96 protein-coding genes (1 of these 96 running past the window's edge) are annotated in these 115,343 nt (G+C 62.7%); 39 read left to right on the forward strand and 57 right to left on the reverse strand.

Annotated elements, in window-relative coordinates; genetic code table 11:
- Nucleotides 1-133 precede the first annotated feature (133 nt).
- A complete protein-coding gene (locus ACAX43_RS15775; protein WP_370709345.1) occupies nucleotides 134-340 on the reverse strand; it encodes a hypothetical protein in 207 nt (68 codons plus the stop codon).
- 209 nt (nucleotides 341-549) lie between these two features.
- Here ACAX43_RS15775 and ACAX43_RS15780 point away from each other — a divergent pair, with 209 nt between their 5' ends.
- Both ACAX43_RS15780 and ACAX43_RS15785 read left to right on the forward strand, forming a co-directional pair.
- Nucleotides 550-852, forward strand: coding sequence for an ArsR/SmtB family transcription factor (locus ACAX43_RS15780; protein ID WP_370709346.1), 303 nt, complete (start codon nucleotides 550-552; stop codon nucleotides 850-852).
- Nucleotides 853-948: 96 nt separating this feature from the next.
- Nucleotides 949-2,010 (forward strand): alkene reductase, encoded by a 1,062-nt coding sequence (locus tag ACAX43_RS15785; RefSeq protein ID WP_370709347.1) that lies wholly within the window; start codon nucleotides 949-951, stop codon nucleotides 2,008-2,010.
- Nucleotides 2,011-2,025: 15 nt separating this feature from the next.
- Here ACAX43_RS15785 and ACAX43_RS15790 read toward each other — a convergent pair whose 3' ends face one another.
- Nucleotides 2,026-2,553: a GNAT family N-acetyltransferase gene (locus tag ACAX43_RS15790; RefSeq protein WP_370709348.1), complete on the reverse strand. Its 528-nt coding sequence runs from the start codon at nucleotides 2,551-2,553 to the stop codon at nucleotides 2,026-2,028.
- A 136-nt stretch (nucleotides 2,554-2,689) separates the two neighbouring features.
- Between ACAX43_RS15790 and ACAX43_RS15795 the strand changes: the two genes are divergently transcribed.
- Together ACAX43_RS15795 and ACAX43_RS15800 are read left to right on the forward strand one after the other, a co-directional pair.
- On the forward strand, nucleotides 2,690-3,337 hold the full coding sequence (locus ACAX43_RS15795; protein WP_370709349.1) for a VTT domain-containing protein: 648 nt from the start codon (nucleotides 2,690-2,692) through the stop codon (nucleotides 3,335-3,337).
- Between the two features lie 64 nt (nucleotides 3,338-3,401).
- Nucleotides 3,402-4,319 (forward strand): NAD(P)-dependent oxidoreductase, encoded by a 918-nt coding sequence (locus ACAX43_RS15800; RefSeq protein WP_370709350.1) that lies wholly within the window; start codon nucleotides 3,402-3,404, stop codon nucleotides 4,317-4,319.
- Between the two features lie 61 nt (nucleotides 4,320-4,380).
- Here ACAX43_RS15800 and ACAX43_RS15805 read toward each other — a convergent pair whose 3' ends face one another.
- The 3 genes from ACAX43_RS15805 to ACAX43_RS15815 all read right to left on the reverse strand — a co-directional run bounded on the left by ACAX43_RS15805 (nucleotide 4,381) and on the right by ACAX43_RS15815 (nucleotide 8,996).
- The gene (locus ACAX43_RS15805) at nucleotides 4,381-5,763 is read right to left on the reverse strand and encodes an MFS transporter (RefSeq protein ID WP_370709351.1); all 1,383 of its coding nucleotides are present in this window, start codon (nucleotides 5,761-5,763) and stop codon (nucleotides 4,381-4,383) included.
- A gap of 132 nt (nucleotides 5,764-5,895) precedes the next feature.
- On the reverse strand, nucleotides 5,896-7,554 hold the full coding sequence (locus ACAX43_RS15810; RefSeq protein ID WP_370709352.1) for an AMP-binding protein: 1,659 nt from the start codon (nucleotides 7,552-7,554) through the stop codon (nucleotides 5,896-5,898).
- The gene (locus ACAX43_RS15815; RefSeq protein ID WP_370709353.1) at nucleotides 7,551-8,996 is read right to left on the reverse strand and encodes an aldehyde dehydrogenase family protein; all 1,446 of its coding nucleotides are present in this window, start codon (nucleotides 8,994-8,996) and stop codon (nucleotides 7,551-7,553) included. The genes ACAX43_RS15810 and ACAX43_RS15815 overlap by 4 nt, the downstream gene beginning before the upstream one ends.
- A gap of 200 nt (nucleotides 8,997-9,196) precedes the next feature.
- On the opposite strand from ACAX43_RS15815, the gene ACAX43_RS15820 reads away from it, so the two are divergent.
- Nucleotides 9,197-9,961: an IclR family transcriptional regulator gene (locus ACAX43_RS15820; RefSeq protein ID WP_370709354.1), complete on the forward strand. Its 765-nt coding sequence runs from the start codon at nucleotides 9,197-9,199 to the stop codon at nucleotides 9,959-9,961.
- 247 nt (nucleotides 9,962-10,208) lie between these two features.
- Complete coding sequence (locus ACAX43_RS15825; RefSeq protein ID WP_370709355.1) at nucleotides 10,209-10,961, forward strand: IclR family transcriptional regulator; 753 nt, start codon at nucleotides 10,209-10,211, stop codon at nucleotides 10,959-10,961.
- Nucleotides 10,962-11,014: 53 nt separating this feature from the next.
- Here ACAX43_RS15825 and ACAX43_RS15830 read toward each other — a convergent pair whose 3' ends face one another.
- Nucleotides 11,015-12,541, reverse strand: coding sequence for a PLP-dependent aminotransferase family protein (locus ACAX43_RS15830; protein ID WP_370709356.1), 1,527 nt, complete (start codon nucleotides 12,539-12,541; stop codon nucleotides 11,015-11,017).
- Between the two features lie 352 nt (nucleotides 12,542-12,893).
- Between ACAX43_RS15830 and tauA the strand changes: the two genes are divergently transcribed.
- The 6 genes from tauA (at nucleotide 12,894) to pta (ending at nucleotide 20,507) form a co-directional block, all read left to right on the forward strand.
- Nucleotides 12,894-13,895, forward strand: coding sequence for a taurine ABC transporter substrate-binding protein (tauA, locus tag ACAX43_RS15835; RefSeq protein WP_370709697.1), 1,002 nt, complete (start codon nucleotides 12,894-12,896; stop codon nucleotides 13,893-13,895).
- Between the two features lie 33 nt (nucleotides 13,896-13,928).
- Nucleotides 13,929-14,744, forward strand: a complete 816-nt coding sequence (locus tag ACAX43_RS15840; RefSeq protein ID WP_370709357.1) for a taurine ABC transporter ATP-binding protein — start codon at nucleotides 13,929-13,931, stop codon at nucleotides 14,742-14,744.
- Nucleotides 14,737-15,657, forward strand: a complete 921-nt coding sequence (locus ACAX43_RS15845; RefSeq protein WP_370709358.1) for an ABC transporter permease subunit — start codon at nucleotides 14,737-14,739, stop codon at nucleotides 15,655-15,657. Before ACAX43_RS15840 ends, ACAX43_RS15845 begins: the two co-directional genes overlap by 8 nt.
- A gap of 189 nt (nucleotides 15,658-15,846) precedes the next feature.
- Nucleotides 15,847-17,304, forward strand: coding sequence for a phosphonoacetaldehyde dehydrogenase (phnY, locus tag ACAX43_RS15850; RefSeq protein ID WP_370709359.1), 1,458 nt, complete (start codon nucleotides 15,847-15,849; stop codon nucleotides 17,302-17,304).
- A 182-nt stretch (nucleotides 17,305-17,486) separates the two neighbouring features.
- Nucleotides 17,487-19,289, forward strand: a complete 1,803-nt coding sequence (xsc, locus tag ACAX43_RS15855) for a sulfoacetaldehyde acetyltransferase (protein WP_370709360.1) — start codon at nucleotides 17,487-17,489, stop codon at nucleotides 19,287-19,289.
- A 177-nt stretch (nucleotides 19,290-19,466) separates the two neighbouring features.
- Nucleotides 19,467-20,507, forward strand: coding sequence for a phosphate acetyltransferase (pta, locus tag ACAX43_RS15860; RefSeq protein ID WP_370709361.1), 1,041 nt, complete (start codon nucleotides 19,467-19,469; stop codon nucleotides 20,505-20,507).
- A 99-nt stretch (nucleotides 20,508-20,606) separates the two neighbouring features.
- Here the strand turns inward: pta and ACAX43_RS15865 are convergent, their stop codons facing one another.
- From ACAX43_RS15865 to ACAX43_RS15880, 4 genes are all read right to left on the reverse strand, one after another.
- On the reverse strand, nucleotides 20,607-22,358 hold the full coding sequence (locus ACAX43_RS15865) for a cobalt chelatase (RefSeq protein ID WP_370709698.1): 1,752 nt from the start codon (nucleotides 22,356-22,358) through the stop codon (nucleotides 20,607-20,609).
- Nucleotides 22,359-22,495: 137 nt separating this feature from the next.
- On the reverse strand, nucleotides 22,496-23,485 hold the full coding sequence (locus tag ACAX43_RS15870; protein WP_370709362.1) for an AAA family ATPase: 990 nt from the start codon (nucleotides 23,483-23,485) through the stop codon (nucleotides 22,496-22,498).
- 147 nt (nucleotides 23,486-23,632) lie between these two features.
- Nucleotides 23,633-24,937, reverse strand: coding sequence for an MFS transporter (locus ACAX43_RS15875; protein ID WP_370709363.1), 1,305 nt, complete (start codon nucleotides 24,935-24,937; stop codon nucleotides 23,633-23,635).
- A 187-nt stretch (nucleotides 24,938-25,124) separates the two neighbouring features.
- Entirely contained in the window at nucleotides 25,125-26,786 is a 1,662-nt protein-coding gene (locus ACAX43_RS15880; RefSeq protein ID WP_370709364.1) for a GMC family oxidoreductase, read from the reverse strand.
- Between the two features lie 219 nt (nucleotides 26,787-27,005).
- Here ACAX43_RS15880 and ACAX43_RS15885 point away from each other — a divergent pair, with 219 nt between their 5' ends.
- Complete coding sequence (locus ACAX43_RS15885) at nucleotides 27,006-27,848, forward strand: IclR family transcriptional regulator (RefSeq protein WP_370709365.1); 843 nt, start codon at nucleotides 27,006-27,008, stop codon at nucleotides 27,846-27,848.
- Between the two features lie 98 nt (nucleotides 27,849-27,946).
- On the opposite strand, the gene ACAX43_RS15890 is transcribed toward ACAX43_RS15885, so the two are convergent.
- The 7 genes from ACAX43_RS15890 to ACAX43_RS15920 all read right to left on the reverse strand — a co-directional run bounded on the left by ACAX43_RS15890 (nucleotide 27,947) and on the right by ACAX43_RS15920 (nucleotide 35,944).
- Nucleotides 27,947-29,365 (reverse strand): amino acid permease, encoded by a 1,419-nt coding sequence (locus ACAX43_RS15890; protein ID WP_370709366.1) that lies wholly within the window; start codon nucleotides 29,363-29,365, stop codon nucleotides 27,947-27,949.
- 253 nt (nucleotides 29,366-29,618) lie between these two features.
- Entirely contained in the window at nucleotides 29,619-31,034 is a 1,416-nt protein-coding gene (locus ACAX43_RS15895) for an NAD(P)/FAD-dependent oxidoreductase (protein ID WP_370709367.1), read from the reverse strand.
- 19 nt (nucleotides 31,035-31,053) lie between these two features.
- The gene (locus ACAX43_RS15900) at nucleotides 31,054-31,458 is read right to left on the reverse strand and encodes a nuclear transport factor 2 family protein (RefSeq protein WP_370709368.1); all 405 of its coding nucleotides are present in this window, start codon (nucleotides 31,456-31,458) and stop codon (nucleotides 31,054-31,056) included.
- A 214-nt stretch (nucleotides 31,459-31,672) separates the two neighbouring features.
- Nucleotides 31,673-32,590 carry a GTP-binding protein gene (locus ACAX43_RS15905; protein ID WP_370709369.1) on the reverse strand — a complete coding sequence of 306 codons (918 nt, stop codon included), beginning with the start codon at nucleotides 32,588-32,590 and terminating at the stop codon, nucleotides 31,673-31,675.
- Between the two features lie 40 nt (nucleotides 32,591-32,630).
- Nucleotides 32,631-34,292 carry an amidohydrolase gene (locus tag ACAX43_RS15910; RefSeq protein ID WP_370709370.1) on the reverse strand — a complete coding sequence of 554 codons (1,662 nt, stop codon included), beginning with the start codon at nucleotides 34,290-34,292 and terminating at the stop codon, nucleotides 32,631-32,633.
- Between the two features lie 38 nt (nucleotides 34,293-34,330).
- A complete protein-coding gene (locus tag ACAX43_RS15915; RefSeq protein WP_370709371.1) occupies nucleotides 34,331-35,716 on the reverse strand; it encodes a sodium:solute symporter in 1,386 nt (461 codons plus the stop codon).
- 18 nt (nucleotides 35,717-35,734) lie between these two features.
- Nucleotides 35,735-35,944: a DUF3311 domain-containing protein gene (locus ACAX43_RS15920; RefSeq protein WP_370709372.1), complete on the reverse strand. Its 210-nt coding sequence runs from the start codon at nucleotides 35,942-35,944 to the stop codon at nucleotides 35,735-35,737.
- Between the two features lie 388 nt (nucleotides 35,945-36,332).
- On the opposite strand from ACAX43_RS15920, the gene ACAX43_RS15925 reads away from it, so the two are divergent.
- From ACAX43_RS15925 to ACAX43_RS15935, 3 genes are read left to right on the forward strand one after another with little or no spacing between them, the layout of a single operon-like run.
- On the forward strand, nucleotides 36,333-36,800 hold the full coding sequence (locus ACAX43_RS15925; protein WP_370709373.1) for a MarR family winged helix-turn-helix transcriptional regulator: 468 nt from the start codon (nucleotides 36,333-36,335) through the stop codon (nucleotides 36,798-36,800).
- Between the two features lie 16 nt (nucleotides 36,801-36,816).
- Entirely contained in the window at nucleotides 36,817-37,380 is a 564-nt protein-coding gene (locus tag ACAX43_RS15930) for an isochorismatase family protein (protein ID WP_370709374.1), read from the forward strand.
- 52 nt (nucleotides 37,381-37,432) lie between these two features.
- Complete coding sequence (locus tag ACAX43_RS15935) at nucleotides 37,433-38,773, forward strand: MFS transporter (RefSeq protein WP_370709375.1); 1,341 nt, start codon at nucleotides 37,433-37,435, stop codon at nucleotides 38,771-38,773.
- Nucleotides 38,774-38,925: 152 nt separating this feature from the next.
- Here the strand turns inward: ACAX43_RS15935 and ACAX43_RS15940 are convergent, their stop codons facing one another.
- The 6 genes from ACAX43_RS15940 to ACAX43_RS15965 all read right to left on the reverse strand — a co-directional run bounded on the left by ACAX43_RS15940 (nucleotide 38,926) and on the right by ACAX43_RS15965 (nucleotide 47,677).
- A complete protein-coding gene (locus ACAX43_RS15940; RefSeq protein ID WP_370709376.1) occupies nucleotides 38,926-40,449 on the reverse strand; it encodes a CoA-acylating methylmalonate-semialdehyde dehydrogenase in 1,524 nt (507 codons plus the stop codon).
- Between the two features lie 258 nt (nucleotides 40,450-40,707).
- Nucleotides 40,708-41,787 carry a hypothetical protein gene (locus ACAX43_RS15945; RefSeq protein ID WP_370709699.1) on the reverse strand — a complete coding sequence of 360 codons (1,080 nt, stop codon included), beginning with the start codon at nucleotides 41,785-41,787 and terminating at the stop codon, nucleotides 40,708-40,710.
- A gap of 369 nt (nucleotides 41,788-42,156) precedes the next feature.
- Nucleotides 42,157-43,326: a porin gene (locus ACAX43_RS15950; RefSeq protein WP_370709377.1), complete on the reverse strand. Its 1,170-nt coding sequence runs from the start codon at nucleotides 43,324-43,326 to the stop codon at nucleotides 42,157-42,159.
- 55 nt (nucleotides 43,327-43,381) lie between these two features.
- On the reverse strand, nucleotides 43,382-44,449 hold the full coding sequence (locus ACAX43_RS15955) for a formylglycine-generating enzyme family protein (RefSeq protein WP_370709378.1): 1,068 nt from the start codon (nucleotides 44,447-44,449) through the stop codon (nucleotides 43,382-43,384).
- A gap of 11 nt (nucleotides 44,450-44,460) precedes the next feature.
- Complete coding sequence (locus ACAX43_RS15960; RefSeq protein WP_370709379.1) at nucleotides 44,461-46,155, reverse strand: arylsulfatase; 1,695 nt, start codon at nucleotides 46,153-46,155, stop codon at nucleotides 44,461-44,463.
- Between the two features lie 73 nt (nucleotides 46,156-46,228).
- The gene (locus ACAX43_RS15965; protein ID WP_370709380.1) at nucleotides 46,229-47,677 is read right to left on the reverse strand and encodes an APC family permease; all 1,449 of its coding nucleotides are present in this window, start codon (nucleotides 47,675-47,677) and stop codon (nucleotides 46,229-46,231) included.
- A gap of 195 nt (nucleotides 47,678-47,872) precedes the next feature.
- Here ACAX43_RS15965 and ACAX43_RS15970 point away from each other — a divergent pair, with 195 nt between their 5' ends.
- Nucleotides 47,873-48,814 (forward strand): DUF4279 domain-containing protein, encoded by a 942-nt coding sequence (locus tag ACAX43_RS15970; protein WP_370709381.1) that lies wholly within the window; start codon nucleotides 47,873-47,875, stop codon nucleotides 48,812-48,814.
- Between the two features lie 64 nt (nucleotides 48,815-48,878).
- Here ACAX43_RS15970 and ACAX43_RS15975 read toward each other — a convergent pair whose 3' ends face one another.
- The 4 genes from ACAX43_RS15975 to ACAX43_RS15990 form a co-directional block, all read right to left on the reverse strand.
- On the reverse strand, nucleotides 48,879-49,820 hold the full coding sequence (locus tag ACAX43_RS15975) for a helix-turn-helix domain-containing protein (protein WP_370709382.1): 942 nt from the start codon (nucleotides 49,818-49,820) through the stop codon (nucleotides 48,879-48,881).
- A 268-nt stretch (nucleotides 49,821-50,088) separates the two neighbouring features.
- The gene (locus ACAX43_RS15980; RefSeq protein WP_370709383.1) at nucleotides 50,089-51,429 is read right to left on the reverse strand and encodes an aspartate aminotransferase family protein; all 1,341 of its coding nucleotides are present in this window, start codon (nucleotides 51,427-51,429) and stop codon (nucleotides 50,089-50,091) included.
- 76 nt (nucleotides 51,430-51,505) lie between these two features.
- Nucleotides 51,506-53,005, reverse strand: a complete 1,500-nt coding sequence (locus ACAX43_RS15985) for an aldehyde dehydrogenase family protein (RefSeq protein ID WP_370709384.1) — start codon at nucleotides 53,003-53,005, stop codon at nucleotides 51,506-51,508.
- A 144-nt stretch (nucleotides 53,006-53,149) separates the two neighbouring features.
- Nucleotides 53,150-53,881 (reverse strand): LuxR C-terminal-related transcriptional regulator, encoded by a 732-nt coding sequence (locus ACAX43_RS15990; RefSeq protein WP_370709385.1) that lies wholly within the window; start codon nucleotides 53,879-53,881, stop codon nucleotides 53,150-53,152.
- A gap of 206 nt (nucleotides 53,882-54,087) precedes the next feature.
- On the opposite strand from ACAX43_RS15990, the gene ACAX43_RS15995 reads away from it, so the two are divergent.
- On the forward strand, nucleotides 54,088-54,885 hold the full coding sequence (locus ACAX43_RS15995; protein ID WP_370709386.1) for an SDR family NAD(P)-dependent oxidoreductase: 798 nt from the start codon (nucleotides 54,088-54,090) through the stop codon (nucleotides 54,883-54,885).
- On the opposite strand, the gene ACAX43_RS16000 is transcribed toward ACAX43_RS15995, so the two are convergent.
- From ACAX43_RS16000 to ACAX43_RS16020, 5 genes are all read right to left on the reverse strand, one after another.
- A complete protein-coding gene (locus ACAX43_RS16000; protein WP_370709387.1) occupies nucleotides 54,882-55,661 on the reverse strand; it encodes an SDR family oxidoreductase in 780 nt (259 codons plus the stop codon). The genes ACAX43_RS15995 and ACAX43_RS16000 overlap by 4 nt on opposite strands.
- 20 nt (nucleotides 55,662-55,681) lie before the next feature.
- Nucleotides 55,682-56,497, reverse strand: coding sequence for a MoaF C-terminal domain-containing protein (locus tag ACAX43_RS16005; protein WP_370709388.1), 816 nt, complete (start codon nucleotides 56,495-56,497; stop codon nucleotides 55,682-55,684).
- A gap of 220 nt (nucleotides 56,498-56,717) precedes the next feature.
- A complete protein-coding gene (locus ACAX43_RS16010; RefSeq protein WP_370709389.1) occupies nucleotides 56,718-57,830 on the reverse strand; it encodes a class II histone deacetylase in 1,113 nt (370 codons plus the stop codon).
- A gap of 58 nt (nucleotides 57,831-57,888) precedes the next feature.
- Entirely contained in the window at nucleotides 57,889-59,139 is a 1,251-nt protein-coding gene (locus ACAX43_RS16015; RefSeq protein WP_370709390.1) for an MFS transporter, read from the reverse strand.
- 98 nt (nucleotides 59,140-59,237) lie between these two features.
- Nucleotides 59,238-60,299, reverse strand: a complete 1,062-nt coding sequence (locus ACAX43_RS16020) for a porin (RefSeq protein ID WP_370709391.1) — start codon at nucleotides 60,297-60,299, stop codon at nucleotides 59,238-59,240.
- Nucleotides 60,300-60,653: 354 nt separating this feature from the next.
- Here ACAX43_RS16020 and ACAX43_RS16025 point away from each other — a divergent pair, with 354 nt between their 5' ends.
- Complete coding sequence (locus ACAX43_RS16025; protein WP_370709392.1) at nucleotides 60,654-61,781, forward strand: response regulator transcription factor; 1,128 nt, start codon at nucleotides 60,654-60,656, stop codon at nucleotides 61,779-61,781.
- 9 nt (nucleotides 61,782-61,790) lie between these two features.
- On the opposite strand, the gene hpaR is transcribed toward ACAX43_RS16025, so the two are convergent.
- On the reverse strand, nucleotides 61,791-62,198 hold the full coding sequence (hpaR, locus tag ACAX43_RS16030; protein WP_370709700.1) for a homoprotocatechuate degradation operon regulator HpaR: 408 nt from the start codon (nucleotides 62,196-62,198) through the stop codon (nucleotides 61,791-61,793).
- 180 nt (nucleotides 62,199-62,378) lie between these two features.
- Here hpaR and ACAX43_RS16035 point away from each other — a divergent pair, with 180 nt between their 5' ends.
- The 7 genes from ACAX43_RS16035 to hpaI all read left to right on the forward strand — a co-directional run bounded on the left by ACAX43_RS16035 (nucleotide 62,379) and on the right by hpaI (nucleotide 68,447).
- A complete protein-coding gene (locus tag ACAX43_RS16035; protein ID WP_370709393.1) occupies nucleotides 62,379-63,152 on the forward strand; it encodes a fumarylacetoacetate hydrolase family protein in 774 nt (257 codons plus the stop codon).
- The gene (locus ACAX43_RS16040) at nucleotides 63,149-63,907 is read left to right on the forward strand and encodes a fumarylacetoacetate hydrolase family protein (RefSeq protein WP_370709394.1); all 759 of its coding nucleotides are present in this window, start codon (nucleotides 63,149-63,151) and stop codon (nucleotides 63,905-63,907) included. Before ACAX43_RS16035 ends, ACAX43_RS16040 begins: the two co-directional genes overlap by 4 nt.
- A gap of 77 nt (nucleotides 63,908-63,984) precedes the next feature.
- Nucleotides 63,985-65,442: a 5-carboxymethyl-2-hydroxymuconate semialdehyde dehydrogenase gene (gene hpaE, locus ACAX43_RS16045; protein ID WP_370709395.1), complete on the forward strand. Its 1,458-nt coding sequence runs from the start codon at nucleotides 63,985-63,987 to the stop codon at nucleotides 65,440-65,442.
- Nucleotides 65,443-65,507: 65 nt separating this feature from the next.
- Nucleotides 65,508-66,377, forward strand: coding sequence for a 3,4-dihydroxyphenylacetate 2,3-dioxygenase (gene hpaD / locus ACAX43_RS16050; RefSeq protein WP_370709396.1), 870 nt, complete (start codon nucleotides 65,508-65,510; stop codon nucleotides 66,375-66,377).
- A gap of 14 nt (nucleotides 66,378-66,391) precedes the next feature.
- Nucleotides 66,392-66,790: a 5-carboxymethyl-2-hydroxymuconate Delta-isomerase gene (locus ACAX43_RS16055; protein ID WP_370709397.1), complete on the forward strand. Its 399-nt coding sequence runs from the start codon at nucleotides 66,392-66,394 to the stop codon at nucleotides 66,788-66,790.
- 36 nt (nucleotides 66,791-66,826) lie between these two features.
- Nucleotides 66,827-67,630: a 2-oxo-hept-4-ene-1,7-dioate hydratase gene (gene hpaH / locus ACAX43_RS16060; protein ID WP_370709398.1), complete on the forward strand. Its 804-nt coding sequence runs from the start codon at nucleotides 66,827-66,829 to the stop codon at nucleotides 67,628-67,630.
- Nucleotides 67,631-67,640: 10 nt separating this feature from the next.
- Nucleotides 67,641-68,447, forward strand: a complete 807-nt coding sequence (gene hpaI, locus ACAX43_RS16065) for a 4-hydroxy-2-oxoheptanedioate aldolase (protein WP_370709399.1) — start codon at nucleotides 67,641-67,643, stop codon at nucleotides 68,445-68,447.
- A gap of 176 nt (nucleotides 68,448-68,623) precedes the next feature.
- On the opposite strand, the gene ACAX43_RS16070 is transcribed toward hpaI, so the two are convergent.
- The 3 genes from ACAX43_RS16070 to ACAX43_RS16080 all read right to left on the reverse strand — a co-directional run bounded on the left by ACAX43_RS16070 (nucleotide 68,624) and on the right by ACAX43_RS16080 (nucleotide 72,871).
- A complete protein-coding gene (locus ACAX43_RS16070; protein ID WP_370709400.1) occupies nucleotides 68,624-68,818 on the reverse strand; it encodes a hypothetical protein in 195 nt (64 codons plus the stop codon).
- A 222-nt stretch (nucleotides 68,819-69,040) separates the two neighbouring features.
- On the reverse strand, nucleotides 69,041-71,371 hold the full coding sequence (locus ACAX43_RS16075; protein WP_370709401.1) for an EAL domain-containing protein: 2,331 nt from the start codon (nucleotides 71,369-71,371) through the stop codon (nucleotides 69,041-69,043).
- Nucleotides 71,372-71,638: 267 nt separating this feature from the next.
- Nucleotides 71,639-72,871 (reverse strand): DUF2252 domain-containing protein, encoded by a 1,233-nt coding sequence (locus ACAX43_RS16080; RefSeq protein ID WP_370709402.1) that lies wholly within the window; start codon nucleotides 72,869-72,871, stop codon nucleotides 71,639-71,641.
- A 459-nt stretch (nucleotides 72,872-73,330) separates the two neighbouring features.
- Between ACAX43_RS16080 and ACAX43_RS16085 the strand changes: the two genes are divergently transcribed.
- From ACAX43_RS16085 to ACAX43_RS16110, 6 genes are all read left to right on the forward strand, one after another.
- Nucleotides 73,331-76,036 carry a response regulator gene (locus tag ACAX43_RS16085; protein ID WP_370709403.1) on the forward strand — a complete coding sequence of 902 codons (2,706 nt, stop codon included), beginning with the start codon at nucleotides 73,331-73,333 and terminating at the stop codon, nucleotides 76,034-76,036.
- 100 nt (nucleotides 76,037-76,136) lie between these two features.
- Nucleotides 76,137-76,883 carry a GntR family transcriptional regulator gene (locus ACAX43_RS16090; RefSeq protein ID WP_370709404.1) on the forward strand — a complete coding sequence of 249 codons (747 nt, stop codon included), beginning with the start codon at nucleotides 76,137-76,139 and terminating at the stop codon, nucleotides 76,881-76,883.
- A gap of 17 nt (nucleotides 76,884-76,900) precedes the next feature.
- On the forward strand, nucleotides 76,901-77,770 hold the full coding sequence (locus ACAX43_RS16095; protein WP_370709405.1) for a sulfite exporter TauE/SafE family protein: 870 nt from the start codon (nucleotides 76,901-76,903) through the stop codon (nucleotides 77,768-77,770).
- Nucleotides 77,767-78,126 carry a DUF1634 domain-containing protein gene (locus tag ACAX43_RS16100; protein ID WP_370709406.1) on the forward strand — a complete coding sequence of 120 codons (360 nt, stop codon included), beginning with the start codon at nucleotides 77,767-77,769 and terminating at the stop codon, nucleotides 78,124-78,126. Before ACAX43_RS16095 ends, ACAX43_RS16100 begins: the two co-directional genes overlap by 4 nt.
- A gap of 161 nt (nucleotides 78,127-78,287) precedes the next feature.
- Nucleotides 78,288-78,554, forward strand: a complete 267-nt coding sequence (locus tag ACAX43_RS16105) for a hypothetical protein (protein WP_370709407.1) — start codon at nucleotides 78,288-78,290, stop codon at nucleotides 78,552-78,554.
- Between the two features lie 206 nt (nucleotides 78,555-78,760).
- Nucleotides 78,761-79,552, forward strand: coding sequence for a hypothetical protein (locus ACAX43_RS16110; protein WP_370709408.1), 792 nt, complete (start codon nucleotides 78,761-78,763; stop codon nucleotides 79,550-79,552).
- Between the two features lie 7 nt (nucleotides 79,553-79,559).
- Here ACAX43_RS16110 and ACAX43_RS16115 read toward each other — a convergent pair whose 3' ends face one another.
- Genes ACAX43_RS16115 through ACAX43_RS16140 form a run of 6 tightly spaced genes read right to left on the reverse strand, consistent with a single transcriptional unit; the run spans nucleotide 79,560 to nucleotide 87,810 of the window.
- Complete coding sequence (locus tag ACAX43_RS16115) at nucleotides 79,560-80,915, reverse strand: ATP-binding protein (RefSeq protein WP_370709409.1); 1,356 nt, start codon at nucleotides 80,913-80,915, stop codon at nucleotides 79,560-79,562.
- Nucleotides 80,912-81,625, reverse strand: coding sequence for a response regulator (locus tag ACAX43_RS16120; protein ID WP_370709410.1), 714 nt, complete (start codon nucleotides 81,623-81,625; stop codon nucleotides 80,912-80,914). Before ACAX43_RS16120 ends, ACAX43_RS16115 begins: the two co-directional genes overlap by 4 nt.
- Nucleotides 81,626-81,642: 17 nt before the next feature.
- Nucleotides 81,643-84,774: an efflux RND transporter permease subunit gene (locus ACAX43_RS16125; RefSeq protein ID WP_370709411.1), complete on the reverse strand. Its 3,132-nt coding sequence runs from the start codon at nucleotides 84,772-84,774 to the stop codon at nucleotides 81,643-81,645.
- Nucleotides 84,771-85,907: an efflux RND transporter periplasmic adaptor subunit gene (locus tag ACAX43_RS16130; protein WP_370709412.1), complete on the reverse strand. Its 1,137-nt coding sequence runs from the start codon at nucleotides 85,905-85,907 to the stop codon at nucleotides 84,771-84,773. The genes ACAX43_RS16125 and ACAX43_RS16130 overlap by 4 nt, the downstream gene beginning before the upstream one ends.
- Nucleotides 85,897-87,465, reverse strand: a complete 1,569-nt coding sequence (locus ACAX43_RS16135) for an efflux transporter outer membrane subunit (protein ID WP_370709413.1) — start codon at nucleotides 87,463-87,465, stop codon at nucleotides 85,897-85,899. The genes ACAX43_RS16130 and ACAX43_RS16135 overlap by 11 nt, the downstream gene beginning before the upstream one ends.
- Before the next feature lie 51 nt (nucleotides 87,466-87,516).
- Nucleotides 87,517-87,810: an EF-hand domain-containing protein gene (locus tag ACAX43_RS16140; RefSeq protein ID WP_370709701.1), complete on the reverse strand. Its 294-nt coding sequence runs from the start codon at nucleotides 87,808-87,810 to the stop codon at nucleotides 87,517-87,519.
- Between the two features lie 822 nt (nucleotides 87,811-88,632).
- Here ACAX43_RS16140 and ACAX43_RS16145 point away from each other — a divergent pair.
- Both ACAX43_RS16145 and ACAX43_RS16150 read left to right on the forward strand, forming a co-directional pair.
- A complete protein-coding gene (locus ACAX43_RS16145) occupies nucleotides 88,633-88,878 on the forward strand; it encodes a hypothetical protein (protein WP_370709414.1) in 246 nt (81 codons plus the stop codon).
- Nucleotides 88,875-89,783, forward strand: coding sequence for a formate/nitrite transporter family protein (locus ACAX43_RS16150; RefSeq protein WP_370709415.1), 909 nt, complete (start codon nucleotides 88,875-88,877; stop codon nucleotides 89,781-89,783). The genes ACAX43_RS16145 and ACAX43_RS16150 overlap by 4 nt, the downstream gene beginning before the upstream one ends.
- A 52-nt stretch (nucleotides 89,784-89,835) precedes the next feature.
- Here the strand turns inward: ACAX43_RS16150 and ACAX43_RS16155 are convergent, their stop codons facing one another.
- A complete protein-coding gene (locus ACAX43_RS16155; protein WP_370709416.1) occupies nucleotides 89,836-91,086 on the reverse strand; it encodes an arsenic transporter in 1,251 nt (416 codons plus the stop codon).
- Nucleotides 91,087-91,564: 478 nt separating this feature from the next.
- Here ACAX43_RS16155 and dinB point away from each other — a divergent pair, with 478 nt between their 5' ends.
- A complete protein-coding gene (gene dinB, locus ACAX43_RS16160) occupies nucleotides 91,565-92,731 on the forward strand; it encodes a DNA polymerase IV (protein WP_370709417.1) in 1,167 nt (388 codons plus the stop codon).
- On the opposite strand, the gene ACAX43_RS16165 is transcribed toward dinB, so the two are convergent.
- From ACAX43_RS16165 to ACAX43_RS16190, 6 genes are all read right to left on the reverse strand, one after another.
- Nucleotides 92,698-94,152 carry a heavy metal sensor histidine kinase gene (locus ACAX43_RS16165; protein WP_370709418.1) on the reverse strand — a complete coding sequence of 485 codons (1,455 nt, stop codon included), beginning with the start codon at nucleotides 94,150-94,152 and terminating at the stop codon, nucleotides 92,698-92,700. The two genes, dinB and ACAX43_RS16165, sit on opposite strands and share 34 nt — an antisense overlap.
- Nucleotides 94,149-94,835, reverse strand: coding sequence for a heavy metal response regulator transcription factor (locus tag ACAX43_RS16170; protein ID WP_013591770.1), 687 nt, complete (start codon nucleotides 94,833-94,835; stop codon nucleotides 94,149-94,151). Before ACAX43_RS16170 ends, ACAX43_RS16165 begins: the two co-directional genes overlap by 4 nt.
- Before the next feature lie 76 nt (nucleotides 94,836-94,911).
- Nucleotides 94,912-96,399 carry an efflux transporter outer membrane subunit gene (locus ACAX43_RS16175; protein ID WP_370709419.1) on the reverse strand — a complete coding sequence of 496 codons (1,488 nt, stop codon included), beginning with the start codon at nucleotides 96,397-96,399 and terminating at the stop codon, nucleotides 94,912-94,914.
- A 29-nt stretch (nucleotides 96,400-96,428) separates the two neighbouring features.
- A complete protein-coding gene (locus ACAX43_RS16180) occupies nucleotides 96,429-97,652 on the reverse strand; it encodes an efflux RND transporter periplasmic adaptor subunit (RefSeq protein ID WP_370709420.1) in 1,224 nt (407 codons plus the stop codon).
- 22 nt (nucleotides 97,653-97,674) lie between these two features.
- Entirely contained in the window at nucleotides 97,675-100,908 is a 3,234-nt protein-coding gene (locus tag ACAX43_RS16185) for an efflux RND transporter permease subunit (protein WP_370709421.1), read from the reverse strand.
- Between the two features lie 214 nt (nucleotides 100,909-101,122).
- Complete coding sequence (locus ACAX43_RS16190) at nucleotides 101,123-101,557, reverse strand: VOC family protein (protein WP_370709422.1); 435 nt, start codon at nucleotides 101,555-101,557, stop codon at nucleotides 101,123-101,125.
- A 142-nt stretch (nucleotides 101,558-101,699) separates the two neighbouring features.
- On the opposite strand from ACAX43_RS16190, the gene ACAX43_RS16195 reads away from it, so the two are divergent.
- The gene (locus tag ACAX43_RS16195) at nucleotides 101,700-102,575 is read left to right on the forward strand and encodes a LysR family transcriptional regulator (protein ID WP_370709423.1); all 876 of its coding nucleotides are present in this window, start codon (nucleotides 101,700-101,702) and stop codon (nucleotides 102,573-102,575) included.
- A gap of 186 nt (nucleotides 102,576-102,761) precedes the next feature.
- On the opposite strand, the gene ACAX43_RS16200 is transcribed toward ACAX43_RS16195, so the two are convergent.
- The gene (locus ACAX43_RS16200; protein ID WP_370709702.1) at nucleotides 102,762-104,477 is read right to left on the reverse strand and encodes a SulP family inorganic anion transporter; all 1,716 of its coding nucleotides are present in this window, start codon (nucleotides 104,475-104,477) and stop codon (nucleotides 102,762-102,764) included.
- A gap of 538 nt (nucleotides 104,478-105,015) precedes the next feature.
- Between ACAX43_RS16200 and ACAX43_RS16205 the strand changes: the two genes are divergently transcribed.
- From ACAX43_RS16205 to ACAX43_RS16215, 3 genes are all read left to right on the forward strand, one after another.
- Nucleotides 105,016-105,396, forward strand: a complete 381-nt coding sequence (locus tag ACAX43_RS16205) for a helix-turn-helix domain-containing protein (protein WP_370709424.1) — start codon at nucleotides 105,016-105,018, stop codon at nucleotides 105,394-105,396.
- Nucleotides 105,383-106,639, forward strand: a complete 1,257-nt coding sequence (locus ACAX43_RS16210) for a type II toxin-antitoxin system HipA family toxin (RefSeq protein WP_370709425.1) — start codon at nucleotides 105,383-105,385, stop codon at nucleotides 106,637-106,639. The genes ACAX43_RS16205 and ACAX43_RS16210 overlap by 14 nt, the downstream gene beginning before the upstream one ends.
- A gap of 180 nt (nucleotides 106,640-106,819) precedes the next feature.
- Complete coding sequence (locus ACAX43_RS16215; protein ID WP_370709426.1) at nucleotides 106,820-107,677, forward strand: PA4780 family RIO1-like protein kinase; 858 nt, start codon at nucleotides 106,820-106,822, stop codon at nucleotides 107,675-107,677.
- 178 nt (nucleotides 107,678-107,855) lie between these two features.
- On the opposite strand, the gene ACAX43_RS16220 is transcribed toward ACAX43_RS16215, so the two are convergent.
- The 7 genes from ACAX43_RS16220 to ACAX43_RS16250 form a co-directional block, all read right to left on the reverse strand.
- Nucleotides 107,856-108,662, reverse strand: a complete 807-nt coding sequence (locus ACAX43_RS16220; RefSeq protein WP_370709427.1) for a hypothetical protein — start codon at nucleotides 108,660-108,662, stop codon at nucleotides 107,856-107,858.
- Between the two features lie 133 nt (nucleotides 108,663-108,795).
- On the reverse strand, nucleotides 108,796-109,926 hold the full coding sequence (locus ACAX43_RS16225) for a YncE family protein (RefSeq protein WP_370709428.1): 1,131 nt from the start codon (nucleotides 109,924-109,926) through the stop codon (nucleotides 108,796-108,798).
- A gap of 108 nt (nucleotides 109,927-110,034) precedes the next feature.
- The gene (locus ACAX43_RS16230; protein WP_370709429.1) at nucleotides 110,035-111,141 is read right to left on the reverse strand and encodes a porin; all 1,107 of its coding nucleotides are present in this window, start codon (nucleotides 111,139-111,141) and stop codon (nucleotides 110,035-110,037) included.
- 122 nt (nucleotides 111,142-111,263) lie between these two features.
- The gene (locus ACAX43_RS16235; protein WP_370709430.1) at nucleotides 111,264-112,370 is read right to left on the reverse strand and encodes a hypothetical protein; all 1,107 of its coding nucleotides are present in this window, start codon (nucleotides 112,368-112,370) and stop codon (nucleotides 111,264-111,266) included.
- On the reverse strand, nucleotides 112,357-113,664 hold the full coding sequence (locus tag ACAX43_RS16240; protein WP_370709431.1) for an MFS transporter: 1,308 nt from the start codon (nucleotides 113,662-113,664) through the stop codon (nucleotides 112,357-112,359). The genes ACAX43_RS16235 and ACAX43_RS16240 overlap by 14 nt, the downstream gene beginning before the upstream one ends.
- Before the next feature lie 88 nt (nucleotides 113,665-113,752).
- Entirely contained in the window at nucleotides 113,753-114,919 is a 1,167-nt protein-coding gene (locus ACAX43_RS16245) for a DUF5624 domain-containing protein (protein WP_370709432.1), read from the reverse strand.
- Between the two features lie 22 nt (nucleotides 114,920-114,941).
- Nucleotides 114,942-115,343: the final stretch of an amidohydrolase gene (locus ACAX43_RS16250; RefSeq protein WP_370709433.1), read on the reverse strand. It continues 474 nt past the right edge of the window; 402 of the gene's 876 nt are visible here — the last part of the coding sequence; the start codon falls outside the window, past its right edge; it ends in the stop codon at nucleotides 114,942-114,944.

The raw sequence follows: 115,343 nt of genomic DNA on the forward strand, positions 1-115,343 counted from the left end.
CCGCGATTAAGCGAGCCAACAAGGCGTCCATTCAACCCGCGTTAGCGACTCGACCGTTGCCTCGCGCCGGCCCGCACTTCGGCGCCGCAAACGGCCAGGTCATACACGGCATTGCAGCCGGATCGATTTGCGCTCAGCGCGGCAGAGGATGCGGCGAGTGAGCGGACGCACGCGCGCCCAGCGCTGCGGCCTCTTCATCTTCCGGCTCCGCGGACAGATCCCGCCTGAAAGTCTCGGCGAGGAAAAACGCGCACACCAGGCTCAGCAACCCTGTCGCCGCGATATAGATCGAAATGGGCAGCGTCTGGCCATACGTGGCGAACAGATAGGTGGCGATCAATGGCGTCGGTCCTGACGTGATGATGCCGGCGATCTGATACGGCAGCGACGCACCCGTGTTTTTGTACGTCCATAGCTACCGACCCCATCAACAGTAATGGCTTCGCACATATCGCGAAATTCCGATATATGATTCGTCTTGTAGCGATGCAGACACGTGAACGCTTACCGGCGCCACGCCTGTCTTGTTGACGACTTGAAACGAACCCCATGACGCTTGATATCGACGCGATCCATAAGGCGCTTGCCAATCCTGTCCGCAGGGAGATTCTCGGCTGGCTGCGCGAGCCGTGTGCGCATTTCGCCGATCAGGAACTGCCGCTCGATCACGGCGTGTGTGCCGGCAAGATCGATGCGCGCTGCGGCCTGTCGCAGTCCACCGTGTCGGCGCACCTCGCTGCCTTGCAGCGGGCTGGGCTCGTCACGTCAAAGCGGGTCGGTCAATGGGTGTTTTTCAAACGCAACGAGCCCGTCATTCAGGCGTTTCTAGCGCACATGAACACCGAGCTCTGAGCGCTTCATCCGCATCGCCGCGCTTTTTTCGCTTATTTCATTCGCGCCGTTTTTTTCAGGCTCGGGCCACGCGCCCGCCACCCAAGGTGAACTCATATGCCGACTCTTTTTGACCCGCTCCAGATTGGCGACATCACGTTGTCGAATCGCATCATCATGGCGCCGCTCACGCGTCAACGCGCTGAAGAAATCCGCGTGCCGAACGCGCTCATGGCGAAGTATTACGCCGAACGCGCCACGGCAGGCCTGATCATCAGCGAAGCCACGTCCGTCACACCGCAAGGCGTCGGCTACGCCGACACGCCGGGCATCTGGTCGCAGGAACAGGTTGAAGGCTGGAAGCTCGTCACGAATGCCGTGCATGCAGCCGGCGGCAAAATCTTCCTGCAACTGTGGCACGTCGGCCGTATTTCGGACCCGCTGTTCCTCAACGGCGAACTGCCGGTGGCGCCGAGCGCAATCGCAGCCCAGGGGCACGTGAGCCTCGTGCGCCCGGAACGTCCGTACGTGACGCCGCGCGCCCTGGAACTCGATGAAATCGCCGGTGTGGTCGAAGCGTTCCGCCAAGGCGCGGAAAATGCAAAAGCAGCGGGTTTTGACGGCGTGGAAGTGCACGGCGCGAACGGCTATCTGCTCGACCAGTTCCTGCAGGACAGCACCAACAAGCGTACCGACGCTTATGGCGGCCCGATCGAAAACCGCGCCCGTCTGCTGCTCGAAATCACCGACGTCTGTATCGGCGTCTGGGGCGCGAACCGTGTCGGCGTACACCTCGCACCGCGCCGCGACGCACACGCCATGGGCGACTCCGATCCGGCCGCAACCTTCGGCTACGTGGCTCGCGAACTCGGCCAGCGCAAGATTGCGTTCATCGCCGCACGCGAAGCGCTCGGTGACGACCGTCTCGGCCCGCAACTGAAGAAGGCCTTCGGCGGCCCGTACATCGCGAACGAAAAATTCACCAGGGAAACCGCGCAGCACGTGCTCGACGCGGGTGAAGCGGACGCGGTGGCGTGGGGTCAGTTGTTCATCGCGAATCCGGATCTGGTGCGCCGCTTCGAGACGAATGCGCCGTTGAACAAGCCAAATCCGGCCACGTACTATGCACGCGGCGAGACCGGCTACGTGGATTATCCGGCGCTGGAAGCGGTGGAATAAGCGGTTCATGCGGCGTCACGCAAGGTCACGCCGCATGAACACGCGCTTCGATTCGTCGAGTCCGCGCGCAATATGCGCGTCGCGCCGCGCGATCAGCGCCGCATCGAGTTCGGCCTCTTCGATATCGCGAAAGCCGAGCCGCCGATAGTACGGTGCGTTCCATGGCACCTCGCGAAACGTTGACAACGTGAGTTGCGTCACCTGGTGCGCGCGTGCCAGTTGCGCGACCTGTTCGAGCAGCGCCGCGCCGATGCGCTGCCCGGCATGCGAGGTGAGCACGTCGAGCTCCTGGACATAGAAGCGCGTGGGCTGCGGCTCGAACATCACGAACCCGACGCACGTCTCACCGGCATCCACGGCGACGACGATCTGTTGTGCGGCGATCTTGCGGTTGACGATTTCCACTTCCATCGGCGGTGCATCGGCGATACCGGTCATGCCGACGGTGGCGAAGCGTTGGCCGGCCTCGAATTCGATGGTGCGGATCGCACTTGCATCGTGCGGCGCGGCAAAGCGGAACATGAGGTTGGAAGCGTCTTGCATAGGCGTTTTCGTAGGTTTTGCGGGCACTATTCCGGAACACACGCCCCGATATTGACATTCCCCCCGCGAAATAAACAAGTGCCCAGACGGCCACGGGACTAAACTCCTGAACACCTGAATTTACCTTCGACCCAAGATGGATCTGATGCATCTGCTGCAGGTCGCCCTGCACTTCGACCAGCACCTGAGCGGCTTGATCGTGCAATACGGCACGGCCGTCTATGCGATGCTGTTTCTCGTCGTGTTCGTGGAAATCGGTTTCCTGCCGCTATTCTTTTTGCCTGGCGATCCGCTGATTTTTATCTGCGGTGGCCTCGCCGCCGCGGGCGCGCTGAACGTCTGGCTCGTGATCCCCTTGCTATTCGCCGCCACCGTGGCCGGCAGCATTGTCGACTATGCGATCGGCCGCGCGATCGGCGAAAAAGTCTATACCGCCGACTATCGCTGGCTCGACAAGAATGCACTGCGTAAAGCGCACGCTTTCTATGAAGCACGCGGCGGCCTGACCTTTCTGCTGTCGCCGTTCATTGCCGTCGTGCGCACCTTCGCGCCTTTTGTCGCCGGCGTTTCGCGCATGACGTTCGCACGTTTCGTGTCGTTCGTCACCGCGGGCGCCGCGCTGTGGATCGTGTCGCTGGTGGCGGCCGGCTATCTGTTCGGCAACGTGCCGCTGGTGCGCGATCATATGAGCTCGATCGTGCTGCTGGGCGTCTCGCTCGGCGTCGGCTCGTTGCTGGTCAGCGCCGTATGGCGCTTCGTCAACCGTCGGTTGCGCGCGCACTGAAATTCGCGGAGATCGTGGTGACACGGTCTGCTTTGCGCTATCCCCCCAGCCCTGAGGCCCCTCAATGAACAATCCAGCAGCCCCCTCTTCGACCGATGCAGTGCGCCGCGTCACCTTTCTCGGCCTCGGCGTCATGGGTTATCCGATGGCCGGCCATCTGGCGAAAGCCGGCCTCGACGTGACGGTGTACAACCGTACCGCGCAAAAATCCGGGCAGTGGGTCTCCGAGTACGGCGGACGCGCCGCACCCACGCCGCGCGAAGCGGCGGACGGCGCCGAACTGGTGCTGGCGTGCGTGGGCAACGACGAAGACCTGCGCAGCATCACCCTCGGCGACCAGGGCGCGTTTGCGGGCATGGCGCGTGGCACGACCTTCGTCGATCACACTACCGCCTCGGCCAATGTCGCCCGGGAACTCGCGGAAATCGCGGGCACGCAGGGTTTGCACTTTATCGACGCGCCGGTCTCCGGCGGCGAGTCCGGGGCGCAAAACGGCAAGCTGACGATCATGTGCGGCGGCGACGCGGCAACGTTCGAACGTTGCGCGGCGACGCTGCGCCATTACGCGGCCGCCGTCACGCTGATCGGCTCGACGGGCGCCGGCCAGCTGGCCAAAATGGTCAATCAGATCTGCATCGCCGGCATGGTGCAAGGCCTGTCCGAAGCGATCCATTTCGGCGAGAACGCGGGTCTCGACATGGCGCGCGTCCTTGAAGTGATCGGCAAGGGCGCGGCTGCGAGCTGGCAGATGGAAAACCGCGGCAAGACGATGATCGAAGGCAAGTTCGATTACGGCTTCGCCGTCGACTGGATGCGCAAGGACCTCGGTTTCTGCCTCGACGAAGCGAAGCGCAAGGGCGTGTCACTGCCGGTCACCGCGCTTGTCGATCAATTCTACGGCGACGTTCAGGCACTGGGCGGCAGCCGCTACGACACCTCGAGTCTCATCTGGCGTCTGCGCAAGCTCACGCGTGCCGGCTAACGGGAATCGCTAGCGAGCGGACACCTGCGTCCGCCCACGAGCCCACTAGCCTGCGCACGCCCTATCTGCGCCAGCGCAGCGGACGGCGCAGGTGGGGCCGCTCCAGCCGCACCGCCGCACTCGCCGGAACCAGTTCGGGCATGCCGTCCAGTTGTCTGCCTTCGAGCCGCTCGCGCTCCTCGTCGGCCTCGACCGTTCTGGTCGGTTGTATGAAAAGCGCGGCCACGATCCCCACCCCAAGCAAACAGGCGGAAATCGTGAACGGCACGTTATAGCTGCCCGTTGTCTCGATCAGATAGCCGAACACCACGGGCGAAATCATGCCGGCGACGCCGAAGCCCGTGTTCATCATGCCGCCCGCCGTGCCCGCGTATTTACCGCCGATGTCGAGCGGCAAAGTCCACAACACAGGATTCGTGATCTCGAGAAAGAAGAACGACGCCGACAGGAACAGCACCGCCATCAGGGGATTGGTCGCGGACACCATCGGCAGCAGGAACAAGAGCGAACCGCCCATGCCTACGACGAGTACGGTACAGCGCGCAAAGCGCAGGCGGCCGGTGCGCTTGTACAACTGGTCGGAGACGACGCCGCCCAAGGTATCGCCGATCACGCCGGCGAGCAGCGGCAGCGCGGTGAACAGCGCCAATTGCTTGAGATCGAAGCCGCGAGCCTCTTTCAGGTACGAAGGCAGCCAGGTCAGATAGACCCACAGCAGCCAGCCGTAGCAGAAGTCGACGAACGTGACGAGCCACATGCGACGGATCAGTTTGCGCCACGGCGTGACCGCACGCTTGGCGCGTTCGCAGTCGCCGGCGCGATAGCCGATCTCAGCCGTTTCCTCGGGCGTGATGCGGCGGTTCTGCTCCGGCGAGTTCGTAAAGACGCAGAGATACAGCACGGTCCACGCGAGACTCGCTACACCGAGCAGAATGAACGCGTCGCGCCAGCCGCCCGCCACCACCACCGCGAGCACGAGCGGCGGCGTGACCGCGCCGCCCAGACGCGCAAAGCTATGGGTGATGCCTTGAGCGAAACCCCGCTCCGCCACCGGCATCCAATAGGTAAAGGCACGCGTCGCCGTCGGGAACGCGCCGCCCTCGCCGATGCCTAGGGCGAACCGCAGCGCGACGAGCATCGCCACACTGCCGGCGAAGCCGGTGGCGAGCGTCGCCGCGCCCCAGATCACCGACAGCACCGTCAACACCAGCTTCGGCCCGTACTTGTCCGACAGCCAGCCGCCGATGATCTGCATGAATGCGTACGGATAAGCGAAAGCCGAGAACACGAGGCCGAGCTGAACCGTCGTCAGCCCCATTTCCTGCCGGATGATAGGGCCCGCCACGGCAATATTCACACGGTCGATGTACGAGATGAAATACATCAGGCACATGACTGCCAGGATGATGTGGCGCGTCTTCACACGCCGCTTGAGCGTTTGCATGCTGTCTCCTGTGTCTCTTATGTGACGCCGGCGGCGTCTATGGTCGTTCAATCCGTACTTCCGTACTGCGTCGAGCCGCGCGCCTGCCTCCTATGCTTGCCGCGCGATCCTCGCACGCCGACGCGTGTGCCCTCAAGTGGGCACCAGCTTCAGGCGCTGCACCTTGCCCGAGGGTCCACGGGGCAGTTCCGCGACGAAGCGAAACTCCTTCGGCGTCTTGTAGCGGCCCAGTTCGCGCAAACAGTGCGCGTGCAGATCCGCGATGTCGAGCGCGCCCTGCCCCTCTGCAATGCGAGGCACGATGAAGGCGACGATCTCCTGCCCGTAGGCAGGATCCGGCACGCCCACCACCGCCGCATCCAGCACGCCGGGGTGTTTGAGCAAGGCTTCATCGATCTCGCGCGGGGCGATGTTTTCGCCGCCCTTGATGATCAATTCCTTCGCGCGCCCGTTGATGTAGAAGTAACCGTCGCTGTCGCGATAGCCGAGGTCGCCAGTGCGTAGCCAGCCGTCGGCGGTGAAGGCCGCACGCGTTTCCTCGGGGCGCTTGTAGTAGCCGCGCATGACCTGCTCGCCCCGTAGCACCAGTTCGCCGCACTCGTCGGCTGCGCATTCGCGGCCGTCCCGGTCGATCACCTTCGCTTCACCGCCTGAAGGCAGGCCGATACTGCCGATTTTTCGGCGGTCCGGATCGTATGGATTGCTGAACACGGGCGCGGCGGTTTCGGTCATGCCCATCGTTTCGATGATACCGACTCCGAAGCGCGCCTCGAACGCGCGGTGATGATCGACGGGCAACGCCGCCGACGCACTGCGGCAGAACCTCAGCGCGGACAGGTCGAACGTGCACGGTTCGTCGTTGTTGAGCAGATAGGCGACGATCGTCGGCACCACGTTGATCCATGTGCAACCGTGGCGCGCGACATCGCGCCAGTAGGTGCGCGCGGAAAAGCGCGGCGCCATGACCACCGAGCCGCCATGAAAAAGCGGCGCAAGCAGCGTCACGACGAGACCATTGATGTGATAAAGCGGCAAGGCGGCGAAGGCGCGGTCCCCGGTGCCGAGCCGGTGTTCGTGCGAAATGTTGCGGGCATTGGCCAGCAGGTTCCGATGGTCCAGCAGGACGCCCTTCGGTGCACCCGTGGTGCCGGACGTGTACATCAGCAGCGCCACATCGCTCGCATCTGGCTCGCCGGCTGATGACGCCTGGGAATCCCATGCGGTTGCCGGCGACGCACAAGACGCCCCCTCTGCCAACGCTCTTTGCGCGACGGCACTGCCTGCCGTTTCCAACAGCGCGGGTTCGACGCAAGCGGGCACAGACGCCACGGCGGCATCGGGTTCCGTGCGAATCAGCGCAACGGTGCGGGTGATGTCTTGCTCGCGCAGTCCGTCTATCGCGCTCGACATAGCCGCATGCGTATCGTCGGAAACAAAGACCATGCGCGTGTCCGAATGCTCCACGATGTAGCGCAACTGCGACGGCTGGCACAACAGATTGAGCGGGTTGGCGACGAGCCCGCTGTACATCGCCGCGAGCAGCAGCCTTGCCGTATGGATACCGTTGCCCATGAAGACCGACACGACATCGCCGGCCTTCAGGCCTGCTTCGTGAAAGGCCGTCTCGAGCGTGCGGCAGTCGTCGCGCAGTGCCGCGAAGGTCAACACGCCGGCAGGCGCAGCCGTACCGCCGTCCTCGGCGCATTCGGGGGCCGCCAGCAGGAACGGCTTGTCGGGATACTGCGCGGCGCGCGCGTCGATCAGCGCGCGGATGGTGTGAGGCGTCTTCATTTGCCATACCTCGCAAAGAAATCCCCGAGCACGTCGTCGAGTTCGGGGACGCGCTCCTCGATCGGGTAGGCCACGCGCGTGATGTTCAGATAATGGTGAAAGTTGAGATTGCTCGAGAAATTGTTGCGGCCCCACGTTCCGCATCCCATCGAGAGCGAGAATGGCAAGCCGTTATCGAAGTTGCCGCCGGTCGCGAGGCAATGTGCCTGATTCACGATCACGCGCGCCACCGGCAGCGTCGAACCGAGCTGCACCGCTTGGCCCGAATCGGTGGAATGCAGGCCGACCGAGTGCCCTGCGCCCATGTAGGCATAGACGCCGCGCACGATGTCGGCAGCGGCGTCGAAGGTTTCCGCGCGATAAACGGTCAGCACCGGCGCGAGCTTCTCGCCCGAGAAGGGGTAGTCCGCGCCGAAGCCGGTTTCCTCGACCATCAGGAATGCGGGCTCACGTGCGGCAATCTCGTCGAGGCCCGCCGCCCGTGCAATCGACGCGGCCGAGCGCGCGGTGCAGTGTGCCGATAACTTGCCGTTCGACCACAAGGCGGCCTGCAGTCGCGCCTTTTGCGCTGCATCGAGCATCACGCCACCGCAGGCGGCCAGTTCGGCCAGCATGTCGTCGTACACCGCGCCTTCGATCACCACACTGTTTTCGGATGAACAACTCGTGGCGTTATCGAACGTTTTCGAGCGCGCGATCTTGTGCGCCGCATCATGCAAATCGGCCGACGCGGTGACAATCGAAGCAACGTTCCCCGCGCCCACGCCGAACGCGGGCGTCCCGCTTGCATAGGCCATCCGGACATTCGCCTGCGAGCCGGTCGCCACGACCAGATCGCACTGCCGCATCAGTTCAGCGGTGGCCGCCTTGCTGATCGGCGCGGGCAACATCTGGACGAGGTCGGCCGCGAGCCCGACTTTGGCGAATTGCGCGTGAATGAATTCGATCAGCAGCGCGCACGACGAATAGCCCTTGGGCGAGGGCGCCACAATGACGGCATTGCCGCATTTGAGGGCGTTGACGATCTTGTTGATCGGCGTGGCCGCCGGATTGGTGGACGGCGTGATCGCCGCCACCACGCCGACCGCCCGCGCGATCTCGACGATGCCGGTGGCGTCATGACGCGCGATCACGCCCGTGGTCTTCTGCCCACGTAGATCGCGCAACAGCCCGAGCGTCTTGCGATAGTTCTTGCGGAATTTGTCGTCCGCATTGCCGAGACCGGTGTCGCGCACCGCCAGTTCGGCAAGCTGCCGGTTGCGCACGGGCTCCATGATCGCCCACGCGGCGGCGTCGGCGGCGGCATCGAGCACGTCTTGTCCCGCGGCTTCGAATCCGCGCTGAGCGGCGCGCGCGCGTTCCACGATTGACGCGACGACGCGTTCGACTTCGCCGTGTGCGCTCGCGTGTGCTGCTTCGGCTGCTGTGGCCCTGACGTTCATACGGTTCACTCCGGACTGAAAAGATTGGCGTTGGTACCAATCTAGTGAGCCGTGGCTGCTTCGGAGTCCCGTTTTTTGAACTATCCCTTGCGCTGAGCTGCCGAGAATCGAAAAATGCAAAATTCGGGACTTTCCTGAGTCCCGAAAACTAACCAGACCGATGCACAATCCCATTTACAAATATAACGTGAGGAGACAGCGTGTCGACTTCGAATCAATCGAATGCGGCGGCCGTGCGTGCATTTCGTGTACTCGAAACCTTGGCTGAGGCAAGCGGCCCGCTTTCCATGACGGATCTCGTCCATGCCCTCGAACTGCCCAAGCAGACCGTGCATCGGATTCTGGTGCAGCTGATGGATGCGTGGCTCGTCACGCGCAGCGCCGGCGACCGGCTCTATGAGTGTTCGCCGCGCGTGCGTATGCTGGCGGTCAATGTGCTGATGCATGCGGGCCCGGCTGCGGCCCGCCATGTGCTGCTCGAACAGCTGGTGGCCAAAATCGGCGAGACCTGCAATCTGACGATGCTGGCCGGCAACGACGTGGTCTATGTGGACCGGGTGGAAACGGAGTGGCCGCTGCGCATGCACCTGCAACCGGGCTCGCATGTGCCGCTGCACTGTTCGGCAAGCGGCAAGCTGTTGCTCAGTTTTCTTCCCAAGGACAGGCGCGAACGGGTCATCGAAACCTTGCCGCTGCGCGCCTATTCCGAGCGCACGATCACGGATCGCGGCGAGTTGCGCAAGGAATTGACCATCACGCGGCGGCGCCAGCTCGCGATCAACAATCAGGAACATTTGCAGGGGCTGATCGCGATCGCGGTGCCCGTCATGCTGGACCGCAATCGCGCCTGCGCGGCCATCGCCGTGCAAGCGCCGGTCGGTCGGGTCGTGCTCGACGATCTGCTGGCCTTCCTGCCCGATTTGCGTCTCGCGGCCGAAGAAACCGCTAAAACGTTCCGGCAGTAGTGCGAACGCAAGCCGTGCGGGCGAAAAGTAGGCGTGGCCCAAGGCACAGGGCACAGGGCCGAAAACAGGTCCGCCATCCGCTCAAACTGTGCGGCGTGCTCTCTTGATGCAGCGCCGCATCGCATTCCGAAAAACGGGATGCTCCGCGTCGTAATTTCGCTCTTAACCCGCCGAAAAACCGCGAAAACGGCTGCCGACAAAGGCGCGCGTTACAATGACGCCGATTCAATTTTCCGGAACGGCACCCATGACTCAAGCGGATACTCCTACCCTGCGCGCGTTCGCCCTGCTCGAGCATCTTGTCCGCGCCGAAGGTCCGGTGTCGCTTGCGGACATTGCCCAGGACGTGGACCTGCCGAAGGCTTCGCTGCATCGCATGCTGGCTTCGCTGGAGGCCGGGGGCCTCGTGATCCGCGAGCCGGGCCAGAAGAATGCCTACGTGATCGGGCCGCGTCTCGCGCAGCTCGGTCTTGGCGTCATGATGCACTCGGGTGCCCGCCGGCTGCGGCACGCGATCCTGTCGAACCTGGTTGCCGATCTCGGTGAGACCTGCAACCTCACCATGCTGCACGAAACCGAGGTGCTCTATCTCGACAGGCTCGAAGCGCCCTGGCCGTTGCGGCTCGATCTCAAGCCCGGCTCGCACGTGCCGGCGCATTGCAGCGCGAGCGGCAAGCTGCTGCTGGCCATGTTGCCGCGCGAACAGCGCAGCGCCCTCGTCCGCACCATGAAGCTCGAACGCTTCACGCCGAATACCATCACCGATCCCGAACTGCTCGAAGCGGAACTCGACCGCATCGCGCACAAGCGCATCGCCATCGACAATGAGGAATTTGTCGTCGGCATCGCGTGCGTGGCCGCGCCGGTGATGGATGAGAACAACACCTGCATCGCGGCGATCGCCGTTCATGCGCCGGTCTCGCGTGCGCCGCTGTCGCGCGCGCTCGAGTTCGTGCCGCGTCTGCAGGAAGCCGCCCAGCAGCTCGCTAAAACCTTCTAGGCCGCTTATTGCGCGGCTAATCGCAAGGGTTACGGCACCGCCTGGCCCGACGCCTATGCCGCGGGCCGCTGCGCGCGCACGAGTTCCGCGAGCAGACGCACGCCCGCATCGATCTTTTCGAGCTTGATGGCCGAAAAGCCCATCCGGAAGCAGTGGTTCTGCTCCAGTCCGGTCATGAAAAAGACCCGCCCCAGTTCGATCAGAATGCCATGCGCCTGCGCATCCGCGGCGAGGCGCGTCGCATCGAGCCATGGTGGCCCCTCGACCCAGCACGACGCGCCGCCGCCCACCGGCAGATAGCGCGCTTCGGGAAGGTGCGTGTCGAGCGCCGTCATCAGTGCCTGCGCGCGCTCCCGATAGGCGTGAGCGAGCCGCCGCAGCAGCGCATCGTGGTGTCCGAGCGCCAGAAAGGTGGCAAAGGCGCGCTGAATATACGCTGCCGGATGCCGCACCATCAGGCGCCGCAGCGCGCGCAGTTCGCGGACCAGTTCACGCGGCCCGACGATATAACCCAGCCGCAGCCCAGGCGCAAAAGTCTTCGACAGGCTGCCGATATAGATCACCCGATCCGCTGTATCCAGGCTTTTCAACGCCGGGTGCGGTGCGCCTGAGAAGTTGTTTTCGCTCTCGTAGTCGTCTTCGATCAACACGAAGTCGTGTTTCTGCGCGAGTTCCAGCAGCGCATGGCGCCGCTCGATGGGCATGGTGGCCGTGGTCGGGCACTGGTGGCTTGGCGTCACATAGACGTAGTCGCATTGCGCGAGCAGATCGGCGTCCTCCACGGGGCGCACGCCGCCACTATCGACGGTCAGCGGCTGCAGGCGCGCGTTGCGGTTCTCGAAGATATTGCGGGCATCCGGATAGCCGGGGTTTTCGAAGCCGATCGTGGTCCGCTCGCTCGCCAGCAAATCCGCGACCAGATAGAGCGCCTGCTGGCAGCCGATCGTCACGACGATTTCGTCCGGCATGGCAAACACGCCGCGCCGCGGCAGCACGCGCGTGCGGATCTGCTGGATCAGCGTATCGTCGTCGCGCTCGATCAGGTCCGGCGCCCAGTTGCGGATTTCCATCACCGAGAGCGCCTTCATGCAGCATTCGCGCCAGTCGTTGGTCGGAAACAGCGATTGGTCGAACTGTCCGTAGATAAACGGATATTCGTAGCTCAGCCAGTTGCCCGGTTTGACGATGTTGCGCTGCGAGGACGGCCGCCTTCTGACGCGCAAGTCCCAGTCCGGCCTTGCCAGCGCCTCGTTGGCCGCCTGCTCCGGTACCGTCTGCAGCGGGGAGAATTCGTGCCGCCCTTCGAGGATGGCCGGGTTGACGAAATGCCCGCTGCGCTCACGCGAAATCAGATAGCCTTCCTCAACGAGCTGCTGGTAAGCGAGCACCACCGTATTGCGCGCGACGCTCAATTGGTCGGCCAGCTCGCGGCTGGACGGCAACGCGTGATGCGGCATTAGCTGGCCATCCAGAATCGCGGCCACCAGCATCTGGCGAATTTGGCCCTGAAGGCTCATGCTTGAATCGGCTGAGCGCTGGAATCGCTGACTCCATAGCGCCACCGAGGTGCGACTTGCCATGCTTTCTCCTGTTTTTTGTAGGCGGCGCCCGCCCGCACGAAGGCGGACACCGGCATTGTGGACGCGCAAAAAAACGCCTGTCGGCCGCCCCGGGCGGCTCCCGGCGAGACCGGCGCCGCGGCCCGTTCCGGCGCGGCGGTGTGGACTCAACGATCAGCCACGTCTGGCCCTAACCTGCAACATTTTTTACTGACAATACTCGCATCACCCCATTGTCGGCGATTGGGACAAGCCCCCGTCGGCGGGCGTTGGATTCACGTGTATCCGCGTACCACGGCCATTCTGGAGACCTATGATGAAAAGTGACAATCAACCGAAGCTGTCCCGCTGGTTCGGCGCTCTGACGCGCCGCATGACAGTGGCCGCATTCGCCGCGCTCGCCTGCGTGGTGGCGCCAACCAGCCACGCCCAGGACAAGGAGGTCACGATAGCCTATCAACAGATTGTCGACCCATGGGTCGTTGCGATCGCCAACGGCTCCATCGAGAAAGAGACGGGCTACAAGATCAACTGGCGGCAATTCGAATCCGGCGCGAAGGTCGCGACCGCCATGGCATCCGGCGACGTGAAGGTCGGCGTGATCGGCTCGAGTCCGCTCGCCGCGGCGGTCAGCCAGGGTCTCGACCTGCAGCTTTTCTGGATTCTGGACAACATCAACCAGGCTGAAGCAATGGTCGTACGCAATGGCTCCGGCATCACCAAACCGTCCGATCTGAAGGGCAAGACGATCGGCGTGCCGTTCGTGTCGACGACGCACTATCACACCATGTTCGCGCTGCAGCATTGGGGCATCAATCCGTCCGAGGTGAAGATCCTCAACATGCAGCCGAATCAGCTGGTCGCGGCGTGGGAGCGCGGCGATATCGACGCCGCCTACGTCTGGGACCCCGCGCTTGCGCAATTGAAGAAGAGCGGCAAGGTCCTGATTACATCCGGCGACCTGTCGAAGCTCGGCAAACCGACCTTCGACGGGATCGCCGTCGATCGCCAATGGGGCGAGGCGCACAAGGACTTCATGGCAAAACTCGTGAAAGCCATTTCCAACGCGGACGAACAGTACCGCAAGAATGCGGCGCAATGGAATGCCACCTCGCCGCAAGCCGCCGCCATCGCGAAGATGATCGGCGGTTCGCCGGCCGATGTACCGGAATCGCTGTCGCTCTACGCGTTCCCGACGATCCAGGAGCAGGCCTCCTCGCAATGGCTGGGCGGCGGCAGTGCGGGCCGCGCGACCTTCGCGCTGAAGGACACGGCGAATTTCCTGAAGGATCAGAAACAGATCAGCGCGGTGCTGCCCGATTACTCGAAGTTCGTCACCCCGGCTTATGCCGAAGCGGCAATGAAACTCAAATGACGTAGTCCGGTTTCTGTCGAATCAGGAGGCAATATGGAAAGCATGAGAGTCAAGAATGTCAGTGTGGTCTTTCCAGGGCGCAAGGCGGGCCAGACCGTGCATGCGCTCGACAACATCAATCTGACGATCAACTCTGGGGACTTCGTCGTCGCGCTCGGTGCATCCGGCTGTGGCAAGACCACCCTGCTCTCGCTCATGGCGGGCTTCATCGCGCCGACTAGCGGCGAGTTGCTGCTCGGCGGCGCACCGATCGCGGGACCGGGCTCGGACCGTGGCGTGGTGTTCCAGAAGCATGCCCTGCTGCCCTGGCTCAACGTGATCGACAACGCCGAGTTCGGCCTGAAGCTTCAGGGCGTGCCGAAAGCGCAGCGGCGCGACATCGCCGCGCGCAATCTGGCGCTGGTCGGCTTGCAGGACTTTCACAAGCACATGATCTATCAGCTCTCCGGCGGCATGCAGCAGCGTGTGGGCATCGCCCGCGCGCTGACCTGCGACCCCGCCATGCTGCTGATGGACGAGCCGATGGCTGCGCTCGACGCGCTGACCCGCGAAACCATTCAGGAACTGCTGCTCGACGTCTGGACAAAGACCAGCAAGATGTTCTTCTTCATCACGCACAGCGTCGAGGAAGCGCTCTTTCTGGCGAGCCACCTGATCGTGATGTCGCCGCGCCCCGGGCGCATCACGCACACCTATGAGCTGGATTTCAATCGACGCTTTCTGGAAACTCGCGACGCGCGTGCCATCAAGTCGAGCCCCGATTTCATCGACATGCGCGAGCGCGTGCTCAGCATCATTTACGGCGACGAGAAAATGCACGCCGCCGAAGCCGAGGTGACACATGTTTAGTTCAAAACGGGCTCATGCATTGGCGCACGGCCAGGAGGCCCCGCTCGGATCCGACACGCCGATGGAGCCACCGCGCACACCCGGCCGTCGTCCACGGCTTCTCGCCAAGAAGCCGGCCAAGCCGGGCGATACGTTCGGCGTACCCGGCCATGGCAGCAGCATCCTCACAAGCCTCGTGACGGTCGGGTTATTCATCGGGCTGTGGTTCGCCGCGACTAACCTTCACTGGATCAAACCGCTCTTTCTGCCGTCGCCGCAAGCGGTGTACGCGAAGTTCATCTACGTCGCCACGGAAGGCTTCGCGAACTCGACGCTCGCGCAGCATACTGGCATCAGCTTGCTGCGCGTGTTCGGCGCCTTCGCGCTCGCCTGCCTGACCGCCATTCCAATCGGCGTCATGATGGGGGTCTCGCGCTTTGCCCGCGGTGTATTCGATCCGCCCATCGAGTTTTACCGGCCGCTGCCGCCGCTCGCCTATTTGCCGCTCATCATCATCTGGTTCGGCATTGGTGAATTCTCCAAGGTCTTTCTCATCTATCTGGCCATCTTCGCGCCGCTCGCCATCGCCGCGCGATCCGGCGTGCGTTCCGTGTCGATCGAGCAGATTCATGCGGCCTATTCGATGGGCGCCTCGCGCACCCAGGTGGTTCTGCATGTGATCCTGAAATCGGCGCTGCCGGAGATTTTCACGGGGATGCGGATCGGCATCGGCGTCGGCTGGACGACACTGGTCGCCGCGGAAATGGTGGCGTCGACGAGCGGCCTCGGCTTCATGGTGCTCAACGCCGCAGAGTTCCTCGCCAGCGACGTGGTGATCATGGGCATCATCGTGATTGGCTTCTTTGCGCTGTGCTTCGACTTGTTGATGCGTCACCTCGAACGCGTGCTGGTGCCGTGGAAAGGCCGGGTGTGACCGGCGAGCGCGATCGATTCAGCGCGGCGCGATAGCGGCCCGATAGCGGCCGCTATCAGCCGCCATTGCCCGATTGCGCGTGCAGTGCCCCGTATCCGGCGTGGACTCAGCGATTGGCGGCGGCTGGTACTACTCCGACGGCGGCGCCCGCCGCGATACTTCAGTTGTCTGTAATCGCTGGGGGGCAGCATGAATTCGATCGCGAAAGTCCGGCCGTCGCCGCAGGTTCGTCATGAATCGCTGCGCATCGGCGGAGAAAAAATACGGCGCGCGGAGATCATCGAAGTCTTCAATCCGTATAACGGTGAACTGGTCGGCACGGTGCCTAAGGCGACGCTTGCCGACGTGCAGCACGCCTTTGCCTGGGCACACGGATATCGGGCGCGGCTGACGCGCTACGAGCGCTCACAGATTCTGTTGCGAGCGGCGGAAACGGTCCGTCGGCGTACCGAAGAAATCGCCGGTCTGATCACCGCCGAGTCCGACCTGTGCAAGAAGGACTCGCTTTACGAAGCAGGCCGCGTCGGCGACGTCATGACGTTCGGCGCCAACGAAGCGCTGAAGGACGACGGCCAGGTGTTTTCCTGCGATCTCACGCCGCACGGCAAGAAGCGCCGCGTTTACACCCAGCGCGATCCGTTGCTCGGCGTTATCTCCGCGATCACCCCGTTCAACCATCCGATGAATCAGGTTGCGCACAAAATCGTGCCATCCATCGCGACCAACAATCGCATCGTCGTCAAACCCTCTGAAAAGGTGCCGCTGTCCACCTGCCTGCTCGCGGACATTCTTTACGAGGCCGGCCTGCCGCAAGAAATGCTGCAAGTCATCACCGGCGACCCGAAAGACATCGCCGACGAACTGATCACGAACCCGCACGTCGATCTGATCACCTTCACGGGCGGCGTGCAGATCGGCAAGTACATCGCCAGCAAGCTCGGCTATCGACGCGCGGTGCTCGAACTCGGCGGCAACGATCCGATCATCGTGATGGAAGACGCCGACCTGGAAGAAGCCAGCACGCTCGCCGTCTCCGGCTCCTACAAAAATTCCGGCCAGCGTTGTACCGCGGTCAAGCGAATTCTGGTGCATGAAGCGGTGGCCGACCGTTTCGTCGAACTGCTCGTGGCGAAGACCCGGGCCATCCGTTATGGAGACCCCGCCGATCCGGCGACCGACATGGGCACCGTCATCGACGAAGCGGCCGCGAAATTCTTCGAAGCGCAGGTGAACGACGCGGTCAGCCGCGGCGCGTCCTTGCTGCTCGGCAATCTCCGCGACGGCGCCCTGTATTCGCCGACGGTTCTCGATCATGTGAGCCCGGACATGCCGCTCGTCAAATACGAAACCTTCGGGCCGGTGTCGCCGGTGATCCGCTTTCGGGATATCGACGACGCGATCCGGATTGCCAATTCGACTGACTACGGGCTTTCCTCTTCGGTCTGCACGAACCGCCTCGATTACATCACGCGCTTTATCGCTGAACTGCAGGTGGGCAGTGTGAACGTGCGCGAAGTGCCCGGCTACCGGCTGGAGTTGACCCCGTTCGGCGGCATCAAGGATTCGGGTCTTGGCTACAAGGAAGGTGTCCAGGAAGCGATGAAAAGCTTCACCAATGTGAAGACCTATTCGCTGCCGTGGGATTGAGCCGGGGGACTGGGTCACACGCCGGCGCGTTCCGCCCACCTCCCGACGAAAATTTTTAGAGACAAATCGTACCGTTTATTTCGCATCACCTATTGACCATCTCGGGTGCATGCTCTACATTTTAGAAAACCACTTTTCGGAACGATTTGTTCCAGTTTCATTAAACATCGGAGACAGCCCTCATGAGCGATCACACCCCCATCAGCGGCCCGCAGGCCATGACCCCGTCTGAAGCTTTCGTCGAAACCCTTGCCGCGAACGGCGTGACCGACATGTTCGGCATCATGGGTTCGGCCTTCATGGACGCCATGGACATCTTCGCGCCCGCCGGCATCCGCCTTATCCCCGTGGTGCACGAGCAGGGCGCCGGCCACATGGCCGACGGCTATGCACGCGTGTCCGGCCGCCACGGCGTGGTGATCGGCCAGAACGGCCCCGGCATCAGCAATTGCGTGACCGCCATCGCCGCGGCCTATTGGGCGCACAGCCCGGTGGTCATGATCACGCCCGAGGCAGGCACCATGGGCATCGGACTGGGCGGCTTCCAGGAAGCAAAGCAACTCCCCATGTTCCAGGAGTTCACCAAGTATCAGGGCCACGTCACCCACCCTGCGCGCATGGCTGAATTCACCGGCCGCTGCTTCGACCGCGCGCTGGCCGAGATGGGCCCGACCCAGCTCAACATTCCGCGCGACTACTTCTACGGCCAGATCAAGGCCGAGATTCCGCAACCGCAGCGCCTCGACCGTGGCCCCGGCGGCGATCAACGCCTGAACGAAGCGGCCGAACTCCTCGCCGAGGCTAAGTTCCCGGTCATCATCTCCGGCGGCGGCGTGGTCATGGCCGATGCGATCGAGGAGTGCAAGGCGCTGGCCGAGCGTCTGGGCGCGCCGGTCGTCAACAGCTACCTGCACAACGACTCCTTCCCCGCCGACCACCCGCTGTGGTGCGGTCCGCTCGGCTATCAGGGCTCCAAGGCGGCGATGAAGCTGATCCAGCGCGCCGACGTGGTGATCGCGCTCGGTTCGCGTCTGGGACCGTTCGGCACACTGCCCCAGCACGGCATGGACTACTGGCCGCAAAACGCCAAGATCATCCAGATCGACGCCGACCACAAAATGCTCGGCCTGGTGAAGAAGATCTCCGTGGGCATCTGCGGCGACGCCAAGGCCGCCGCGGTTGCACTCACGCAGCGCCTTGAAGGCCGCACCCTTGCTTGCGACGCCTCGCGTGAAGAGCGCGCCGGCCAGATCGCCGCTGAGAAGGCTGCATGGGAGAAGGAGCTCGATGAGTGGACTCACGAGCGCGACCCCTACAGCATGGACATGATCGAGGAGCAGAAAAACGAACGCACGCCCGGCGGCGGCACCTATCTGCACCCGCGCCAGGTGTTGCGCGAGCTCGAAAAGGCCATGCCGGAAGACGTGATGGTCTCCACCGACATCGGCAACATCAACTCCGTGGCCAACAGCTACCTGCGCTTCACCAAGCCGCGCAGCTTCTTTGCCGCGATGAGCTGGGGCAACTGCGGCTACGCCTTCCCGACCATCATCGGCGCCAAGGTTGCGGCACCCCATCGCCCCGCGGTCTCCTACGCCGGCGACGGCGCGTGGGGCATGAGCCTGATGGAAACCATGACCTGCGTGCGTCACAACATTCCGGTCACCGCCGTGGTCTTCCACAACCGGCAATGGGGCGCGGAAAAGAAGAACCAGGTGGACTTCTACAACCGCCGCTTCGTTGCAGGTGAACTCGACAACCAGAGCTTCGCCGGCATCGCTCGCGCGATGGGTGCCGAGGGTGTGACGGTGGACCGGCTCGAGGACGTCGGCCCCGCGTTAAAGCGTGCGATCGATGCACAGATGAACCATGGCAAGACCACCATCATCGAGATCATGTGCACCCGCGAACTCGGCGATCCGTTCCGCCGTGATGCGCTGGCCAAGCCGGTGCGTTTGCTGGACAAGTACAAGGACTATGTCTGATTCGTCCGTTGTCTGAAGGTTCGGGCGCGAGGGGCACATCGCCTCGCGCCCGGCAGGCCGGAAACGGGACTTCCCCTGCCGTTTCCGGCCTCTTTGTTTGCCGTTCGCCGTTCGCCGTTGCCGTTTGCTGCTCCCGTTTTTCAACCGTGATTTCAACCGCGATCACTGCCCACTGCCATGAAAGCCATCAATCGCATCATCGAGCGTGCCCGCACTTCGCCAAGACGCATCGTGCTCTGCGAGGCGGAAGATCCCCGCATGCTGGAAGCGGCGCAACGCGCGACACGCGAAGGCATCGCCCGCATCGTGCTGGTGGGCCCAGCTGCGCGCATTCATGCGGCGGCTGCCGGGCAAAACATCGAACTGTCCGGCATGGAGTTGGTGGATCCCGCGACCTCGCCGCTCGCCCCCGCGTTTGCCGAAGCACTCTTCGCACTGCGCAGCAAAAAAGGCATGACGCTTGACGAAGCAAAGCAGGAAATCCTCAAGCCCCTCTGTTTCGCCAACCTGATGGTGCGGCTCGGCCACGCCGACGGCTCCGTGGCCGGCTCCGTCCACACGACCGCCGACGTGGTCCGCACGGCGATCCAGATCATCGGTCTCCATCCTTCGTTCAAGCTGGTGTCGAGTTTCTTTCTGATGATGCTGTGCGAGCCCTTCCACACGCTCAAAGGCGGCCTGATCTTCTCCGACTGCGGACTGGTGGTGAACCCGGACGCCGGTGAGCTGGCCCAGATTGCCATGGCGGCGGCCGACAGCGCGCAAAGCCTGCTGATGGACGAGCCGCGGGTGGCCATGCTGTCGTTCTCGACCAGCGGCAGCGCGCGGCATGCGGCGGTCGACAAGGTCGTGGAAGCGACGCGCCAGGTGAGAGCCGCGCGCCCGCACCTGGCGATCGACGGCGACGTGCAGCTCGACGCGGCGATCGTCTCCGAAATCGCCATGCGCAAGATCGATCATTCGCAAGTGCAAGGGCACGCCAACGTGCTGATTTTCCCGAGCCTTGAGGCCGGCAATATCGGCTACAAGCTGGCCGAGCGAATCGGCGGGGCGAAGGCCATCGGCCCGTTGCTGCAGGGCCTCGCCAAGCCGGCCAACGACCTCTCGCGCGGCTGCAGCGCCGACGACATCTACTACGTGATCGCGGTGACGGCCGTGCAGGCGCAAACCGCGGCTGAGCCGGTGACCGCGGGTACCCTGCCGCACCACGCTTCATGACCACTGGGAAGAAGCGGTTCCATTTCGCATCGACAGGCGCCGCAAGATCCACGTAAAGCCGCGAAAGCGAAGAAGCTGCGAGTGTGAAGCCGTAAGCCGCTATCCCCGCTGCCCTTTGCCGGTCTGCTGCCCGCGGCCGCCGATCCATCCTACGATCTCGGCAAACAGCTTCATATCCGGCGGCACGGAGAGGTCCACGGGGAGACAGCGGCGGTAATACGGGCTGAGATCGAGCCCGACGCCCAAACCCAGCACCTCGACGTCGCGCAAGGCATGGTGGCGCGCCACGACGGCCTTGAGATGGTTGTCGAGATAGAAGGCGTCGTTGGTCTGGCCCGTGGCGCTGTCCATGGGGCTGCCGTCCGAGATTACGATCAGGATGCGCCGCGCCTCGGGACGTGCGACAAGGCGCCCGCAGGCCCAGTCGACCGCTTCGCCATCCACGCCTTCGCGAAACAGGTCCGCCTTGAAGAGCGCCGCGATATCGGCGCGGGCGCGTCGCCAGCTCCGGTCGGCGTCCTTGAACACCAGGTGAGACAGTTCGTTGAGCCGGCCCGGATGAAGCGGCCGGCCCTGCGCCAGCCAGTCGAGCCGGGCTCGGCCACCGTTCCAGGCGCCGGTGGTGAAGCCCAGAACCTCGGTGGTCACGCCGGCCTGGTCGAGCGCGCGCGTCAGAATGTCCACCATGATCGCCACCGGCTCGATATGCGCTTTCATCGAGCCCGAGCAGTCGATCAGAAAGCCGACTACGCAGTCCGCCATGAGCGTGTTCCGCTCCAGCCGGAACAGGCGACGTTCAGCGGGAGAACTGACCAGTTGTGCGAGGCGCCGCCCGTCGATGCGGCCATGCTCTTCACCGAACGACCACCCGTCGCGCTGCGATATCGCCAGCGCCGCTTTCAGCGCGTGCGCGAGCCGCGCCACGTTGATGCCCTGGGCGGCGACGCGTTCGTCGAGCCGCTCGCGAAACTCGCTAAGCAAGGCTTTGCGGACCAGCGCGCCAGGCGCTATCTCGCGGTCATAGCGCGTGGTATAGGCGCGATAGCCCTGCTCCGAAGCTTCGAGCACGCGGCTTTTGCCGGTGAGCGCGACGGCCATGTCCTTGTACTCGTCGTCCTCGACATCGAACCAGAGCGAGAATGCCGTGCGCGGGGCTTTGTCGTCGCTCTCCTGCGGATCGTCGTGGGCATCGTCCAGCGCCTCTGCACGGGCGGCACGGATCATCTCGGCCACCAGCCGCGCCAATTCCAACGCATGGACAGCGAACGCGCCCTGCTCCTGCCGATGCCGGCGCAGACCCGCCAGCGAAACGCCCAGCACCGGCACGATGGCCGCGCGCGTGGCTTCGATCAGGCCTTCGGTCTGTTCGAGCACAGGCCAGCCCGTCAGGCGCGACCACGCGATCTGCGCCACCGTGAACAGCAGAATGCCCAGATGGTCCTCGGCGAGCCCGGCGTGGTAGAAGGCCCGCGACCAGGCCTCGAAACGCTCGCGCAGATTTTGCACCAGGCCCGGCATGCCAGGCGGCGTCTGCGTTTCGCAGCGCAACTGTTCGAGTAGTTCAAATACCGCCCGCTCGATGGGATCGGTCGGGCAGAGCTTGCTGTGCAAGGCCGCATCGGAGTGCATGAGTCGCAAGGCCGCGCCATCGGCGGCGCCGCGCAAGGACGCGAAGTCGTCCTGCTGCGGGTCGGTACGCAGATGCGGCGCGTGCAACGGCAAAGGCCTCAGGTCGCGGCACAACCGGCCTTCGCGGTAGTGCAAGGCGGCGTCGCCGGTGAGGGCACGCACGGCCGCCGCGCAGAGCGCCTCGCGCTGCTCCGCGCGCAGGGTTGCTTGCCGCTGGGTCAATGGGTCCTGAGCCGCTTGCCGAAGGGCCGCCTGGCTCGGGGGCGCTTGCCGCAAGGCCGCCTCATCCTGGGCCGCTTTGCGCAGTGCCGCGTCGCCCGGGTCCGATTGCGGTAAGGTCACCTGCCTGTCCGACGTCATCAGCGTGGGCCCGCTGCGTGTGCTTCAGCGTTGGCGTCGGCCTCGAGTTCAGTGCCGAAGCAGCGCTGGAAATACTCGGCCACGATCGACCGCTCGGCTTCATCGCACTTGTTCAGAAAGGTCAGCCGAAACGCCATCGCGGGATCGCGGAAGATCTGGCAGTTCTCCGCCCAGTTGATCACCGTGCGCGGCGACATCAGCGTCGACAGGTCGCCGCTGGCGAAGCCCTTGCGGGTGAGTTCCGCCACGCTCACCATCGATTCGATCAGCGCGCGTCCCGCCTCGTCCGCAAGTTCCGGGACGCGCGCCAGCACGATGCCGGCCTCTTCCGCGCGCGGCAGATAGTTGAGCGTGGCCACCACGTTCCAGCGGTCCATCTGCGCGTGATTCAGCACCTGTGTGCCGTGATACAAGCCGTTCAGATTGCCCAGCCCCACCGTGTTGGTGGTGGCGAACATGCGGAAGTGTGGATGCGGATGAATCACGCGATTCTGGTCGAGCAGCGTGAATTTGCCGTCGCGCTCGAGAATGCGCTGGATCACGAACATCACGTCCGGACGCCCCGCATCGTATTCGTCGAAGATCAGGGCGACCGGGCGCTGCAATGCCCATGGCACGATCCCTTCCTGAAACTCGGTGACCTGCAGGTCGTCGCGCACCACGATCGCATCTTTGCCGACCAGGTCGAGGCGGCTGATATGGCCGTCGAGATTGACGCGCACGCACGGCCAGTTGAGGCGGGCCGCGACCTGTTCGATGTGCGTCGACTTTCCGGTGCCGTGCAAGCCCTGCACCATCACCCGGCGATCCCGGCTGAAGCCGGCCAGAATCGCCAGCGTCACTTCCGGATTGAAGCGGTAGACCTCGTCGATCTCCGGCACGTGGTCGTCGCGCTCGCTGAAAGCGGGCACCATCAGGCTGGAATCGATGCCGAAAACGGTCCGTACCGAGACCATTCGGTCGGGTTTGCCAGTCACGATATCAGTCACTTCATTCTCCTCCCCACTGCGGGGATGTTCGTTCAGCGCCGCCGCGCGATAATGGTTTTTCGGTACGTTTTGTTCCGTTTTTATTATAAACAGAATCTCGCGCGTTGAGCGGCGCTTCGTCCGCATCGACACCGGCGGCGCGTGCCGTCAGCGCACCGTCGCCATTTCGTCGAAGGGTTTCGCGCGCCGTTCCATGGCTCGCGCCGCCCATGCCGAGAGCAGCGCCGACAAAATCACATAGACGCACACATACCAGGGCTTGCCGCCGTCGAGGCGCAGCAGCGCCGTGGCGATGATCGGCGTGAGGCCGCTCGCGAAGATGCCCGAGAACTGATACACGAACGAGATGCCGGTATAACGCACCTCCGGATCGAACAGTTCGGCAAAGAGCGCGGCTTCCGGACCGTAGACCATGGCGTAGAAGATGCCGAACGGGATCACCACGCCGAGCCAGACGACCCACGTATTGCCGGCCTGAGTTTCCATCAGCCAGAACGCCGGCAGCACCGAGATGCCGCAGATCAGCGAACCCCAGCGATAGACGCGCGCGCGTCCCATCGAGTCCGACATCCTGCCGAAGAAAGGGATAAAGAAGCACATCACCATCGCCGCGATCATCACCCCGGTGAGCGCTTCCGTGCGGCTCATCGAAAGACGCTGCGTGAGGTAGCCGATCATGAACACCGCGAAGATGTTGAAAAACACCCCGTCGATCCAGCGCGCGCCCATGCCGAGCAGCACCGAACTGCGATAGCGCGTGATCATGTCGACGAACGGGATTTTCACGGCGCGGCGGTTGCGCTTGAGCGCGAGAAACTCGGGCGTCTCCATCACCTTGACGCGGATGTAGAGGCCGAGCACCACGAGCAGCAACGACGCGGCAAACGCGACCCGCCAGCCCCACGAGAGGAACGCCGCTTCCGGCAGCAGCCGGGAAATGCCCGCGACGATGCCCGACGCGAGGCACAAGCCAATCGCCAAGCCGATCTGCGGCAAGCTTGCATACAACCCGCGACGGTTCGGCGGAGCATATTCATAGGCCATCAGCACTGCGCCACCCCATTCACCGCCGAGCCCGATGCCCTGCAAAATGCGCAAGGCGAGCAACAGAATGGGCGCCCAGATGCCGATCTGATCGAAGGTCGGCACGAAGGCGACCCCCGCCGTGGAAATCCCCATGATGACGAGCGTGCAGATCAACGCGGACTTGCGTCCAATCTTGTCGCCGAAGTGACCGAAGATCACGCCGCCGAGCGGCCGCGTCACGAAGCCGACGGCGAACGTGCCGTAGGCCAGCATCGTCGAGACGAGCGGATCGTGAGCGGGAAAATAAAGCTTGTTGAACACAATGCCTGCCACGACGCCGTACAGAAAAAAGTCATACCATTCGACCGTCGCTCCAATCACGCTCGCGAATGCAACGCGGCGGACAACCCGCTTATCGATTGCCATAGCGTCTCCTCCAATGGATGGCCGCGTGCCGTCCCGGCAACGCAGCACTGTTGAGCCCCCGTCTGTCTCCTCCTGGGGCACGAATTTCGCCGCCTGCATGCTGCTTTTATCGACTTCGCATGCAGCAAGTCAGGTAGCGATCGTTTTACTTCTTGCGGCCACTTCGCTTCTTGCTTCTGCTTCTGCGTCAGTAATGCGCTTCCATGCTCGGCGATTGCACTTGCCCGGCCGGCCGGTCGCCCGCGCGGGCATCCTCGAGGATCATGCTGGACGCCTTTTCGGCGACCATCACGATCGGTACGTTGGTGTTGCCGGAGACGAGCGTCGGCATGATCGAACAGTCGACCACCCGCAATCCTTGTGTGCCATACACGCGCAATCGTTCGTCGACCACCGCGCCCGGATCGCTCGCGACGCCCATCTTCGCCGTGCCCGACGGATGAAAAATCGTCTGGCCGTATTCGCGGCAAAAATGCAGCAATTCGTCGTCGCTTTGCGCGTCCCGGCCAGGGCGCACTTCACGTTTCATCAGGGAGGCCATGGGCTCCGTGGCGGCGACGCGGCGCGCGAAACGCACACCCGCGACCGTCGTGCGGCGGTCGAGATCGGTCGCCAGATAATTCGGCTGGATCGACGGGGCGTCGCGCATGTCGCCCGTGCGGATTCGCACACTGCCGCGCGACTCCGGCCGCAACTGGCAGATCGAATAGGTGCAGCCTGGAAACGCGTGGACATCACCGCCCGCGGTGTCGGCCGAGAGCGTGGAGAAGTGGAACTGGATGTCGGGCGTTTTCGCCTCATCCGGCAAGGCGCGGCAGAACATGCCGCCCTGATTGATGCCGACGGAAAGCGGCCCTTCGCGAAACAGCGCCCATTGCAGACCCATCTTCGCGCGGCCCGTCCAGGAGTGCAGCAAGTCGTTCGTCGTGATCGGCCGCGTCACTTCATAGGTCAGGCGTACCTGCAGGTGGTCCTGCAGATTTTCGCCAACGCCGGCCCGATTGGCGACCACCGGAATACCCAACTCATTGAGCAAGGTCGCCGGCCCGACGCCCGACACCTGCAGCAATTGCGGCGACTGCAGCGCGCCTGCCGTCAGCACCACCTCGCGGTGCGCGCGCACTTCGTGCACCTTGCCGTGTTGCACATAGCGAATACCCGTGGCACGCGTGCCTTCGAAGAGAATCTTCGACGCCAGCGCGTCGGTCTCGATCCGCAGATTAGGACGGCGGCGCGCGGGTTTCAGGTAAGCGACGGCGGTCGAACAACGCCAGCCATGCCGCGTGGTCAGCTGGTAGTAGCCGACCCCTTCCTGATCGCCCTGATTGAAGTCGTCGACCGTTGGAACGCCCAGGCGATTCGACGCGGCGATGAACGCATCCACGAGTTCGTGGCGCTGCTTGATCGTGGAGGCCCACAGCGGGCCGTCCACGCCACGCGTCGGCGACGCGCCGAGCTCGTTATGTTCGAGCTGCCGGAAGTAAGGCAAGCATTCCTTCCAGCTCCAGCCACGATTGCCGAGCGCGGCCCACTGGTCGTAATCCTCTTTTTGACCGCGAATGTAGATCAGCCCGTTGATGGAACTGCAGCCGCCCAACGTGCGCCCGCGCGGCCAGTAGAGCTTGCGATCGTGCATGTTCGGATCCGGGTCGGTGTAAAAGCCCCAGTTGTAGACCGGATGAAACATGGTTTTGCCATAACCGATCGGGATATGGATCCACAGAAAGCGGTCGGGCGGACCGGCTTCGAGCAGACATACCGAGTAGCGGCCATTCTCAGAGAGGCGGTTGGCCAGTACACAGCCGGCCGACCCTGCGCCGACGACCACGTAGTCGAAACTCCGTACCATTGCTGTCTCCGTACTCATGCCTTTGTTTTTAAAAATGGATCATTTCGTACCAATTTATTGGATGAGCATTTCGACTTCAAGGAAATCCGGTTACGATTGAATAATCCGGTACGAAAACCGACTTTTTCGTTTCACTATTCAATCTGTCCGCACGCGTTCCTCCGGGTTGTCACCGATCCGTTCGGGCTGCATTCACCTTCATCCGCCTCGGGAAGGACAATGAGAGACACCACGCCTCGCCCCTCACCTGCTCAAGAGCCCGCCGACGACACCCGCGTCCTGCGCGCGCTCAGCGTGCTGGAACAACTCGCGTCCGCCGGACAACCGTCTTCACTCTCGCAGTTGTCCTCACGTCTGCAGATTCCGAAGGCGACCTTGATGCGCCTGATCGAGTCGCTCGAAGCACGCGGTTACGTCACGCACATGCCGGACTCGCGCGGGGCCGATCGCGCCATTGCGCTCGGGCCACGCGCCGCGCAACTCGCCCTGACCACGCTCTCGAACAGCACGTTCACGCGGGCGTGCCGTTCATTGCTGCGCACGCTCGTGGATATGCTCGGCGAGACCTGCAATCTCACCGTACTCGACGGCGATACCGTGCTGTACGTCGAGCGGGTCGAGACGAGCGAACCCTTGCGCCTGCATATGCAGCCGGGCACGCGGGTACCGCTGCATTGCACCGCCAGCGGCAAACTGTTTCTTTCGCAGATGACGGCGGCCGAACGTGGACTCGTCATCAGGCGGTTGCCGCTCAAATCGATGACGTATCGCACCCTGACCGATATCGACTTGCTGGAAGCGGAGCTCGACCGCCTCGCCACGCGCGGCGTCGGCGTCGACAACGAGGAGTTCGTGCGCGGGATGGTGGCGGTCGCGGTACCGGTGCGCAACGTCGAGGATGGCCGGGTGCTCGCAGCGCTAGCGGTGCATTCACCCACGGCGCGTTCCAGTCTGGAAGATCTGTTGAAAGCGGTGCCGAAGCTCAAGGAAATTGCGGTGCGCATCGGACCGCTGCTTCAGCCTGCCACGACGGGAGCCGTGGCGGCGGCCGCGTCGAAGTAGCGAGACTGCGTCGGCGCGGCCTGCAACCTATCGTTGCAGCGCAGCGGCTGTCGCGAGGGACACCTGCTGCACTGCAAATAGCTCGCGTACGGCAGCCTTCAATTCGTGTTGGGCCGATAGTCCACGAATTCCGGTTCAGTTGAAGCCGTGCCGCTTTTCCGGGCCCGCCACGCATATGCCACGAGCAGCACGCCGAGACTCACCACGCCGAGCCACAGCGGCGTGCGCTGATCCGGTATGAACGCCATGGCCACCAGAATGCCGATCATGCCGACGATCGCGAAACAGGTCAGATACGGGTAGCACCACATCCTCACGCGCAGCGTCTCCGGCGCCTCGCGCTCGAGCCGGGCGCGCAGCTTCAGTTGCGACACGGCAATCAGCACGTAGACGAAAATGGCCACCGTGCCGTATGAATTGACAAGGAATGCGAACACCGTGTCGGGCGATACGTAAGACATGACGACCGACACATAGCCAAACAACGTGCCGACCAGGATCGCGCGAACGGGAACGCCGCGGCGATTGACCTTGGCGAGCGCAGCCGGCGCGTCGCCGTGGCGGGTCAGCGCAAAGATCATCCGCGACGCTGCGTAAAGACCGGAATTGAGCGCGGACAGCACCGCAGTCAGCACGATCGCATTCATGACGTTCGCCGCAGCCGGAATACCCATCGCGTCGAGCGCGCTCACATACGGCGTCGCCATTTTCGGCGAATCCCAGGGCACCAGCGCAACCACGAGCAGGATCGAGCCGACATAGAAAATCAGCACACGGGTGATCACCGAATTGGTGGCTTTGGCGACTGCCTTGACCGGCTCATGCGCTTCGGCGGCGGCAATCGTGACGATCTCGGCGCCGAAGTAAAAACCCGTCGCCGCGACGGCACCGCTCAAAACAGGGCCGATGCCCTTCGGCATCAGGCCGCCGTGCGCAAACAGCGTGGGCATCACGGCGGTGGTATGCATCGACGCGGGCCACAGCCCCAGCACGTACAGACCGCCGAGGAACAGAAACACGATGATCGCCGCCACCTTGATGGACGCGAACCAGAACTCGAATTCCCCGTAGCTGCCCACCGAGATCAGGTTGGTCGCGGTCAACACCACCAGCAACACGAGACTGATCGCCCACGCCGGCGTATCCGGCAGCCAGAATTGAACCAGCTTCGCACCGGCCACCGCCTCGACGGCCACGACAATGACCCAGAAATACCAGTACATCCAGCCAGTCAGAAAGCCGGCCAGTTTTCCCGGCCCGCGCTTGCCGGCAAAGGCGAGGCGCGCATATTCGTAAAACGAGCCCACCGCCGGCATGGCACACGCCATTTCTCCCAGCATGCGCATGACGAGCACGATCAGGCCGCCGGTAATCAGAAACGACAGCACCGCCGCCGGGCCGGCCTGCCGGACCACGACGCCGCTGCCGACAAACAGGCCCGCGCCGATCACGCCGCCTAGCGCGATCATGGTCATGTGGCGCTCCTTGAGGCCGGTCTTCAGTTCACTTTTATTCATCGATACTTGCATGTCACCTCCACATCCTGTTGATGCCGGTGCCGATTGTGCGGGATTGCGGACGCGGTTGCGTGCATTCCCGGCACCTGGGCGCCGGCAATTCGGATCGAGCGAGGGCGCTTGCGCGCCTCGCTGCATCGTGTTTTATCTCATGACTTAATGCGCAGACCTGTCCGGCTGCGCAGCGCCGTGCGCGTGAGGCACGACGACTGGCGAATGACGTGCCGCGGGTGACGCGGCACGCAGAGCGCGCTTAAGGTTTCTCGTCGCGCCGGAAATACAACTGGTAGAGCATCCGTTGTCCGATGCGGCGGAACGGTGCGAACGGATGGCCGGGCAACGGAGAAGTGAAGATCGGCAGCGTCTGCTTCGAACCCTTACCCGCTATCCGTTCGGCGAGCCGGCGCCCCGCCTGCTGCGAATATGACACGCCATTGCCGCCGTAGCCCAGTGCGTAAAACACCGACTGCTTCGGATCCGGCTGACACACGCGCGGCATCATGTCGTGGCTCACATCCACCCAGCCCCACCACGAATAGTCGATCTGAACACCGCGCAACGCCGGAAACTTGCGGCCCATCCCTTCGATGAGCAACTCGTAATGGCGCGGATTCGGTGCATCGGCTCCGGTGATCGCGCTCCGGCTGCCGATCTGCAGCCGATTGTCCGGCAGGAACCGATAGTAGAAACGCAAGGTGCGCGTATCGGTGAGCACCTGCGTCGTTCGAAAATTGCAGGCGGCGATTTCCTGCTGCGTGAGCGGACGCGTCACCATCGAATTCGACAGGATCGGCATCACCCGGCTTCTCAGCGAAGGATGGAGGTTCTGCGCCGTATAGGCACCGGTCGCAATGCCCACGGACCGAGCCCGCACGACGCCGCCCGGCGTACGTAGATGGTGAATGCCGTTGATGGTTTCCCAGCCGATCACGGGGCTCGCCGGATGAACTCGCGCGCCCGCTTCGCGCGCCAGCCGCAGATAGCCATACGCGAGTTTCAACGCGTGAATGCCGATACCCTCGGGTTCGTGGAGCGCGCCGGCCGCCTCGCAATCGTTGACGTACTCGCGGCGGAACGTGGCCTGGTCGATGAGTTCGGACGGGTAACCGAAAACGTCTTTCCAGACTTTGGCTTCGGCGGCGAGTTTAGCCATCATGCGGGGCCGGTGCGCAATCAGAAAGTGTCCGCCTGGCTGCGGATCGCAATCGATTTCGGCCACCAGCGACTTGAAGTTGTCGAACCCTTCCTGAATCTCGTCGTGCATTTTCAACGCGACGTCTTTACCCCAACGCTCGATCCATTGGGAACGCGACAGACGTCCCGACGCATTCTGCCCTTGTCCACCATTGCGGCTGCTGCAACCCCAACTGGTTTTGTTGGCCTCGAGCACCACGGCCTTGATGCCATGCTCGCGCGCGAGACACAGCGCTGTCGCGAGTCCCGTATACCCTCCGCCGATGATCGCCACGTCCACGTCGATGTCTTTCGTGATCGGACCATCGTCGGGCGGCGGCGTGCCGGCGGTCGCGGCCCAATAGGTCGGCGCGTATTGCTTGCCGTGCCCCGGACCCGGCGAGACCAGCGGGTCGTATCTGGGGTCATACTGCGTCGCGCTGTCCCGCTCGGCGGACAGACCTTCGCCGACCCGTGTGATGACACTGTGCTCCATGAGAAGCTCCTCGTCGGCGTCAAACGTTCTGCTTCGGGCGTTCCTTGCGGAACGCGCGCTTGACTGCGATCAGACCATCGCGGAACTCGAAGAGATCGCATCCTTCCGCTTCGATGCGCCAGCCTTCCGCATGCGTACCCGTGAACACCCATTCGGACACACCGCGGTCGCCGATGACGTAATGACGGCCCTTTCCCCAATGCGCATCCGGGAAGGTCTTGAAGACCGTTTCGAATGCCGCACGCACCGCGTCGCGACCGATGAACCGCGCACCATGGACTTCGCTTCCGCCGGCGGCGTCGAACACACAGTCTTCGGTCATGAAGCCCATCAGCGCGTTCGCATCGTGACGGTTGAACGCATCGGAAAATGCGGCGAGTGTGTCCGCGGTGACCTTTGATGCGGACGTTTCTGTTGTGGCCATGTATGTCTCCTGCTTTGTGAATTAGGTGAGATTCGTGAGGTTGCCCAGGCGGCGATCTCTCAGGGAAAAGTGTAGGTTTGGCGCCCACTCGACGGTAGGGCCAGTGCGCTGCTTTCGCCTGGTGCAGCCCGTGTTGGAGAAAGGCAGGCGTGAACGGCTCCGAAGCCGGCTCATCGGAACTTCGGATTCAGAACGATGCCGCGGCGCGCTCGTGTCAGTTCAGCGCGCGCGTGCTTTCAAGGCAGCGCTTTACCGCGCGCTCGTCTTCGCCGGTGAAACGGCCGATCAGGACGATCGTCGATTCGGCCTCTGCACGACCCGCAAATGGGGTGATCAGAATGCGGCCGCCCACCACGTGGAGTTCCTGAGGCGAGGCGTCGTGATCCAGCCAGACGATGCCCTTCGCTCTCAGCAGCGGCACAGAGAGGCTGCGAAACACATCCTTGAGCTTCTTCCTGTCGAGGCGGAAGTCCGATCGGAAGGAAAAACTGCAGATGTCCTGATGGCTATTGAGGCGTTCGGCCGCCGCGAGAGGCAGTCCCCCGGTGCGATGGCGAGGCGCGGCACTCGCGTCGAAGAGCAACGCCAGCGGTATGGATCCATTCGCCGACTCCAGCAGGATGGATGTGGTGGCAAGCGCCGACGTCGCTTCCATTGCGGTGACTTTTTCCTGCTCTGTCACGAGATCGGTCTTGGTGAGCACGAGGGCCGTCGCGCCCGCGATCTGCCGGCGCACAATATCGCCGACGTACGGGTCGAGAAAGGTTGCGCCGATTCGCTCCGCGTCGACCGCCACGATGATCCCGTACAACCTGAAGGCCCGGTCGAGCAAGCCGATCTGCGCGATCTTCACCGGATCGGAAACGCCGCTGGCTTCGATGATCAACAGTTCGGGACGCTCGGGCCGCGCGCTGATTTTCACGAGCGCATCAACGAGGCGGCCGCCGATGGAGCAGCAGATGCAGCCGTTCTCGAGATTGATGACGTCGTCCGTGCGTTCGCGGATCAGCGCCGCGTCGATATTGATGTCGCCGAAATCGTTGACCAGCACGGCCACCCGGCGCTGCCCCGCATTCAGGAGCACATGGTTGAGCAAGGTCGTCTTGCCGGCGCCCAGATAGCCGCCGAGCACGACCAGCGCAATGGGTGGCCGCACGCTCGCGGCCGCAGCGTCATTCATTTTTTGCCGGCGACTGAAACACGCGGCCGCCCAGCACCGTGCCCCATACCTCGACGTCTTTCAACCGCTCAGGCGCGACCTCGCTCGGGTCGTCCGCCAGCACAGCGAAGTCCGCGAATTTGCCCACCTCGATACTGCCGATCAGATGGTCCATCTTGAGCGTATAGGCCGCGCCCAGCGTGATCGCGCGCAATGCGTCCGCCACGGGGATGCACTCGCTCGCGCCCAGCACACGGCCGGTGGCGGTCTTGCGCTGCACCGCGCACCAGGCGGTGAACAGCGGGCTCAATTGCGTGATCGGTGCGTCCGAATGAAAAGCAAAGGGAATGCCAAGGCGCCGCGCGGATTGCGCCGCGTTCATCCGGTTCGCCCGGTCGGGGCCCATGGTCTGCGCGTAATGGGCGTCGCCCCAGTAGTAGATATGGTTGGAGAAAAAGTTGATGCACATGCCGAGTTTCGCGGCGCGCGCCAACTGGCTGGCGTCGGCCATCTGACAGTGCTGCAGCGTATGGCGGTGATCGCTGCGCGGACAGGCGTCGAGCATCTTCTCGACGGCGTTCAATACGACCTCGGTGGCTTCGTCGCCGTTGGTATGAATATGGAGTTGCAGCCCGGCGCGGTGAAACGGCGTGAACACCGCCTCCAACTGGCTTGGCGGAATCAGCCACAATCCGTTCGGCTGGCCGCCGACGTAACCCGGCCACTTCAGCCGCGCCGTGAAGCCCTGAATCGATCCATCGACAATGAATTTGACCGGGCCGAACGTCAATTTTTCCGTGCTGTCGCGAATCGCCGACAGCACTTTTTCGACGCCGCCCTCGGGGCTTCGCTGCGGAGCGAACGCGGGCACGATTCTGACTGGATACCGCAGGTCGGCCGTGACTTCGCGCAGGTTGCGATTGCCCAGCGCCGACAGATCGTTGACCAGATCCGTCGCGGTGGTCACGCCGGCGAGTTGCGCGACCTTGCCGAAATTCCAGATGGCCTCTTTCTTTTCACTCGCCGCAATGGAAAGCTGGCTGCCGATCACCTCATACACCGGGAACATGGCGGCGAACTCCTGCAGCTCGCCAGTCGGCCGGCCATCTTTGTCTTTGTCGATCCCGTCGATGTCGGTGTCCTCGTCGATACCGGCGAGCGCCAGCATGGCGGTGTTGACGTTCATCAGATGCACACTCGCGTGCAGCACGACAATGGGCCGGGTGGTCGAAACGGTATCGAGTTCCTTGACCGACAAGCGGCTCGCACCGAAGAAAATCGGATCGAACCCCCACGCGAGCAGCGGCGCCGCCGCGTCCGTCATGGCGCGTTGCGCAACGGCCAGCCGCTCGATCACCTCATCCAGCGTTCTCAGACCTCGCCACAGCTTGCCGTCTGGACCGCGCCGGTCGTAGTAGCCGAGGTACACGGCGTCCCACATGGCGCCCTCCATCAGGTGGCAATGCCCTTCGACGAGACCCGGCATCAACACCTTGTCGCGGAACGTGTCGACGATCTCAACGTCGCCCCACTGACTAACCTGCTCCAGATCGCCGACGGAGAGAATTTTGCCGTCTCGCACGGCAACATGCGTGGCGTGCGGCTGGGCCGGATTCATCGTCAGAATCTTTCGGGCGACGAAGACGGTAATGGGACCTCGTTCAATCGGATTCATATATGAGTATTCTTTGATTCAGGACGCTAACCGAACGGTTAGGACAGGGCATGCACCGGCTTACGCTTCCAACCATGGTTCAGTACAGCGGTCACCGCGATATTGATCACGAGACACAGCAAGCCCAGGTTGAATCCACCGAGATCGACATGAAGAATGTAAAGGATGATCGCGAGTATCTGGCCGGTCAGAATACCCGTTGCAACGGCAGCCGGTCTGACCCGAAGCGAAAACAGAATGATCATCACGCCCGGGAAGAACTGGGTCACGCCGTAGTACGCGGTATTGATCAGCGTGAGCATCAGATTCGGTGTCAGCAACGTCATCACGATCGAGGCCAGCAGGTAGACCACGATCACCGTTTTCGCACTGGCTTTCTGCTTGCTCTCGGGCATCTTCGGCAACAGATTGCGCGTCACGATCGGACCGATGGCGAGGCAGATTCCCGTCAGCACCAACAGACCAGACAGCGAGGCGCCGGCCGCGACCAGACCCAGCAACCAGCCCGGCAGCAGCCGGATCGCCGCCGCGAAGAACGCTTCATTCGGCGACCCAAGGTGCAGGTTCTGACTGATCGCGTAGTACGAAGCAAGGACCAGAAACGGATACATCAGCATGTACAGCGGCATGGCGATCTGGGTGCGCCGGATCGTGTTCGGACTGGCGGCCGTGAAGAAAACCTGCACGGCGAACGGCATCACGTAGAACCCTAACGACTGGAACAGCATGGTGCTCATCGAAAACGTCAGTTGACTGGCATTCATGCTATTGCTGACGTGCAGGCTCGCGGCGTGAAAAACTTCCGTGACGCCGGATTCCCACGAGACCGCGAGCCCGGTGATCACAATCGCCAGGACCATCAGCACGTCCTTCAGGATCGCAATGTACGCCGACGCCCGCACCCCCGAAATGGCGATGTACGTGAATGCCAGCGCCGCGGAGATCAGAATCAGATAGAGCGGCTGGAAATTCCAGCCGAGGCCCTTGAAGGCGGCGACGAGCCCCGTGAATTGCAACTCCCCCCAAGGCAGCAGAAACAGGATCGCCGAGCCGGCGACGATCACCTCCAGCGGGCGGCTGCCGTAATGGCCTTTGAACAGATCGGGCAGCGTAATGGCGTTGTAGCGTTTGCCGGCCTCCCAGATTTTCGGCCCGATGAAATAGCCGACCGGATACGCCAGCAGGATATATCCCAGGAACCAGACCCCATAAGTCGGCCCCTTGGCATAGATGCCGCCTGGAAAGCCGACCATCGTGCCAATACTGTAGATTTCGCCCGCAGCGAGGAAAAAGACCAGATACGCGCCAAACTGCCGGGACGCGACGAAGAAGTCATGAACGCTTTGCGTCCCATGCCCCTTTTTGGACCGTATCGCCAGATACAGCGAGAAGAGAATAAAACCGAGAAAGACAACGGTGGACATCCTGGCTCTCCTGCTGCTTCAGTGGGTTTGCGGATCTGCATCGTCCGCGCGGCGATCGAACAGACGCCAGCACACCTGCAGGCAGAGCGACGTCAGGACAAACCACGCGAAAATCCACGCATAGATGAACGGCACGCCCAGCACGAATTTGTCGACTGAAGCGACCCAGGGCAGCAGGCCTATCACGCCGATATAGGGGATGCCGATCCCAATCAAGAGCTTGAGCATGGAGTCTCCGTCTGTTTTAGTGATCGATGAAATCATGGCCGCGGAATCCATCTGCCATTGAAAGACCGGACCGGGTGGTAGCCGTCCGCTGCGAGCGGATGTGGCACGACGGCCATAGCAGACAATTTGAGTATCGGTGGCCGAAAATGCACCTGACTAGTACCAGCGAACATAAATCGCCTGGTCCACATGAGGGACCCTGAGCGGGCATTGCACCCGCTTGCGCGAACGTGGCACGGTCGTCGTTCGTTCGACATAACCGGAGCCTCGAAGGTCAAATCCTTTGCTGCGTTTCACGCACCGCGACAGGCGCCGGCCGGAGACTCGCCTGCTTGACTCTGCGCAGATACGAAGGTAACCTACAAAGGTAACCTTCACATCTGCCGGTATGCCCAGCAACGACACTCAGCCCACCCGCCCGCCATCCGATCCCGACGCCTTGCACGCAACGGCGGAAAATCTGCGAGTACTGGTTGGCAAACTGCGCCGCCGGTTGCGCGAAGAGGCGCATGTCGGCGATTTCACGCCGTCGCAGGTGCAAGTTCTCAGCCTGTTGGAACGTGAAGGTCCGGCAACGGTTACCACGCTCGCGCGCATCCAGGGCATGCGTCCGCAATCCATGGGCGAAACGCTTTCGGTTCTGAAAGCCGCCGGACTCGTGAGCGGCGCACCGGATCCGAACGACGGGCGGCAAACCGTTCTCTCCCTCACACCCGCCTTCCGCAAGAAGATCAAGGCGAGCCGCGCGGCGCGCGAAGACTGGCTATTCCGCACAATCCAAACCCGCTTCTCGGCCGCCGAACAGCAACAACTCGCGACAGGCGTCGAATTGCTCAAACGTCTCATCGAGGCGTAAGTCCCCGGAGAACAGCATGGCACTCACCACACTCGATGCAAAGACCGCACTGATCGTGATCGATTTGCAAAAGGGCATCATCGCGCTACCCACCGCCCACCCCACCGGCGAGATTGTGAAACGCTCCGCCTCGCTGGCCGATGCGTTTCGCCGTCACGGGTTGCCCGTGGTTCTCGTCAACGTCACGGCGGGCGCACCGGGCCGCGCGGAGCAGTCGCGCAACACCGGCGACTTCCCCGCTGGCTTTGCCGACCTGGTTCCCGAACTGAATCACCAGCCGTCGGATCATCTGGTGACCAAGCGCACCTGGGGTGCGTTCACCAACACGGATCTTGAAGCGTATCTGCGCAAGCAAGGCGTCACGCAAGTGGTGCTCGTCGGCGTGGCCACCAGCATCGGCGTCGAGTCCACCGCGCGTTTCGCACACGAACTCGGCTTCAACGTCAGCCTCGCGGTCGACGCGATGACCGACATGAACCCCGACGCTCACACCAACAGCATCGCGCGAATCTTCCCGCGCCTTGGCGAAACCGGCACAACGCAGGACGTCCTCGATCTGCTCGAGAAGTCGCGCGCATGAGCATTCGTTTGAACCTGTGCCCGGCGCGGATCGTCCACACGGAGATGTCCCGGTGAGTGGCACGTTCCGTTCGCTGCGCACGTTCAACTATCGGGTCTGGGCCGGCGGCGCCATCGTCTCCAATGTCGGTACATGGATGCAGCGCACAGCGCAGGACTGGCTCGTGCTGACGGAACTCACGCATCACAATGCAACGTCCGTCGGCATTGTGATGTCGCTGCAGTTCGGGCCGCAAATGCTTCTATTGCCCCTCACCGGCTATGCAGCCGACCATTTCGACCGCCGCAAGCTGCTGTTCGCCACCCAGGCGGCGATGGGCACGCTGGCACTGGGTCTCGGGATTCTCACCGTTGCCGGCCTCGTGCAGTTATGGCAGGTCTATGTCTTTGCAGGGTTGCTCGGTTGCGTCACCGCCTTCGATTCACCGGCGCGTCAGGCCTTTGTCTCCGATCTGGTCGGAGAAGCCGATCTATCGAACGCGGTCGCGCTGAACTCCACCTCGTTCAACGCGGCGCGCATGATCGGGCCGGCGGTCGCGGGTCTGCTGATCGCCTCGGTGGGCACCGGCTGGGTGTTTCTGATCAACGCGCTCTCGTTTGTCGCCGTGCTCGGTTCACTGCGTATGCTGCGTACCAGTGAACTGAATCTGAAGCCCCGCGCGATACACACGCGCGGCAGCTTCGCGGAAGGGTTCAAGTATGTGTGGAAGCGTCCCGATCTGAAGGCCGCGCTGTTGATGCTGTTTCTGATCGGCACGTTCGGGCTGAATTTCCCGATCTTCATTTCGACCATGTCGGTCACTGCGTTTCATGCGGGCGCCAGTCAATACGGGGTGTTGAGTTCGACCATGGCGATCGGCTCGGTCACCGGTGCGCTGCTCGCCGCCCGCAGAGCGAAGCCTCGCATGGCGATTCTGCTCGGCGCGGCGGCGGTTTTCGGCGTGGGCTGCACGATCGCCGCGGTGATGCCGAACTATGTGCTGTTCGGCATCGCACTCGTTGTGATCGGCATGTCGACGCAGACGTTCACCACCTCGACGAACAGCCTCGTGCAGCTCTCCACCGAACCGGCCATGCGAGGCCGTGTGATCGCGATCCTGCTGGCCATCGCGTTGGGCGGCACGCCGCTCGGCGCACCGGTGGTGGGCTGGGTCGCGGATCGGTTCGGTCCGCGTTGGGCGCTCGGCGTCGGCGCCGCATCGGGCTTTGCCGCGGCGATTGTCGGCTTGATCTATCTGGTGAAGTATCGTCAGTTGCGCGTGTATGTCGAGGCGGGCAGGTTGCGCTATAGCATCGACGACCCACGCCAGGCGCCCCCTTACGTCAGCCCGGCGACTGCGGTGCAGAATGCCGTGTTGAGCGAAGCGGAAGAGGATTCCTCCGCTGGCGTTTGAGGGCCGCCGCGCGACAGGCAGCGGCCGACGCATCAGAACGAATGCGCAATCGCAACCCGCGCCACCCTCTAATGCGAATTCGACGGCCGTTAAAAAAGCCGCGCCTGAAATTCAGGCGCGGCTTTTTCATTACGGCAATGCTGCTTTGTTAATTACTTCGCGACCGGCATCGTAAACTCGGCGCCCTTCGCGATGCTATCCGGCCAACGCTGCATGATGCTCTTGTAGCGCGTATAGAAACGCACGCCTTCTTCGCCATACGCATGGTGATCGCCGAACAGCGAACGCTTCCAGCCGCCGAACGAATGCCATGCCATCGGCACCGGAATCGGCACATTGATGCCCACCATGCCCACCTGAATCTGCCGGCCGAACGCACGCGCCACACCACCATCGGACGTGAAAAGCGACACGCCGTTGCCGAACTCGTGCGCGTTGATCAGCTCGACCGCGCTCGCGAAATCGGGCACTCGCACCACCGCCAGCACCGGGCCGAAGATTTCTTCCTTGTAAATCTTCATCTCCGTGCCGACCTGATCGAACAGCGTGCCGCCGATGAAGAAACCGTCTTCACGCGCCACCGGATGCACGCGGCCGTCGACGATCAGCTTCGCGCCTTCCGCCTCGCCCGACGCGATATAACCGGCCACCTTGGCCTTATGTTCGGCCGTAACCAACGGACCCATTTCGGCGTCGAGGTGCTCGCCGTTCTTGATCACCAGCGACTTGACACGCGGCACCAGCTTTTCAATCAACTGATCGGCAACATGACCCACTGCCACCGCGACCGAGATCGCCATGCAGCGCTCGCCTGCCGAGCCGTAAGCGGCGCCGATCAATGCATCCACGGCCAGGTCCAGATTGGCGTCCGGCATCACCACGAGATGATTCTTCGCGCCGCCGAGGGCCTGCACGCGCTTGCCGCGCTTCGACGCTTCCGTATAGATATATTCGGCGATCGGCGTGGAACCGACAAACGAAAGCGCCGCGACGTCCGGGTGCTCGATCAGCGCATCCACGGCCACCTTGTCGCCGTTCACGACGTTGAATACGCCATCGGGCAAACCGGCTTCCTTCAGCAGTTCAGCAATCCGCAGCGCCGTCGACGGGTCTCGCTCCGACGGCTTCAGCACGAACGTGTTGCCGCACGCGATCGCCACCGGGAACATCCACATCGGCACCATCACGGGGAAATTGAACGGCGTGATACCCGCGACCACACCCAGCGCCTGACGCAGATTCCAGTTGTCGATACCGCCGCCGATCTGGTCGGTGAAATCGGTCTTGAGCAGGTTCGGAATGCCGCATGCGAACTCGACCACTTCGATGCCGCGCACCACTTCGCCTTGCGCGTCAGTAAACACCTTGCCGTGTTCGCGCGTGATCAGCATGGCGAGTTCGTCGTGATGCTTGTTCAGCAGTTCTTTGAACTTGAACAGAACGCGCGCACGCTTGAGCGGCGCGGTTTCGCTCCAGGCGGGAAAGGCGGCCTTCGCAGCCTTGACCGCGGCGTCCACTTCCTCGACCGAAGCCAAAGCGACCGAGCCGGTCACCTGACCGGTGGCGGGATTGAACACGTCCTTGAAGCGGCCGCTGCCCGGCGCAGCCGGCGCACCGCCAATGTAATGACCCAACTGCTGCACCGACAGCTTCGCTTGTTCGTTGACTGCATTCATTTCGTTACCTCGTGTTCGGGATAGGCTGTAAGGAATGACCACCGGGCCGTCAGCAAAAAAGATCAGGCTACGTCGCGCAGCACGCGAGCAATATTTCGCCGGGCGGGTTACCGCTCATGGGCAGGCTCCATCAAGACCTGCCAACTGTATCGACGGCGCCGGTCATATTCCCTATACAGCACAATAAAACCGCGCCTCACTGTATTGTTTTTCGCGTGGCAACTGTACTGGGACGTTATCGGTGCGTGCGTAGCGCGCTCAGCGCCATTGCTCAGTCAATTCGTTGGCCAGCACCATCTTCTCGCGGACCAGCTCGATGAAGCCGCTGTCCGCTCCGTTTTGCGCCTTGAGGAATTTCAGCGCAGCGGAATGAACGGTTCGCATTGACCGACCGTCGATCCCGGCCATGCGCGCGGCGCTGCGCCGCGTCTCCTCGACCAGATCGCGCGCGCTGCTGAAGTCAGGCGACAATCCGCACTGCGCGTGGAAATCGGCACGCAATCCGGTCGCATATTCGCGCGACTGTCCCAACCGGTCGATGTCGATCAGCAGATCGACGCCCTCCGCCATACGTACCGCGCAGAGAATCCACAACGCGATGAACGCCCGGTATGCGTTGTTGCCTTCCGCCGTGCGCGCATAGTGTTCGCACGCCATGGCATAGGCGTCATCCGAAGCGGGCGTCACGGGCGGCAAGCTCACGCCGCAAATTTCGATGGCTTGTCTGACCAAAGGCTCCGACTGATTCAGACCCAGCACGCGAAACGGCGCAGCCACGAAGAACGGATTGCTCCATTGCTGATTGAGCAACCACCCCGAGGCAAACTGCGATGCGGGATTTCGCAGCACGGCCGCGTGCATGGCTTGCGGGAATGCGCTCCTGAGCCACGGCAGCCGGCCCGACGAACGGCAAAACTTGAACACCGGCACCCTGCCTTGCTCCGCGGCGCGCTCGCACAGATTGCGCAAATAGGCTTGCAATGCGGGGAATTCCGCGTCGGGTGCGGTTGAGAAACGATCGGTCCCGAAGCGCTTCCGGTATCCGGCGACGCCGCGCGCACCCTCCTGCAGAAACAGCCGGTACTCTTCGAAATACGGCGCGGCGAGGGGCGGGTGTCCCGAGGTGAGCGTGGGACGGGACGCGGAAACATCGGCCAGGCTCAGATCGGCGAGCACGTTGCTGAACGGTTCGTAGAATCCGGTCACGGAATCGAGTGCCCGCAGACGCGACCAGATCCACGTTCCCGCGCTGCGCCAGCCTGTGTGCAGAAATATGCCCTGTTTCAGGGCACTTTGCCGCGCGGTATCGTCCGGCTGGCGAGCCGGTTCGTTCGACATACGGGTCAGCGGATCAGCGGCGCTTGACGGGCCGCTCGACGGTTCATGTGACAACGGCATTGGGCATCTCTTCTAACGGACTCATGGAAGCGACCACGACTCGATGAACGGCGGGCACGGGTTGCCCCCATTCTGCTCAAGCGCACATTTTAGCGGGTCCCGCTATCGACTTCGCAACACAAGTATCGCCAGATTCAGGCCGCTGCCGCCGTGGAGAAGATGAAGTTTGAAACTTCGTGAATCGAATCGGGAATGGCACGTTCCTTCAAACTGAATCTTTGAATTCGTGCGCGGATCGCGCGCAGGTGCGCGCGGCATCACGGTCTCAAGCTTGAAGCGACGTTTTCAGGGTGGGTCAGCGGCCGGCGGTCAAAACTGATGCTGAATCCCCGTCGTCACCACCAGTTGCCGGCGCGTACTCGACGGCGACACCCCGTTGATTTGCGCCACCGCATGACGCCCCTGTTGCGCGACGCCGATCAGATAGAGCGTGGTGCGCTTCGACAACGCGTACTCCGTGCCGAGATTGATCTGATCCCAGCCCGGCTCCGCGTCTCCCGTGCCGCTGCCTGAGTAGCGTCCATTGGTGCGGATGTAGGCCACGCCCGTTTCCCACGCCGGTGTGATCTGCCACGTCAGGTTCGCCTCGTAGTTATCGAGCGTCAACGCGGTTGAGTCCAGATAGCGGTACTGCGTTTTCGAATACATGCCGCCCAGGGTGAGCGCGCCGAAGAATTGGTACGAGGCCCCCGCGAGCCAGATACGCTGCCGTTTCACCCCTGCCGTGCTGGCGATGCTGGTCGAAAATGTATTCTCGTAGTCGTCGTACACGCCGGCACCGGGCGCGCCCAATGCGCCGGCAGGCTGTGCGTCGGGCCGGTCAGCTTGCAGAAAGCCGAGGCCCGCCGCGAACGGTCCGCGTGCATAAGCCGCGCCGGCGCTTATCAGGCGATTGTTCGCAAAGCCCGACGAGCCGTCGGCGGCCGCTGCCTGATTGCTGAAAGCATAGGTCGCGCCAAAGCTCAGTCCGGCGAATTGCGGACTCGCGTACTTGACGGCGTTGCTGACCTTGAAGCTCGCGTTGGTGTTATCCGCATCACCGACATGAGCGCCGATGTAGCCGGCCCATGTTTCGTTGGTCGCGAAGCCCGAAACCGTGTCGATGGTCGTGTCCCATTGCCGGCCCACCGTTACCGTGCCGAAGCGGTTATCGGCAAGACCCACGTATGCGACGTTGAACGCCCGCCCGGTGCCGTGCCCATTCTGCACGTTGAACGGACTCATCAAGCGGAAGATTGCCTGCGATCCGCCGCCCAGGTCTTCGCTGCCGGTCATGATCCAGCGGGACGCCGCCAATTGCCCGCTGGTGGTCATCCAATCGGAATGGCCACCGCTATTGTTCGCGTACAACACGCCGGCATCGATAATGCCGCTCAGTGTCACACGGCTTTGTGCATGGGCTGCCAACGGGACGCAGCACAACAGCGAGCAGGACGCAGCGACGAGCGTCGCCCTCACGGCTTTTTCTCGTGATTTCAAAGTACTCTCCAGATCCAGGGTAGGTTTTTTTCTGACGGCGTTAAAGCGAATGCGCCTATGAACCAGGCAGTCTCAACACCGTGCGAAAGCCGATGTGATTGGTACCCATCGTCACGTCCTGCGCATGACGCGCGCTTGGCCGATAGCGTTTGCAATAGATCGGCGAACAAAGAAACGAGCCGCCTTTGATGGTGCCGAGGTCGGTGCCGCGCGCCTTGGCTACCAACGCGTCTTCGAGATCGACATTCGGGTTCGGCGGCGGCTCGCTCGCCTGTTGCGCGTGGCTCTGCTGCCACGGGTCCTTCACCCACTGCCAGACATTGCCGACCATGTCGTACAGACCATAGCCGTTGGCCGGAAAGCAGCCGACCGGCGAGGTCGAAACAAAGCCGTCTTTCGCAGTGTTCTGAAACGGAAAGGCGCCCTGCCAGGTGTTGGCCATCATCTTCGCGCGGATCGCGAAGGTATCGCCCCACGGATAGGTGGTCGAGGTGCCGCCGTGCGCCGCGTACTCGTACTCGGCTTCGGTCGGCAGATCGCGGCCGCGCCACTTCGCGTAGGCCAGCGCATCTTCATACGCAATGTGCACGACCGGATGATTGCCGAGTCCGTCGATCGAACTGTCCGGCCCGGTGGGATGCCGCCAGTCGGCGCCCGGCACGAAATGCCACCATTGCATCGCGCCGACCAGCAGGTCTTTCGGCGGGAGAAAGACTGTCGAACCGGGTCGAGTCATCGCCGCCGGCAGGGACGGATAACGCTTCGCATCAAGACCGCGTTCGGCCAAAGTCCTGTATCCCGTCGCGGCAACGAAGCGGGCAAACTCCGCGTTCGTCACGTCGTGGCGATCGATCATGAAGCTGCCCACCTTCACGCGCCGAGCCGGTGCTTCTTCCGGATAGTTACCGTCCGAGCCCATCACGAAGCTGCCGGCCGGTACGCGTACCTGATCGCCCGCTTCCGATGCCGGCGGCAAACCGTCATACGCCTTGCACGCCGTCAAGGTGCCGAGCGGCACGGCTTGCTGTGCGGCGCCGGTGGCCGCCAGCGCCGCCTGAGTCAGCACGACGCATAGAGCCGTTGCCACATACCGCGCGATCGATCTGCGGACATGCATGTTCATGCCGGCGCTCCTCAGTAATCCGCGCGCGGATAGGACGTATCGCGCCACGTCTCGACCACGTTGTTCTGCTGCACGTACTGCGCCCACTCGGTCAGCATCTGTTCGAGTACTTGTGGCCGCTTCGCGGACAGATCGTGCAGTTCGGCGCGATCGTGCGCGAGGTCGTACAGTTGCCAGTGCCCCTTGCCTGCGTCGTATGAATAGACCAGCTTCCAGTTGCCCTTGCGCAGTGCGTTACGGCCCATCAACTCCATGCTGTACACGTAGTCGTCCACATGCACGCGTTTGCGCTCGCCGGTCAGATACGGCTTCATCGACATGCCCTGCATCGGCAGGACGGTATGGCCGTGGAATTCGATACCGGGTTGCTTGATATTGGCGAAGTCGAGAATGGTCGGCGTCAGATCCTTGACGGTAAGCACCTGCTCGCTCTTGCCCGGTTGCACATGTCCTGGGAACGACACGAACGCCGGCGAACGGATTCCGCCTTCATTGGTGTACGCCTTGAACAGCCGGAATGGTTGCGCGCTCACCTGTCCCCACGCCGGCCCCTCGAATACGAACGAATTGGCACGGCCGATGTTGTCGAGCGAGTTATTGAAGGTCTGCGCAATCCACTTCGCATTGCCGCTGTCCAGGTCCCATGCGTTGCCTTCCGGGCCGTTGTCCGACAGGAACACGATCAGCGTGTTGTCGTACTGGCCGCTCGCCTTCAGATACTCGACCAGACGGCCGACGTTGCGGTCGAGATCGCCCACCAGCGCCGCGTAGGCTTCCATCGTGCGAGCCGAACGCGCCTTTTCGTCGGCGCTCAAGGCACTCCACGGCTTCGTGCCTTCCGGCAGCGGCGCGGGCTTCGCATCGTTCGGCACGAGACCGAGGCGCTTCATTTTGTCGATGCGGCGCTGCGCGATCACGTCGTAGCCGACATCGTAATGGCCGCGCACCTTTTGCAGTTCATCGTCCGGTGCCTGCAGCGGTAAATGCGCCGCCGTATAAGCTGCGTACGCGAAGAACGGCTTGCCTGCGCGCTGCGAATCCTGCAGATACGAAATCATCTTGTCGGTGTACGTGCGCGACGAATAGAAGTCGGCAGGCAGATCGATCTTGTTGCCGTTCTCGCGATAGGTCGGCTCCGGTGCGTCGGACGTGATCGTCATCACCTTCTGCTTGAAATGCGACGCGCCGCCGTTCATCAGCGCATAAGAGCGTTCAAAGCCGCGCTGGTCAGGCCGCATGCCGTCGCTGCCGCCGAGGTGCCATTTGCCGGCCATCACGGTCCAGTAGCCGGCATCTTTCATGATCTCCGGCAACGCAGCCACCCGCTGATTCAAACCGCCTTCATAGCCGGGATGGTCGACCTCTTCGGGCGTCAGATGCGGCGTGATCATTTCCGCCATATTACCGACGCCGGCAAGGTGATTGTCCATGCCGGACAGCAGCATCGAACGGGTCGGCGAACACGTCGGCGCGACATACATCGTGTCGAGCAGGCGCCCGTGAGCGACCAGTGCATCGAGATTCGGCGTGGCGATTTCGCTGCCGAATGCGCCAATGTCCGAACGCCCGACATCGTCGGCGACGATCAGCAGCACATTAGGACGCGCGCCCGGCGCAGCGGCCGCGCTGGCCGCCTGCGCGAGCGGCATCATGACGGCCCACGCGCTACCTAAAAACGTTGCAGCAAGGATGGTACGAAAGCTCATTTGATCTCCATGTCCACGATGTCTTCCTAAGCTGAATTCAAATCTTGTTGCCGCGAGGCGTTTGCGAAATGCGTCACAGCCTCGACCGCCCGAGCCGGTCGAATGCCGCACGGTCGCGCTGTTTGAGACGCTTCGCTGCCATGACGCCGGCCACTGCGAAGAGCGGCAGCAACGCAGTCAACGCATACGACACGCCCACGCCCGCACCGGTCAACAACGGAAAATTCACGATTGCGAGCACCAGCACAACACTCAAGGCGAGACCCGACAGCACGGGCAACACGCCCACCCGCATCGCACCCGTGTCGTTACCGCCGATACGCTTGAAGAACACGAACACCGCTGCCGAGGAAAGCGCCATCAACGCGATGATGCAAAGCGTCGCCACATTCGTGAGCCACGAGAACAGCGTTAGAACCGGATCGGCATGCGCGACGATGAACACCAGCACAACGATCGCGGCCACCGCCGTTTGCAACAGCGAGCCGATATGCGGACTGCCATGCACACGATGTGTGCGGCCGAGCGCTCGCGGAAGCAAACCCTCACGGCCGGTCGCGAAGAAATAGCGCGCCGCGGAATTGTGAAAAGCCAGCAAGCCCGCATACACGCTCGTGATGAACAGCACGCTCATCGCCGCGGTGAGCGTTTTGTTGGCGTAATGATCGGAGAGCGTGTAGAGGAAAGTGGTCGGATCGCTCAATGCAGTGAGCGTCTTGACGATCTTGTCGCTGCCCGCGCCGATCACCATGCACCACGCGGAAAATGCATAGAACACGCCGATCAGCAGCACCGAAATGTAGGTTGCCAACGGCACCGTCCGTTGCGGGTTTTTCGCCTCTTCGCTATAGATGGTGGTGGCCTCGAAGCCGATGAAGCTCGCGAAGCAGAACAGGAAACCGATCGCAGGCGTGCCGCTCATAAAGGTGTGCGGCGTGAACGAAGCCGCATTGATGCCGCTATCGCCGCCGCTTTTCAGAATCGCCAGATCGAGGATCAACACGACGATGTATTCGCCGAATACCAGCAGCGAAAGCACCTTTGCGGACAGATCGATCTGCCGGTAGCCAAAGACGCCGATGCTGGCCATGGCCGCGAGCGAACAGATCCACCACGGCGTATTGAGGTTGAAGTGCGCGCTCACGAAGCCCGAGGCCACCGCGCCGAACATGCCGTACAAACCAATCTGCATCGTGTTGTAGCCGAGCAGCGCGATCAATGCCGCCGCGCCGCCCGCGGTGCCCCCGAGGCCGCGCGCCGTGAACGCATAGAAACCGCCAGCATTGGTCACGTGCCGCGCCATCGCCGTATAGCCGGCGGAAAACATCAGAAGAATCACCACCGTGGCGACCAGCAACGCCGGTGTGCCGGCGCCATTGCCGAGCATGATGCCGATCGGAAAGCCACCCGCGATCGCAACCAGCGGGCCGGCCGCCGAGATCACGAAGAAGATGATGAAGCCCAGTCCCAGTGCCCCCTTGCGCAACTCGGTGGACGGGGATGGTTCAGCGACGACGCTCATGTTTTGCTCCTGGATTTTCTTTCGTCTGCATTACGACGAGGTTCGGCGCAGTGTCGCAGTGCAAGTGTTGATGCACTGTAGAAAGCCAAAATGATGAGCGGGAGCACAAATCGGCAATGCGGCGCGCCGCATCCCAAAAACATGCGTATCTGGCAATCTGATAGATTTCCGCCGTCGCACGCTACAGGACCTGGAATGACCAGCACTGAACTGAAAACAGATTCGTTGCAGCGGTGGATGTTGTACAGCAAGGATGCCTATGGGGGTGGCCGCAACTTTCTTACTACCGAACAAAAGCAGGCGGTTGAAGACGGCAAGAAGTTCTCGCAACGCGCATACGCCGATGTATGGGCTCGGGATGCCGAGCTCGTCCAGCGCGTCCGCTCGTTCCTTGGAAGCAACTTCCATTGGCACCAGCGGCTGATAGAGAACGGCGCTGACCTGGAGGTTGTACAGACGTTACAGTCCATGATTCGCGGTGAGAGCGTTGTACTCATTGCCGAGCAATCGCGAACGGGGGCCGCCGGGATCGATCGAGCGCCTAAACCCAAGAGGTTTCCGGGCTTCCGTGAGGAGTTAATGACGGGCTTGGGCATGTCCTACGAAGCCGCGACAGCCTACATGGACCGCTACAACAACATGGTGGACCGGGTTAACGCGGTGACGGCCGGATATTTGAGGACAGTATTCACGACTATGCACCATGACCCATCTTCAGTTCCGCACGCAGACGCAGGAGCCTATGCGTCCTTCCTGATAACCGGGGATACGGTAATGCCCGAATTCTGGACTGAATACTTCCAGGTACCCCCCGATACAACAATCGTAAAAGGTCGGTCGTTTACCCTGCCGTCAGGCAAAGCCAGCAAAGCCTTGGGGAAAACCGGTCTATGGGGCGTAAGCAGTGAGCTTGCGGTACAAAGCGACTTGCTCACTCCGCATTTACGATACCTCACAAGTCGACTTGGCTTGCCCCGTGTGGGTCTGCGGGAGATCGCGCAACAGGCTGGTGCAAAAGTGCGGTTCTCCTGTTTCTGGTTTGACCCCTCGGGTAACCGTGTGCCCGATGTGCCAGCCGACATTCGGCAGATAATGGAATCCCTTGGGGGTGTCATCGAGATTGACGAGTACCGGTAGTGTGCGGTCCGTCGACAGCCTATAGCGAAAAAAGCCGACCAAATCTGGAAACGCGAGCTGGGTGCTAGCTCAAACGCGGCGTCTGCGAAGGCAATTCACCGAACAGATCGCGATATTCGCGGGCGAAATAGCCAAGATGCGTGAAGCCCCAGCGGCAGGCGGCGTCGCCAATCAGCAGTTCGTCGGCGCCCGTCGTGCGCAGAAGCCGATGCACGGCGTTGAGCCGGATCGAGCGCAGGTATTCGACAGGCGTGACGTTGGCCACGCGCTGAAAGCTGGTTTGCAACGTACGCCGACTGCATCGCAGTGCCCGGCACAGATCGAGCACGGTGATCGGTTGCTCGGCATTGTCTTGCAGAATGCGTTCACAACGCCGCACGATATCGCTATACGTGGTGTGCGTGAGATCGCGCGGCGGCATTCGCGACGCGTTTTCGAGCAGGTCGAGCAGCACACTGATCATTTCGTCGCGGAACACCTTGGTCGCGGCCGGATGCGCGAACGCGGCAGCATTGCGTTCGGCGGAGTCGAGAAACGGCGCGAGCCGTTCGCGCAGCATCACACCTTGCTCATCGGAAAGCGCCAGCACGCCGCCTTTCGCCTGGCGGCCGGCGTGCTCGCCCACCGTCGCGCCAAGCAGGTCGTCCATCATCTCGGCGGACACGCTGATGCCGGCATAATGCATCGATTCCGGCGTGTAGAAGCGAAACTCCTCGCCCGCGCCGAGCAGCAGCAGCGCGTAGCCATCCACGCGCCGCCCCTGAAACGTGCCGACGAGCGGCGCATACAGCGGCACCGCGATCGATGCGAGACCGGCCGGCGACACGCCATGTTGCGCCACGCGGCGATTGGTGGTTTCGCGAAAGAAATGAAAGTCGGCCGAACTCGCCTGCACCAGCGTGCTCTGAAAGCGGCCCGGCGTCATCTGGCGATAGACCTGTTCCCAGCCGCTCACGGCCAGCGAATGATCGTGCACGTCGGCAAGCGTGCTGATCCGGAAGTCCATGTCCCCTCCCGCCTACTCTGAACAGGCTACATTCATGCAATGGCGGCCCAGCCTGTCGTAGCGGACGCCAACCTGGATGCAGACGAACGCCGCGGTTCGCGGCGCTCAGGCTGCAAATGAAGGAGCAATGTTATTCCAGGCTGGCCGATTCGGCTAACCGCAAAAAAAAAGCAGACCATTTTGCGGTGACTTCAATGCGAAGCGCGCTGCACCAGCCTGAAACGCATTCAGGCATTCTGCAGCGCGCTTGAACACTTGACCAAGTCAATTATGCAAATTTCACTTCATCGAAACCTGCTGCCAGCGCACCCACGAGCGCATCGAGTTGCGCCGGTTCGACCACCAGCGGCGGCGACAGGATAATTTTCGTGCCGACCGGCCGCACCAGTGCGCCGTGTGCCCGCGCCACTTCGGCCACCGCATTCGCATAGCCCGAGGTCGGGTCGATCGGCTCGCGGGTTTGCTTCGACTTCACCAGATCGAGCGCGACCATCAAGCCTTTGCCGCGCACATCGCCCACCGCCGCATAGCGTTCGGTGAACGGCCGCAGTGCTTCCAGCAGATGCGCGCCCTGCTGTGCGGCGTTGGCCGGCAGATTCTCGTCCTTGACGATTTTCAGGTTGGCCAGTGCGGCCGCGCACGCAACCGGATGCCCCGCATAGGTATATCCATGCATCAGGGCGCCCGTGAAATTCGCGTTGTTCATGAAAGCCTGCTCGATACGCTCGTTAAACGCGGTCGCGCCAAGCGGAATGTAGCCGGAAGAAATACCCTTCGCAAAGCACATGATGTCCGGCTTCACCCCCCAGCCCCGGCTGCCGAACAGGCTGCCGGTACGGCCAAAACCGGTGACGATTTCGTCGGCGATCAGCAGAATGCCGTACTTGTCGCACACTTCGCGAATCAGCGGCCAGTAGTTTTCCGGCGGCACGATTACGCCACCCGCGCCCTGCACCGGTTCCGCGATGAAGGCGGCCACCGTGTCGGGGCTTTGGAAAATGATCTCGCGCTCCAGCATCCCGGCACAGATCCGGCCGAGTTCAGCGGGATCCTGCGTGAACGGATTGCGATAGAGCCACGGCGTTTCCACATGAAAGCAGCCCGGCAGATTCGGCTCGTAGTTGCGCCGGAACGCGGTATTGCCGTTCACTGACGCGCCGCCGAAATGCGTACCGTGATAGCCCTGCTTCAGCGAAATAAACTTGGTGCGGTCCGCTTCGCCTTGCAGCTTCCAGTACTGACGCGCGAGCTTCAATGCGGATTCGACCGCGTCGGAGCCGCCGGAGCTGTAGATCACGCGGCGCATGCCTTCCGGTTCGAGCATCTCGACCAACACCCTCGACAACTCCTCGGCGCGCGGATGCGAAATGCCGTCGAAGAGCTGGAAGTATTCGAGTTCGTCCAGCTGACGCACAATGGCGTCCTTCACCTCACGCCGATTGTGGCCGACATTGACGTTCCAGAGACCCGCCACGCCGTCCACAAGCTTATTGCCGCGATCGTCGAACACATAACAGCCGTCGCCGCGCACAATACGGATCGGCTCGCGCTGCTGCATTTCGGCGGGGTGCTGCATCGGATGCCAGAAGGCGGAATCGTTCGTTCCCATGGTTCGTTACTCCACTCAGTTCAGTAGGTTGGTAGGTTCGTGTGTCGGCATTGGCCTGGTTATCCCTGCGTTCGGCTCAATGCGCGATGCACACGGACTTGGTTTCCGTAAAGCCTTCAATTGCGTACTTGCCGAATTCGCGGCCAATGCCCGATTGTTTGAAGCCGCCGAACGGCATGCTCGGGTCGAGCGGTACGTGGCAGTTGACCCACACGGTGCCTGCTTCGATTTGCGGCACGAGGTTCATCACCGTCTTGAGGTCGTTGCTCCATAGGCTGGCGGCGAGGCCATACGATGAATCGTTGGCAAGGCGCAGCGCTTCGAGCGGATCGTCGAACGGGATGATGGCGAGGACGGGACCAAACACTTCGTCGCGCACGATTGCCGCGTCGTGCGGCACATCGGCGATCACGGTCGGACGCACGTAATAGCCCGGCAGATCGACCGGCTTGCCGCCCGCGAGGAATGTCAGGCCCGCGGCCTGAGCGCGCACGACGTGCTGCTTGACGCGGTCGCGATGCTGCGCGGACACGAGCGGATTGATCTGCGCAGTCGGATCGAGGCCAGGTCCCAGTGTCATCGCGTTGGCGATATCGGCAAGGCCTTCGGAGACCTGCCGGTACTTGCTGCGATGCACGTAGATGCGCGAGGCCGCCGCGCACACTTGCCCCTGGTTGAAGAAGCCGCCCGCCAGCGCGCCTTGAATGGCGTGATCGACGTCGATATCGGCGAGCATCACCGCTGGATTCTTGCCGCCGAGTTCCAGCGAAAAGCGCGTCATGTTCTGCACGGCGGCCGTACCGACCAGCTTGCCCGTCGGCGTCGAGCCCGTGAACGAAATCTTGCTGATGCCCGGATGCGCCGCGAGCGCGGCCCCGCATTCGCGGCCGCCCGTCACGACGTTGAACGCGCCCGCGGGCACGCCGGCTTCGAGTGCCAACTCGGCCAGACGCAATGCCGTCAACGGCGTTTCCGGCGACGGCTTGACGACGATGGTGCAACCTGCCGCGAGCGCCGGCACCAGCTTCCAAACCGCGATCATCAAGGGGAAATTCCACGGCACGATGCCCGCCACCACGCCGATCGGCTCCTTGCGCGTGAACGCCGTATAGCGCGTGCCGGGCGGAAACGGAATCGACACATCGAGCGTTTCGCCGGTGATCTTGGTCGCCCAGCCCGCCATGTAGCGCACGTATTCGATCGTCGCGCCCACTTCCACCGCGCGGGCAATGTTGATCGATTTGCCCTGATTCAAGGTTTCGAGTTGCGCGAGGTCTTCGGCATGGGCTTCGAGCAGATCGGCGAAGCGCAGCAGAATGCGTTCGCGATCGGCCGGACGCAGGCCGCTCCACACGCGCGTGTCGAACGCGGAGCGCGCATTGCTCACCGCACGATCGACATCGGTTGCATCCGCATCGACCACGCTCGCGAGACGCTCGCCGGTGGCCGGGTTGAACACGTCAAGACGCCGCTCCGAATGCGCACGTTGCTGCGCGCCGCCGATAAACAGGCCGAAATCGCGTTGCACGAACGCGCGAACCGCGTCGCTGACCACAACCGTTGCATCGTTACTCATATCCTGGGGCCCTCGTTGGTGTCTCGTTGCTGTCTGATGTGCGGCCGCGAGGCCATCGTGCTGAAGAATGTAGTCAGGCTTGTTCGTCCACCGTTAGCGCAAATCGGCAGGCAAGCCATCGCTTAAGGGAAAACATCTAGCGGGTTAGAGAAACAGCGCGCCGATCATTTCCGTGCGGCTCGATACGCCGAGCTTGCGGAACATGCGCAAAAGGTGAGTTTTGACCGTCGGCTGCGCGAGTTCGAGGTCGCGTGCGATCGCCTTGTTCGACAAACCGTTGCGCACGAGGCGCGCGATCTGTTGTTCGCGGTGCGTCAGGTTCGGACGGATCTCAGTGTCGGTCGCGGATTCGCTGCGCAGGTGGGTACGCATCGGCCGCTGATCGCGGAGCGCCGGCACCAGCGCCGCCTCCAGAAGCGGCTGCACGGCGCTGGCCCGCTGCAGCTCGTCGTTGGAGAATGCTTGCGCGGGCGCCATGCGCAACATCGAAAAGGCAGCGACAGGACGCGTGCCGTCGCGCAGCAATACCTCCATCACATCGACAACCTGATGCGGATTCAGGAAGCGCCGCCAATACACCGAGCCGCCGCGCACCGGCTCGGGCAACTCGCCCGCGAGCGTGAGCACGCTGCCCGTGCGCGTCGCAAAACGCGACGGATGCATCGGGTCGAGCGTGCAATAGCGCTGCAAATACGTGCGATGCATCGTCTCGGTCATGCCGAACAGCTCGAAACCTGACGGCTCGTTATCCGCGCCGACCCAGTAGAAGACCGTCGCCGAAGGCCGTATCAGTTGCGCCAGCGTCCTCGCGGCGGCGCCCAGTGCGGGCGTGAAAGCGGTTTGCGACGCGGCTTCGTCGCGGATCGTGTTCAACATGGCGCTCTCCCGATTCACCAGATCAAGACCATCGTACGAACGTGCGATTGGGCCGCGTGAGCGCGAATCGGCAAATCGGCACGGCCGCACGAATACGCGGACGACGGTTGCGTTGTCATCCTTTTGCCTGATTCCGTGCTTGCGTCCTCACGCCTAGACTCCGTGGATTCACTCACTACTCCTTTCACTACGTCATAAGGAACGCCATGTCTGAACGACGCACCGTTGTCATCACAGGCGCCGGCACCGGTATCGGCGAAGCCTGCGCCAGGCTGTTTGCTTCGCGCGGCGCGCGCGTGGCGCTGATCGGCCGGCGCCGCGAACCGCTCGAACGGGTGGCGCGCGAAACCGGCGGCCTGGTGCTCGACGGCGACGCGGCCAGCGCCGCCGACTGGCAGCGCTTCATCGCCGCGATCAACACCGACGGCGGCGCCATCGACGCGCTGATCGCCTGCGCCGGCGGCTTTGGCATGGGCACCGCCATCGAGACCGACGACGCGGCCTGGTCCGCCGCGATGCGCGCGAATCTCGACACGGCTTTCGTCGCCGCCCGCGCCTGCCTGCCCGATCTGATCGAACGGCGCGGCGCGATCGTGCTGGTGGCGTCGATCGCGTCGCTTGCCGCGGGGCCTGCCGTGTGCGGCTACACCACGTCGAAGCACGCGCTGATCGGCCTCACCCGCTCGCTCGCGCGCGACTACGGTCCGCACGGCGTGCGCGTCAATGCGGTATGTCCGGGCTGGGTTCGCACGCCGATGGCCGACGCGGAAATGCAACCGCTGATGCAGCGCTACGACGAAACGCTCGACGCGGTGTACCAGCGCGTCTGTGCCGACGTGCCGTTGCGCCGCCCCGCGTACGCCGAGGAAATCGCCGGTGTATGCGAATTTCTGGTGTCGCCCGCCGCGTCGATCGTGACGGGTGCCACCCTCGTTGCCGATGGCGGCTCGTCGATTGTCGATGTGCCGACGCTGGCGTTCGACCCTATGTCAGCGAGGCCTTAGCCCGTCACGGCGGTCGACTCGGGCAAGGTCGCGCCGCCGTCGACCACGATGGTTTGGCCCGTGATGTACGACGCTGCGTCGGAAGCCAGAAACAGCATGGCCGCCGCAATATCGGACGGTTCACCCAAACGTCCGAGCGGAATAGCCTGTTCGATACGGCGGTTGTGCGCGTCGTCGCCGAGGTTACCCATCGCGGGCGTGCGGATCATGCCGGGCTCGACACCGTTGACCGTGATCCGGTGCGTGGCCAACTCCAACGCTGCGGCGCGAATGAACCCGTTCACACCGGCCTTCGACGCCGCGTAGTGTGCGAGCCCCGGATACGCTACACGCGGCCCCGTCACCGACGAGGTCGCCAGCATCCGGCCACCGCCTTGGCGGATGAACGCGGGCGTGGCGGCCTGCGCGAGCCAGAACAGCGCGGCAAGATTCACGGCGAAGGTGCGCTGCAGAATCGCGGGCGTGATCGCCTCGAACGCGGTGAGCGGAAAATACGCGGCGTTGTGCACGACCACGTCGAGCCGGCCGAAGTCGGCTTCGACGTCGGCGACGACGCGCTCGATCTGCGTGTACTCCGCCATATCCGTCTCGTACGCGCGCCCCGTGCCACCCTGAAGCGCGAGACGCTGTACCGGTTCAGAAGCCGCGTCGACGCGCAAATCCGCAATCGCCACCGAGGCGCCGCGCGCGGCGAACGCCTCGGCGACGCCGCGCCCGATGCCTTGCGCGCCGCCGGTTACCAGCACCACTTTGCCGGCGAAATCACGCATGTTCATCGCATGCTGCGCTGCGCCGTTCATCGCGGATGCCGCGTCACGTTGAGCACTTGCGCAAGCGCGCCGACCGGGAAATTCGACAGCGTGTCGAACTGGCTCCCCTGATAGCCGAAAATCTTGCCGTCCGTCTTCTTGCGGTCGAGATCGATCATCACCACGCCAAGCGTCGGAATGATTTTTTCGCGCCACACGAACAGGTAGAGATCTTTCGCGATGGCGATGTAGTGGCAACGGTCGACATCGGCAAGGCCGGCTTCCACGCCCGAGAGGCATTGCCATGCATAGAAGTTGTCGTTCAGATAGACGTGTTCGTACTGTTCGGTAGCGCTATACGTATACAGGTTGCGCATGCCGACCAGCTCCCGAGTGGGATGATGCAACGCGGCTTCCGGCACTGCTTTAGCGCCCTGTTGAGCGATCCTGCCGTGACGGAACCGCGCCTGTACGCCGGTCAGCTCCATGCCTCGCTCGACACGCGTGAATGCATCGGTACGCGCTTCGTTTTCGTTCGGCAACGTGCCGACCACCGAGGTGCACACCCCTTGCGTCACATCGAGCACATAGCTCGTGGCTGCAGGCCGCGAACCGTCGCCCCCGCCGATGTAATCGACGAAATAAATGCCGTCGCGCACCGACGTGACCCGGCATTCGAATTGGCCGCTTTCCGTACGTACCCCATCCGCGGAGACGAACGTCAACACCTGGGTTGAGTTGTCGGCGAATTCAAGCTGCAACGTGCGGCCGCTCAGATCGCCGACGGGCGGCAGAATGTGGCTGTCGGGTGCAAAACCTTCGGCCAGCGCGCCGACTTGAATGAAAACGGGTTGAGATGTCATGTCTGTATTGCTCCAGTAGTTCATTGATTGGCCGCGGCTTTTTACTCACATCAAGCGCCAGGCCGCGGCGCCTGTGACTACTGTACGGAGGCCGCGGACGCAGCGGCATCGACCATAAGGATGACAACGCCGGCGACGTTGAGCGTCCTGAAGCGCGTGGAAGGCCGAGCGTCCAAAAGGCCCAGAGCTTTCCCTGGATGCGCCGGAGGCATTAAAGGCCTCACAGCAGGCCGAACTCGCCAGCCAGCTCATCGATCAAGCCACGCTGGAACGCCTTGAAGCGCTCGTTAGGCTGCTGCGCAATCGCCAGATCGAGCATCGGATCGGTCACTTGCGTGCGCACGTCCGCCAGCGTTTCAACTATCGCGTGGCCGCAGAACGGCACGTATGCTTCCGAATACCCACCCTCGTGCACGATCGCCAGACGTCCGCCGCAATGCCGTTCGGCGGCATCGCGCATCATTTGCGTCATCGTGCGATAGCTCTCGCTGTGCAGCAGCATGCGCGCGAGTGGATCGACGGCGCTCGCGTCGAGCCCGCTCGCCACCACGATCAGATCGGGCCTGAAGGCGTCGAGCGCAGGCAGCACGATGCGCTCGAACGCATACAGATAGGCGTCGTGGCCGCCGCCTGGCAACAGCGGAATGTTCAGGTTCGCGCCGATGCCGGCGCCCGTGCCGCGCTCATCCGCGCCGCTGTAGCCCGGCGGAAAGCAGCGGTCCTGATGCAGCGAAATCGTCAGCGTGTTCGGATCGTCGTAATAGATCGACTGCGTGCCGTTGCCGTGGTGGACGTCCCAGTCGATCACCGCGACACGTTCGGCGCCATGCTTCGCGCGCGCCGCTTCGATCGCGATCGGAATATTGGCCAGCAGGCAGAAACCCATCGGCTTGTCGCGCAAGCAGTGATGGCCGGGTGGGCGCGACAGCGAGAATGCGTTGCTCGCACGCTTGTCGAGCACGGCGTCGATTGCGCTTAAAGCGAGCCCTGCGGAAAGCGCTGCGATTTCGTAGCTGCCCTTGCCGAACGGCGCGAGCTCGCCAAGATCGCCGCCGGTGGTGTCGCTGAGCGCCTTGAAACGATTCAGATAGTCGCGTGGATGCACGCGTAGCAAATCTGCTTCAGTGGCGAGCGCCGCGCCCTTCATGTCGAGCGATGCCGCCAACCCCGAGGTTTGAATCAGCGCGAGCAGCCTGCGCTTCGAATCCGGCGATTCCGCGTAGCCACTGCTGGACGGCGGCTGCACCCAGCCGCCGACCGGAAAGAACAGCGCATGCGTGCCACCTGTATGCCAAAAAGTGCGTTCATCCGTGAAAAATGCTGTTTTGCTCATGATGTCTCTTACCTGTAGTTCACCAGCGGATTCAATTCGACCGGGTTCGGCGGCACGATCACTGACGCGCGCCCGGCACTTCGCGCCCGCTACGCTCGACACGGAGCAAGCAGACGAAAGACAGCGCGCAGATCACCGCCGCGCCCTGAAACAGCGTATTGAGTCCCGCGCCGGCATCGAGCAGCACACCGGCGATCAGCGGACCGACCGCGAGCCCCGCGCCGATCACGAAGTTCAGCGTGGCGATCAAGCGGCCCGACGCATCGGTTTTTGCGGCCGCTGCGAGGATGAACGGCAGCACGAAAGTCCACGCGAACTTGAACGCAAAGATCGCGGCCGCGTAGCCCGTCGAGCCGGGATGCGCCGACAGCCCGAGTAAGGCCGCGACGAGGATCGCGTAACCTGTCAGCAGCATCGCGGCGCGCGCGATCCGGTTGCCGATGAACGATGCGCACGCCGCGCCGGCGATCCCCATCACGCTCGCAATTGCCAGCAGTTCGCCGACGTGTCCGGCGTCGAGTCCGGCAAGCGCTGCCGCCTTGCTCGCGAAAGTCCAGACGCCGCCGATCGCCACATAGAACGCGAGTACGCCGCCGATCACCAGCGTCGCGAGAAACCATCTGCTGGTTGGGCTGCTTGTACTGCTTGTGCCGTTCATGCCGGACGCAGCCTGTTGCGCCCGCTTGCCGCTTGCGCCACCCAATGCAGGATCGAAGCCACGCGTGAGCGGCGACGCGATCAGCGCGAGCACGGCCAGCGCCACATACAGCGCGCGCAAACCGAACGCATCGAACAGATGCGGCAGCACGAACAGCCCGAGCGCCCCGGCCACCAGTTGACCGACCACCCACAAGCCATACACGCGGTCACGATTGCCGCTCGTCGCCGCGCTCGTCATGCACAGCACCATCAGCGTGCCGCCACCGAGCGCGGTCAGCGCGCGCAGCACCAGTAACGCGACAAAACCCGGCATCAGCACCGCGGTCGCGACATTGCCGACGCAAAACACCGCCGTGGCGATCCCCGCGACCCGGCGCGCGTCGACCCGTCCGAGCCACAGGAGCGATGGCAGCGTCGCGCAGCTGAACGCACCGAGTTCGACGAAGAAATACGTGCCGATCTGCGAGGCGCTCAAACCCAGTTGTCCGCCGAGCTGAGCGGCCACTGCCGGTGCGACCAGCAACAGGAGCGGCGTGATAGCGGCGAACACCACCAGCGACAGCAGCGTAGACGTCGCGAATTCGCGCGGCGCGGCCGTGGACGTAGACGTGGCGGCCGGGGCAAATGAGGATGTCGAAGGAGTTTTCATGGAACTCATGAGGTAACGGTTGCGGTTGCAACGAAGGCGAATAAGAAGGCAATTCGCCGACGCTGTCGAAACTGAAGCGCCACGCCGGCGGCGGGCAATCAGAACGTGTGATACATGCCGAGCATCGCCCCCAACTGCGAGGCGCCGTTAAGCGGAACGGCGTCGTATTCGTAGACTGGCTGTGAGCTTTCACTGCTATTGCGCGAATAGCCGAGATTCACATAGGCCACCGTGCGCTTCGACAGTGCGTAGGTGCCGCTCGCGATGAACAGCGTCGGATGGCCGACGCTCGGCGTGCTCGACCAGGTCTGATAGACGCCGCCCGCGAGGCCGACGAAGGTGTTGACCTGATAGCGCGCCCCGCCCCACGCCACGGTTTTCGATGGCGCAAGCGAGCCGGTTTGCCGCTCCGCGCCGCCGTACAGCGAAAGCGTCGCAATGTCCCAATGCGCGGCCAGCGTACCGATGGTCTGCTGCAATCCCGACGTGTCCCCAGCCGCGGATGCCGTCCCTTGCGCCCGATGCAGCGCCGCGCTGATGCCATAACCGTTGCCGCCGTATTGCGCGCCGATTTCCAGCACGCGGCCCGAGCGTGAATTGCCGGCCACGCCACCGGTCGCCGCCAGTGCTTCGGCACTGAAGCCGCCGTAATCAGCCGTCTTGAACTTCACCGAGTTATCGATGAAGTTCGCCGACAGCGGCACCAGCACGCCCTGGCCGCTGTATGCCGCATACAGCAGCGGATCGTAGAAAACCGTGCGATCGAACAGCACGCTGAACTGCCGCCCCAACGTGAGCGTGCCGAATTTGCCGGTCAAACCGACGTAAGCGCCGCGAAAGAATGCATAACCGGGCACCGTGGCCGTGCCGTCGTTGACGTTGATGCCCTGCTCAAGGCGAAAAATCGCCTGCAGACCGCCGCCCAGGTCTTCCGCTCCCGTCAAACCGATCTGCGACGGCAACACGCCGTAGTTCTGCAAGTTGAGCGCGCTGTGCTGGCCGTCCGCGTTCGTGCGGTACTGAAGGCCGGCGTCGATCAAACCGTACAGCGTGACACTCGATTGCGCGTGTGCGGTCGTGGCCCAGAAGGCGGCCGCCGCGCTCAATGCCGCTAACGCCTTTCGTCGACCGCCGCGCTGCCGTGATTCGTTTCGTTTCATCGAGAAACTCCCAACCGTCTGATGTTTTTGTAATGTGTCCGTTGCTGCGGGCTGCATCCGTGATCGAGTGCAACGGCAGTGTCGGTAGCGGCAATTGCGCTGAATAGACGTACAGATGAACGGTGTGGAAAACCCGCACGACGACACATGAAGCCCCGGGGTGCTTGACGCGAGCGGCGACGCAGAGCGGACCGGCATACTGTTGCGGTGCGCCATCCGCGGTCCGGGACCGTTCAAATGAGGGGGCGCAGCGCCATTTCGGCCGCTGCGTTTTTCAAAAAAGCGCCACGTATAATCGGTCGGCATGCCGCACACGCGGCCGGACGCGCCTTATCGACAGCCGGAGGAGCCAGCGTGACAGTCACCGCAGACACGAAGCGGGTTATCGATCAGTTGGGCGAAATGCCCCCCGCGATTCCGCTCGACGACTATGCAGGTGCTCCGCTCGAGCAGCGCAGCGCCGACTTCGAAGGGACACTGTCCGGCAACGGCACCCCTGCGCGCGGCCTGAGTCTCTTCCTGCTCAACCTGTATGCGCTCGCCAACCGCACCGGCATCGGCGAATTCGAGCACGGCTTCTTCCGCCTTCTATCGCAGCATTTGCCGTTCGACGCCGGCTGGACCGGCGTGACGACGCACACGGCCGACGGTCCGGTGATGCACAACAGCTTCGTGTATGGCCTGCCGGGCGAGTTCTTTACCGACTGGCAGCGCGTGCGCGACTGCGATCCGCTCGCGATCGGCTCGATGAACCGCTACGGCCGCGCGCTGGAAGTGTCGATCGTCGCGCCCGGGATCGATCCGCGCTTTCGCAACTGGGCGATCAAATACGGGCTCGCGCAACTGATGGTGGTGTCGGCGCTCGATCATCGCTTCGGACTCGCGACGTTTCTGTCGGTGTATCGCCGCGCGCTGGACAAACCGTTCTCCGCCGCGGATGCGCAAAAGCTGGAGGACGTGATTCCGCATCTGAGCGCGGCGCTCACGATCAGCCGCTCGTTTCAATTGACGCGTGAACGCGGTGAAGGCGTCGCTACGCCGGCGCGTGCGATCTGCGATGGTTTCGGTGCAGTGCACCAGGCGGATAAAGCGTTCGAAACGATTCTGCGCGGCGAGTGGCCGGGCTATCAGAATCACCATCTGCCGGCGCCGTTGATCGCGCATCTGCATGCGGACACGGACCAGCCGTATGTGGGTGAAACGGTGACGGTGAACTGCTCGCCCGTGGTCGGTCTGTTCCAGCTGGAAGCGCGCCAACGCTCGCCGCTCGACCGTTTGAGTCCGCGCGAACTGAGTGCGATCAAACTGTACGGCGACGGCCTCTCACACAAGGAAGTCGCACAACGCATGGCGATTTCGCCGGCTACCGTACGCCACTACCTGCGTTGCGCGTATAAAAAGCTCGGCATGCACGACAAGAGCCAGATTCCGTGGCTGCTCGGGCTGCGCGAGAACGCCACGGCGCCCGCACAGGACGCTTGAGCCGCCAGGTCACGCGTCCTCTTCTTCGAGGCCGGCCAGCAGATCGTCGACCGCGCGATACACGCGCTCGACGATTTCCGGCCCCACCTTGCGCTCCAGTTCACGATAGTGCGCTTCGAGATCCTTCGAGATCACGCGCACCAGTTCCACGCTCGTATCGGTTAGCGACACCAGCACGCGCCGCTGGTCTTCCGCGAAACGCTCCTTCGTCACCAGTTCCATGCTCTCCATGCGCGCGAGCACGCCGGCCATGCTCGGGCTCGAGATCGTGCAGATATCGGAGATCTGACGCGGCTCCATTGGGCCATGCTCATTGAGCGCGCGAATCACGCGCCATTGCTGTTCGGTCAGTCCGTGTGCGGTAATCAATGGGCGGAAACGCTCCATCATTTTTTCTCTGGCGCGCAACAACAACATCGGCAGGTTGCGGTGCAAAACTCGGGTAGAAGCGGAAGCGGACATGGCGGAAGATGAGTAAAAAGCAACTGTCGAAACTTAAGGGAAAACCCGCGATCAGCCGACAGGCTATTGACCGTGGATCATATCAAGCGCAATAATACTAACATGTTAGTGTTTTCTCCGAGAGGCAGCCAGTTTATGTTTGCACTTACCGACCACCTGCTCCATCCGGAAGGCGACGCGCTGCCTCGCGACGTGGACGCGCACACCGTTGCCGCGCTGCTCGCTCGCGGCATGGCCTGCCGCGCGCCGGTTTCGGGCGCCGTCTATGGCACCTTGCTGAACGACCGCGCCGCATTGGCGGCGCTGGGCGAGGCGGTGCACGCCGCGCCCTATAAAGCGCCGCCGAAAGCGCCGATCCTGTATTTGAAACCACGCAATACGTTCGCCGGACATCGCGCGCGCGTCGTCGTACCTGACGATGCATTGGGCGTGGAAGTCGGCGCTTCACTGGGTATCGTGATCGGCCGCAGCGCAACGCGCGTCAGCGTGAATCAGGCGTTCGACTTCATCGCCGGCTATACGCTGGTCGCCGACCTGAGCGTGCCGCATGCCAGCGTATATCGGCCTTCGGTACGGTTCCGGGCGCGCGACGGCTTTTGCGTGATCGGACCGGCGGTGGTTGCAGCACGTCACGTTGCCAGGCCGGACGATCTGGCGATCAACGTTTCGCTTGCAGGACGTGAGGTCTTTACTGCCAGTACTGCGTCTTCGGTCCGCAACGTGGCGCAATTGATTGCGGACGTAACCGATTTCATGACACTCGGCGCGGGTGACGTCATTACGCTGGGCGTGCCTCATGGTTCGCCCGTCGCTCATATCGGCGACGCGGCCACGCTATCGATTGGCGGATTGCCGCCGCTCGAAGTGTCGTTTGCCGGCGCGAAAGAAAAAGAGGGAGAACAGCCATGATGCGCGGCCGGGTTGCGTATGCAGGAGCGATTCACGAAGCCTATCCGGACGCGAACGGCGTGCGCCTCGCCGATGGCCGCGTGCGTCGTGAGGATGACGTGGTATGGCTCGCACCGATCGAAGTCGGCACGATCTTCGCACTCGGCTTGAACTACGCCGAGCACGCGAAGGAATTGCAGTTCAACAAGCAGGAAGAGCCTTTGGTGTTTCTCAAAGGCCCGGGCACGGTGATCGGTCATCGTGGCGTGACGCGCCGCCCTGCCGACGTCACGTTCATGCACTACGAGTGCGAACTGGCTGTGGTGATTGGGCAAACCGCGCAGAACGTCAAGCGCGAAAACGCCATGCGGCATGTGGCCGGCTACATGATCGCCAACGACTACGCGATCCGCGACTACCTGGAAAACTACTACCGCCCTAACCTGCGCGTGAAGAATCGCGACGGCGGCACGGTGCTCGGCCCCTGGTTCGTCGATGCCGCGGATGTCGAAGACGTGGCGCAACTCGAATTGCGCACATTCGTGAATGGCACGCGGCACCAGCACGGCAACACGCGCGATCTCGTCACCGATATCCCGGCGTTGATCGAATACCTGAGCAGCTTCATGACCCTCGCGCCCGGCGACGTAATCCTCACCGGCACGCCGGAAGGCATCGTCAACGTCGATGCGGGCGACGAAGTGGTCTGCGAAATCGACGGCCTTGGCCGTCTCGTCAATACGATTGCATCCGACGCGGACTTCGGCCGCGCCTGATCGACTGGCTTTGCATGGGATCGGAGTAAGTGCTGAAGCACTCACTTCGATCGACACAAAAGAGAAAGGACAAGGTAATGCGAATCGAACATCTGATCAACGGCAAGTCGAGCGCCGCGAAAGACTACTTCGAGACCGTCAATCCGGCGACGCAAGACGTGCTCGCCGAAGTCGCACGCGGTACCGCGGAAGAAATCGACGCCGCTGTGCGCGCGGCAAAGGAAGCGTTTCCGGCATGGGCCGGCAAGCCCGCTGCGGAACGCGCGAAACGGGTTCGCAAGCTCGGCGAGTTGATCGCGAAGAACGTGCCGGACATCTCGGAGACCGAAACGAAGGACACGGGCCAGACGATCTCCCAAACGCGCAAGCAACTCGTGCCGCGCGCCGCCGACAACTTCAGCTATTTCGCGGAGATGTGCACGCGCGTCGACGGCCATACTTATCCCACCGATACGCATCTGAACTACACGCTGTTTCATCCGGTCGGCGTGTGTGCGCTGATCTCCCCGTGGAACGTGCCGTTCATGACGGCAACGTGGAAAGTCGCGCCCTGCCTCGCATTCGGCAATACCGCCGTGTTAAAGATGAGCGAACTGTCGCCGCTGACCGCCTCGATGCTCGGCAACCTCGCACTCGAAGCCGGCATTCCCGCGGGCGTGCTGAACGTCGTGCATGGCTTCGGCAAGGACACGGGCGAACCGCTGGTGGCGCATCCCGACGTACACGCGGTGTCGTTCACCGGCTCGACGGCAACCGGCAACCGCATCGTGCAAACCGCCGGACTGAAGAAGTTTTCGATGGAACTGGGCGGCAAGTCGCCATTTGTGATTTTCGACGACGCCGATTTCGAACGCGCACTCGACGCCGCCGTGTTCATGATCTTCTCGAACAATGGTGAACGCTGCACGGCGGGCTCGCGGATTCTGGTGCAGCGCTCGATTTACGCGCGCTTTGCCGAGCGCTTTATCGAACGCGCGAAGCGGTTGACGGTTGGCGATCCGCTGGCCGACAGCACGATCGTCGGCCCGATGATCAGCCAGGGGCATCTGGCGAAAGTGCGCAGCTATATCGAACTCGGCCCGAAAGAAGGCGCGACGCTCGCGTGTGGCGGGCTCGACATGCCTGAGCTGCCCGAAGCCATGCGCAAAGGCAACTTCGTCCAGCCGACCGTGTTCGTCGATGTCGACAACCGCATGCGAATCGCCCAGGAAGAGATCTTCGGCCCGGTCGCCTGCCTGATTCCGTTCGACGACGAAGCCGATGCGATCAAACTCGCCAACGACATTTCATACGGCCTGTCGAGCTACATCTGGACCGAGAGCACCGGCCGCGCGTTGCGGGTCGCTGCCGCCGTCGAAGCAGGCATGTGCTTCGTCAACAGCCAGAACGTACGCGATCTGCGCCAGCCGTTCGGCGGCACCAAGGCATCGGGCGTGGGCCGCGAAGGCGGCACGTGGAGCTACGAAGTGTTCCTCGAACCGAAGAACGTATGCGTATCGCTCGGCTCGCATCATATTCCGCGCTGGGGCGTCTGAGACGCTGTGACGTTTTACGCGCGGCGCATTTTAATGCGTCGCGTCATACAGGAAAGGAGACCGCGATGGGCACACTCGCGTTGGCAGCAAAAGTGACTCACGTCCCGTCGTTATATCTGTCCGAACTCGACGGTCCGCATAAAGGCTGCCGTCAGCCTGCGATCGACGGTCACCATGAAATCGGCCGGCGCTGCCGCGAATTGGGCGTGGATACGATCGTCGTATTCGACGTGCATTGGCTCGTGAACAGCGAATACCACATCAACTGCGCGCCGAAGTTCGAAGGCATTTATACGAGCAACGAACTGCCGCACTTCATCAAGAACATGCCGTACGCGTATCCCGGCAATGTCGGACTCGGCAATCTGATCGCGGAAGTTGCCAATGAAATGGGCGTAAAGAGCCGCGCGCACAGCGAGACCACGCTCGAACTCGAGTACGGCACGCTGGTGCCGATGCGCTATATGAATGGCGATCAGCACTTCAAGACCGTGTCGGTGGCGGGCTGGTGCATGTGGCACGACCTCGAAACCAGCGCGCGCTTCGGCCTCGCGGTACGCAAGGCGATCGAGGAGCGTTACGACGGTACCGTCGCGATTCTGGCGAGCGGTTCGTTGAGCCACCACTTCGCCAACAACGGCACCGCCGAACAGTTCATGCACAAGGTATGGAGCCCGTTTCTCGAACAGATGGACCGTAAGGTGGTCGAGTTGTGGGAAGCCGGCGACTGGAAAACCTTTTGCGAAATGCTGCCGCTCTACAACGAGAAATGCTGGGGCGAAGGCGGCATGCACGATACCGCGATGCTGCTCGGCGCACTCGGCTGGGATCGCTACGATGGCAAAGTGGAAGTCGTTACGCCCTATTTCGGCAGTTCGGGCACGGGCCAGATCAATGCGATCTTCCCCGTGACTCCCCTGCCCGTTAAGCCCTGAATAAGGAGCCTGCCGTGCCGCATTTGACACTCGAATACAGCGCCAATCTCGCCGGCGAGGAAAACATTGGCCAACTGTGCAAGGCGCTGGCTCATTGCCTCGACGCCCAGCGCGAGAACGAACTACGTGTTTATCCGCTCGGCGGCATCCGCGTGCGCGCCTTGCGTTGCGAACAGTACTGCATTGCCGACGGCCGGCCCGACGCCGCCTTCCTGCATGCAAATCTGAAGATCGGCGCAGGCCGCTCCGAAGCCGCGAAAAAGGCGACTGGCGACGCGTTGTTCGAACTGATTAAACAGCACTTCGCCGCTGAATTCGAAAAACACGGCCTGGCTTTGTCGCTGGAGATCAACGAATTCAGCGAAGCCGGCACATGGAAACACAACAATTTGCACGCGCGGCTCAAAGCCTGATACGCAGGCTTTGCAGCGGCTTATAGAGAAGCCATCATGTTAGACGAACAGACAATCCGCGATCTCGCGGCGCAACTCGACAACGCGGAGAAGACGCGTACGCAACTGCGCCACTTCTCCGCACACTATCCCGAGATGACGGTGCAGGACGGTTACGCGATTCAGCGCGAGTGGGTGAAGCTCAAACTGGCCGAGGGCCACGTGATCAAGGGCCGCAAGATCGGCCTCACTTCGCGCGCGATGCAGCGTTCCTCGCAGATCGACGAACCCGACTATGCGCCGCTGCTCGACAGCATGTTCATCGAAAGCGGCCAGGACATTCGTGCGGACCGATTCATTGCACCCCGCGTGGAAGTGGAACTGGCTTTTGTTTTGAGCAAGCCGCTAAAGGGCCCCGGCATCACGCTATTCGACGTGCTCGACGCCACCGCCTACGTGACGCCGGCGGTGGAGATTATCGACGCGCGCATCGAACAATTCGATCGCGAAACGAAGGCCCCGCGCAAGGTCTACGACACCATCTCCGACTTTGCGGCCAACGCGGGCATTATTTTGGGCGGCCGTCCGGTGCGCCCGATGGACGTCGACCTTCGCTGGGTCGGCGCATTGCTATACAAGAACGGCGCCGTGGAAGAAAGCGGACTCGCCGCGGCAGTGTTGAACCACCCGGCGACGGGCGTTGCATGGCTCGCGAACAAGATCGCCCCGTATGACGAAGTATTGAACGCGAACGACGTGATCCTGAGCGGCTCGTTCACAAGTCCGATTCCGGCGCGAGCGGGCGACACCTTCCATGTCGACTATGGTCCGCTGGGCGGCATCGGTTTGAATTTCATCTGAGTTTGCCGACATGTCTCTACCGCAAAACACATTCAAGCGTGCCTTGGCTGAAGGCACACCGCAATTCGGCTTATGGGCGGCGCTCGCCGATGCGTACGTGACCGAGTTGCTGGCCACGGCCGGTTTCGATTGGTTGCTGATCGACAACGAGCACGCGCCGAACGATGTACGCAGCACGTTGGCGCAATTGCAGGCCGTGGCCGCGTATGCATCGCATCCGGTGGTGCGTCCGGTGCGAAGCGATAGCGCGCTGATCAAGCAGTTGCTCGATATAGGCGCACAGACCTTGTTGCTACCGATGATCGACACGGCAGAACAGGCCGCCGACGCGGTCGCTGCAACGCGCTATCCGCCGCAGGGCATTCGCGGCGTGGGGAGCGCGTTGGCGAGGGCATCGCGGTGGAACCGGATACCGGACTACCTGAACACGGCGGCTGACGAGTTGTGCGTGCTGGTCCAGGTGGAAACCGTGCAGGGGCTGGAAAATCTTGCCGCGATTGCGGCGGTGAACGGCGTTGACGGCGTGTTTTTCGGACCGGCGGACCTGAGTGCATCGATGGGATTGCTGGGCAAACCTGGCGATGCGAGCGTACGCGAAGCGATATGCAACGGCATCAGAAAGGTGCGGGACGCGGGCAAAGCGGCGGGTGTGCTGGCGCCGGATTCGGAAATCGCAGCGGAATACCTGGCGGCGGGCGCGACGTTTGTGGCGATAGGGACGGATACGGGTTTGTTGAGTCGCGCGGCGGCGGATCTGGCGTCGGCCTATAAGAAGTCGTCGGCAGCAGTAGTGCAACAGACAAAGGGTGGCTATTGATTTGCCGTACTAGCCCGTTTCAGACATCCCGCTACGCAGCACGTGCGAAGCGGAACGACTTTGCTGCCCGGCATTAAGACTTGCCTCGCGGGGCCAAATATTACCGGGCGACGATGCGACAAAACCGCCATTCAAACGCCCGACCGCCACGGGTTCAGTTTCTCGACGTTCGTTTGCTAGCGTTGGTCGGACGGCTTGTGATGAATATCGTTGGACGCCGCCTGTTTTGGCGTTGGCGGCAGCGACACGCCGCCACCGTCCCCCCCTGTATCCGATACGCTGTTGCCATCGCCCTCAATTTTGACGAAGGCGCAGTTGGTGAGAAGTGCTACAGCAAGTGCCGCAAAAATCTGCCTGCGAAGGATGGCCATTCATATCTCCGATGCCTTGTTAAGGAAGCCAGCTTACTAGCTCCAGTTCCCGTTTCCCTAAGCCCGACCTGCCTGCCCCGACAGAGAGATCGGCGGGTAATGCGATCCTACAGGTACGTTCACGCTTGTTGCTGACGCACATCGTCGCAGTACCGAGGGATGACGGGGCGAGCCGACTCTGGACGAAAGGGCATGGATAACAACCCTGCCAGCGGCAAGAAATCAGTCCCCCGCCGGCCAAGGCAATCCCACCGTCGACCAATCCAGCTCCACACCGATGACAGACCTTTCACTAGCAAACTGAACCGCCAAAGTGACAGCGATACAAGGCCGCCCACTGGCCAAAGAAAGATAAGGATTACTAGTCACGGCAACCCCCGGCAATAAAACCGCATTCCGGAAATAGGGCCGATGATCCCATCTGGCATCCCGCGGATTAGCCACAGGACGCAACGAAGCGCCTTCGCTACTCCAGGCCGGCCCACGCAATTCATGCCCGATCTGCCGCCCCGAATCATTCAGAATAAAGCAGCTCACGCACCGCTCAAGCGTAGCTAAAGAAGCGAACGCCTCCTCCATCACCACACCAGCCAGCAAATCACCAGCCGCCCGGCCCAAAGCCAACCGATAAGGCTGCACCTCAGACTCAAACAATGCATGCTGATGCGCCCTCCCGTGGGCAATGACATCAAAAGCATCGTCGATCCGCCTATACACCGACTCCGGCGGCGCGATCTCCGCGGCCGGCCGCCCAAGCAAGTACCCCTGCGCAAAATCCACATTCGATTCCACTGCGAGAATCAACTCCTCGGTCGTCTCCACGCCCTCGACGACCACCAGCATCCCCGCCTGATGCAACAACGAAACGAGCTTCGGCAAGATTGGTTGCTCGGTGCCGTGACTGGTCGCGCGAATCAGTTCGCCGTCGAGCTTCACGAGATCCGGCCGAATCCGGAACAGCCGGTCGAGGTTCGACTGGCCAGCGCCGAAATCGTCGACGGCGATCAGGAAGCCGTGTTTGCGGTACAAAGCCGCCGCCCGCGACATGTCATCGACGCTGCCGCCATGCGATTCGAGAATCTCGAGAATCACGCGCTCAGGTTCGAGCCCCGCTGCCCGCGCGATCGTGGCAAGTTGATCGGCATAGCCTTCGGCAATAAAGGTGGCCGGCAAAATGTTGAGGAACAGCCACGCGTCGCGCGGCAATGACTTGCGCGCATTGCCCAGATGCACGGCGTGGCTCGCGCGATCGAGCGCGCCCTCGTCGTGGGGTGGCTTCGGCGCGAACAACACCACGGGCGACACCAGCGTGCCGTCGTCCTGCTCGCCGCGCAGCAACGCCTCGAACCCCACCTGCTTCTGATGCGACAGGCTGTAGAGCGGCTGAAAGTGCGAGGTCAGGTAATAGTCCTCCCATCGATACCGCAGCACCGCCACCCCCTCTTCATGCGCCGCATCGACGAGGCGTTGCAGCGCCGCGAGCGGCAGCGCGCGCTCGGCGCACACGCGGTTTCTGCCCGAATGCTTGGCGCGCAGCAAGGCTTCGTCCGCTCGATCGAGCAGTACCATGATGCTTTCGCCGCTCCGATGCTCGGCCACGCCGAAGCTCGCGCTCAGATGGCCGTCCGGGCGCTCGATCGCGGCAATCGCGCCGCGCAGGCGCTCGGCCAGCGCGAGTGCGCCGGCCAGGCCGTCACGCAGCAACACCGCAAACTCCTCGCCGCCGATCCGGCTCACGCTGTCGTCGGCAGTGGTTTCTTCCATCAGCACCTGGGCGACCTGGTACAGCGCCTGGTCGCCGACCGCGTGGCCGAAGCGGTCGTTCAGCGATTTGAAGCTGTCGATGTCGAGAAAGATCGCGCTAAACCGCGTCTCGTGCACCAGGGATTCCAAACGTCGCTCGGCCTGCGTCACGAACGAGCGGCGGTTTTGCAGCCCGGTCAGCGGATCGGTCGCGGCGAGCTGGGCCAGTTGGCTCTCGAGCAGAAAGTGGTTGCGCCGGAACCGGTAGAAGCCAAAGTGAAACACCGCTGACATCGGCATGCCGATCGCCACGATCCACATCCACGCGACGACCGCGACGTCATGCGCATCCGGCGCGCCGAACAGCAACGCGAGCGCCGCCGCATAGAAGAGCGCGCTGCCGACAAAAAAATGCATGGGCGTGAGCCACAGCGGCGCGGCGCAGATCGGTATCGCCACCATGGCGGGCAGCACCCACAGCAGCGGTTGCTCGACACCCGAGATGTTCAGCGCGAGACCGGCTACCAGCACCAGCGAATACGCGACGCCGATTGCGCCGAACGTCCGGGTCGAGCCGGCGCGGGGAATCCCCAGCACCAGCAGGGCGAGTACCGGCACACAGCCCAGCCGGTAGGCGAGCGGCATCGCCGGACCGCCGACCAGATTGCGCGCCCCCACGAAGCACAGGAACGCGATCACGGCAAACGCCATCGTCACCGTTGAAAGTGGACGCTGGTGTTCGAGCGATCGTCGATGGAAGCGATCGCGCAAACTGGAATCGGACAGTCGATTCGTTGAGGTGGAAGGCATATTGATAGATATCAGGCTGGTTCCGGTCACTCTGCCACTGTATAACGGCAACCGTCTGACAAATATTGATGCCTTGCTCGCAAATAGAAATACGCCCCGGCACGCGAGTTATGGCCGCGCATCGCCGAACGGCGTCGTATAGTGCAACGCACCATTCCACGGGGTTGCGCTTGCCTGCGCTATACGCCCTGCTGTCGCCAATGCTTATCGCATCCGCGCACCGCCATGAAAGCACCGCCACATGCCGCCCCCAGGGCAAAGCAACCCTTAGCCATCCTGACGCTCGATAGCATACCGCCGACAATGCTCCAGATACCCCGCTGAATGGCTACTGACCAGCTCCACGATACTTTTCCAAAGCCACCCTGGCGCGTCGAGCGTCTTCGACCGATTCCTCCGCAATTCAGCAAGCCACGCCTTGCGTTCACCCCCATCCATCTGCCGCGCATGCGCCCTCCCCACCACCAACGCAAGGAAGCGCGCCGCTCTCATCGCTTCTTCACGGGAAAACTGTTCAATGGTCAGCTTCATATCCTGCGGCAGCAACTCCCGAATCACCACCGCGCGATCTGATAGCCGCGCCGCCCGCATCCGCTCGCCGAGCGAAGGCGACAAATGCCGCGCCCCCTCCACGACCCGCTCCGCGTTATCCCGCGGCATGCGCACGCCTGCATAGCGAGGCGCGGCTGCCTGCGCGGCCTCCTTGATGTCGATCAGGCACAGATCGTCGCCTTCCAGCGCGGCGCCGTCGATGTCCAGCAGCACCGCATAACGCAAGCGCCCCAGCGAACTGCATCCCTTCACCCAGTACGCCGCGTCGAGCACCTCGACAGCGGCGTCGTCGCCGCCGCCGCGCAGCACCGTCGCGAGCCGCGCCAGCGAACCCTTCTCGAACAGCGCCTCGATCTCGCGCCGCTCGCTCTTCGCCAACGGCCAGAAACGGGGGCCAAGCGGAATGCTCGGCTCGATATCCTCGATCCGTTCCTCCGCCAGATGACGCCACGAACGGCGCACGGCTTCCTTCATCACCACCCTCACCGCCTCGGGCTTCTCCGCATGAATGTCGGCGTCCCCGGCTGCTTCGTCGAAGGCGCGCTCGTAGCCGTCTGCCAACGCTTCCATCATGCGCACAGTCGTCACGCCCGGCAGGTCCGAACCGCGCGCGGCCGTCGCCAACGACAGGCCAAGGCGAATCAGGTCGTGCGCGGGGTTGCCGATCACCGTCTGATCGAGATCGCGAATCTGGATTTCGACGCGCCCTTGCGCATCGGCAACCGGTCCGAGATTGCCGGTATGGCAATCGCCACATATCCAGATCGCCGGCCCTTCGGGCAATGTGTGGCTCTCCATTCCGTCGAGCCATTCGTAGAACTTGCTGGTGTTGCCCCGCACATAGGCATGCGCCGAGCGCGCCATTCTGGCATTGCGGCGCGTGGTCAACAGCGTCTGGCGCGCTTCCGCTCTCGGAAGCTTGTTTCGTGTGATGTTTTTCTTCGGCATCGTGTGGTCCGCGTTTTATTGAAGTTCGAATCCGGCGTGGCGTCCAACCCTCACCATGCGCCCGTTGGCGCAAGCGAACAAGTGTGTGCAGCACGAACCGCGCCCAATTCTTGTCTGCCTTCCGCGCGCATCGTCCAGGCCGCGCTCAAGCCGTTAGACAGGCAATCAAACCGGCGACACCCGCGCTTCTTTCCACGCCAACGCGCTTACGGGAGCAACGCGGGCAAAACTTGGGAGGCAGTTCGCGCCGATTGTTCGGCTAAACCCGCAAAGCGCCCTCTGCTGCCTCACCGGCCCGATCTGGTGGCCTACAATTGTCGCTGCCGCCCGGCCGCTTCGCGCCGGCTCGCGGTGCACGGCAGAAGATTTCATCCCGCCTCCTGCTGAAGATCCACGCGCGTGATGCGCACCGGCAGAGTGGGGACACACTCATCGACGTGACCTATGTGGAGCGCAGCAATGCCATTTCCGGCACAAGACCATGGTTGCCCCGGCTGGAAGGGGGAAATGGCGCGCCGCATCAGCGAATTCGACTGGGCCGCGACCGACCTCGGCGCCATCCAGAACTGGCCGCGCAGTCTGACCGCCTCCGTTCAAATGCTGCTCGCCTCGCCCGTGCCCCTCGTGCTGCTATGGGGCCAATCGGGCTACATGATCTATAACGACGCCTACGCGATATTCGCGGGCGGACGGCATCCGTATCTGCTTGGCTGCCAGGTCGAACACGGCTGGCCGGAAGTCGCCGAATTCAATCGTCATGTCATGGTCACGTGTCTCGCTGGGGGCACTCTGTCGTATCGCGACAAGCAACTGGTTCTGCTGCGCGAGGGCAAGCCTGAAGAAGTCTGGATGGACCTCTACTACAGCCCGGTCGCCGACGACACGGGCGCACCTGCGGGCGTGCTCGCGATAGTCGTCGAAACCACCGCGCGGGTCCTCACCGAACGCTGGCGGCAACGCGCCGAAGCCGAACTGCGCGAGACCAACGAACGGCTGCAACTCGCACTCAATACCGGCGCCGTGCTCGGCACGTGGGTGCTCGACGTGCGCACCGGCAGCGTCACCGGTGACGAACGTTTCGCGCGCACCTTTGCGTTTCCACTCGAAGAGGCCACGAAAGGGGTCGAGCGCAACGCCGCGACGCAAGTGATCCATCCGGACGACCAGGCGCTCAACGATCGTCTGACCCTCGAAGCGATGCGCACCGGTCAGCCGTTTCGCGCCGAGTACCGGATTCGGCGGCGGGATGGCGACTATATGTGGGTGCAGGCGAACGGCCAGTGCGAGTTCAACGAACAGGGCGAGCCCACGCGTTTCCCCGGCGTGCTGATCGACATTCACGAACGCAAGATCGCTGAACAATCACTGCGCCAGTTGACTGAGACGCTCGAACAGCGGGTCGCCGACGCGGTCGCGGCACAGGCGCTCGCCGAAGAACAATTGCGCCAGGCTCAGAAAATGGAAGCGATCGGCAGCCTCACAGGCGGCGTCGCGCACGACTTCAATAATGTGCTGCAAGTGATCAACGGCAATCTGCAGATGCTCGCCGCTGATGCCGGCGACAGTCCGGCCATGCTGCGGCGTTTGTCCGCCGCGACCGATGCCGTCAAACGCGGCGCCAAACTGGCCGCGCATCTGCTCGCCTTTGCGCGGCGCCAGCCGCTCTCGCCTACCGTGCTCAACCCGCGCCGCCTGCTCGCCGGCATGAGCGAGATGCTGCACCGCGCGCTCGGTGAAACCGTCAAGATCGAAACGGTGTTGAGCGACGATCTGTGGCATGTGCAAGCCGATCGCAATCAGCTGGAAAACGCGCTGCTCAATCTGGCGATCAATGCGCGGGATGCGATGCAAGCCGACGGCACGCTCACCGTGCGCGCGGCGAACCGCGTGCTGGACGCTGCGTTTTGCCACGGCAAGCCGGAACTTTCGCCGGGCGAATACGTGGTGTTCTCGGTGACCGACACCGGCACCGGCATGAAGCCCGAAATCCTGGAACGCGTGTTCGAGCCGTTCTTCACGACCAAGCCCGACGGCCATGGCACCGGCCTCGGCCTGAGCATGGTGTTCGGCTTCGTCAGGCAGAGCGGCGGCCATACCGTGATCGACAGCGAGGAGGGACAAGGCACGACCGTCTCCCTGTTCTTCCCGCGCTGCTGCGAGCCGGAAACACCCGAAGCTGTCGATCAAACCGCAGCGCCGGTGGGCGGCGGCGAAACGATTCTGGTCGTCGAAGACGACGCGGATGTGCGCCTGACCGCCGTTGAAATGCTCGCGCAACTGGGCTACAAAGTGCTGACCGCATCAAGCGCCGACGCAGCGCTCGAATTCGTCGACAGCGACGTGCCGATCGATCTGCTGTTCACCGACGTGGTGATGCCGGGTAAGGTGAAAAGCGTGGAACTGGCGCAGCGGGCGGCGGCGCGCTCGCCCGCGGTGCCGACACTCTTCACCTCGGGCTATACGCGCGACGAAATCGTTCATCACGGCAAGCTCGACGCGGGTATCACGCTGCTCTCCAAACCTTACCGGCGCGACGATCTTGCACGCAAGGTGCGCAGCGTATTGCGCGCCGGAGTCGCCCGAGTCGTCGGCGTGGGCGACGGGCAGATCGCCCCTTGCGTGCCACGCAAAGCCTACGATCCGGCCAGTGCATCCGAAGCGTCCGGCACGTCGGTGTCGGGGCGACACGAAAGTCTGCACGAGCCCGTTCCTTCACTGGAAAATTCGCCGGAAAATTCCGTGACCAATTCGCTGCCAGGTTCCATGGCAAGTCCGCCGGTCCATCAGCCCGGCAAGCCGGCTCGCGTGCTGCTCGTCGAAGACGACCTCGATTCACGCGAAGCACTCAGCGACCTGCTCGGCGCCCTGGGTCTCGATTGCACCGCGGTCGCGAGCGCCGAAGACGCGCTCCCGCTCGTGCCCGCGCAACGCTACGACATCCTGTTCACGGATCTCACGTTGCCCGGCATGTCCGGCGACAACCTTGCGCGCGCAGTGCTGCGCCTGCAACCGGATATCCGCGTGCTGCTGGTATCGGGCTATGGCAAGAGCGCCCAGATCGGCGAGGCCATCCCCGGCGCGCGGCTGCTCGGCAAGCCGCTCGATATCTCGCAGTTGCGGCGCGAACTCGCCGAGTGGCTCGATCACACGGAAGCGGCATCCTAGGCGCGGCTACGGCAGGCAACCCTCGTAGTCTTACGGCTCCTCGGATGGCGATCCACTTCACGCCTTGACACCCAGACATCGTGACGTCATGATGTCCTGGATGAACACGGATCGCAACAGCCAACTCCCCCTCTACGCGCAGGTCGAAGCGGTGCTCGCCGCAAGGATCGCGGACGGCACCTATCCGCCAGGGGCGCAGTTGCCCAACGAAGCCAGCTTGTTGAGCAGCTTCGGCATCAGCCGCACCACCCTGCAAAAAACCGTGCAGAACCTGATTACGCGCGGCTTGATCGAAATCCGCCGCGGTAAAGGCACGTTCGTCACCCAGCCGCGCCTTACCCAGCCGCTCACGGAACTGAGCGGTTTTGTCGAAGATATGCGTGCGCATGGCCGGCATCCGAGCGCCCGACTGCTGGCCAAGCAGATCGACACCGCGAGCGACGCCGTGGCCGGCAAGCTCGCGCTCGAACCCGGCACGCCGGTCGTCCACATTCAGCGCGTACGCCTCGCCGACGGCACGCCGCTCTCCTTCGACGAAACCTGGCTGCCCATGGACATCGGCGAAAAGATCGTCGAAAACGATCTGGAGGCCGAGCCGATCTTTACGTTGCTCGAAGAAAAGTACGGCATTCCCCTGATCGAAGCGGAGTACCGGCTCGAAGCAATCTCCGCGGGTGAAGCCGTCGCCGGGGCCCTGGAGATCGAGACGGGCAGCCCGATTTTTCTCATCGAGCGCACGTCGTATTGCGACGGAAACCGTCCGGTCGACTATGAAAAGCTGTACTACCGTGGCGACCAGATCCAGTTCGTCACCCGTTTGGGCCGGCGCAAGCCGCACGGCCAATGACCGGCGCCGCGGCCGCAATGGATTTGAGTTACACGCTGTGGCTCTTCGCCGTGTCGCTCGGGGCAAGCGCGCTCGGCGGCATGCTCGGCATGGCAAGCGGCATTTTTATCGTGCCGATCCTGACAATTTTCGGTCACCTCGATATTCACGTCGCGATCGGCGCCAGCATCGTTTCAGTGATCGCCTGCTCGTGCGGCGGCGCCGCGCCGTTTCTGCGCGGCCGCTTGACCAACGTTCGGCTCGCCGTGGTTCTGGAAACCGCCACCACACTCGGCGCGCTGTCGGGCGTGCTGTTGAGCGGGCTCATTCCGGTGCACGTGCTCTTTTTCATTTTCGCGGTCATCCTCCTGCTGTCAGCCCAGCAAATGCTCGCGAGGCGTGCCGATCCGATTGTCAGTGAGCGTGCCGACACGGTGAGCGCACCTCCGTGGGGCGCGTCATTGCGTCTGGATTCGAGCTATCCGGATCGCGCGCTCGGACGCGACGTCGACTATCGCGTGCAGCGCGTGCCTCTGGGCCTGTCCCTGATGTACGGCGCAGGACTGATTTCGGCGTTGCTCGGCATCGGCAGCGGCGTCCTCAAGATTCCCGCCATGGATACCGCGCTGCGTTTGCCGATCAAGGTTTCGTCGGCCACGTCCAACTTCATGATCGGCGTGACGGCTGCGGCTAGCGCGGGTGCCTACTTTCTGCGCGGCGACATTGTGACGGCGATTGCCGGCCCGGTGGCGCTCGGCTCGGTTGCCGGCGCGGTGCTTGGCGCGCGCGTCCTCATGCGCGTATCGAACGACAAGTTGCGCGTGCTGTTCGTCGTGATGCTCGCGGTGCTCGCCGTGCAAATGCTGCTTGAAGCATTCGGCATCCACCTTTTTGGGGCGTCGGCATGAGCCGCGTCGCGTCGAACGGGGCGCGGCTCGAACATTGGCTTGCGAGACTCCTGCACTACGGCACATGGGTGGCAACGGGCACAATTGCGACCGGCCTTGCGATGGTCCTTCTCGGCGACCTTGGAAACCGCCTTGAAGATGCATTGCCGCGCATGCGAATTCCCGCCGGACTGCTTTCCGCGCCGGCCGGCATGCATATCGTGACCCTGGGCATCGCACTTTTCATCCTGCTGCCGATAATGCGGCTTATATTGATGTTAGGGATGTTCCTGCACCAGCGCGACTACCGGTTCAGCGCGATTGCCGCTCTCGTGCTGCTGATCGTTGCCGCAGGGTTACTGATCGGTGCAGCTTGAGGTGGGCGGCACGAACGACTCCGGCTAGGATGCCGAGCGCGCGCCGCCCGGCGTTCGATTCGCCGCCGCGCTTTGTCGTTGCTGTAGTTGCTGTAGTTGCGTATTGAAGTTGCATTGAAGCCGCGCTTTACGCGGCACTTCTTCCCGTTTCGAGAACGACCATGCCCGCCCAACCCGACAAAGTCCCCAGTGCCAGCCCCACGCCGGGCAAGGTCAAGCGCAAGGATGTGTCCATTGTCTCGCGCAATCTTCTGATGGTTGCGATCGGCGCCGTGGTCTTCGCGATCGTTGCGACCGTCGTGCTCTACGGTCCGATCGCTTACGGCGACGAGGTGCCCAACTTCGGCATCATTCTCATGCTGACCGTGCCGGTAATCGCGGGCGTGGCCTTCCGGGTCGGACTGGACGCGTGGCTGGATCGAGACTAAGCGGCACGGTGGCGCCTCCAAACAACGGCTTTTAAAAAAATCAGCCACGCTGGCCGTCGTCAACACGCTCTCCCGTTTTCCGTCTGCAAGGGCTCGACGCCCATACCGACCCGGCGATAGCGGTCCACTTCGCCGACGGTACGCACGCCTCAGGCATGGACGTTGCTGCCGACGATCCTGTACCCATCACCGGGAAGGACGTCGACATGAACAACAATGCACGCAGCCTTGCTGAATCCGCCGTCAGCAAAGTCCCCCAAGTGACCATCGGCTTCTGGGTCATCAAGGTCGCCGCCACGACGGTCGGCGAAACCGGCGGTGACTGGGTGACGATGTCGCTGAAGCTCGGCTATCTGATCGGCTCGGCGATCTTCGCGGCGATCTTTATCGGGCTCGTTTCAGGCCAGATCAAGGCCGAACGATTCCATCCGTTTCTGTACTGGGCGACCATTGTCGCCACGACTACGCTCGGCACCACCATGGCCGACTTTGCCGACCGGTCGCTCGGCCTCGGCTATCCGGGCGGCGTTGCGATTGTCTTCGGGCTCCTGATTGCCAGTCTTGCGATCTGGTACAAGGTGGAAGGAACGGTGTCGGTGCAAAGCATCACCACGCCGAAGGCCGAGTGGTTCTACTGGATCACGATTCTGTTTTCGCAGACGCTCGGCACCGCGCTCGGCGACTGGGTGGCAGGCAAAGACCGAGGCGGCCTCGGTCTCGGGTATGAATACGGCGCGTTGATCTTCGGCGCGGGACTCGTGATCATCGCCGCGCTCTACTTCTGGACGAAAATATCGCGCACGGCACTGTTCTGGTCGGCTTTCATCCTGACGCGGCCGCTCGGCGCAACGCTGGGCGACTTCCTCGACAAACCGGTTGCGCAAGGTGGATTGCACGTGAGCCGGCTGTACGCGTCGCTGATCCTGCTGGCATTTATCGTCGTGTGTATCGTGTTTATTCCGCAGCGTGGGGCGAAACGAACGGAAGAGGCCGTGTAAGGCGCGTCTATGCCGCTCGCGCCGCGAGCGGCAACACTATCCACACCTCCAACCCGCCGCCCTCGCGCGCATGAAACTGAAGGCTGCCGCCATGCAGCCGCGCGATCCGCTCGACAATCGCCAGTCCCAGCCCGGTGCCACCGCTATGCGCGCGAGCATTGCGGCCGCGCTGAAACGGCGCCTTCAACTGTTCCAGCTCTTCTGCCGAAAGGCCTTTGCCGCGGTCGCCGATCGCGACATACACCGCTTCACCCGTGGCCCAACTTCGCACGGCCAGCCCCGTTCCGCCATACACGATCGCGTTCTGCATCAGATTCATCAGGAGCCGCATCATGCTGATCGGCCGGTAAGCAATCGCGGGCAAGGTCGCGAGCGACAACTCGAACTCATGACCCAGCCCGGCGAAATCGCCTGCGAGCCGTTCGATCAGCCCATTCAGATCGCCGGGCTCCGCAGCCTCACGCTCGCCGCTGCCCGCGTAATCCATGAACTGCTGCAAGATTGTCTCGATCTGGTCCAGATATGACTCGGCGGCGACGACAAAGCTGCTGTCGCTGCCGCCGGGCATCGCCATGGCCATTGAAAGACGCAGTTTGGTGAGCGGCGTGCGGATGTCGTGCGAGATACCCGCCAACATCAGTGCGCGGGTCGCCTCCGCTTGCTGCAACGCATGCGTCATCTGATTGAAGGCGCTGCTCACCGTGGCGATCTCGGCAGGACCGTCGGTGGGCAGCGGCGCGGGCGTTTCGCCGGCGCTCACGCGGCGCGCCGCCCGCGTCAACTCCTGGAGCGGCTGGTTGAGGTGGCGCTGGATCAGGTAGCCGGTCAGCGCCGCCAGCGCGCCCAGGCCCAGCGACAGCAGGATCGCCGCGTCGAGTCCGACGCCTTGCGCGTCTTCGGGAATCGGCAGTGCGATCCAATACGGCGTCTGCGGCGCATCAGCCGACGCATGCATGCGGATCCACAGCCGCTGGCCGCCTTCGGATTGCCAGCGAGCCGGCATGTCGGCGGGCAGATGCTCGCGCAAGCTCTCGAGAAACACGTTGCGCTGATAGGTGCGATAAACGCGTAGCACACTGGGCGGTGGCTCCTGCGCGGCTTCGGCCGGCAGTTGGGCGCGCGCGTCGAGCCGCGCGTTCAATGTGGCGCGCGCGCCGGGCGGGGTAGCTTGAAGCAGACTATCGAGCGTCGTCACGTAGGTGGCGAACACCGTGGCCGCCCGTTCGACGCGGGGCCGCTGCACATAATGCAGCAACACGCCGAGCGCACACACCTGGCTCAACATCACCAGCACGATCAGCAAGGCGATGTTGCGCGCCAATAGCGTTTTCGGCAGCGCCCTCTGCAGCAACGAGGGCGTCATGAGTCGACGTCCGCGATCAGCATGTAACCGACGCCCCACACGGTCTTGATGAAGCGCGGCTTCGACGGGTCGTCCTCGACGATCTGCCTGAGCCGCAGCACCTGCACGTCGATGCTGCGATCGAGCGCATCGTGTTCACGGCCACGGGCGCGCGCCAGCAGATTGTCACGGCTCACAGGCCGGTTCGGCGACGAAGCCAGCGCGACCAGCAACAGCATCTGCGCCGAATGAATCTCCAGCAACGCACCGGCTCGCGACAACTGCTGCTTGCCGACATCGAGACTGAAAGCGCCGAAGCGCACGCTCTGCGAGGTCACGGTGACATCGCCCGAGGCGATCTTCTGGCGGCGCAGCAGCGCATTGATCCGCGCCACCAGTTCACGCGGCAGGAACGGTTTGGCAAGATAGTCGTCAGCGCCGGTTTCGAGGCCGACCACCTTGTCGAGCGGATCGCCCTTCGCGGTCAGCATCAGAATCGGCAGCGTCTGCCCTTGCGCGCGCAAACGTGCGCAGATTTCGAGGCCGTCTTCTTCGCCGATCATCAGATCCAGCACCAGAAGATCGAAGGGCTCACGCTCCAGATAGCGGTCGAGCCGCTTGCCGTCCTCCGCGATGCGCACCTCGAAGCCATGGCCGCGCAGAAAACGCTGCAGCATGTTGCGCAGTTCGGCTTCGTCGTCGAGCACGATGATTTTGGCGGGGCGATCCATGCGAAAGCTCCTTGGTTTTAAGCGTCGGGCGGCGCATGCCGCGCCGCGTGCCGCTCGGCCTGGCGCTGCAACAGCACGTAGAACGACGGAATGAACAGCACGGCGATGCAGGTGGAAGCGAGCATCCCCGAAAATACCGCAATGCCGAGCGAACGGCGCGCGCTTGCACTGGCGCCGGTGGCGATCACGAGCGGGACCACGCCGAGAATGAACGCGAACGAGGTCATCATGATGGGACGGAAACGCAGGCGCGCGGCTTCCACTGCGGCCTCGGCCACGCCCACACCTTGCGCGCGCAAATGCCGCGCGAACTCGACGATCAGAATCGCGTTCTTTGCCGACAGCGCGATCAGCAGCACGAGGCCGATCTGCGTGTAGAGATTGTTGGCGGCGCCGAGCACGGCAAGCGTGCCGGCCGTGCCGAGCAACGCCAGCGGCACCGCGAGCACGACCGCGACCGGCAGCAGCCAGCTTTCGTATTGCGCGGCCAGCACGCAAAACACCAGCAGGACGCCCACCGCGAAAACCCAGTAGGCCGAATTGCCGACCAGCTTCTCCTGATACGACATCGCGGTCCATTCGTAGCCGATGCCGGCCGGCAGCACACGCGCGGCTTCCTGCTCGAACGCGGCGATCGCCTCGCCCGTGCTATAGCCGTTGGCCGGATTGCCGTTGATGGCCGCGGCCGGCGCGAGGTTATACAGCGTCGCGACGGCTGGGCCGACGCTCGTATGCGCGTCGATGAACGTGCCCAATTCGACCATATGTCCGCTATTGCTGCGGATCTGCAAGCGACGAAGGTCGTCCGTTTCGCGGCGAAACGCGCCGTCGGCCTGAACAAACACGGGGAACGTATGGTTGAAAGTCGTGAACTGGTTCACGTAGCTCGAGCCGACATAGTCCTGTAGCAGGTCGAACACATTGCCGACCGGCACTTGCAGCGACTCCGCCTTGGCGCGATCGAGCGTCAGTTCGACGGTCGGCACTGACGCCCGAAACGGGCTGAACACCCGCTGCAGTTCGGGCCGCTTGGAGACGCTCGCGATCAATGCGTCGGTAGCGTCCTGCAAGCGCCGATAGTTTTGCGAGCCGTCGGTGAGCCTCACCTGCATTTGCACGCCGCCGCTATTGCCGAGGCCCTGAATCGGCGGCGGCACGATCACCACGGAGCGCACGTCGGGCAGTTTCGCGAGTTCGCTATTCATGCGTATATACAGCGAGCGCAGGTCCTCGCCTTTGCCACGCTTGCTCCAGTCGTCGAGCGTCACGTAGATCAGCGCGGAATTCGGCAGTGATGCGTTGTTATCGAGCGGCGAGATGCCGCCGATCGACACCACATGGCTCACGCCCGGAATCGCGCCGATACGCCTTTCGATTTGCACGCTCGCCTCGCGCGTGCGACCAAGCGATGCGGCATCCGCCAACTGCGCGGCGATCAGGATATAGCCCTGGTCTTCGAGCGGAATGAAGCTGGTGGGCACGCGCGTGAGCAGAAATGCGGATGCCGCACCGAGCACCAGCGCGATCACCAGTGCGAGGCCGCAACGCTGCACGAACCACGAAACCACGCGCACATACCCCGTTTCGACGCGGGCATAACCCTTATCGAACACGCGATAGACGACGTTCGGTTTGCCGGGCCGCGCATGCCGCAACCAGCGCACGCTCTGCACCGGCTTGAGCGTCACCGCATTGATCGCGCTGATGATCGTGGTTGCGACCACCACCAGGGCAAATTGCCGGTACATCTGACCCGTGACGCCGCCAAGAAACGCCGACGGCAGGAACACCGAAATCAGCACCAGCATGATGCCGACAATCGGCCCGAGCAATTCGTGCATGGCGTCGATAGCGGCCTGCTTCGGTGTCTTGCCCTGTTCGATATGCTGCGTAATCCCTTCGACCACCACGATTGCATCATCTACCACGATGCCGATTGCCAGCACGATCGCGAACAGCGTGAGCAGGTTGATCGAAAAGCCGAGCATATAGATCGCGCCGAACGTGCCGATGATGGTCACGGGAATCGTCGTGGCAGGCACCAGCATCGCGCGCCAGTTTTGCAGGAACAGCAGAATCACTGCCAGCACCAGCAGCGCGGCCTCGAACAGCGTCTTGTAGACATCGATCACCGACTGCCGCACGAAGGTCGTCGTATCGAACGGCAACTGATAGCTGACGCCCTTCGGCATGTCTTTGGCCAGCCGGGCCATGGTCGCCTTCACGGCATTGCCGACTTCCAGTGCGTTGGCTTCGGGCAGCTGATAGATGGCAATGCCCGCGGCCGGCTTGCCGTCGAGATTGAAGAACTGGCCGTAACTCGACGAGCCCAGCTCGGTGCGGCCCACATCGCGAATCCGCACGAAATGACCGCCATCGTTCGGGTCGGCCTTAATGATGATGTCGTCGAACTCATGCGGATCGGAAAGCGCGCCTTGCATCGTCACCGTGAGCTGGAACGCCTGGCCGCCGGCGTTCGGTTCGGAACCGAGCTGGCCCGCGCTGACGTCCTTGCTTTGGCTCTGGATCGCCTGCATCACGTCGGCGGCGGTCAGATTGCGCTCGCTCAGTTTTTGCGGATCGAGCCACACGCGCATGCTGTACTGGCCGGTGCCGAACACGGTGACGTCGCCCACACCCGGCAAACGCGCGAGCGTGTCGCGCAGATAGATCACCGCGTAGTTGCTGAGAAACAGCGAATCGTATTTCGGGTCAGGCGATTGCAACGTGTACAACTGCAGGATCGCCGTGGAGCGCTTGCGCACGGTCACGCCCTGCTGCTGCACCGCCTGCGGCAGTTGCGCGGTGGCGGCCGACACGCGGTTTTGCACCAGCACCTGGGCCTTATCCACGTCCGTGCCGACGGCAAAGGTGACGGTGAGGGTGTACGTGCCGTCGTTGGTGCTGGTCGATTGCATATACAGCGCGTTTTCCACGCCGTTGACCTGCGTTTCGATCGGCAGCGCCACGCGGTCGATCACGGTCGCGGCGCTCGCGCCCGGAAAGCGCGCGACCACCTGCACGGTCGGCGGCGTGATCGGCGGATATTGCGCGATCGGCAAATTGATCAGTGCGACGGCACCGAGCAGCATCACGATCAACGCGATCACATTCGCGAGAACGGGACGCTCGACGAAAAAGCGGATCATGACCGGCCCTGCGCCGCGGCGGCGACCACCTGCACTTTGGCGCCGGGCGCTACCGCCAACGCGCCGCCGGTCACGACCTGATCGTTCGCGCCGAGTCCCGTTTGTATGGCGCGCAGCGAACCGTACAAGCCACCGGCAACTACCGCGCGTTTCTCGATCACACTCGCGCGGTTCACGATCAGCACCGACGCACCAGCCTGTTCGCGCAGCAACGCGGTGTCCGGCACAAGCAGCACATTTTGCGGCGCGCCGGCGGGAATATGCACGTCGACCGACATGCCCGGAATCAGATGCGCGTCCTGATTGGCGATGTCGGCGCGCAACTTGAGCGCGCCACTGCCCGGATCGACCCGAGTGTCGACAAATTCGAGCGCGGCGTCCTCACCCTGGCCGGCGGCCGCGCCGAGCACATTGACGCGCACCGTGCGCGGCGGTTGCCTGAAAAGCCCAATGCGGTTCGCGTCGCGCTCGTTCAGCGTGAAATTCACGTACACCGGCTGGATGCGATCCAAGGTGGCGAGCTTCGTGGAGTCGGAGGCACCGACCAGATTGCCGACGTCGAAGGCGCGCGCGCCGATGCGTCCCGCGAACGGCGCGCGTATTTCCGTGTAGCCGAGATTGATGCGCGACATGTCGCGTTTGGCGAGCGCCTGGTCGCGTGTGGTCTGCGCTTTTTGCAGCGTCGATTCGGAGGTCGCGTTATCGGAGGTGAGTTGCTTCTGCCGTATCAATTCCTGGTTGGCATTATCGAGCGCGGCCTGGTCGTAGGTCAGTTGCGCGCGGTACGTATCCGGCTCGATGCGAAACAGCACCTGCCCTTGCTTGACGTAAGCGCCATCGGTAAAGCCGATTTCCTTCAGTACGCCTTGCACGCGCGCCACTAACGTCACAGTCGCGGAAGGCGCGACCGTGCCGCTCAGATCGATCTGCTCACGCACCTCGCGCGGCACCGGCCGGGTCACGCTCACTTGAGGCAGAGGCACCGATTGCGCCGATTGCGCGGCGGGCGCGCTACCGTCGCGGCACGCAGCCAGCGCCACCGCCGCCAGCACGACGCAAAGTTTCGCCCCGACGTGCCTGTTGGCCACGCTATGCTGTGCCCCACTCCTATTGGTCAGGTTTTTATTTCCCATTCTCGAGCTGGCCTCCGCTGGTACGCGCCAGCGCGGAATTCGCCGGCGGATTTAACAACCGGCCCCAATCCGTGCGTTGCGCCATCTGTTCGGCAATCTGTTCGCTCACCACCTGCTGCCCCTGCGCGACTTCCCAGCCTCCGCCGAGCGCGCGATACAGCGATACCGCCGCGAGGGCGGCGATCCCCTGGTTCTGCGCGAGCGAGTCGCCGTCGCGCAGGGCGGAACGCGATGCATCGAGCACCGTGTCGTACGTGACCGAGCCCGCGCGATACTGGAGAGTGGCGAGCTTCAAGGCACGCTGCGAAGCATCGGACGCGCGCACGGACGCCGCCAGCGCATCGAGCGAGGTGCGCAGCGCGGCAATCGCGTCTTCCACTTCTTTCTGCGCTTGCAGCACCGTGTTCTGATAGTCGAGTACGGCCTCTTGGAAGGCGGCGTCCTGAATCCGCACGGCGTTTTTCAGTTGACCGCGATCGAGGATCGGCAGCGTGACGCCTGCGGAAAAGAGGCCGATTGTTTTGCTGCCCCACTGCGAGAGTCCGATGCCATGCTGGTCGCCCGACGAAAGCCCGAACAATCCCGTCAACGAGAGCGACGGATACAGCTTGGCCTTGGCCGCGCCGATCAGCGCCGATTGCGCCGCCGCGTTGAGCGCGGCCTGGCGCACATCGGGACGGCGGCGCAACAGATCGGCGGGAATGCCGACGTCGATCTGCGTCGGCGGAACCGGAATCGCAGCGCCGCCTTTGAGTTGCGCATCGACCGCATCGGGCGGATCGGCGAGCAGCACGGCGAGCGTGTCGCGGTCCTGCGCGCGCGCCTTGATGAGCGGCGGAATCTGCGCTTCGGTTTCGGCCACCAGCGTGGCGGCCTGTTCGACATCGAGCCGGCTCGAGGCGCCGCGTTTGTAGCGCGCCTGGGTCAGCGTGAGACTCTGCTGCACGGCTTTCAGGTTCTGCTGCGCCACCGCGATGCGCTGCTCGAGCGCGCGCAGATCGATGTACGCATTGGCGACATCGGCGAACAGCGACACGAGCGCGTTGTCGTAGGCAGCTTCAGATACACGCAATTGCGCGCGGTCCGATTCGATCTGCCGACGGTATTTGCCCCAGAAGTCGATTTCCCAACCGGCATTCACCCGCAGATGCTCGGCCCACAGATGCGTCGGCGGAAACGGGCCGACGCCGCTCGTATTGATATGGTCCGCGCCGACGGACACGCTGCCCGATTGCGGCAGCAGATTCTCCGCGCTGATCGCGAGTTGCGCGCGCGCCTTGAAGATGTGCAACCCCGCCACTTGCAGCGACAGGTTGCGCTCGTACGCGCGCTGTTCCAGCGCACTCAGCACCGGATCGTTGAACGCGGACCACCACGCCGCTTCGGCGGCTGGCGCGGTCTGCGCCTGATCCGGCAAGGTTTCGAGCCACTGATTTTCGAGCGTCACGTCCGGCTGTTTGAAGTCCGGCCCGAGCGTCACGCAACCTGTCAGCCCGGCGCTCATCCACACGATCAGCGCGCAGCCGATGCGAAAGCGGCAGGACGGGGCGGGTTTCATCGCGCGTGGGGGGCGTCAAAGGTCTTACGTTCCCGCTGATGCCTGCGCGGCTCAGTGCGCTGCCCCGCGTTCCTGCATGAATGCCGCGATCTGCGGCAACGTGATGTAACCCGCTTTCTGCGTGTCGATCTCATCGAAATGCCTGGCCACCATTGGCATGCCAGCGACAGCCTGTTCTTTGGTGAGCTTGCCGTCGTGCGTGGTGTTGGCATTCGCAAAGCGGCTTTGCAACTGCTGCGCCATGCGTTCCATGCGCTGCGGATTGCCGCCCTGCGGTGCGGCGGTTTGGGCGAACGTGAGCGTGGATGCGCAGCACAGCAGCACAATGGCGAAAAACTTTTTCATGACTGACTCCTTGGATTGAGCCACCGTACGTCGCCTGCAAACCGCCGCGATCCGTTCGATGACAGGCCGAATTTTTGTGGAATCGCAGCCAGAAGGCAATTTCAGAATCATGTCGCGATATGTCATCGCCTGGTGACGAGCGGGTCCCGCCAACGATTCGCGACCGGCGGCCATCCGCCATACGGCGGTGGCGCCAAGGCCCTGGATATAGGCGATTTTCTGCTCGATGCCGCGGATGTCGCCGCCGCTGTATTTCGACTTCACGAGCGGGGCGAATTCGCCGACGCCCAGATTGTCGTTGCTCAGGTCGGCGTCGTGGAAGCGGTCGGGCACGCCAAGGCTACCGATCGGTAGCTTGTGTTTTACGACATGATTCTTACAGCCACGGATGCGGCCCGGGCTCGCTATTTGCCTCCGGCTACGCATTACGCGGATTCGCGCAGATAAAGCACGATGCCCTCCCAAGGCTCGCGGATTTTCAAGGACGTCCGTGCAAAAAAGGGCGATCCGCGTCCACGAGAACCTTTCGGACCCGGTGACGCAACACCCAGGTGGCTCGGCGAGGCCAAGCGCGAAGCACGTCTAGCGTCGGCCAGATTCACTGTCCCGCACCAATGCTCAAGCCGGCTGGCGCTCATATATCAGACGAATAGAAAACGAGCGGGAAGTCGACATTCCCGTCTCCTTCGCGGGGGGCGGAACGGCGCTTGCTTCGTTCCGTTCTACCACCGGCGTGTCCATTCGTTGGACATATCTGTCCAACTCCCGGACTCCCACTCGCGATTTTTTATTGCCCATCAACCTATGTTTCAGGACCACTAGATGAGCTATCAAGACATAGACAAAGAAATTGCCCACCTCGAATTCGTGTTCGGGGTGATTTCCCCCCACGATCGCATTCCTCTGACTTATTGGCGCAATCGCCTGCGCGCGTTTCCCAAAATGTTGCTGATGCCGACGCAACGGGCCCGTCTCGCGCGGCTCGAAGCAGCATTGCGCTCGCTCGAACACTCTGCGCACAAGCAGGCCGCCGAACTGCCGATGCGTTCGACGGGCACGCGGCCATGACTGAGGCTTTGAAAGAGAAGCCTGAAGAAACGGCTGACGAAACCGCCAGCGGCAAGCCCGCGCGCGCCCAGGATGCCGGCGCCGATTCACCGCATCTGGACGAAGGCGAACAGGATCAGGCCGCGCAACACACCGCGCCAGAAGCACTCGTGTTGCATGAAATCGTCCGGCAGGAAGGCGAAGCCGCACTGGAAAGGACCATTGGCGCGCTGATCTGGTCTTCGCTGGCGGCCGGTTTGTCGATGGGCTTTTCGCTTCTCACCCAGGCAGTGCTGGAAGCCGGACTGCCGGACACGCCGTGGCGTCATCTGGTGTCGAGCTTCGGCTACTCGATGGGCTTCGTGCTGGTCATCATGGGACGGCAACAGTTGTTTACTGAAAGCACCTTGACGGTGGTGCTGCCCGTGTTGACGCGGCGCGATCCGTTCACGATTCTCAAAGCCTTGCGTCTGTGGGTCGTGGTGCTGACGTTCAATCTGATCAGCACGTGGATCTTCGCCGCCATGCTTCGGATTCCCGATGTATTTTCACCCAACGTGGTGGCCGCACTCGGCGACGTATCGCGTGCGGCGCTCGGCTCGGAAAACGCGCTGCCGACTGTCGTGCGCGCAATCTTCGCCGGCTGGCTGATCGCGCTGATGGTGTGGCTGTTGCCGAGCGCGCGCTCCGGCCGCCTGTTGACGGTGTTGCTGATCACGTATGTGGTGGCCGTGACGCGGCTGTCGCACATCATCGCCGGTTCCACGGAAGTGGCTTATGCGTTCTTCGCCGGCGACGCCAGCTTGCACGAGTACTTTTTCCGCTTTCTGCTGCCGACGCTCGCGGGCAACATCATCGGCGGGATGTCGCTGGTGGCACTGCTCAATCATGCCGCCATCGCGCCGGAGATCAGCGGCAAGCGCTGAGCGAGAATCGGCACACACGCAACAACTCAAGCCGCCGCCGCGCGTTACCCGCTCATCCGATCAGAATCCGCGCGGCGAGCGCCAACACGAGGGCCGGCAGCATCACCACCACGCCCACTTTCAGAAACTTCATAAAGCTCACATCTTCGCCTTCGCGGCGAATCGCATTGAGCCAGAGAATCGTTGCGAGCGAGCCGGTGATCGACAGGTTCGGGCCGAGATCGACGCCGATCAGCAGCGCATCGATCACGCGCTCCGGACTGTGCGCCTTGATCACGGTCGAACTGGCGATCAGTCCGGCCGGCAGGTTGTTCATGAGATTGCTGCCGAACGCGATGATGGTGCCGGCCCAGCCGGCCGTCGCCAGTTCGCTGTGTTGCGTGGCCCGCTGCACCAGCGCGACCAGCGCCTTGATGACGCCGGTGTGATCGAGCATCTCGACCAGCACGAACAACGCGGCGACGAGGGGCAGCACGCTCCATGAGATTTCCCTGATCATCGGCAGCGGCGACTTGCGCTCCTGGATCAGCACGACCGCGACGGTCAGCGCGCCGAGTATCGCGGTGGGCAGCCCGAGCGGCACGTCGTATGCGGAGACAGTCAGCAACACGACGGCCGTCACCGCGATGCCCGCGAGCGCCACGCGCCCGCTCGGCGACAACGCGAGCGGTTCGAGATCCGCCTCGCACGAACCGGCGAGCGCTTCGCGCTGGGTCCAGCGCAACATGAGATAAGTCGCGACGATCGACAGCAGCGAAGGCAGCGTGAAGCGCATCAGCCACGGGCCGAGCGCGGGCGTGTGATTGCCGTACAGCACGATGTTGGCCGGGTTCGAGATCGGCAGGACGAAACTCGCGGCGTTCGCGATGAACGCGCAGACGAACAGCAAGGGTAGCGGATGCGTCTTCGCTTTCCTGGCGGCGGCAAACACGGCTGGCGTGAGGACGACGGCGGCGGCATCGTTCGAGAGAAAGGCGGTGATGACCACGCCGACCAGATAGACCAGCAGGAAGAGCTTTCTCGGCGAGCCCTTGGCGTGATTGACCGCGAGTACGGCGACCCAGTCGAACAGGCCTTCGCGGCGGCCCACTTCCGAGAGCAGCATCATGCCGAAGAGGAACAGATAGACGTCGGTGCCTTTGCCGACGGCTTCTATGGCCAGGTGCAGGGGCAGAAGGCCCAGCGACACAAGTAATAGCGCGCCTGCGACGGCCCAGACGGCCTCAGGCCATTTGAACGGGCGGGTAATGACGCCGGCCGTGGCGGCTGCGGCGATACCCCAAGATAGGAAAACGGAATTCACCCAATGAGTCCTGGATTCTGATTGCGCGCGAGGGCGATGGCGGAGTGGCAGCATACCCCATGGTCGAAGTGACCAGGGATAGGGCCGCAAATTGTATGCCAACACTCCGGGTCGCCCCCGGGGCGCCCCGGGGCGCTCCTTTACTCAGCCGCCCGTCAGCGAACGGAAATCATCCACGCTTTCCGTATAAGTCCCCTGCTGCCCATTCGACGTCCCCGTGATGCCGACTGTCGACGCGTCCCTGGCCCGGCCATTGCCGGCGCCGTCACCATCCGCTTCAGGATCGGCGCGCGGAATGGTGACGCAGTACCTTGCCCCGGCGGCGCAAGGTACTATTACGGTTTGACGTCGGGCGCGCGGCGATTCACCGTTCGCGCATCCTGACACCCGACGCAGCAAGCCACGCAATGGGGCAGCACCGGCAAGCGCATCGCGCTGTTACGCCTGGCTGCCCACGCCGTCATCCGATCCGCCATCCATGAGTTCTACAAGCCGCCACATCGCGCACCTGGACATGGACGCGTTCTACGCGTCCGTCGAGCTTTTGCGCTATCCCGAACTGCGCGGCAAAGCGGTGGTGATTGGCGGCGGCCGCAATGGCGTGCCGCAAACGCTTGAAGACGGCAGCCGCCGCTTTGCGAAGCTGCGCGATTACGCGGGCCGCGGCGTGGTGACTACGTCCACCTACGAAGCCCGCGCGCTCGGCGTGTTCTCCGCGATGGGCATGATGAAAGCGGCCGTGCTCGCGCCCGACGCGATTTTGCTGCCCACGGATTTCGAATCGTATCGTCACTACTCGCGCCTGTTCAAAGCAGCGGTGGCCACGTTCACGGACCAGATCGAAGATCGCGGCATCGACGAAATCTATATCGATCTCACCGAGTTGCCCGGCGAGCCGGGCGAGATCGCCGCGCGCATCAAGCAGGCAGTCAATCACGCCACCGGCCTCACCTGCTCCATTTGCGTGGCGCCGAACAAGCTGCTGGCGAAGATCGGCTCGGAACTCGACAAACCCGACGGCCTCACGATCCTGACACCCGCGGACGTCCCCTTGCGCGTCTGGCCACTGCCGGTGCGCAAGGTCAACGGGATCGGCCCCAAGGCGGCCGAAAAACTCACCGCGCTCGGCCTCGCCACCGTCGGCGATCTGGCCGCGGCGGACGCGGGGCTGTTGCAGGACAACTTCGGGCGCAGCTACTCGGCGTGGCTCATGCAAGTCGCGCAGGGCTACGACGAGCGGCCGGTGGTGGTCGAATCGGAGCCGAAGTCCATGAGCCGGGAGACCACGTTCGAGCGCGATCTGCATCCGCGCCACGATCGCCCTGCGCTGTCCAGTTCGTTTACCGGCTTATGCGTGCGGGTCGCGGAAGATCTCGTGCGTAAGGGGTATGTGGGCCGCACCGTGGGCATCAAGCTGCGCTATGACGATTTCCGCACGGTCACGCGCGACCTGACCCTGGACGAGCCGACCGCCGACGCAGCCGAAATACGGCGCGCCGCAACCGAATGCCTGCGACGGGTGGAATTGACCCGCAAGCTGCGTCTGCTGGGTGTGCGCGTGAGCGCATTGACGCCCCTCAACGCGCAACCGGTCAAGCAGCGTCTACCGGTTCAGGCCGACTTGCCTTTTGCCAGCGACGAGTAACCGCCTGAGTCCGCCGTCACGCCGGCGCTCGAATGCGCCACGGGCATGCCGCTGTCCACTCGCGACGCGGCGATGGAAAACGCAAACGTATTGATCCCGTTCGTGCTTTCCGCCGACACCGTACCGCGATGCATCTCCGCAATCGCCTTCACGATCGCGAGACCCAATCCGTGGTTTTCGCGGCTATTGGTGCGGGATACTTCCGCGCGGTAGAACCGGTCGAACAGATGTTCGAGCACGGCCGGCTCGATCGGCTCGCCGGGGTTGGCCACCGCGACTCGCAGTTGATCCTCGTCACGCGTGATCGTCACGGTTATGACGGCACCTGGCGCGCAGTGCTGGATCGCGTTCATCAACAGATTCGCGCAGGCGCGGCCGAACAGCGAGCGGTTCACGCGCGCCACAGCGTCGCCGCGCAACTGCGCATGCACGCGCGCTTCCTCCAGCAGAATCTCCAGAAACTCCAGCGTATGCGCGACTTCCGCCGCCAGCGACAGTTCGACGAGGCCCGTCGCACGCTCGCCCTGATCGGCGCGGGCAAGGAACAGCATGTCGTTGATGATCGCGCGCATGCGCTCGAACTCTTCAAGATTCGATTGCAACGTATGGCGCAGATCGTCGACGGAGCGATTGCGCGTCAACGCCACTTCGGTCTGGCCGATCAGAATCGTGACCGGCGTGCGCAGTTCATGGGCCACGTCCGCATTGAATGATTCGAGCCGGCCATATGCGCCGTCCAGACGTTCCAGCGCGCCGTTGAACGAGTTGGCCAGATCGTTCAGTTCGAACGGCAGCGAAGCGGTGTTCAGGCGCTGCGAGCGGTTGTTCGGGCTCACGGCGGAGGCATCTTTCGTCAAGCGCGTCAGCGGCGCGAGGCCGAGCCGCGTAACCGAGTAACTGAGCAGCAGCACGGCGAAACTACCCAACGCCGACAGCGCGGCCAGCGCCAGGCCGAACACGCGCATGGTGCCGACGTTGGGCGAATAGCTGGCAGCCACCTGCAATTGCACCTCTGGGCGCCCGGCGTAGGCCGGCATCGTCACCGTGGCGGTCAGCATGTCCTGGCCGCCGCCGGGCGGCGTAACGCGCGCGTAGCCGCCTGGCCAGCGCTTCACCACGGAACCTTCGACCGGTTTGCTGTAATGAAAATACGGATCGGTGCTGGACACCGAATACACCGTGCTGCCGTCCTGCGGCGTCATGTCGGTGAGCTTTTCGCGGGCCATGCGCCATTTTTCCGGCGTCACCGCGTGATAGACGATCATGCGTGCGATCTGCGCACGGTCGTCGAGCGATTCGCGCAGGTGGTGCTCCAGCTGTGTGCGCAACACCAGAAACAGTCCCGAGCCGACCAGCGTGAACACGAACAGCGCAACGAGTGCGAACATCGACGCAAGACGGCGGGCGATCGAACGGTTCATGATGGCTCGGCCTCCTCACGCACTTCGAGCACGTAGCCCATGCCGCGCACGGTGTGCAGCAGCTTCGAGGGAAACGGGCCGTCGAGCTTGGCGCGCAATCGTTTGATCGCGGTTTCGACCACGTTCGTGTGGCTGTCGAAGTTGACGTCCCACACGAGTTCGGTAATGGCCGTCTTCGAGAGAATGTCGCCTTGCCGGCGCGCCAGCACGCTCAGCAGCTGGAATTCCTTGGCGGTCAGATCGAGCCGCACGCCGTCGCGGGTCGCACGCCGGCCGATCAGATCGACGAACAGATCGCCCACGGAAATCAGCGTCGACTCCTGCGAACGCGTGCGGCGCGCCAGAGCGTGCAGCCGCTCGACCAGCTCGAGGAAGGAAAAGGGTTTGGTGAGGTAGTCGTCGGCGCCTTCGCGCAGACCGCGCACGCGGTCGTTCACGTGATCGCGCGCGGTCAGCATGATGACCGGTGTGGACTTGCGCATGCGCAGCGCCTTCAGCACGCTAAAGCCGTCGCGTTTGGGCAGCATGACGTCGAGGACGATGACGTCGTAATCGAATTCAGTGGCCAGATGCATGCCTTCCTCGCCGTCGAGCGCGACGTCGACCACCCATCCCTGCTCCGTCAAACCGGAGCGCAGGTAGTCCACCACCTTATGCTCGTCTTCAACGATCAGCAATTTCATGCGCGTCCCCTTGTCGTTGCATTATACGAAACGCCTCGCTTTCCTCTTCCTCTGCGCTGTATCCGTGTCGGGCGGCTCACTTTGCGGGAGCCATCGCCTCCTTCGTGTCCATCGAGTCCGTCGCGTTGCTGGGCCGCTGGGTGTCCGACAGGGCCGCGCCGGTATCCCAGCCGCCGCCCAGCGCCTTCACCAACGAAACCGATAAAGTCATCTGCTGGCCGTGAATCTGCACGTCCTGACGCTCGCTGGTGAGCAGCGACTGCTGCGCGGTGATGACGTCGAGGTAGGCGACAAGGCCGCCCGAATAGCGGTCGTTGGCGAGCGCCAGTAGATGCTGTGCGTCGGTCACGGCCTCGCGCGACTGCTTCGCCGCGCCGTCGAGTACGGCGAGGCCGGTTATGCCGTCCTGCACCTGCTGGAATGCGTTGAGCACGGTTTGCCGGTAGTTCGCCTCGGTGGCTTTGTAGCCTTCGCTCGCATACTGGACATTCGCCGCGCGGCGGCCGCCGTCGAACAGCACCTGGCCGACCGCCGCGCCGAGCGTCCACATCAGCGTGGGCGCGCTCAGCAGGCTCGCGAACTGCGTGCTTTCCCAGCCGATGCCCGGCGTCAGCGTCAGGCTCGGGAAGAACGCCGCTTTGGCGACGCCGATCTGCGCGTTCGCCGCGGCCATCGCGCGCTCCGCCGACGCAATATCCGGGCGGCGTTGCAATACGTCGCTCGGCACGCCGAGCGGAATCGACGGCACCTGCACGTCGAGCACCTTGGGTTCGATCGCGAACTGCGGCGCGGGCACGCCGACCAGTGCGGCAATCGCATGTTCATACTGCGCGCGCTGATTCAGCAGCAGTTGCGCCTGCACGCGTGTCGAATCGAGCAGCGATTTCTGCTGCAACACGTCGAGCCCCGACACCGCACCGAGATCATGCTCGGTCGTGACGTAGTCGAGTGCCTTTTGCTGCAGTTTCACCGATTGATTCAGCACGTCGATCTCGGCGTCGAATTCACGCAGCGAGAAATAGTCGGTGGCGAGGTCGGTGGTGAGGACTAGCCGCGCGTTGGCGAGATCGTCCGCCGATTGCTGCGCGGAGGCCGTGGCGCCTTCCACTTCGCGACGTATCCGGCCGAATAGATCGGTGTCGTAGTTGATCGTCGGACCGATTTGCAGGTTGTCTTGCACCGTCGACTGGGTTGGGGTCGCGTAGTTGGTCAGCGGACGGTTTCGCGAAATCCTGAAGCGCGACCCGGCCGCGGCCAGATCGACTTCGGGAATCCGCTGCGCGCGGGTATTGGCTAGCGTCGCCTTGGCCTGCGCGTAGTGGGCGCTCGCCGCGACCAACGTCTGGTTCTGCGTCAGCGCCTGGGTTTCCAGCGTAGCGAGCGTTGGGTCGCCGAATGCGCTCCACCAGTCCGCCGAGATCGGCGCATGCGAAGGAACGGCGAGCCGCCAGTACGAATCGGTTTGCCAGGTGGGCGGCACGTCGGCTTGCGGACGCTGATAATCCGGCCCGACCGTGCACGCGGCCAGCAACGTCGCGCCCGCAGCGGCTGCAAGCGCTGTCATCGCCCGGCATGCGCCCGCCTGCCTCGCGATCACGACGCCCCCTTGGCGCTCGTCTGCGGCTGCGTGACCTGCACGTGATCGCCGTCCGCAATCGAATCGCTCGGGTTGATGATGATCTTGTCGTTCGCCTCGATCCCGCTTTCGATTTCGAGCGACTGCCCGAGGTCCTGCGCGATCACGATCTTGCGCAACTGCACGTTCCCGTTACCATCGACCACCGCGAGCCGCGGACCTTCGGCGCGAAACAGCAGTGCATTGCCCGGCACCATCAAGCGCGCATGGATCACCGCCGGTACGGCGACCTGAACATACGCGCCCGGCCGCAGCTTGTCGTCAGGGTTCGGCAGCGTCACTTCGACTTGCAGCGAGCGGGTCGGTACGTCGATCGCGCCGGAGATGTGCGTGATCGTGCCGTGGAACTGCTGGCCCGGCAATTCCGCCTGCGTGACCACCACCTTCTGGCCGATCGCAACGTTTTGCGCGTACGCCTGCGGCAGCTGGACATAGACCCGCAGCGGGTCCGACTGCGCCAGTGCGAACAGCGCGCGGCTCGTGCCGCTGCCAGCGTCGATCAGATCGCCGACATCGACATTGCGCTGCGTGACCACGCCCGAAAACGGCGCGACGATGCGTTTGAACGATTCGAGTTGCCGCAAGCGCTGCACGTTGGCGTCGGCGGCGGCGAGGTTGGCCACGTCCTGCGTGTAGGTGCTCTGCCGTTCGTCGAGTTCCTGCTGGGAGACTGCATCGCGTTGACGCAGTTGCTGCCAACGTGCCAGCGAGCTTTTGGCGAGGCCGAGACTCGAGCTGGTTTGCTGGCGTTGCGCCAATGCCTGCACAAGCTCCTGATCGACTTCGGGCGTGTCCAGATCGGCGAGCAATTGCCCCTGTTTCACGCGCGTGCCGATATCGGCGTACCAGTGCAACAGATAACCCGTGGAGCGCGCGTAGATCGGCGATTCGACATTGCCGCGCAACGTGCCCGGCAACAAGGTGTCGCCGCCGCCTTCGGTTTGCGTCGGGCTCACCACGTTCACATACTGCGTGGCATTCTCCTTCGTCGATTCCGCAACCGAGCGGCTCTGCAGCACATTCGCGATCACCGTGCGCAACGCGCCAACGGCGAGCAGCGCAAGCACGATCCAGATGGCGATTCTGGCGCGCCTCCATTCACGATTGCGCGGCGGCAAAGCGCGGCCGCCTTCGGTTTCTCGCGCGGGAATCGCTAGCGATGCGTGAGTCTTTTCAGTCATCTCAGTCAGCCGTCATTTAACTTTACGCGTGCTTGCCAGTGCCGCCGTGATCCGGTGCGGGGCCGTCATGGTCATGGTCGCCGCCGTGGTTGCGCCCATCTGCATCGCCACCGTTGCCATGGCGCCGCGCGAGACGCGTGTGAATAGCCGCGAACACGAGCGGCACGAAAAACAACGTGGACACCGTGGCGAACACCAACCCGCCGATCACCGCGCGGCCGAGCGGCGCGTTCTGCTCGGCCCCCTCGCCAAGACCGAGCGCCATCGGAATCATGCCGATGATCATCGCGAACGCGGTCATCAGCACGGGCCTGATCCGGCTTGCACCGGCTTCGAGCGCGGCGGTGAGCGGCGGCGCGCCGGCGGTGAGCCGCTGGCGCGCGAACGACACCATCAAAATACTGTTGGCGGTGGCCACGCCCATCGTCATGATCGCGCCGGTCAAGGCAGGCACGCTCAAATGCGTGCCGGTCAGGAACAGCATCCATACGATGCCCGCCAGCGCGGCAGGCAACGCGCTGATGATGATCAGCGGGTCGACCCACGACTGAAAATTCACCACGATCAGCAAATACACCAGCACGATCGCCATCGCCACGCCGAGCCCCAGACCGATGAACGAACTGCGCATAGTCTGCACCTGGCCACGCACCGTGATCGTACTGCCGCGCGGCAGCGACGCGCGCACGTTATTCACCAGCTTGTCCACCTGATTCGCCACGCTGCCCAGGTCGAGCTTCTCGACGCTCACGTACAGGTCGATCACGGGCTTGATGTTGTAGTGCGTGACTTCCGCGAACTGAGTCTGCGGCGAGACCCTCACGAGATTGCCGAGCAGTTGGGTGGGTCCGGTCGCGGAGCCCGAGACAGGTGTGCGCAACAACTCATCGATCGACGAAATCCGATACTGCGGCGTTTGCACCGCGACGTTGTACTCGACACCGTTCTTGCTGTTGAACCAGAAACCCGGCGAAGTCTGCGAACTGCCTGACAACGAAATGAGCACGTTTTGCGCCACGTTGCTCGCGCTCAGATTGAGTTGCTGCAAGCGCGTGCGATCCATCTGAAGATTGATTGCCGGCTCGTCCAGTTTCTGCTGGATGTGCGTATCGACGGTGCCGGGAATCAGCCGCACCTGTTTCAGCAGCTTGCGCGCGACGTCGAAATTGCCGAGCTGATCGGCCCCGGAAATCTGCACGTCGATCGCGGCGGGCAAGCCGAAGTTGAGAATCTGCGTGACGATGTCGGCCGGTTGAAAAAAGAACTCGACGCCCGGGAAGCGCTGCGGCAGGATCGCGCGCAATTTGTCCATGTAGATTTGCGTCGGCTTGTGGCCTTCGTTCAGCGCCACCTGAATTTCGCCGTCGAGCGTGCCGATCGTGCCCGAGTTGCTATACGAGAGATTGATACCGCTATACGGCAAGCCGAGGTTATCGAGGATCGTGCCGAGTTCATTGGCGGGCACGACTTCGCGAATCACCTTCTCGACGTCGTCCGCAAGACGCGCGGTCTCTTCGATCCGCGTTCCGGTCGGCGCCCGCATGTGCAGACGAATGTCACCTGCGTCGACGCTCGGGAAGAAATCTTCGCCGAGCACGAACACGAGACCCATCGATACGATGCAGAAACCGAGGAACATGCTGCCGAACTGACCGCGGCGCACCAGCACGCTGCTGAGAATCACGATGTACGCGCCGCGCATGCGCTCGAATCCGGCGTCGAAGCGATGATAGAGGCGCATGAACAGATTCGGCCTGGCATCGGCCTTGGGCTTATGCGCGTGTCCCATCAGCAGCATCGCCAAAGTCGGCACCAGCGTACGCGACAGAATGTACGAGGCCAGCATCGCGAACACCACCGCTTCGGCGAGCGGCACGAACAGATATCGCGCGACGCCGGTCAGAAAGAACATCGGCACGAACACGATACAGATACACAGCGTCGACACGAGTGCCGGAATCGCAATTTCGCCGGCACCGTCGAGAATCGCATCGTGCAGATTCGTGCCCATATGCAGGTGCCGTTCGATATTCTCGATCGTCACCGTCGCATCGTCGACCAGAATCCCGACGGCCAGAGCAAGGCCGCCGAGCGTCATGATGTTGATGGTTTGCCCGAGCGCGTGCAATGCGATCAGCGAGGACAGAATCGACAGCGGAATCGAGATCGCGATGATGCAGGTGCTGCGCCAATTGCCGAGGAACAGCAGAATCATCGCGGCGGTCAATGCGGCGGCAACCAGCGCCTCGCGCACCACGCCTTGCACCGCCGCCTTCACGAACACCGATTGATCGAACAACGCGGTAATGTGCAGGTCAGGCGGCAACGCGGCACGCGCAGCCGGCAGCAAGCCGCGCAGCGTATTGACGATCGACAGGGTCGACGCACTGCCGTTCTTCAGCACCGACATCAACACGCCGCGGTGACCGTTTTGCCGCACGATATTGGTTTGCGGCGAGAAACCGTCGCGTACGTGCGCAACTTCACGCAGATAGGTCGTCGCGCCGTTGAGCGTGCGCACGGGAATATCGTTGAGCCCTTCCACCGTGGCGGGCGAGCCGTTCATATTGATCGTGTATTCCCGCGGCCCGATCTTGGCTGTGCCGGTCGGCAGAATCAGGTTTTGCGCATTGAATGCGTTGACCACATCCGAAGGCGTCAAGCCTTTTGCGAGCAACGCGCGCGTGTCGAGGTCGACCGAGATCAGACGTGATTTTCCGCCGTACGGATACGGCACGGCTGCGCCCGGAATTGTCACCAGTTGCGGACGAAGGAAGTTCAGTGCAGTGTCGTTGAGCGCCGGCTCGGAGAGCGTCGGACTCGATAAGCCGAGCTGGATCACCGGAATGCTGGAGGCCGAGTAGCTGATGACGAGTGGTGGAGTCGCGCCTGGCGGCATCTGCTTGAGCTGCGCCTGTTCGACCGCCACCGTCTGCGCGATCGCGGTCTGGATGTTCGCGTTCGGCTGCAGGAACACCTTGAGAACCGTTATGCCCGCCAGCGACTGCGATTCGATGTGCTCGATGTCGTTGACCGTGGTGGTCAGGCTGCGCTCGGTGACCGACGTAATGCGGTTGGCCATGTCTTCAGCCGACAAGCCCGCGTAATTCCAGATGATGCTGACCACCGGAATGTTGATTTCCGGCAGCACGTCGACCGGCGTGGTCAACAGCACGAATGGCGTCGCCAGCAAGATCAGAATGGCCATCACGATGAACGTGTATGGCCGCTTAAGCGCTACGTTGACGATCCACATGAAACGCGCCTGAGAGAATGCAGGTAAGGGATAGGTGAATCCGCACTATGCTAGATCGATAGCACCAACGCCTGCATGGCGCGAAAATGGCGAAATTGTCAGGAAGGCAAATGTAATGATTGGCGCCGCTTCAAACGCGATTCTCCTGCGCGAAGTGAATACTGAAGAGCAAACGTTTGGCAGGGTGGAAATACGCCGAAATCGCTCGCAAACATCACTTCGCAAACAACGACGACATATCCGCAAACGCCTTGAATTCCAGCGCGTTACCCGACGGATCGAGGAAAAACATGGTTGCCTGTTCGCCGACTTCGCCCTTGAAGCGCACATGCGGTTCGATGATGAAATCGATGCCGGCTTTTTGCAGCTTGTCCGCCGCGGCCTGCCATTGCGCCATCGACAGCACTGCGCCGAAGTGGCGCACCGGTACTGCGTCTCCATCGACCTTGCTGGTCTGCCGGTGGCCGATTTCCTCCGGTGCGAGATGCGCGACGATCTGATGGCCGTAGAAGTTGAAGTCGACCCATTCCGGCGAACTGCGCCCTTCCGGACAGCCGAGCAACTCACCATAGAACGCGCGTGCAGCGGCGAGGCTATGAACAGGGAACGCCAGATGGAACGGCGGCAAAACAGTTTCGGCAACGCTCATGATGGGAAACTCGCAGAGAGGAAAGTGGGTTCGCGCCTCGCTCCAGGAAAGAGCACGCGTGAAGCGAATTTTAACCATTCAAAAAAATGGTGAAAAACGATATATATTTGATCTGACCAACACCAAAATCGATCAATTTACGATGCTCAGCGAACTCAAGACTTTTATCGCCGTCAGCCAGTACGGCACGTTTTCCGGCGCCGGTGCACGCATCGGCCTGACGCAATCCGCCGTGAGCGCACAGATGCAGCGGCTCGAAGAAGAACTCGGTTTCGCGCTGTTCGACCGCACTGGCCGCTCCGCCACGCTCAACGACGCCGGCCGCGAAACGCTCGCGCTCGCCGAAGAAATGATGACGCTGTACGGACGGCTCGCGGAACGCGGCGCCGGCGCCGCCGAAAGCGGCATGCTGCGAGTGGGCGCGATCGCATCCGCGCAAGTATCGTTTCTCGCCGACGCACTGGGCCGCTTTCGCGACGACCGCCCCTGCTGGCGGATTCGCGTCGTCCCCGGCGTGTCGCTGGGTTTGCTGGGGCAGGTGGATTCCAGTGAGCTCGATCTCGCCGTGATCATCAGACCGCCGTTCGCGCTGCCCTCCGAGCTCGAATGGCGCACGCTCGTTACCGAACCGTTCGTGTTGCTGGTGCCGAAAGCGCTCGCGCGTGGCAAGCGGTCATGGCGCGAGTTGCTCAGGAGCGAGCCGTTTATCCGCTACGACCGTGGGTCGTTCGGCGGCAGGCTGGTCGACCGCTTTCTACGGCGCGCGCGGCTGAACGTGAACGACGTGATCGAGCTGGACGAGTTGCAGGGAATCGTCCAACTGGTCGCGCGCGGCATCGGCGTCGCGCTGATTCCGAACACGGCGGGACTCGGCAAGTGGCCCGCCAACGTCACCGCGCTCGAACTCGGCGACGCCACGTTTCACCGTGAAATCGGCCTCGTGCAGCGTCCGCGGCATAGCCGGCAAGCGGTGGCGGGAGCGCTGGCCGATTGTATCGGTGCGGCTGCGGGTGCCTGAGTTGTTGGGCAGACGCCCGATTGTGCTGTTGCGCAGGCTACGCCGCACTGTTTTCGAGTGCGTCCGCAAGGCGCATCTACGTTGCGATCCGGCGCTGGCTGGACGGCTCGCTGGCGAGCATGGTCGGCGACGAGCCGCGTGAGCCGCAGGGCTAAAGCATTCCGCCGCGCCCCGGCAAACCTGCCCCTATGTCGCCTCTTTCACGTGCTTACCCGGTTGCTCCACGCCTGCCGCGCGCAGCGCCTCGTGCAAGGTGTTGAAAATGCAGCGTGTCTCGACGATCGGCGTGATGCCATGCCGGTCCATATCGGAGCGCAGATACTGGTTCACGCGCGCGAAAATCACTTCGATGCCGCTGCGCTTCAACGTCTCGCACAACTCGCCGACCGAGCGCGCCGCCGAATAGTCCAGATCGGTAATTGCGCTCGCATCGATCACAAACCAGTGCACCGCGCTCGGCGCGTGATCGATCAGGTGGCGAGTGTCGTCGACGAAAAAGTGGTCGTTCGCATAGAACAGATCGGCGCCAAAGCGATAAACGATCAGCCCCGGCGCGGTCTGGAGTCCGGGCGCAGCCGGCACCGGCACCCAGATGCCGTCTTCGCCGGGGGCGAGGATCATGGTGTGCGGCCGGTAGCTGTGCCGCACATGCCGTAGCAGCGATAACGCAACCGCTACCAGAATGCCGTGCTCGACGCCAATCAATACCACCGCCGCCGCGGTGAACACGGCCAGTGCGAATTCGCCGGGACTTTCGCGGCGAATCGAAAACAGCGTCTTCGGATTGATCAGGCCGATGGCGATCGTAAACACGATGCTGGCAAGAATGCAGTGCGGCAGGTACTGCAAAAAACGGCTGAAAAACAGCAGCACCACCACCACCACCACCCCGGCGAATACTAGTTGCGCGAACTGGCTGCGCGTGCCGGCGCGGTCGGCCATGGCGGTTTGCGTCGGACTGCCGTTGACCACGAACGCGCCCGAAAATGCCGCCGCCGCGTTGGCAGCGGCAATGCCCAGCAGATCGGCGTTCGTATCGACCGGCTCGTGATACCGCTCGGCGAACACACGGCTCGCGGCGGCGCTTTGCGCAACGATCATCACGAAGCACGAGGCGGCGACCGGCAGCAGATCGAGCATCTGCTCCCATGTGACCGACGGCATGCGCAGCGGCGGCAATCCGCCCGCTACCGGCCCAAGCACGGAGATACCGTGCGCCGCGAAGCCGTAAACATCGCTTGCTGCGATACCCGCCACCACCGCGATCAATGGCACGGGCACACGCGGCAAAAAACGCTTGCACGCCAGAATGGAAACCACCACCAGCGCCGACATGGCGAGCGTCGGCAGATTGATCTGTGCCGACTCACGCACCACCAGCGCAACCTGATCGATGCTGCGCGCGGCATGCCCCGGTACACCGAACATGTCGCCCAGCATGGCGATGCCGACCTGCACGCCGACACCGGCGAGAAAGCCGACCAGTACCGTGCGCGACAGGAAGTCGGCAAGGAAACCTAGCTTGAAGATCCGCGCGATGAGGAGGAGCACGGCAGTGAGCAACGCGACCATTCCGGCGAGCGCCGCATATTCGACGCTTGACGCCGGCGCCATGGTCGAGAGCCGGCTGGCAAAAATAGTGGCGGTGGCGGAATCGGCGGCCACGACGAGGTGCCGTGATGCGCCAAAGAACGCAAACGCGAGAAGCGGCAGAAAGACGGTGTAAAGACCGGTAACAGCAGGCATGCCGGCAATGCGCGCATAGCCAAGCACTTGCGGAATATCCATTGAGGCAAGCTGCACGCCGGCCAGCGCATCGCGCGCCGCAGCAGCCCGGCTCAAAGGAAGCACGCCCTTCAGTACACCCGAGCGCGTAGTTATGTTTGCCAGAAAATCTCGCATGCGCGATGTGTCCGAACCAAGGTTATCGCGCATCGTGCCGCGACTCCGCACACAAAGGCAAGGCGTGAGGCTTTGATCGGCTGAAGAAACCCGCGAAAACCAACAATAGCGCGGACAGCGCCAGGCCAACCCACGACCTTCGGACTTAACGCCTGAACTGCCCTGTCAGTGGATCCACGTGCCGCGCGAAACCGAACAGCGCAGCGATACAGATCGGACAGGCGACGATGAACACGGCCAACATCTCGCACCCCGTGACAAATTGTTGCTGCCGAGTTTAAGGGATGGGCATGAGAAATAAATGAGGGAAAACACAAGACACTGTTGCGGACTATTACGACCGCTTGAATGGCGCGCTCGCCGACCGTTCCACTCACAAATTTGTACGATACTTCCAGCAAAATCTTTATTTTTGACTTAAATATCAGACATACCTTCTAGATTTGTACGGCCATTTCCCGCACTCCCCGAGACCCCATAACTGACGATACGTCCGATACTTTTGACAAATTCCAGATATTTGCCTAATATATCGGACATGCCACGCACCTTTCAACGCTCCTTTCCGTCGGTCGAGAAGCAGCTGCGTGCTCTCGGCGAACGGCTGAAACTCGCCCGCCTGCGGCGCGAACTCCCAACCGTGCTGTTCGCCGAACGGCTGGGCATTTCGCGCGACACCTTGAGTCGCCTCGAGAAAGGCGATCCGAATATCGCGCTCGGCACCTATATGCGTGCGCTTCGCGTGTTGGGCCTCGACAAAGATATGGACGTCATCGCCCGCGACGACGAACTAGGCCGCAAGCTGCAGGATCTCAAGTTGCCGGGCCAGCGAAAACCGCGTACGAACACGTCCGGCGTCGCCCCCGTCAAAGCGGAACGGCCGGCGAAAACAGCGAAAAAAACTGATGGTCAGCAATAAGCCTCGAGACGCGTTCAAAGTATTCCTCGACGCAACCGAACTGAGCAGCCTGCAACAGGTCGGCACCTTGTATCGCCAGACTGCACGCACTGACTTGCCCGCGTCGTTTGCTTATGCGAAGAGCTGGGTAGACGGGCGTCATACATTCATGCTCGACCCGCGCCTCGAGTTATGGACCGACGAGCAATACCCGCCTGCGAAGTCCGCCGCGTTCGGCATCTTCATGGACTCGGCACCCGACCGCTGGGGCCGCGTGCTGATGGAACGCCGCGAAGCCGCGGCGGCAGATCGCGAAGAGCGGCCCATGCGCAATTTGCAGGAAATCGATTTTCTGCTGGGGGTCCACGATCTGACGCGAGTCGGCGCGCTGCGGTTTCAGAGCGTGGATGGCCATTTTCTCGACAACAGCGCCGACGCCGCGCCGCCGGTCACCGACCTCGCGACCTTGGCGTATATCAGCCTGCGCATCGAAGAGGCGGATATCGAAAAGCTGCCCGAGTACGAGCAGTGGCTCTCCATGCTGATTGCCCCGGGCACGTCGCTCGGCGGCGCTCGCCCGAAAGCCAACTTCACGAGCCTGGGCGACGATCTCTGGATCGCCAAATTCCCCGCTAAAGACGATCGCTACGACATCGGCGCGTGGGAATACGTCGCTCATCGCTTGGCGCAGAAAGCGGGCATATGGGTGCCTCAATCCGAACTCAAGTACGTCGGCGCACGTTATGGCACCTTCTGCGTTGAACGATTCGACCGATGTGAAGGCAGTCGGCGCATGTACGCATCCGCCATGACCTTGCTCGAACGTCAGGACGGGGAATCGGACGCAAGCTATCTGGACATTGCCGAATACCTTGCCGGCAACGGCGCTCAAGGTCATATCGGCGAAGATCTTGCTCAACTCTTCAAAAGAGTCGTCTTCAACGTACTCGTGGGAAACCGGGACGATCATCTTCGCAATCATGGCTTCATTCGCGAGACATCCGGCTGGCGGCTCTCGCCGGCGTTCGATATGAATCCGAACCCGAGCAAGCGAGAACACGCGCTCACGCTCGACGGTATGAGCGCCCTGCCGAGTCTTGAAACCGCGATCGAAACCGCGGAGTTTTATCGACTCGACAACGCGCAAGCGCGCCGCATCGTTGCGGACGTTCAAGACGCCGTCAACACATGGCGGGAAGAAGCCACCGCACTGAATCTGTCCCGGCCCGAAATACAGCGCATGGAGAATGTCTTTCAGGTTTGATGCCCTCGCCTGGCAGCCAGGTGTACGAGGCGTGCCGATCGCATCCGGCACCTTCACGCCTGCGTTCCGGCACATCGCCCCACACCGCTTATAATCTGGCATGATCCGAATCCCGCACTATCTCCCCTCGCAATCGGCCATACCCGGCCGATCAGCCGCCCACCGCTCTCCGGTGGCCGCATGAAAACACCCAAACGTCTGCTCCCGCTGGTCGAAGAGGGCCTGATCGACGAAGTCATCTCCCAGTTGATGAGCGGCAAGGAGGCCACCGTCTACGTGGTCCGCAGCGGCGAATCCACACGCTGCGCGAAGGTCTATAAGGACGCCAAACAGCGCAGTTTCCGCCAGGCCGCCTCCTATCGTGAAGGCCGCAAGGTCAAGAACAGCCGCCAGCAACGCGCGATGGAAAAAGGCAGCCGCTATGGCCGCGAAGTGCAGGAACAGGCGTGGCAGAACGCGGAAGTCGACGCGCTGTTCCAGCTCGCCAACGCGGGCGTGCGTGTGCCGCAGCCCTTTATCTGCACCGACGGCGTGTTGCTGATGGAATTGGTGACCGATGGCGACGGCAACGTCGCGCCGCGTCTGAACGATGTCGAGATGACCGAGGCGCGCGCGCTCGAATTGCACGCGCTGCTGCTCAACCAGGTGGTGCGCATGCTGTGCGCCGGCATGATTCACGGCGACCTGTCCGAATACAACATCCTGCTCGCTGCGGACGGCCCGGTGATCATCGACCTGCCGCAAGCCGTGGATGCCGCCGGCAATCTGGAAGCGCCGGCCATGCTGGAGCGCGACGTCAACAACCTCGCCACGTATTTCGGCCGCTTCGCGCCCGCTTTGCTCGACACGAGCTACGGCAAGGAAATCTGGTCGCTATACGAAGCGGGCGCATTGCACGTGGATGCGGAGCTGACCGGCCGCGTCGAACTGGACACTACGCCAATCGATCTCGAGGCGGTGCTTCAGGAACTCGAAGACACACGACTCGACGAAGAAGCGCGCCTGCGCTACGAACAGTCGCTGCGCAGCGGCACTTGAGCCGACCCTACGGCACGCGTAAGCGCTCAATAAGCGGAACCTGATGCACTTACGCGCCGCTTCGAGAAGCGACTACGACGCGCTACTGCAAGTGGCCGGCTCGACCAGCGAAGTGGCCACACCCGGCGCCGGCCCGACAGGCGCGCCACCAGCCCTTTGCGATATCGTGGCTGCCGACTCAATCCAGCAGGGCTTGGCTGGATGAAGCGGGACGTCGTTGTTTCCTTCTCGACATCAGAATGATCCCCACAGCCATTAACGCTGCAATGGTCAAGGAAGACGTGATGCGCCCCAACTCCAGCCCACCTTCGCTATAGGGTTTGGTGAGGGTGTCGCCGAGTGTGGCTCCGAGCGGGCGCGTGAGGATATATGCGGCCCAGAAAAATGCGCTGGGCGGGACGTTCTTCAGCCAGAAGTGCGCTGCGGCCACGACGGCGATCAGGCCGGCGAACACTAGCGCGCCGCCGTCAAATCCCAGACCGACACTGGTCGCGACGAAATCGCCTAGAGCGGTCCCGAGCGTGTTGGAGATCATGATCGTGAGCCAGTAGAAAATCTCTTCCTTCCGGGTGGTAATGTTCTCGAACTCGACCCTGCCGGCGACGCGGCGCCAGATGAAGAGGATCAGCAGAACGCCGCAAAACAGCATAAAGGAAGATTTCACATAACCGAGACCGACAGTGCGGTCCAGGTAATCCGATGTGGTTGTGCCGACGGTCGTTGTGGCGACTACCACTAGCCAATAAAAGAAAGGGTGGTACCGTTTAGACAAGATCTGGGCAGTCAGCGTGACGAAGAAAAATGCGAGGAGGATGATGCTGCTGAGTGCATAACCGAGTTTCAACGTCATGGAAAGGGCATCGCCGCCTGTCTCCCCCACCGTGGTCGCGAGGATCTTGACGATCCAGAACATCACGGTGATCTGCGGGACTTTGCTGGTTAGATCAGTCATTCGACGCTGATCTGAATCTGGAGACTTGGTCATCACATTGTTCCTTTGAATGGTGTCCTGGTGGGTATTGCAATTGGACGGCATATAGCCGGTTCAAAGCCTTCAGGCGGGTCGAAACGCCGAGACCATCCTGAAGGCGACGCGGCAATCCTTGTCCGGCACGCGCTTACTGCGTGGCGAATACCGATACTCCGGGGCTGGCAAACTCGGCCGATGCTCCGCCCGCGTGCGGTACGAAGATGCGATGCGATTCCCCGTCTACGGCAACTGAGTGAGCGTGGATCCCTGCGGGAACGCTGCCAAGGAAGCGCCGTGTAGTGGCGTCGACGACGCCGAGTACCGGATCGAACTTCGCCTCTTTCCGTCCTACCTGAGAAATACCGTCGGCTGAGTGATGACCGGCGGGAAGGAAGTAACGTTTCGACACCGGGTCATAGACAACCTGGTCGGCACCGCCGAACGGCAGTTCGGCAAGCGTTTTGCCGTTGCTGCGGTCGATGATCAATGTCGTCTGCCTGCTCCCCTCGTCGGGATCGCACCCAATCAGCGCATCGTTGCCGGGCCCTATTGCGAGTCCAGTGGGCGCCTCACATCCTTTCAATCCAAACACCTTCGAAACGCTGGGCTTTCCCGCAAGGACGGACTCGACAGGAATGACGTCGACCTCGCCCTTCGGATGGGCTTTAGTTCCGTCGTTGTTCAACATGAAGTTCTTATTCTTCGGGTCGTAGCCACACGCTTCGAGACCGTTGGAATCATCCAGCGAAAGCTTGCCGACAACAGCTTGAGTCTGGGTATCGATGAACGTCGCAAACGGTGGCTTGCCGCCGCCGCTCGAGTACATCACGATGTGGTGATCCGGGTCGAGGCAACCCTCGTCGGCACGGATCCCCGACGTACTGACCGCGATCGTTTTGACAAGCTTCTTTTCAGATACATCGATAAGCTTGACCGCGTTGATGTCTCCCACGTAGACCAAAGAGGTGCCTGGGACCGGAGTCACACCTGCGGGCGAGGACGTATCGAAGGTCTTTCCAACTCCGGCGAAATCCCCGGGAATCTGCGCAAGCAGCGTCATGGTTTTGGCGTCGAACACGTCGAGTGCGACATTCGATCCGTCGGCGAGGTAGTACTTTCCGTCTGCCATCGCGCTCGTATCGAAGGCAAAGTGTTTCGCTACCTTGATGGGGATGTTGGCGGACCACGTCGGCAGACTGTCTGCCGACTCGGCGCCCCATGCATAGGCGCCAAACGCCACAGCGCCCACAACCGCAATTCCGGCATATGCTCGTTTCATTTGTTGACTTCTCCGATCAGTTATTAAGGTTTCCAGCCCACAGCAAGGACGGGGAATTCATGCTCGATCCCGTGTTCAGCCGTGCGGAAGAGTTGCGACTCGATACAATTAAAAGGCGTGGACAATACCAATGCGAACGTCGGCTTGTTGCCCTGTCGACGAGGGTGTCAAAGCCTCGCCGAGAACTGCGTCGACGCCAGCCGATGCTTTCAAGTAGTCCGAAGAAATGTAGATCTGCGTACTCTTGGAGAGAGAGTAGTTCGCTGCAGCCGACACCTGATTCCATTTGTAACCCTGAAAACTGGTGTGTTGATAGCTGACGACCAACTGCAGGAACGGGGTGGCCTGATACGTAGCCCCGGTCTCGTAGACGTGCATTGCGGAGGCATCGCCCTGATACTTCAGCACTGAGTCGGAGAAATTGCCATAAAGGGTTAGGTCTCCGATCGCATATGAAGCGCCGAATCCGAACGTTCCTAAAGACTGGATCCTGAATTCCGGCTGGAGATCGGTGGCCGTATTGCCGCTGCCGCTCACGGTCGGCACGCCAAAGAAGCTGTGCACGCCGATCTGCGCGTAGGGGTCGATAGTCGGCGTCGCGTCGAAGGTATATGCGGTGCCGATCGTCAAGGGACCGTTCACGTACTGCGCGCCCACGCTCCAGGCGCTGCCGTCATGGAAGTTTCCGGCTGTATTGCTAAAGCCATACATCGCACCGAACGTGAATCCCTGAAAAGTCGGGCTTGTATATTTGATGGAGTTCGCCATCCGGTCGTTGTTGGTGTGGTCGAAGTCCCCCTGATGGACCGCATAACCACTGCCCAGGGCACCCACATTGAACTGGTTGTAAAAGTCGAAGGTCAGGTCGTACTGGTAACCCATGGTGAGCCTGCCATACGGCGTCTCCAGGCCAACCAGGGCCTGGTGTGCAAACTCTGTGTTTGCAGGAAGCATCCTGCCGCTGTTCAGATCAAAAAGGCCTTCCAGCTTGAACACCAGCGTGTTGCCATCCCCCAGATCCTCGTGACCGGCCATGCCCCATATATTCGGGAAATAAACTCCGCTGTCGAGCTTCGTGTTGTGACTACCTGCCTCGTTGCTCACAAAGGTCACGCCATCATCGATTCTGCCGTACAGCGTGACACTGCTTTGAGCGTGGACAACCTGGCTCATTAACGCAAGTAACGTTGTTGTACTCAAGGCAAGCTTGTTCATTCACTGTCTCCAATATTTGTTTTTTAAGGCAAAACGGTGCCCTCCCTCGCAGGAGGGATCGCTGTTCCCTGTCGGGAATGCCCGGCGGGCCGCCGGGCGCGGGTGATAGTCGGGTCTAGCCGCTAACCGTTGAACCGGTATAACGTCGAATCGGTGCGAAAGCGGATTTCGTCACTCAGGCTGTTGCTCACCACCAGATAGCGCTGACCATCGGCGACGAAGCTGGTGGCGTCGGTCGCACCCGATGTCGCAAAGTCGCCAACGAGTTCGAAACACGCGCCCTGCCACTTGTAAATCTCCGAGTACGGCACGACAACAGGTGCTTTAGGTGTTCCGGTAATAAAGCACACGCGCACCAGATAGCGCCCATCCTCGCCGTCGACCAGACACAGTTCGCGTCCGCCGGCGCCACCTAGCACTTGCGTGTCGATGAACTGCGCGCCGTCGAATCGATAGAGTGTGGTGTGCTTGAGCAGATTCGCGTGCAACATCCATAGCGCGCCATCCGCTTCGAAAAACCGGAACGCACGCCCGCCGTTTTCGCTGAACACTTGCAACGGTGCAAACTTTTCACCGTCCCAGCGATGCACCGACGATCCGCTGACGTGATCCGCGTACGCAAGATAGTGCTCGCCACCGAAACGGGTGAACGCCCAGTTGTAGCCCCACTGTCCACCGAAAGTCTGAAACGGCTCGAAGCGTTCGCCATTCCATTCGAACAGGCACGACTGCCGCGGATGTTTCGGCACGACACCGTCAACCACCACGCCTTGCGCCAGGGCGAGGAAATGGCGCGAGTCAAATGAAAAGGCAAACCATTGCTTCGCCGCAAACACCGGAAAACGTTGCAGCGGCACCCATGCACCATCAATGCGTTCATACACGACAGCGTCGGTGTCGAGATCGTACGGCCCCTTGCCGGTTCGAATGCCAGCCGCCGCGAGGAAGCGCCGGTCGTCGATCTCGAAGTACTCGAGGTCTTCGCCGCCTGGCAAGGCTAGCGCTTCATGCTCGATGAAACGACCGTCCTGCCAGCGGTAGATCGGCGCTTCAATGTCGCTGTCACCACCGTTCATGTAGGGTGGTTCACCCGGCACATCGCGCGCGAGTTGGGGCACCGCGAGAAAGGTGCCCTCGTGCGTCGTAAAGACTTCCACCGCGCGCGCACCACTGGTGGGCAGTTGCTGCAGCGGTGTGAGCAGGCCGGCGTTCAATTCAGTTTTTCCCATTACCCAACTCCGAACCGGCGTTAGTGAAGGACATGGCTGGCGTGACCGGTGCACTGTCGTCGCGCGGGCGCCACAGGTTCGCGAGGCCGACGCCGAGCGCACCGCCTACCGCGAGTAGCGCGGCCACGATGAACAGCGTGTCGAACGGCAGATGTTGCGACAGCAGGATGCCGCCCACCAGCGGGCCGATGATCGAACCGGTGCGCCCGATCGCCATCGCCCAACCGATGCCGGCCGCGCGCACGTCGGCGGGAAAGAGCCGGCTGGCAATGGCCGGAAACGTCAACTGCCCGCCGACCAGACACGCGCCGACCGCGAACAGCATCGCGAACGCCACATTCCCTGCGCCGATGATATGACCGAGTGCGACCGTCAACACAGCGCCGCATAGAAACGAAATCGCCACCGGCACGAAGGGTCCACGCTTGCCGACCACCATCGAAATCACCAGCGCACCGCCGATCGCGCCGATGTTCAACGCCACCGCACCGAGCGCCGCACGTGCGGGCGCCACGCCGTTCATGTTCAGGATCGTTGGCATGAAACTGACGAGGAAACCCGACAGGATCATGCTCGACAGCACACCGAACCATAGCGCCAGGGTCGCGGCGAGCCGGCCGCCACTGAACAGGTTGCCGAACAACACCATTCCACCCACCGCGCCGCGCGGCCGCGCCGCTGCGTGTTCGGCACGCGACACCGTCTGCTTCGGGATCACCAGCAGCACCGGGATCAGCGCGGCCAGTGCGCTCGCGCCCCCCATCAGGAACACGAACGGCCAGCCGAAGCGCATCATCAACGCCGCCGTGATCGCCCCGCCCACCACCGCACCGAGCGGAAAGCCGATAAACATCAGAATCACCAGCGACGAGCGGCGTTGCGGCGAGCTGCTCTCGGCGGTGATCGCGGCCACCGGCGGAATCGCGCCGCCCATGCCGAGGCCGCCTAGAAAACGCAGCGCGGCAAGCATCGTCGCCGAGGTCGCGAACGCACAACCCAGCGTGAAAATGCCGGTCACGCACAGCGCGAGTACCAGCATTGGCCTGCGACCAAAGCGGTCCGCCAGCGGCCCGACGATCAGCGAGCCGAGTACAGTGCCGACAAAGCCCGCGCCAAACACGCGGCCAAGCGTTGCGTGATCGATCTGTAACGACTTCGCCAGCAACGGCGCGACGAACGACAACATCAGCGTGTCGAAGCCGTCGATCATCGACACCGCAAAGCACACCAGCGTGATGCGCAGCACATGGTTCGACGGCGGCCCGGCCGATTGTCCCAACCCAAAAGCATTCATAACTGTCTCCATCCATCAAGGGCATTAGATTCAGCCGGCGCGTGAGCCCTTACGCACCGGTCGTTTTAACCAGCCAACAACGACGCCGTTACGAGCTCACGGCATCTGGATACGACACGTTGGTAAAACCAGGAATCGCCACGTTTTGCGGCTGATTGCCGTTGCCATACAACTGGTCGACGATGTAATCGGCGACACAGTTCGATAACAGCTGCGCCGGGTCTTCCATGATGCGGCGCAGCCGTGCGGCAGTGGCGTCGCGATCGTCGATCGACGTGATCGGCGGCATGCTGTCAGCGGATGCCGGTTCGAAGTGGTAGGCGCGTTGCTCGGGAAACAGCAAACGCGCGACGTCGATGCTCGCACGCGTGTTCAACCACAAGCCGCGATACGTGCGTTCGAGTTCCGCGAGACCGGCCGCATCGGGAAGCTCAGCCACCGAGAACGACGGCGCATGCGGCGCAACGAGGATGCGCTCCGGCTGCAACACGCATTCCGACGCACGCCACACGAGGTAGCACATATTGTTCGATGCCCACGTAGCGCCCGCCGTCGGCCGGCCCGACTGGCCGCTCACCAGCACCATCGCACGGCGCCAGTCGAGCGATTGCGCGCGCAACCAGTTACCGATGCGATAGACGATATCGAGGAAAGCGAGCCCGAAGGTCGCGAACATCACGTCGTTCATCGGCACGGGCAACGCAGCGCTCGGCGCGGCCGCGAAGTATTCCGTGTTGAGGCGCTCGAAGCTCAGCAACGCCGGCTCTTCTTCGGCTCGCGCGAGCAATTCGATCGTCACGCCGCACGTGTAATCGACGAGGTTGGCGATCTTGCGCTCGTGGCCGCAGAAGCTCTCCACTGCAACGCGATCACGCCACAACACTATCGAATTGGCGTTACGCGTTTCCTGAGCATGGTGGCGCAAACGCACCGCATCGCTTTTCCACGCGTCGTCGTGCGGCGACAGCTCGCGCATTCTCGCCAGATACGCCAATGCCAAAGGCAGATGCGAGACCGCCGTCAATTCAATAAAACCACGCGTCGATTTGCGAAAACTCTCGATCGACGGTGTGCGTGCGCCGCCGGGGAACAGCACGATGTCGCTGCCGGTCGAGACCAGCATCGGCGCATCGGCGGCTTGTTGCGCCATCTGCTGCGTCAGATGCGCGCCGATGCTCTGCGGGTCCGACGTGAAAGCGCGAAACAAACCGGCAAAGGCAGCGTCGGGTTGATAGGCCATGGATTTGTCTTTCACCTGGTTTTCGCCTGGTTGTCGCTCAGTAATCGAACAAACGCGCGGGGTTATCGGACAGAATCATCTTGTGAACCGCTGCGTCGTCAGTCCATGCACCGAGCAGGTTCAGCAATTCGCCGGTATCGCGCGTTGAATCCGGAATGTGCGGCCAGTCCGAGCCCCAGATCACTTTCCGCGGCGCGGCCTTGATGATCGCTTCGGCCATCGGCGCCACGGCTTCATAGCCGCGATGTTTGGCGATCCGGTACGGCGCGCTGAGTTTAAGCCAGCAGTTGCCGTCTTTCAGCAGACTGAGCAGGCGGTCGAAATCTGCTTGCGTGAGGCCGTCTTCGAGCATGTAGCCCATGTGATCGATGACGAAATCGGTCTGCACGTCGGCAAGAAACGGAATCAGATTGCGCACCACCCAACCCGGCGCATAGAA

The organism is Paraburkholderia sp. IW21 (assembly GCF_041321145.1).
GTDB lineage: Bacteria > Pseudomonadota > Gammaproteobacteria > Burkholderiales > Burkholderiaceae > Paraburkholderia.

Bases quoted from the DNA above. Each gene is read 5' to 3' on its own strand.
- ACAX43_RS15780 (WP_370709346.1), top strand. From the start codon at position 550: ATGACGCTTGATATCGACGCGATCCATAAGGCGCTTGCCAATCCTGTC.
- ACAX43_RS15785 (WP_370709347.1), top strand. From the start codon at position 949: ATGCCGACTCTTTTTGACCCGCTCCAGATTGGCGACATCACGTTGTCG.
- ACAX43_RS15790 (WP_370709348.1), bottom strand. From the start codon at position 2,553: ATGCAAGACGCTTCCAACCTCATGTTCCGCTTTGCCGCGCCGCACGAT.
- ACAX43_RS15795 (WP_370709349.1), top strand. From the start codon at position 2,690: ATGGATCTGATGCATCTGCTGCAGGTCGCCCTGCACTTCGACCAGCAC.
- ACAX43_RS15800 (WP_370709350.1), top strand. From the start codon at position 3,402: ATGAACAATCCAGCAGCCCCCTCTTCGACCGATGCAGTGCGCCGCGTC.
- ACAX43_RS15805 (WP_370709351.1), bottom strand. From the start codon at position 5,763: ATGCAAACGCTCAAGCGGCGTGTGAAGACGCGCCACATCATCCTGGCA.
- ACAX43_RS15810 (WP_370709352.1), bottom strand. From the start codon at position 7,554: ATGAAGACGCCTCACACCATCCGCGCGCTGATCGACGCGCGCGCCGCG.
- ACAX43_RS15815 (WP_370709353.1), bottom strand. From the start codon at position 8,996: ATGAACGTCAGGGCCACAGCAGCCGAAGCAGCACACGCGAGCGCACAC.
- ACAX43_RS15825 (WP_370709355.1), top strand. From the start codon at position 10,209: ATGACTCAAGCGGATACTCCTACCCTGCGCGCGTTCGCCCTGCTCGAG.
- ACAX43_RS15830 (WP_370709356.1), bottom strand. From the start codon at position 12,541: ATGGCAAGTCGCACCTCGGTGGCGCTATGGAGTCAGCGATTCCAGCGC.
- tauA (WP_370709697.1), top strand. From the start codon at position 12,894: ATGACAGTGGCCGCATTCGCCGCGCTCGCCTGCGTGGTGGCGCCAACC.
- ACAX43_RS15840 (WP_370709357.1), top strand. From the start codon at position 13,929: ATGGAAAGCATGAGAGTCAAGAATGTCAGTGTGGTCTTTCCAGGGCGC.
- ACAX43_RS15845 (WP_370709358.1), top strand. From the start codon at position 14,737: ATGTTTAGTTCAAAACGGGCTCATGCATTGGCGCACGGCCAGGAGGCC.
- phnY (WP_370709359.1), top strand. From the start codon at position 15,847: ATGAATTCGATCGCGAAAGTCCGGCCGTCGCCGCAGGTTCGTCATGAA.
- xsc (WP_370709360.1), top strand. From the start codon at position 17,487: ATGAGCGATCACACCCCCATCAGCGGCCCGCAGGCCATGACCCCGTCT.
- pta (WP_370709361.1), top strand. From the start codon at position 19,467: ATGAAAGCCATCAATCGCATCATCGAGCGTGCCCGCACTTCGCCAAGA.
- ACAX43_RS15875 (WP_370709363.1), bottom strand. From the start codon at position 24,937: ATGGCAATCGATAAGCGGGTTGTCCGCCGCGTTGCATTCGCGAGCGTG.
- ACAX43_RS15880 (WP_370709364.1), bottom strand. From the start codon at position 26,786: ATGGTACGGAGTTTCGACTACGTGGTCGTCGGCGCAGGGTCGGCCGGC.
- ACAX43_RS15885 (WP_370709365.1), top strand. From the start codon at position 27,006: ATGAGAGACACCACGCCTCGCCCCTCACCTGCTCAAGAGCCCGCCGAC.
- ACAX43_RS15890 (WP_370709366.1), bottom strand. From the start codon at position 29,365: ATGAATAAAAGTGAACTGAAGACCGGCCTCAAGGAGCGCCACATGACC.
- ACAX43_RS15895 (WP_370709367.1), bottom strand. From the start codon at position 31,034: ATGGAGCACAGTGTCATCACACGGGTCGGCGAAGGTCTGTCCGCCGAG.
- ACAX43_RS15900 (WP_370709368.1), bottom strand. From the start codon at position 31,458: ATGGCCACAACAGAAACGTCCGCATCAAAGGTCACCGCGGACACACTC.
- ACAX43_RS15910 (WP_370709370.1), bottom strand. From the start codon at position 34,292: ATGAATCCGATTGAACGAGGTCCCATTACCGTCTTCGTCGCCCGAAAG.
- ACAX43_RS15915 (WP_370709371.1), bottom strand. From the start codon at position 35,716: ATGTCCACCGTTGTCTTTCTCGGTTTTATTCTCTTCTCGCTGTATCTG.
- ACAX43_RS15920 (WP_370709372.1), bottom strand. From the start codon at position 35,944: ATGCTCAAGCTCTTGATTGGGATCGGCATCCCCTATATCGGCGTGATA.
- ACAX43_RS15925 (WP_370709373.1), top strand. From the start codon at position 36,333: ATGCCCAGCAACGACACTCAGCCCACCCGCCCGCCATCCGATCCCGAC.
- ACAX43_RS15930 (WP_370709374.1), top strand. From the start codon at position 36,817: ATGGCACTCACCACACTCGATGCAAAGACCGCACTGATCGTGATCGAT.
- ACAX43_RS15940 (WP_370709376.1), bottom strand. From the start codon at position 40,449: ATGAATGCAGTCAACGAACAAGCGAAGCTGTCGGTGCAGCAGTTGGGT.
- ACAX43_RS15945 (WP_370709699.1), bottom strand. From the start codon at position 41,787: ATGTCGAACGAACCGGCTCGCCAGCCGGACGATACCGCGCGGCAAAGT.
- ACAX43_RS15955 (WP_370709378.1), bottom strand. From the start codon at position 44,449: ATGAACATGCATGTCCGCAGATCGATCGCGCGGTATGTGGCAACGGCT.
- ACAX43_RS15960 (WP_370709379.1), bottom strand. From the start codon at position 46,155: ATGAGCTTTCGTACCATCCTTGCTGCAACGTTTTTAGGTAGCGCGTGG.
- ACAX43_RS15965 (WP_370709380.1), bottom strand. From the start codon at position 47,677: ATGAGCGTCGTCGCTGAACCATCCCCGTCCACCGAGTTGCGCAAGGGG.
- ACAX43_RS15970 (WP_370709381.1), top strand. From the start codon at position 47,873: ATGACCAGCACTGAACTGAAAACAGATTCGTTGCAGCGGTGGATGTTG.
- ACAX43_RS15975 (WP_370709382.1), bottom strand. From the start codon at position 49,820: ATGGACTTCCGGATCAGCACGCTTGCCGACGTGCACGATCATTCGCTG.
- ACAX43_RS15980 (WP_370709383.1), bottom strand. From the start codon at position 51,429: ATGGGAACGAACGATTCCGCCTTCTGGCATCCGATGCAGCACCCCGCC.
- ACAX43_RS15985 (WP_370709384.1), bottom strand. From the start codon at position 53,005: ATGAGTAACGATGCAACGGTTGTGGTCAGCGACGCGGTTCGCGCGTTC.
- ACAX43_RS15990 (WP_370709385.1), bottom strand. From the start codon at position 53,881: ATGTTGAACACGATCCGCGACGAAGCCGCGTCGCAAACCGCTTTCACG.
- ACAX43_RS15995 (WP_370709386.1), top strand. From the start codon at position 54,088: ATGTCTGAACGACGCACCGTTGTCATCACAGGCGCCGGCACCGGTATC.
- ACAX43_RS16000 (WP_370709387.1), bottom strand. From the start codon at position 55,661: ATGAACATGCGTGATTTCGCCGGCAAAGTGGTGCTGGTAACCGGCGGC.
- ACAX43_RS16005 (WP_370709388.1), bottom strand. From the start codon at position 56,497: ATGACATCTCAACCCGTTTTCATTCAAGTCGGCGCGCTGGCCGAAGGT.
- ACAX43_RS16010 (WP_370709389.1), bottom strand. From the start codon at position 57,830: ATGAGCAAAACAGCATTTTTCACGGATGAACGCACTTTTTGGCATACA.
- ACAX43_RS16015 (WP_370709390.1), bottom strand. From the start codon at position 59,139: ATGAAAACTCCTTCGACATCCTCATTTGCCCCGGCCGCCACGTCTACG.
- ACAX43_RS16020 (WP_370709391.1), bottom strand. From the start codon at position 60,299: ATGAAACGAAACGAATCACGGCAGCGCGGCGGTCGACGAAAGGCGTTA.
- hpaR (WP_370709700.1), bottom strand. From the start codon at position 62,198: ATGTTGTTGTTGCGCGCCAGAGAAAAAATGATGGAGCGTTTCCGCCCA.
- ACAX43_RS16035 (WP_370709393.1), top strand. From the start codon at position 62,379: ATGTTTGCACTTACCGACCACCTGCTCCATCCGGAAGGCGACGCGCTG.
- ACAX43_RS16040 (WP_370709394.1), top strand. From the start codon at position 63,149: ATGATGCGCGGCCGGGTTGCGTATGCAGGAGCGATTCACGAAGCCTAT.
- hpaE (WP_370709395.1), top strand. From the start codon at position 63,985: ATGCGAATCGAACATCTGATCAACGGCAAGTCGAGCGCCGCGAAAGAC.
- hpaD (WP_370709396.1), top strand. From the start codon at position 65,508: ATGGGCACACTCGCGTTGGCAGCAAAAGTGACTCACGTCCCGTCGTTA.
- hpaH (WP_370709398.1), top strand. From the start codon at position 66,827: ATGTTAGACGAACAGACAATCCGCGATCTCGCGGCGCAACTCGACAAC.
- hpaI (WP_370709399.1), top strand. From the start codon at position 67,641: ATGTCTCTACCGCAAAACACATTCAAGCGTGCCTTGGCTGAAGGCACA.
- ACAX43_RS16070 (WP_370709400.1), bottom strand. From the start codon at position 68,818: ATGGCCATCCTTCGCAGGCAGATTTTTGCGGCACTTGCTGTAGCACTT.
- ACAX43_RS16075 (WP_370709401.1), bottom strand. From the start codon at position 71,371: ATGCCTTCCACCTCAACGAATCGACTGTCCGATTCCAGTTTGCGCGAT.
- ACAX43_RS16080 (WP_370709402.1), bottom strand. From the start codon at position 72,871: ATGCCGAAGAAAAACATCACACGAAACAAGCTTCCGAGAGCGGAAGCG.
- ACAX43_RS16085 (WP_370709403.1), top strand. From the start codon at position 73,331: ATGCCATTTCCGGCACAAGACCATGGTTGCCCCGGCTGGAAGGGGGAA.
- ACAX43_RS16090 (WP_370709404.1), top strand. From the start codon at position 76,137: ATGAACACGGATCGCAACAGCCAACTCCCCCTCTACGCGCAGGTCGAA.
- ACAX43_RS16095 (WP_370709405.1), top strand. From the start codon at position 76,901: ATGGATTTGAGTTACACGCTGTGGCTCTTCGCCGTGTCGCTCGGGGCA.
- ACAX43_RS16100 (WP_370709406.1), top strand. From the start codon at position 77,767: ATGAGCCGCGTCGCGTCGAACGGGGCGCGGCTCGAACATTGGCTTGCG.
- ACAX43_RS16105 (WP_370709407.1), top strand. From the start codon at position 78,288: ATGCCCGCCCAACCCGACAAAGTCCCCAGTGCCAGCCCCACGCCGGGC.
- ACAX43_RS16110 (WP_370709408.1), top strand. From the start codon at position 78,761: ATGAACAACAATGCACGCAGCCTTGCTGAATCCGCCGTCAGCAAAGTC.
- ACAX43_RS16115 (WP_370709409.1), bottom strand. From the start codon at position 80,915: ATGACGCCCTCGTTGCTGCAGAGGGCGCTGCCGAAAACGCTATTGGCG.
- ACAX43_RS16120 (WP_370709410.1), bottom strand. From the start codon at position 81,625: ATGGATCGCCCCGCCAAAATCATCGTGCTCGACGACGAAGCCGAACTG.
- ACAX43_RS16125 (WP_370709411.1), bottom strand. From the start codon at position 84,774: ATGATCCGCTTTTTCGTCGAGCGTCCCGTTCTCGCGAATGTGATCGCG.
- ACAX43_RS16130 (WP_370709412.1), bottom strand. From the start codon at position 85,907: ATGGGAAATAAAAACCTGACCAATAGGAGTGGGGCACAGCATAGCGTG.
- ACAX43_RS16135 (WP_370709413.1), bottom strand. From the start codon at position 87,465: ATGAAACCCGCCCCGTCCTGCCGCTTTCGCATCGGCTGCGCGCTGATC.
- ACAX43_RS16140 (WP_370709701.1), bottom strand. From the start codon at position 87,810: ATGAAAAAGTTTTTCGCCATTGTGCTGCTGTGCTGCGCATCCACGCTC.
- ACAX43_RS16145 (WP_370709414.1), top strand. From the start codon at position 88,633: ATGAGCTATCAAGACATAGACAAAGAAATTGCCCACCTCGAATTCGTG.
- ACAX43_RS16150 (WP_370709415.1), top strand. From the start codon at position 88,875: ATGACTGAGGCTTTGAAAGAGAAGCCTGAAGAAACGGCTGACGAAACC.
- dinB (WP_370709417.1), top strand. From the start codon at position 91,565: ATGAGTTCTACAAGCCGCCACATCGCGCACCTGGACATGGACGCGTTC.
- ACAX43_RS16165 (WP_370709418.1), bottom strand. From the start codon at position 94,152: ATGAACCGTTCGATCGCCCGCCGTCTTGCGTCGATGTTCGCACTCGTT.
- ACAX43_RS16170 (WP_013591770.1), bottom strand. From the start codon at position 94,835: ATGAAATTGCTGATCGTTGAAGACGAGCATAAGGTGGTGGACTACCTG.
- ACAX43_RS16175 (WP_370709419.1), bottom strand. From the start codon at position 96,399: ATGACAGCGCTTGCAGCCGCTGCGGGCGCGACGTTGCTGGCCGCGTGC.
- ACAX43_RS16180 (WP_370709420.1), bottom strand. From the start codon at position 97,652: ATGACTGAAAAGACTCACGCATCGCTAGCGATTCCCGCGCGAGAAACC.
- ACAX43_RS16185 (WP_370709421.1), bottom strand. From the start codon at position 100,908: ATGTGGATCGTCAACGTAGCGCTTAAGCGGCCATACACGTTCATCGTG.
- ACAX43_RS16190 (WP_370709422.1), bottom strand. From the start codon at position 101,557: ATGAGCGTTGCCGAAACTGTTTTGCCGCCGTTCCATCTGGCGTTCCCT.
- ACAX43_RS16195 (WP_370709423.1), top strand. From the start codon at position 101,700: ATGCTCAGCGAACTCAAGACTTTTATCGCCGTCAGCCAGTACGGCACG.
- ACAX43_RS16200 (WP_370709702.1), bottom strand. From the start codon at position 104,477: ATGCGAGATTTTCTGGCAAACATAACTACGCGCTCGGGTGTACTGAAG.
- ACAX43_RS16205 (WP_370709424.1), top strand. From the start codon at position 105,016: ATGCCACGCACCTTTCAACGCTCCTTTCCGTCGGTCGAGAAGCAGCTG.
- ACAX43_RS16210 (WP_370709425.1), top strand. From the start codon at position 105,383: ATGGTCAGCAATAAGCCTCGAGACGCGTTCAAAGTATTCCTCGACGCA.
- ACAX43_RS16215 (WP_370709426.1), top strand. From the start codon at position 106,820: ATGAAAACACCCAAACGTCTGCTCCCGCTGGTCGAAGAGGGCCTGATC.
- ACAX43_RS16220 (WP_370709427.1), bottom strand. From the start codon at position 108,662: ATGACCAAGTCTCCAGATTCAGATCAGCGTCGAATGACTGATCTAACC.
- ACAX43_RS16225 (WP_370709428.1), bottom strand. From the start codon at position 109,926: ATGAAACGAGCATATGCCGGAATTGCGGTTGTGGGCGCTGTGGCGTTT.
- ACAX43_RS16230 (WP_370709429.1), bottom strand. From the start codon at position 111,141: ATGAACAAGCTTGCCTTGAGTACAACAACGTTACTTGCGTTAATGAGC.
- ACAX43_RS16235 (WP_370709430.1), bottom strand. From the start codon at position 112,370: ATGGGAAAAACTGAATTGAACGCCGGCCTGCTCACACCGCTGCAGCAA.
- ACAX43_RS16240 (WP_370709431.1), bottom strand. From the start codon at position 113,664: ATGAATGCTTTTGGGTTGGGACAATCGGCCGGGCCGCCGTCGAACCAT.